The sequence below is a fragment of the uncultured Aquabacterium sp. genome, assembly GCF_913773725.1.
Classification (GTDB): domain Bacteria; phylum Pseudomonadota; class Gammaproteobacteria; order Burkholderiales; family Burkholderiaceae_C; genus Aquabacterium.
This window is the reverse complement of the sequence record NZ_CAJYGK010000161.1, coordinates 55,964-139,788: the sequence shown is the minus strand read 5'-3', so window position 1 is coordinate 139,788 and position 83,825 is coordinate 55,964. Positions and strand designations below refer to the sequence as shown.

Genomic DNA, 83,825 nt, shown 5'->3' with positions numbered 1-83,825 from the left:
GCTGAGGCTTTTTGTTGCCCATCTACAGGCCGTCGTCTTGGCTTGGCTGGGCTGGGGCGCTCGGCCTGTCAATACCGCGGTCAGGTTGCGCCGACTGCCGCGTGAGGCAATTGTTCAGGGCGGACTATCTCACCTACAAGCAACAATGGTTCAGCTAGGAGAGGCGTGAAAAGTGATGTGATAGAGATGAGCTAGAAGAACTCAAGAATGGTGCTTAAATTGAGATAAGATGGATATAGAATCGATCTATAAACTTCTAGAAAGGAGCTCGGGTATGGCTTTGATCGGGGTGGTGAAGGACCCGGGTGAGGACTTCTTGAGAGCCAATTTTCCAGGCGAGCGGGTCCAGATTTGGCTTTGGCATTTCCTTCGAGATCAGGACGCCTACTTTGCCGGAGTCGTGCAGGGGCCAGACGACAAGAAGGGGATGGGAGGCTATGTTCACGCCCGCGCCGATCTTTGCCAACTAGCCCTTAATCGCCATAAAAAGGGGTTTTTGCCAAAATCCGATCTCGCTTGGATTGAGGATGATGAGTTGCAGGTTAATTTCCTGAAGTCATTTTTGCTGTATAGATTGCCAAATCCAATTTCAGTCATTCATCACTCGCTGGGCGGGCAGAGGCACATTACTGCGCTTATTGACTGTGCAAATGCCGATCTGAGCGTCATGAGTTGTGTGATCAGAGATGCGAGAACGGAATGGAATAATCATGCGCAAACCTATCGAATCTTTGATTGGTTCAAGGGGGTGGACGCTGCTGCCAAGCGAGAATTTTTCTGGAGTTGGTTAAATCAGAAGCGGCCTCAGCTTCTCTATGGGCGTGATTTGTTCATGGCGCATCAGGACATATTGCGTCTGTTTGACTCTCTAAATATGCATATCGCCGAGAAGCGCGAAATTGTTAGAACAGTCAAGCAAGCGTGGAGCCAACGCCTTTACAGGCAAAACCTAGAAGGTAAGAAGCAGTACAACTTCATCCTTTCTGATGAAGCCAACAGGCTGCTGAATGAGTTGGCCACAACTTACAAGATGTCCAGGCCTAAGACCATTGAATACCTCATCAAGGAGGCTTCCATGAAGGGGGGGCGAGTTGATTTGCTTGGCGGCGGTGGGTAACTCGACTGCTCAGTGCGTCAACACGTTGCTGATGACCTTGGGTGTGTTGGCCGCTGAGTTGAGCTCTTGCCTTTGAGGGAGGCTTGTGCATGTCTGAGCAGTTCGCTCTCGTGACGAAGCGCGCATTCGTTTCAGCGTGGAGGGAGCATCAACGCGTTCAGACATGTCAACCGCTGATTGCGGAGGCTGCGCTATGCGCTCCGATGCTTCCTCAAGGAATGTTGTACACGGTGTTCCGGCGATGCCAATGCCGTCCATACTTCGAACCCTCCCAGTCGGCAGCCGCTGGTCAGATCCGGATCTGCGCTCAGCTAGCGGTGGGAGGGGTAGGGCAACCCCCTTGTCTCGTCTTGTCGACACCCGCGCTACAGTCTCACCAACGAGTGCGCGATCTGGACAGTAGATAGAGCGCTGTCTTAGGTACACGCTTTGGCACACAGGAAGGCTCAGTAGCTTCGGTCCATCTAGCAAAGAGCGTGCGTTTCAAGCTTTTGCATCGAAGTGAACGGCCCTTCGGAGGAGGTCGGTCGACATGCGACCGGCCGGCTGGCGCTTAGAGGACAAGATGGACGGCAATGAACTGATTCAGGCCATTCAGACGCTGAACACGGACGATGCATTCCGGCCGCGTCTGGACCCGCAGCAGTGGCGCACGTTCGCGCAATACCTCACGCGACACGAGTTGCGTTCGGGTGACTTGCTCATCAAGCAGGGAGACCGGGAGCGAGCGGTGTATTTTCTGGGGCAGGGATCGCTCCAGGTGTTCGTCACGGGGGCGGCCCCGGGCACGACGCGCATCGCCATCCTGCGGCCGGGTGCCGTGTGTGGCGAGCCGGCGCTGTTTGCCGATGTGCCGCGTTCGGCCAACGTCGAGGCCATGACGCCGTGTGTGGTGTTCGCCTTGCGCCTGCCGCGTTTCGAGGAACTGGTGGCCCGGGTGCCGCTGGTGGCGGTCGAGGTGCTGCGCGCCGCGGGCGCCGTGATGGTGCTGCGGCAGCGGGCCAACCTCAGCCGGCAGATCCCGGCGGCCTGAAGAAAACAGAAGAAAAAGAACGACAAGACGGTTTCAGTGGAGTGAACAAGGATGTCCCCTCTTCCTGCCCTGCGGCGCCCCACCATCCTGGTGGCCGACGACTCACCGCAGAACATCGAGCTGTTGTCCCGTGTGCTGGGGCAGGACTACCGCATCAAGGTGGCGACCTCGGGTGACAAGGCCCTGAAGATCGTCTACTCGGATGAGCCGCCTGACCTGGTGCTCCTCGACATCATGATGCCGGACCTCAGCGGGCACGAGGTGTGCCGCCGCATGAAGGCCAACCCCGACCGCCGCCGCATCCCCGTGATCTTCGTGACCGCGATGAGCACCATCGAGGACGAGGCCTTGGGCCTGAGCCTGGGCGCGGTCGACTACATCACCAAGCCGATCAGTCCGCCGCTGGTGCAGGCACGGGTGCGCACCCACCTGGCGCTGTACGACCAGTCCCGCGAACTCGAGCGCATGGTGGCGCAGCGCACCAACGAGCTGGTCGCCACCCGGCAGCAGATCATCCGCCGCCTGGGGCGGGCTGCCGAGTTCAAGGACAACGAGACTGGCAACCACGTGGTCCGCATGAGCCACATCTCGCGCCTCGTGGCCCAGCAGGCGGGCATGGGCCCGGAGGCGGTGCAGCTGGTGTTCCAGGCCGCGGCCATGCACGACGTCGGCAAGATCGGCGTGCCGGACCAAATCCTGCTCAAGCCCGGTCCGCTGACCGACGAAGAGCGCCAGATCATGCGCCGCCATCCTCAGATCGGCGCCGACATCATCGGCAAGCACGACAACGAGTTGCTGGCCGCGGCCCGCACCATCGCGCTGACGCACCACGAGCGCTGGGATGGCACCGGCTATCCGCAAGGGCTGCAGGGCGAGCAGATCCCGATCTTCGGGCGCATCGTCGCGATCGCCGATGTGTTCGACGCGCTCATGACCCGCCGGCCCTACAAGCCAGCCCTCAGTGCCCAGCAGTCGCTGGCCATCATGGCCGATGAGCGCGGCAAGCACTTCGATCCCACGCTGCTGGACTGCTTCTTCGCGCAGCAGTTCGAGGTGCTGCGCATCATGAGCCTGTACGCAGACGAGCGCGGCGCGGTGGGCGACGCAGCCTGAGTCCGCACGGACCCGGGGCCGCGCCTCACGCGGGGATCTGGGTCAGGGCCTCGGCGGCCGCTTCGAAGTCGTACTGATCCAGTGCCCGGCGCACGGCGATCACATCGGGGTGGTCGGCCAGCTCGGGCCGTTGCTCGATCAGGTCGGCCAGGACCTCGCGCGCCTGGGCGTCGTTGTCGGTCACGAGGGTCCGCAGGCGTTGCCACAGCGCGGCGTTGCCCGGGTCCCGCAAGGCCGCATCGCGTTGAGCCCGACGCGGCGGCGAGGGCTGGCCCAGCCGGTCGATGTCGTCCAGCACGGCCTGCAGGGCCTGATAGACCGGCGCGGCGGCCGCGCGGACCGCGGGGCTGCCCGGTTCACCGTGTTGCAGCGCCCCCTCCAGGGCAACGCACTGGTCGTGCAGCTGCCGGGCGCCGATGTTGCCCGCCAGCCCCTTGAGCCCGTGCACCAGGTGGGTGGCGGCCTGCAGGTCGGCGGCGGCATCGAACTGCGCTGAAAAGTCGGCCTGGGTGCGTGCGAAGCCACGCAGCAGGCGGCGGTAGAGATCCGAGTTGCCCATGCACCGGGCCAGCCCGTCGTCCATGTCGAGCGAGCTCAGAGCGGGCAGCGCAGGCTCCAGCGCGTCGGGATCGGGCAGGGCGGCCGGGCGCTGGCTGGGCTTGATCCAGCGCGCCATGATGGCGAACATCTGGTTGAGGTCCAGCGGCTTGGTGATGTGGTCGTTCATGCCCGCATCCAGCACGTTTTGCCGATCGGAGGCCATGGCCCCGGCGGTCATGGCGATCACCGGCAGGTGGGCCCATTCGGGGTTGGCGCGGATGTGCTCGGTGGCGGTGTAGCCGTCCATCACGGGCATCTGGCAATCCATCAGCACACCGTCGAACGGGCCGTCCTGGGCCAGCCGTTGCAGGGCTTCCTCGCCGTTGCTGGCCAGCACGACTGTCATGCCGGCCCGCTCGAGCAGGTCGAGCGCCAGTTCCTGGTTCAGGGGCTGGTCCTCCACCAGCAACACCCGGGCGCCCGCCAGCTCGCGCTGCGCCTGCAGCAGCACACGGTTCGTGCTGCGCGGGCTGGTGGCGGCCGGGACGTCCTCGCCCAGCACGCGACCCAGGGTGTCGACCAGGGTCGACGGGGTCACGGGCTTGTTGATCACGCCCGCCAGGGGCAGCCCTTCGGCGGCCTTGAGCGCCTCTTCCCGCCCGAAGGCGGTCACCAGCAGCACGCAGGGGCGGTGCTCCGGCGGCATCGACAGGGCATGGCGCGCAAAGGTGATCCCGTCCATGCCGGGCATCTTCCAGTCGGTCAGCAGCACATGGTGGGGTCGGCCCTCCTGCATCGCCTGGCGCAGGCGCTCCAGCGCCTGGTCCCCGCTGTCGCACACGTCCACGTCCAGACCCAGCCGGCGCACCATGTCGCCCAGCACCTCGCGGGCCGACGCGTTGTCGTCCACCAGCAGGATGCGCTTGCCCTGCAGCTCGCTGGCCAGCAGGGCGCGGCGGGCCAGGGGTTGTGCCTGCAGCCCGAAGCGCGCCGTGAAGTGGAAGGTGCTGCCCTGGCCTGGCTGGCTGTGCACCCAGATGCGGCCGCCCATCATCTCGACCAGCTGGTGGCTGATGGCCAGGCCCAGCCCGGTGCCGCCGTACTGGCGGGTCGTCGAGGTGTCGGCCTGGGTGAAGGGCTGGAACAGCCGGTCGATCTGCTCGGGGGCCATGCCGATGCCGGTGTCGGTCACCCAGAAGTGCAGCAGCACCTCGGCCGGGTCCAGGCGCTGGACCTCGCAGCCGATGATGACCTCGCCATCGGCGGTGAACTTGATGGCGTTGGTGCCCAGGTTGATGAGGACCTGGCCCAGACGGGTCGGGTCGCCCACCAGCGCGGTGGGGATGTCGGGCGGCGCGGTGAAGAGCAGCTCCAGGCCTTTTTCCTCGGCCCGCACCCCCAGGACGTCTGCCATGTGGCTGACCACGGTTTCGAGCTGGAAGGGCGTGCGCTCGAGTTCCAGCTTGCCCGATTCGATCTTCGAGACGTCGAGCACGTCGTTGAGGATCTGCAGCAGGTTGGCCGCTGCGCCATGCGCCTTCGACACGTAGTTGCGCGCCTTGGGCGGCAGTTCGTCGATCAGCGCGAGGTGGGTCATGCCCATGATCGCGTTCATCGGCGTGCGGATCTCGTGGCTCATGTTGGCCAGGAAGCGGGACTTGGCCAGCGTGGCGGCCTCGGCAGCCTGGTGCGCGGCCAGCAGCGCGGCCTCGGCGCGCTTGCGTTCGGTGATGTCCTGCAGGATGGCGCAGGTCTGGCGCTGCCCGTCGTGCTCGAACGGGATGGCCACCACTTCGACGGTGAACTCGGTGCCGTCCAGGCGGGTGTGCATCCACTCGAAACGGAACACCTGTCCGGCTTCGATGTGCTCGCGCACGGTGCGCAGCCGGGCCAGCAGGGCCGGTTCCTGCAGCCGGTTCGGCGCGGTCAGCGGCGGGTCCTGGGGGCGCAGGCCCAGCAGCGCCGAGTCGTGGTCGACCCCGAACATCTTCAAGGCAGCGGGGTTCACGCGGGTGATCACGCTTTCGAAGGTCAGGAACAGGAAGGCCAGCGGGGCGTTGGCGAACACCGCGTGGGTGCGGGCCTCGACCTGCTTGCGCTGGCTGATGTCGGTCCAGTAGCCGCTGAAGGTGCGGGTGCCGTCGGGGTCGGTCACGCACAGGCTGTCGCACAGGATCCACCACGGCCGGCCGCTGTGCCGCAGGGTGAACTCACGCGGTGACTGGGGCGGCTCGCGCTCGCCATCGCCCATCATGCGCCAGACCCGTTCCGGGTCTTCGTGGAGCTCCTGCGTGCTCAGACCCAGCAGCTCGCGCAGACCGTCGCCGATGAAGGTGAAGTGGCCGTGCGGGGCCCCGGCGGGGATGCAGTAGCGGAACACCGTCAGCGGCAGCGCGTGCGCCATCTGATCGAGGTTGCGGTGAGCCCGACCGAGCTGGACGTAGTGCCGCAGGCGTTGCCCGATCAGGCCGATGAGGCCCACGCCGGAAAGCCACAGCAGCGTGGCACCGCCGGCCCAGGCCAGGACGACGGGTTCCTCGCCCTCCAGGGGCACCAGCGCCCAGGCTACCAGGCCACCGTAGGTCAGGGGCAGGGACATGACCAGGTGCGGGCCGTCGGGGCGTTCGACCACGGTGCGTGGGGTGCCGCGGACGGTCAGGGTGTCGATGGGCCATTCAAGTTCGTTCGGTGGCCGCATGTACAGGTCCTTGAGCGCCTCGGTGCCGAGGTTCTGCGGGCCCTGCAGCGGCACGTGCCCCATCAGGTCGGCCACCTGGCTGCTCATCAGCACGACGCCATGGGCATCGGTCACCATGAGCTTGCGGGTGGGGTCGCTGAACAGGCGGTCGAAGGCCTGCGTGTCCTGCTTGACGACGACCACGCCCTGAGGGGCGTCCGCCGGACCCACGCGGGCGGCGAAGTAGAAGCCGGGGCGACGCGAGACCCGGCCGACGGCGAACTGCGAGCCGCTGCCCACGTCCAGGGCGTCCACGAAGTAGGCCCGGCTGCGGTAGTTGCCCCCGACGATGTTGACGGGGGTGTCGAGGGCGCTGTAAGCGATGGCCGTGCCGAAGCGGTCGAGCAGGAAGATCTGATCCAGCCCGAAATCCAGCGCCGTGCCATGGAGCAGCTGGCTGGTCTGGCGCACCCGCAGGTCGGCAGACAGCTGGCGGCGCGTCCGTTCACGGTCGGCCTCGTTCAGCCTCTCGGAGCCGGGCACCTGGAGCTGGTCCAGCAGGGTGATGGTGGCCGTCTGGCGGGCCAGCGCGCGGGGCAGGGCGGCGAGCTGCCGAAACTCGCCATTGAGCGCATCCTGCAGGCCTTCCAGCCGGTGCTGCGCGGCCGCCAGGCGCTCGGCGCGGTGCCGGTCAAGGGCGCGCTGGGCCAACCACGCCGTGCCGGCCACGATCAGGAGGGTCCAGATGGCGGCAGACAGCCACAGTCTTCCCGTGAGGGACAGGCGGGCAGGGCGGCCCTGGCGCGTGCGCGGCGTGGGGGGGACGGGGGTGGACGGTGCGTCCATGCAGGCTCTCTCCTGACTGCCTGACACCGGGTCCAGCCCCGGGCTTCTTGTCGGCAAAGTGTGCCGTGACTTGCCCGCGGGGCCTAGAGGGGCATCGCCCAGGGCGCCAACTTTTTCAGCCTTTGAGCAACAGGCTTTCGGCGCGTGCCAGGTCCTGCGGGCGGCCGGACAGCACCAGCGTATCGCCCGCCTCGAGCCGCAGGCTGGGTGCCGGCGACAGCACCGCCCCGTGGGCGCGCCGAACCGAGACCACCGTCACCCCCACGTCCCGCTGATCCAGGCTGGCATCCAGCGTTTGTCCGACGCAGACCGAACTGTGCTCGATGGTGATCGACTGAAGCCGCTGCAGTTCGAGTTCATCGACGCTGTCGTCGTCCGCGCCGTGGAAATAGCCGCGCAGCAGGCCATAGCGGGCGACCCGCTGGTCCTGCACCAGCCGGATCACCCGGCGGATGGGCACGCCGACCAGGGCCAGCGTCTGGGAGGCCAGCATCAGCGAGCCCTCGATGGCCTCGGGCACGACCACGCTGGCGCCGGCGGCCTGCAGGTCGTCCAACGCCATGTCGTCGATGGTGCGCACCGCCACCGGCACGTGGGGCGCGTGTTCACGCACGTGGTGCAGCACCTTGCGCGCGGTGGGGGTGTCGGGGTAGGTGACGACCACGGCCGCTGCGCGCGTCAGGCCCGCGGCCACCAGGCTCTGCAGGCGGGTCGCATCGCCGAAGACCACGTTCTGCCCGGCGGCGGCGGCCTGGCGCACGCGGTCGGGGTCGAGGTCGAGCGCCATGTAGGGAATGCGTTCCTGCTCCAGCAGGCGCGCCAGGTTCTGCCCGCTGCGGCCGTAGCCGCAGATCACCACGTGCTTCTCGGTGTTGATGGCCTTCGAGGCGATCTTCGTCATCGCCAGCGACTGCATCAGCCAGTCGGTCGACGACACCTTCATCACGATCCAGTTGCTGTAGTGGATGATGAAGGGCGTGGCCAGCATCGACAGCACCATCGACGCCAGCAGCGGGCTTTGCACGTGGTGCGGGATGAGCTTCTGTTCGGACGCCAGGTTGAGCAGCACGAAGCCGAATTCGCCTGCCTGGGCCAGGTACAGCCCGGTGCGCAGGGCCACGCCCGTGGGTGCGCCGAAGAGGCGCGCCAGCCCTGTCACCAGGCCCAGCTTGAACAGCACCGGGGCCGACGCCAGCAGCAGCACCAGCGCCCACTGGTCCACCAGGCTGTGCCAGTCCAGCTTCATGCCGATGGTGATGAAGAACAGGCCCAGCAGCACGTCGTGGAAGGGCCGGATGTCGGTCTCCACCTGGTGCTTGTATTCGGTTTCGGCGATCAGCATGCCGGCCACGAAGGCGCCGAGCGCCAGCGACAGGCCGAAGTGCTCGGTCAACCAGGCCAGCCCGAGCGTGACCAGCAGCAGGTTCAGCATGAAGAGCTCTTCGCTCTTGCGGCGGGCCACCAGATCGAGCCACCAGTGCATCACCTTCTGCCCACCGGCCAGCAGCACCGCCAGCAGTCCCGCAGCCTTGAGGGCGGCCATGCCCAGCGTCAGGGTCAGTTCGCTGGCGCTGTCACCCAGCGAGGGGATCAGCACCAGCAGCGGCACCACGGCCAGATCCTGGAACAGCAGGACACCCATCACGCGGCGGCCATGCTCGGTTTCCAACTCCAGCCGCTCGGCCATCAGCTTGACCACGATCGCGGTGGAGCTCATGGCCAGCGCCCCGCCGAGCGCCAGCGCGCTCTGCCAACTCAGACCCCAGCCCAGCAGGCCACCCTCGACGCCGAGCCATGCCAGCGCCATGCTCAAGGCCACATGCCCCGTGAGCGTCGCCAGCATGGTCAGGCCCACCTGGCTCAGCCCCAGCCCGAAGACCAGCGACTTCATGCTCTTGAGCTTGGGCAGGTTGAACTCCAACCCGATCACGAACATCAGGAACACCACGCCGAACTCGGCCAGGTAGCTCACGCCGGCCGAATCCTTGGCCAGGGCCAACGCATTCGGCCCGATCACCACGCCCACAGCCAGATAACCCAGCATCGGCGGCAGCTTGACCAGCCGGCACAACACCACGCCGACCACCGCGGCAAACAGATAGAGGAGCGTGAGGTCGAGCGTGCTGGCCATGTTGTCCCTAGAATCTCCCGATCCTACCCGGCCAGGGGCGCGCCCGCGCCACCCGGGACCCGACTTCCGACGCTTTCTCTCTCCATGTCCGTACTTCCCTCCCAAGCCGCTGTGGTGGCGCTGGCCAGCCAGGCGCTCGACATCGAAGCCCGCGCGCTGCTCGACATGAAAGACCGCCTGCAGGGCGAGCCGGGTGCGGCCTTCACCCGGGCCGTGCACACCATGCTGGCGTGCCGGGGTCGCGTGGTCGTGATGGGCATGGGCAAGAGCGGGCATGTGGGCCGCAAGATCACCGCGACCCTTGCTTCCACCGGCACGCCGGCCATGTTCGTGCACCCCGCCGAGGCCCATCACGGCGACCTCGGCATGGTCCAGCCGGGGGACGTCGTGATCGCCATCTCCAACTCGGGTGAAAGCGAAGAGCTCACCGCGCTGCTGCCCGTCATCAAGCGCATCGGTGTGCCCTTGGTGGCCATGACGGGCAAGCCCACCTCGTCGCTGGCGCGCCATGCCGACATCGTGCTCGACAGCGCCGTGGCCGTTGAAGCCTGCCCGCTGAACCTGGCCCCCACGGCCAGCACCACTGCGCAGATGGCACTGGGGGATGCCCTGGCGGTCGTGCTGCTCGAAGCGCGCGGGTTCAAAGCGGAAGACTTTGCCCGCTCGCATCCCGGTGGTGCACTGGGGCGCCGCCTGCTGACCCACCTGCGCGACGTGATGCGCTCGGGCGAGGCCGTGCCCCGCGTCGCCCCCGAAGCAACGTTCGGCGAGCTGATGCGGGAGATGAGTGCCAAGGGCCTGGGCGCGGCCGCCATCACCGATGAAACCGGCAAGCTGCTCGGTGTGTTCACCGACGGCGACCTGCGCCGCAAGATCGAAGCCGGCGTCGACCTGCGCGGGCTGACCGCCGCCGAGCTGATGACCCCCGCCCCCCGCACCATCCGCGACGACGTGCTGGCCGCGGAAGCCGTCTCGCTGATGGAAGCCCACCGCATCAACACCCTCCTGGTGGTGGACGCAGGCGACGCCCTCGTGGGCGCAGTGAACACCAACGACCTGATGCGCGCCAAGGTGATCTGACATGACGACCTTGCGCCCGCTGCACGCCACGCTGACCTTTCCCGAGCCGCTGCGCGACAAGGCTCGCGGCATCCGCGCCGCCATCTTCGATGTGGACGGTGTGCTCACCGACGGCACGCTCTATATCAGCGAGGCCGGCGAAACGCTCAAGGCCTTTCACGCGCTCGACGGCCATGGCCTGAAGCTACTGGCCCAGGGCGGCATCACGCCCATCGTGATCACCGGGCGCGATTCGCCGTCGGTGCGCCGCCGCCTGGCCGACCTGGGCGTGAAGCACGCCGTGTTCGGTGCCCATGACAAGCTGGCCGTCGCCACGCCCCTGCTGGCCGAGCTGGGCGTGACCTGGTCCGAACTCGCGGTGATGGGCGACGACTGGCCTGATCTGCCGCTGCTGGCACGCGCGGGTTTCGCGGTGGCGCCGGTGAACGCCCATTTCGAGGTCAAGGCCATCGCCGACCACATTACAGCGCTGCAGGGCGGGCAGGGCGCAGCCCGCGAGGCCTGCGACCTGCTGCTGTGGGCCACCGGCCGCTACGACGCTCTGCTGCACGGCCACCTGCAGACCCTGGACACCACCGCGCCAGGGGCCCGCCGATGAAGGCGCGCAGCTGGGAGCGGCTGTCCTACGCACAGGCCGGTTTGCCGGTGCTCGGCGCTGGTCTGCTGGCTGCCTTCACCTGGTGGCTGGTGCAGTCCTCCCCGCAGCCCGACTCCGCCCGCCGCACGGCGGTGGCCCCCACCGTGCCCGACTACACGCTGCAGCGAGCCCGCGTTTCGCGGCTCGACGCCGATGGCCGGCTCAAGGCGGTGATCGACGGGCAGGTCATCCGGCACTTCCCGGAAGGCGACCGCATCGAGATCGACGAGCTGGTGCTGTCGGCGCGCGGCGACGAAGGCTCGACCGTCCACGCCCTGGCGCGACGCGGCGTCGCCGTGGGGGACACCGAGGTGCTGACCCTCACCGGCGCGGTGCGTGTCACGGCCACCCCGGCGCCTTCCACCGCAGCGCGGCAAGGGCTTCCCAGCCAGGCACCGGCCCGCCTGATGGGCGAGGGGCTGACCATCGACGGGCGCGGCCGCGTGGTCAGCGCCGACCAGCCCACCACCCTGGTGCAAGGCAACAGCATCGTGCGGGGCAACACCATGCGCCACGACCAGACGACCGGCATCACCGAGTTCCGGGGCCGCGTCAGTGGACGCTACGACCCGGCGGGCCGCCCTTGAGCGCGCCGCTGGCCTTCATCACCGGCGCCTCCAGCGGCATCGGCCAGGCGCTGGCGGCACGCTATGTCGCGCTGGGCTGGCGCGTCGTGCTGGTGGCCCGGCGTGCCGAGGCCATGGCGGCCTGGGCGCGCACGCAGACCTGGCCAGCCGAGCGGTGGGCAGTGTACGCCGCGGACGTGCGCGACGAAGCCAGCCTGCAGGCCGCCGCCGCCGACTGCTTGGCGCAGCACGGCCTGCCCGATGTGGTCATCGCCAATGCGGGCATCAGCGTGGGCGTCGACCTGGCACTGGCCGAAGACCTGCCTGTGCTGCGCGACCTGCTGGAAACCAATGTCGTCGGGGTGGCCGCCACCTTCCAGCCCTTCATCACGCCGATGAAGGTGCGTGGTCACGGCACGCTCGTGGGCGTGGCCAGTGTGGCGTCGGTGCGGGGCTTGCCCGGCCACGCCGGCTACTGCGCCGCCAAGGGCGCGGTGGTGCAACTGTGCGAGACCCTGCGCGGCGAGCTGCGCGCGCACGGGGTCCGGGTGGTCACGCTGGCGCCGGGCTACATCGACACGCCGCTCACGCGCGACAACGACTACCCCATGCCCTTCCTGATGCCGCCCGATGTCTTCGCCCGACAGGCCGTGCAGGCCATCTCGGCCGGGGCCCGCTGGCGCGTCATCCCATGGCAGATGGGGGTAGTGGCGGCCGTGATGAAGTGGCTGCCGCGCGGGGTGTTCGACCGGTTGGTCGGCGCTCAGCAGCACCGCAAGAAGCGGCGCCGACCGGCACAGACCGACACCTCCGACGGGTCGACGCGGGGCTGAGCGTCAGTGGCCGCGGCCTTTGCCGTGGCCCTTGCCCGGGTGGTCGTCATGACCGTGGCCGCCGTGGTCGTGCCCATGGTCATGGTCGTGACCACCGCGGTCGCCCTTGTGCTTGCGGGGGGCCGGGCCACCGTCATCGCGCACGAAGTACACGGGCTGGCCGCAGGCGTTGTACTGCCCGCAGTAGCGGCGCCAGTTCTTCGAATGGCCGGGGGGCACGCGCATGTAGATCGGGCGCTGCACCACGCCCACGGGCCCGGGCGCGATGATCACGGGCTGAGGGTAGATCAGCGTGGGACGCGTGTCGCCGATGTCGACCCGACCATAGAAGCCGGGCTGGCTGACGCTGACACTGACCCCGACGTTCTGCGCACTGGCCAGGCCAGCAAGGGAGAACAGGGCCGTGGCGGCCAGCAGGCGGGGAAGGCTGTACTTCTTCATGGTTCAACACGGTGGCGCCCGGACTGCCGGGCCAGGGTGTCATTCTGCGCGCGCCCCGGTGCACCGCTTTGTCCGGACTGTGTCGAGATGTCGCAAAGTGTGCGCGCACCGGCAGCCCATGAAAAAAGGCGGCGCCAGGGGCACCGCCTTCTTGCTGCGTCGGGTGCCGGCGAGGGGCCGCCGGCCTTCACGCATCAGTAGCCGTAGCCACCGTCGCCGCCACGGCCACCGCCGTAGCCGCCGCCGTTGCCACGGCCGCCGCCGTAGCCACCACCGCCGCCTTCGCGACGGCCGCCGCCGAAGCCACCGCCGCCGCCTTCACGACGACCGCCGCCGAAGCCGCCACCGCCATTGCCGCCGTAGGGGCTGCGGAAGCCGGCCGGACGCTCTTCACGGGGGCGGGCTTCGTTCACGACCACGGCACGACCGGCCACGGGCTGACCGTTCAGGCCGTTGATGGCGGCTTGCGCTTCAGCGTCAGAGCCCATCTCGACGAAGCCGAAACCCTTCGAGCGACCGGTTTCACGGTCCATCATGACCTTGGCCGAGCTGACGGCGCCGAATTGCGAGAAAGCGTCCTGCAGATCCTGATCGCGCACGCTGTAGGCCAGATTGCCCACGTAAAGTTTGTTGCCCACGAGAGAGCCCCTTTCCAAGTAACTAAGTAACCATGTGGAGCTTCAACCCATCAGGACCCATTCCAAAGACGGTGTCGCTTCCAGACACAGACAAAACCATTATGGGTGATGCCTGCACAAAGGACCAGCTTTTTCAACCCTTATTTGTGCCCGTATGTCAACCATCCGGGTGGGATGTTGTGCCATGGCTTCAGGGGGACATGAGGGCTTGCCCCTATGATCGGCCGCCAAGGGAACCCCGTTGAACGCGCATCATCCCACGACGATGAGCCCTGATTCTGTGCTGCCTCCTCCGCCTTCCGTCCCCCCGCTGCCTCGCCGCGCACGCCGATTCGACTGGTGGCAGGCGCTGGTGCGCGTGCTCTCCAGCATCGAAGCCGTGCGCGATGGTCAGGTGATCTACATCCTGCTGGCGGCGTTCTCGGGCGCGGGGCTGGCGCTGGCCAGTGCCCAGGCCTCCCTGGGGCGCGGCGACCTGAACTGGGCGATCGGGCAGGGGGCGGCCGCGCTGTTCATCGCTTTTTATGGTGCCAATGCGGCCGGCCTGATGTCCATGGACCGGGCGCGTGGCGTGGCGTGCCGGGATGGCTGGCACGCGGTGGAAGACGGCCTGGGGGTGGGGCACCGCATGCTTGCGGCACTGGTCGGGGCCCTGAGCATGGTGGCGGCCGTCGCGGCGGGCGTGGCCGGGCTGTACTGGGTCAGCGGGCTGCCTTACGTGGGGCCGTGGCTGTTCGTGCTGGTCGTGCCGGCCACCGTGCTGTTGCTCGGGCTGGCGATGCTGGCGGTGGTCGCTGTCGTCGCGCCGCTGACCGGGCCGGTGGTCTGGGCGGGGGCGTCGTCGTGGCAGGCCTGTCGCACGCTGTGGCGGCTGGTCCGCGAGCGGCTGTTGCAGTCGGCCGTGCTGGTGGGCGGGTTGAGCCTGGTCACGGGCTTGACCGGGGCGGCGACCAGCGTCATGGTCATGGCCGGCGGCCGGGTGATGGCCGAGGCCTCGGTGTTCATCCTGGGGGTGGACATCAAGCCGGAGATGCTGATGGCCGGCCTGCTGGGGCTGAGCGTGCGGGTCATCGACCCCATGCTTCCCGCAGACGCCTTGCCTTATGTGCGCGCGGCCACGGTGGGCGGCGGCATGGTGTTCGCGCTGGCGGTGGTGCTGCCCACGGTGGTCTACCTGCGCGGCGTGTGCGAGATCTTCCTGGCCCTGCAGCAGGCCGACCAATTGGAATCCGGAGACACCGCGTGAGTGCCGCGCCCTCTACCCCGGCCGGTGAGGCCTGTCCCTGCGGGCGTGCCGCGTCGTACCAGGCCTGCTGTGGCCGCTACCACGCCGGGCCGCTGGCGCTGCAGGCCCCCGATCCCGAATCGCTGATGCGGTCGCGGTACAGCGCCTTCGTCAAGGACCTGCGCCCGTACCTGCTCGAAACCTGGCACCCCGACACCCGCCCGTCCGTCATCGAGGCGCCCGAGCCCGGGCTGCGCTGGCTGGGGCTGGACGTGCGCGCCGCCGGCCTGAACGGGCCGGACCGCGGCTGGGTGAGCTTTGTGGCGCGCAGCAAGCTGGGCGGGCGGGCCCATCGCCTGGTCGAGAAGAGCGATTTCGTTCGCGAAGGCGGTCGCTGGTACTACGTCGAGGCGCTGGACGAGGCGGTCTGACGCGCGCTCTTCCCCGGGGCCTCGCTTCGGTGCCCCTTACCCGCGGGGTTAAACGGGCCTCGGAAGGGGTTCCCCGGCAGACAAGGGCATGGCCCGTCCTTATGGTCGGGGCCATGAATTCCTTTCTGGCTTCACTGGACGTCGTCCAGATCATGATGGCCGCCATGGGCGTGTCGGCCGTGCTGGTCACCGCACTGGAAGGTGTGCTGATTGCGCGGCGACGCGGGCCGGAGGCTTACGACTGGCGCGCGTTCTGGACCACGGTGCGCATCAATGGCTGGCGGGTCGTTGTCGAGGCCATCCCGATGGGGGCTGTGCTGGGTGCCGCGTTGCCGTTCGGCGCCTGGATGTACGCGCACCGGCTCTGGACTGTGCCCATGGACACGGCGTGGGGCTGGGTCGCGATGTTCTTCACGACCGAGTTCTTCTATTACTGGCTGCACCGCGCCGGGCACCGCATCCGCTGGTACTGGGCCTCCCACCAGGTGCATCACACCGGCAACGAGTACAACCTGGCTGCCGCCTTCCGGCAGTCGATCACGGGCAAGGTCAGCGGCGGCTTCGTGTTCTTCGCGCCGCAGTGCCTGCTGGGCTTCTCGCCGGATGCGGTGCTGCTGTCCTACGGGGTCAACCTCGTCTACCAGTTCTGGATCCATACCGATCTGGTGCCCCGCCTGGGTTGGCTGGAAGGGGTGTTGAACACGCCCTCGGCGCACCGGGTGCACCACGCGGCCAACGTCGAGTACCTGGACTGCAACTACGGCGGCACCATCATGCTGTTCGATCGCCTGTTCGGCACCTACGTGCCCGAGCGTGAAGGCGTGCCGATCCGCTACGGCCTGGTCAAGCCGCAACGCTCCTACGCAGCCTGGTGGATCTGTCTGGCCGAGTGGGCGGCCATCGTGCGCGATGTAGGCAAGGCTCGCCGGCCGGGCGATGTGCTGGGCTACCTGTTCGGGCCACCGGGCTGGGCGCCCGATGGCCAGGGCCTGACGACCGAAGGGTTGCGCCAGCAGATGCAGGCGCTGACCGGATCGCCCACCGGGGCGCCACCGGCCTGGCTGCTGGAAGGCCACCGCACCCCGCCCGATGGCGACCATCTCAGTCGCAGCGGGTCGCCGCTTCCAGTTCGGTGAGCCAGCGCACCGCATGCTGGCGGTCCGGCCCGCACATCTCGTGCGAAGGCTGCAGCGAGCCGCACACCGGCGGCCGTGCCGGCTGACCAAAGAGGCGGCAGCGCAGGGCGTCGTCCAGGTGGGGGCAGGGCACACCGGCGGCCTTGCCGTGCGGCAGGCCGGGCATCGGGGAGCTGATGGAGGGGGCAATGCAGCACGCGCCGCAGCCCGGACGGCATGCTGGCACGGCGGCGACGCCGGGGGAGGGCGGGGCCATCCCGTCATTGTCGCCGCCGGCCATCTCTGCCACAACCCTGCTTGAATGATCGTCGTGATGACAGCGACCGATGACCCACTGTAGGCAGGCGGGCGGAGGATCGCCATCCCTAGCTTGATGCTGCGGTGCAACTGATCCCGTCGCGGCCGGGCTCGTCACCCCCGTGAGGGCAGGGCGACCCCCGGGAGCCCCCCGCCGGGGCGGGGTTTCAGTACAATGGAAGGTTGCTTAAAAATGTGGCAAGCCAGGTGGTTCGGCCACCCTGCCCGCTGTCGAGGTCCCCATGCTTTATCCCCAGGAATTTGACGTCATCGTGGTCGGTGGTGGCCATGCCGGCACCGAGGCCGCACTGGCCGCGGCCCGCATGGGGTGCGCCACGCTGCTGCTGACCCACAACATCGAAACGCTGGGACAGATGAGCTGCAACCCGTCGATCGGCGGGATCGGCAAGGGTCATCTGGTCAAGGAGGTGGACGCCCTGGGCGGCGCCATGGGCCTGGCCACCGACGAGGGCGGCATCCAGTTCCGAATCCTGAACTCCAGCAAGGGCCCGGCCGTGCGCGCCACCCGGGCGCAGGCGGACCGCATTCTCTACAAGGCGGCCATCCGCAAGCGGCTGGAGAACCAGCCGAACCTGTGGCTGTTCCAGCAGGCGGTGGACGACCTGATGGTGGAAGGTGACCGGGTGGTCGGTGCCGTGACGCAGGTCGGGGTGCGCTTCCGTGCGCGCGCGGTGGTGCTGACGGCCGGCACCTTCCTGGATGGCAAGATCCACGTGGGCCTGCAGAACTACAGTGCCGGCCGCGCCGGCGACCCGCCCGCCGTCTCGCTGTCTGCCCGACTGAAGGAGCTGAAGCTGCCGCAGGGCCGCTTGAAGACCGGCACGCCGCCCCGCATCGACGGCCGCAGCATCGATTTCTCGAAGCTGACCGAGCAGCCCGGTGACGGCGTCGGGCACGTGGGGGGATGGGGCGCGCCGGGTGAGCCGCTGTCGGCACCCGCGGGTCCTGAAGTGCCGGTGTTCAGCTTCCTGGGCACGCCGGCCATGCACCCCCGCCAGCTGCCCTGCTGGATCACGCACACCAACCAGCAGACCCACGACATCATCCGCTCCGGCTTCGACCGCAGCCCGATGTTCACCGGCATCATCGAAGGGGTGGGGCCGCGCTACTGCCCGTCGATCGAAGACAAGATCAACCGCTTCGCCGACAAGGATTCGCACCAGATCTTTCTGGAGCCCGAGGGCCTGACCACCAACGAGTTCTACCCCAACGGCATCAGCACCTCGCTGCCCTTCGACATCCAGCTCCATGCCCTGCGCACCATGCCAGGCCTGGAGAACGCCTACATCCTGCGTCCCGGCTACGCGATCGAGTACGACTACTTCGACCCGCGCGAACTGAAGTCGACCTTCGAGACCAAGGCCATCCAGGGCCTGTTCTTCGCCGGCCAGATCAACGGCACCACAGGCTATGAGGAGGCTGCTGCGCAAGGGCTGCATGCCGGCGCCAATGCCGCGCTGCAGGCGCAGGGCAAGCCACCTCTGACCCTGCGCCGCGACCAGGCCTATCTGGGCGTGTTGGTGGACGACCTGATCACCAAGGGCGTGACCGAGCCCTACCGCATGTTCACCAGCCGCGCCGAGTTCCGCCTGCAGCTGCGTGAGGACAACGCCGACATGCGGTTGACGGAACTGGGCCGCGAGGTGGGGCTGGTGGACGATGCCCGTTGGGATGCCTTCAACCGCAAACGCGATGCTGTTTCACGTGAAACAGAGCGACTGCGCACGAGCTGGGTCCGTCCAGCCACACTCCCCGCCTCCGAGGCGGAGCGCCTGCTGGGCAAGGCACTGGAGCACGAATACAACCTGGCAGACCTGCTCCGCCGGCCGGGCGTCACGTACGACCGGCTGACGGAGGTCGACACCATTGCCACCAACCGGCAGGCCGAGTTGCGTGCCCATGCCGGGGCGGAGGGCCAACAGGGTTTGCGTCAGCCAGTGACCCGAATGACCTTGCGCGAGGAGCTGGGTGACGCCCTGGCCGATGCCGTCATCGAGCAGGTTGAAATCAGCATCAAGTACGCCGGCTACATCGACAAGCAGAACGAAGAGGTTCAGCGGGCGGCGCACTTCGAACACATGAAGCTGCCGGCCGAACTGGACTACATGCAGGTGGCAGCCCTCAGCTTCGAGGTGCGGCAGAAGCTCGACAAGCACCGACCCGAGACGCTGGGGCAGGCATCGCGCATCTCCGGAGTCACACCCGCGGCGATCTCGCTGCTCCTGATTCATCTGAAAAAGGGTCGGTTCAAAGGCTTTGCGGCCAACGACGGTGCGGTGGACGGGGAGGGCGGCGCGGCCGCCTGATTTGCTCCGTCGTGGGGACGAGCCGTCTCCCGGCCGGCTGTTTCACGTGAAACAGCCCTGATCGCCGGGGGCGGTGCCAGCTCCCCGCCTTCGCCTCAATCTATCATCTGGTGGCATCGTGGGAGCCCCGCGCCCCGCTGAGCCTCATCGGAGTTTTCATGCCTCCTTCCTCTCGCGGCACCCCGTCGCGCCGACCCGCCGCATCCGCCGCTCGTCCGGCACCGGCCCCGCGTTCGTCTGCACCGGTACAGTGGAATGCCGAAGCCTGGACGCAGGCCATGCAGCCAACCGTGACGGCGCTGGGACTGCACCTGAGCGATGCCCAGCAAACGCTGTTGTCCCGCTACATGGTGATGCTCCAGCACTGGAACAGCACCTACAACCTGACAGCCTTGCGGGATGCACCCGACATGCTGACCCACCACCTGGCGGATTGCTTGACGGTGTTGCCGGCCCTTGGGCGTCATCTGTCGGAGCGCGCAGCGCTCGGCGGCGCGGGCCCGGTTCGGCTGCTTGACGTGGGCAGCGGGGGCGGTCTGCCCGGTGTGGTCCTGGCCATTTGCTGCGAAGGCGTGCACGTCACCTGTGTCGACACGGTGGGCAAGAAGGCCGCCTTCATCCGCCAGGTGGCGGCAGAGCTGCGGCTGCCGAACCTGAAGGCGGAGCACGCCCGGGTCGAACAGCTCAAGCAGAGCTACGACCTGATCACCTCGCGTGCCTTTGCCTCTCTGGTGGATTTCGTCACCCTGACGCACCAATTGCTCGCGCCGGGCGGCCTGTGGATGGCAATGAAAGGCAAGCCCCCCGAGGACGAGCAGGCCGCTTTGCCGGAAACCGTCCGGGTGTTTCACGTGGAACAACTCCATGTGCCGGGCCTGGACGCCGAGCGGTGCCTGGTGTGGATGCGCCCGGAGGCCGGGCAATGAGTCAGAAGAAGCGCGGCGGGGCCGGCATGCGCGTGCGGGTGTGGGTGTGGGCACCGGCTGTGGCGCTGGCTGCGACGACCCTGTCCGTCCTGCCCCACGCGGCGGCAGAGCCCGGTGCGGTGAGCCGTGCCGTGCAGGTGGCGCCGCCGCCGGGCTGGAACCCCGATGCGCCCTTGTTCATGGACGAGGCGCCGCCCGCCAGGCGCCCGAGTGAGCGGCCTGCGGAGCGCTTGATGGAGCAGGCAGTCGAGCGGACAGTCGAACGGAAGACCGAGCGCGTGGCAGACCGGCCGGCCGAACGGCCAGCCGCGGCGCGTGGTGCAATGGAGCGCACCCAGCACGCCGAGGCACGTGGCTCGGCTCGCCCGACGCCGTCGCGGTTGGCCAGCACGCCGGTCGAGGCCCGGGTTCCGGCGGCCGAATCGAAGTCCGTTCCCAGGCGGGCTGGCGACACAAGGCGGGACCAGGACACCGCCCCCCACAACGTCCCCCACAACGCCAAGGCCTCGCGAAGCGGGCAGGGCGAGCGGACAGACCGGCTGGTTTCTGCCAAGGCGCAGAAGGCCGACAAGGCAGAGAAGGTGGCGCGGTCGGGCAGGCCCGCAACTCCGGGCGGCAAGAACGCCCCGACCCAGGCGGCGCCCGCGAAGACGACGCCCGGTAAGGCGGCTCCTGCCAAGGTGACCCTGGCCAGGACGCATCCGGATCAGGCGTATGCCAGGCAGGGTGTGCGCAGTGCCCCCAGCACTGGCCGTGCCGGCGCACCAGCCGCGGTGCCCGTTCGCCCGGCCGGCAAGGCAGCAGCCAGCAAGGTGCACCCTACGGGGCAGGTCGCCAAGAAAGCCGCCGGCCGGTCCGTGGAGGGCGCTGGTGGCCGCACTGGAAGCAAGCCGCCTGTGGCTGGGCACTCCACCGGCAAGCCAGCGGGCCAAGCCCGTCAGGCTGTGCAGGCGGATGCCGCACGTGAAAACCGCGAGACCCGCTCGAAGGCCCCTCGGGGGGCACGCTCGACCACGCCGCCGCCCTCGAGGCCGTTGCGCCGGGGCTGAAGCCCGCGGCGCGATCCACAGGCCCCGCGCCCGCCGGGGCCTGCGCCGCCTCAGGCGGCCTTCACGCCACGACGGCGCATCAGGCCAATCACCGCCAGGCCAGCCAGGGCCAGCGCGTAACTTTCCGCCTCGGGCACGGCCGAGGTCAGGTAGAACACCGCGGTGGTGTTGGTCACCTCATTCGACAGTCCCAGGTAGTAGTCGTTGCCGATGCGGAAGCCCTTCAGTCCTTCCGGCGACACACTGCCCTCGGCCACCAGCATCCGCAGAAAGCTCACCTGGTTCGGGTCGGTGATGTCGAACGCGGCCACGGCGGCCTTCAAGGTGCGCTCCAGGCCCACGAAGGCGATGACCCGCCCGTTGATCTCCATGATCTCGATGCCCTCGGGCTCGACGCCCTTGTCGCGGCTGCGGCTGTCGTCATAGAGGCCCAGGGCGATGGCTTCGCGGTCCAGGATGTTGCCGCTGTCGTAGACCAGGTTGCCATCCTCGTCGCGGATGGAGAAGGAGCGTGCCCCCGCGGCGTACAGGTTGCCGGCGAACGAGTCGGTGTTCGACACGCGCAGGTTCGACAGCAGCGTGCCGTCGAGGCTCGGGTCCACGGTGCTGGCCGCGCTGCGGTCGGCGTCGTCTTCGCGGAAATCGCCCTCGTTGGCCATGACCAGGTAGGTGCGGCCGTTGCGCTCGTAGGTCGCCACGCCGTCCGGCATGTACAGGCCCTTGGCCTTCACCGAGGTCAGTTCGATCTTGCCGTCGTTCTTGGGATCGATCTGGTTGCCCGGCAGGCTGAAGTCCTTGGTGCCCAGCCCGACCACCTTGTCGAACTGGCCGGTCGCGATGTCGAGCACGCCGATGCCGTTGGCTTCCTGCAGCGTCACATAGGCCTTGGTGCCCGCGGCATTGACGGCGATGTACTCCGGCTCGAAGTCCATGCCGGTGTTGGTGCGCAGCGCCGTGCCCGTGCGCAGCGCGGTGCTCAGGTTGGTCGAGGTCGTCACCGTGCCGGTGGCCACGTTGATGATGCTCACACTGCCAGCCGGATCCAGCGCATGGCTGCCATAGGTGCGGGGGAAGGTGCCGGCCGGCGACGTGCGTGCGCCATAGTGGTTGCTGTTCGGCGTGGCTTCGTTGGCCACCAGGATCTTGCTGCCGTCCTTGGTGAAGGTCAGCATGTCCGGCAGCGGGCCCACCGTGTAGCTGCCCGTCAGCGTCCGGCTGGCGGTGTTGTAGAGCTGGACCACGCCCGGCAGCTCGCGGTTGCTGCTGTTTTCGATGGCCAGGGCCGCCACCCCGTTGTGGATGCTGACGCTGTTGACCGAGCCGAAGGCGCGCGTGTCGATGCGCTGCAGGAAGGAGCCGGTGCGGGCATCCAGAATGTCAATGCCGCTCACGCCGGACACCCACACCTCGTTGCGCAGGCCGTCAAAGCTCAGGATCTCGGACAGGTAGCCGTTCGTGCTGTTGTGCGCGTGGGTCCAGCTGAGTGCCGCCTGGTCCAGCAGGCCGGCCTGGGATGGCAGGGCCAGCACGCTGAGCGCCACGCCGGCTGCCATCGAAACAAGAGTCTTTTTCATAGGGTGATACCGCTTGAGGATGGGATGCATGCGCCGGGTCGGGTGAGTGGGCGCAGGGCGGCCCAAGGGTCGCTGCGCGGTGTGAAGCCCGCGTGACGAAAACGGCCCGGATGCTGGCCGCAGCCCCCGCACACACGGGGGTGACACCGCCTCGCCGCCGACAGACCGCGGGCGACAGAGGGGGCGTGGATAATTCCGGGATGCCGCACATCTTCTGCATCGCCAACCAAAAGGGTGGGGTGGGTAAAACCACCACGACCGTGAACCTGGCCGCTGGCCTGGCCCAGATCGGGCAGCGTGTGCTGATCGTCGACCTGGACCCTCAAGGCAACGCCACCATGGGCTCCGGCGTCGACAAGCGGACCCTGGCCCACAGCGTCTACGACGTGCTGCTGGAACATGCCTCCGTGGCCGAAGCCCGGGCGCGCAGCCCCAAGGGCGGTTATGACGTGCTGGGCGCCAACCGCGAGCTCTCGGGCGCCGAGATCGAGCTCGTCAACCTCGAGCGGCGCGACCGTCGCCTGAAGACCGCCCTTGAGGCGGCCGAGGCCGACTACGACTTCGTGCTGATCGACTGTCCCCCCAGCCTCAGCCTGCTGACCCTGAACGGCCTGACCTGTGCCCACGGTGTGATCGTGCCCATGCAGTGCGAGTACTTCGCGCTCGAAGGCCTCACCGACCTGGTCAACACCGTCAAGCAGGTGCACGCCAACCTCAACCGCGAGCTGCAGCTCATCGGCCTGCTGCGGGTGATGTTCGATCCCCGCATCACGCTGCAGCAGCAGGTCAGCGAGCAGCTCAAGGGCCACTTCGGCGACAAGGTGTTCAACACCGTCATCCCGCGCAATGTGCGCCTGGCCGAGGCCCCCAGCTATGGCGTGCCCGGCGTGGTGTTCGACCCGGCTTCCAAGGGCGCGCAGGCTTTCGTCGCGTTCGCCGAGGAACTGGTGGAGCGCGTCAACGCAGGGTTGCGCACGGCGGCCTGAGCGCCCCGATCCGGTCTCCCCATGTGACTCTGCCGCCCCCGGGGCGGGCGAGCGTGAAACAGGGGACAATCCTGCCCATGGCGACCAAGAAATCCAAAGGCCTGGGCATGGGCCTGGAGGCCCTGCTGGGCCCCAAAGTCAGCGACATCCCGGCCACTCCGGCGGCCGAGGGCCAGCCCTCGGTGCTCAAGCTCGCGCTGCTGCAGCCCGGCAAGTACCAGCCGCGCACGCGCATGGACGAGGGCTCGCTGTACGAGCTGGCCGAGAGCATCAAGTCGCAGGGCATCATGCAGCCCATCCTGGTGCGTCCGGTGGGCGAGGGCCGCTACGAGATCATTGCCGGTGAACGCCGCTCGCGCGCGGCCAAGCTGGCCGGGCTCGACGAGGTGCCGGTGCTGGTCAAGCCCGTGCCCGACGAGGCCGCCGCCGCGATGGCGCTGATCGAGAACATCCAGCGCGAAGACCTCAACCCGCTGGAAGAGGCCCAGGGCCTGCAGCGCCTGACGGCCGAATTCGGCCTCACGCACGAACAGGCGGCGCAGGCCGTGGGCCGCTCGCGCAGCGCCGCCTCCAACCTGCTGCGCCTGCTGAACCTGGCCGAGCCGGTGCAGTCCATGCTGATGGCCGGCGACATCGACATGGGCCACGCGCGGGCGCTGCTGCCGCTGGACAAGGCGCTGCAGATCACGACTGCCAACGAGGTGGTCGCCAAGAAGCTCAATGTGCGCGAGGCCGAAAAGCTGGTCGCCAAGGTGCAGGGCTCGGCCGGCCGTCAGACGCCGCTGCTGCGCGTCAAGGGCGAGAAGTCGCGTGACGTGCTGCGTCTGGAAGAAGAGCTGTCCGACCTGCTGACTGCCGCGGTGCAGATCCACGTCAAGAAGCGCACCAAGCGCGGTGAGCAGGGCGAGGTCACCATCGCCTTCGGCAGCCTGGATGAGCTCAACGGCCTGATCGACAAGCTGCGCGCCGCCGCGCCCCCGGCCCGCGAAGCCTGAGGCTGCGCTGACCGTGCTCGCCCGGTTGATGACATGGCCTGTGCCGGCGCTGCTCACGTGGGGCGCCGCCTGGGCCCTGTCGGTGATGCTCAAGGCGGCCGGCGCACCGCTGTGGGCGGTGCTGGCCTTGCCGGCCGCGGCTGCGGCCTGTGCGGCGTTGCTGCCGTTCGTGGCCGCCACACCGTGGCGCCGGGTGTTCGTGGCGGCCGGCTTTCCGCTGAGCGTCGTGGCGCTGGGGCAGGGTGCCGGTCTGCCGGGCTGGTTGTGGCTGCTGCCCCTGGCCGTGCTGCTGCTGGCCTACCCGCTCAACGCCTGGCGCGATGCGCCTGTGTTTCCCACCCCGCAGGGCGCCCTGCAGTGGCTGCCCGTCCACGCGCCCCTGTCCGACCCGGCCGGCCGCGTGCTGGATGCGGGCTGCGGCCTGGGCGATGCCCTGCATGAACTGCGCGCGGCCTATCCCCAGGCCCGCCTGGAAGGGGTGGAGTGGAGCTGGCTGTGGTGGGCCGTGGCCGCCTGGCGCTGCCGTGGGCTGGCCCGTGTGCGCCGGGGCGACATGTGGGCCGACAGCTGGGCCGACTGCGCGCTCGTCTACCTGTTCCAGCGGCCGGAGAGCATGCCCCGCGCGATGGCCAAGGCCGCGGCCGAAATGCGCCCGGGCAGCTGGCTCGTGAGCCTGGAGTTCGAAGCGCGTGACGACGCCGGCCAGCGGTGGACGCCCCACGCCCGGCTGGAAGGCGCAGCGGGCTCACGGCCCGTGTGGATCTACCGCATGGGCCCCGCAGCCGGCGCGCCGCGGCAACAGCCTGCCGCGCACTGAGGGCAGCCCGGGCCCACTACACTGGCAGCTTGCCAGCCCCGCCACCATGTCGACGCCTTCCGCTTCCTCCTCCGCCTCGCTCCCGCTGCCGTTCACCCCGGAGGAGTTCCGTGCTGCACTGGGCCAGTTCACCACCGGGGTCACCATCGTCACCGCCCGCGACCCGCAGGGCCAGCTGATCGGACTGACGGCCAACTCCTTCAACTCGGTGTCGCTGACGCCGCCGCTGGTGCTGTGGAGCCTGTCGCGCCAGTCGACCTCGATGCCCGGCTTCCAGCGCGCCTCGCACTACGCCATCAATGTGCTGGCGGCCGACCAGCGCGTGCTGGCCGAACGGTTCGCGCGCAAGGGCATCGACCGATTCGAGGGCACGCCGTGGCGGGCTGGACTCACCGGCGCCCCGCTGATCGAAGGGGCTGTGGCCACGTTCGAATGCCGTCACCACGGCTGCCATGACGCCGGTGACCACGTCATCTTCGTCGGCCAGGTGGAACACTGCCACCGTCGCGTGGGCGTGGCCCCGCTGGTCTACCACGGCGGTCGCTTCTTCACCGAGCTTCCCCTCTGACACGGTCCGGGCCTTGCAGGCCCGGCTCCGGCCGGCGGTTCAGGGCAGGTGCTGCCCCACGGCCAGCTGGTCGAGCAGGCGCAGCAGCCGGCCCACGTCCAGCGGCTTGGTCAGGTAATCGACAAAGCCGCGCCGGCGTGCCTCGCTGATCTGGTCGGGCATCGCATCGGCCGACAGCGCCACACACGGCACGCAGGCCAGCGTGGCGTGGCTGGCCAGGGCATCGGCCACGTCCAGCCCGCTCATGTCGCCCAGGTGCATGTCCAGCAGCATCAGCTGGGGTGGGTGGGACAGTGCCATCTCGATGGCCTCGCGGCCGCAGCGCGCCACCTCCAGGTGCCATTGCGGGCGCATCCGCAGCACCTGGCGGACCAGTTCGACGTTGACCACGTTGTCCTCGGCGTACAGCACGGTGAGTGCGCCGCTGTGGGCGTCGTCCTGGCCGTCCAGGGTGCCGAAGCCCGAGCGGCCGCCGGGCTCGTCATCCTGGCCTGGCGCGGCGGCAGCCGGCAACCAGACCCGGAAGATGCTGCCTTCACCCGGCCGGCTGCTGACTTCGATGCGGCCCTGCATCAGCTCCAGCAGGCGCCGCACGATCACCAGGCCAATGCCCGTGCCCTCTACCCCCGTGCGCTCCGCCCCGAGGCGGTTGAACGGCTCGAACAGGTGGGCCAGCTGATCGGCATGCAGGCCACGCCCCGTGTCCATCACGGTCAGCACCACCTCGTCGCCCACGGCCATGGCTTCCAGCTGCACCCGGCCACCCTGGCGGTTGTACTTGATCGCGTTGGACAGCAGGTTCACCAGGATCTGCCGCAGCCGTACGTGGTCGGCGCGCACATACAGCGGGCCCACCGGCGGCGCCACGGTCAACGTGAGCTCACTGGCTGCCGCCTGATTGCTGACCATGGCGGCGGCCTCGTCCTGGGTCTGCTGCACCGACACCGGCCCGATCTGCATGGGCATGCTGCCCGCTTCGATGCGCGACAGATCGAGCACATCGGTCAGCATGGCCAGCAGGTGGGCGCCGGCCCGTTCGATGTGCTGCACGCTGCGCTGCTGCGTCTCGTTCAGCGGGTGGCGGGGGTCGACCCGCAGCAGCTGCGCAAAGCCCAGCATCGCGTTCAGCGGGGTGCGCAGCTCGTGACTCATGCGGGACAGGAACTCCGTCTTGGCCTGGCTGGCGCGCTCGGCGGCGCGGGCGCTGTTCATCGCCTCCTGCAGCTGCCGCCGTTCGGTGATGTCCTCGATCACCGAGACGAACTCGGTGGGCTCGCCCCGCGTGTCGCGCATCAGCACCGTGCTCACATGCACCCACACCACGGTGCCATCGGGCCGGATGTAGCGTTTCTCCAGGGTGTAGCGCGGCCGCTGGCCGTACAGCGTGGCCTCGATCTCGGCGGCGGTGACGGCATGGTCCTCCGGATGGGTGAGGTCCAGCACGTTCAGCCCGACGAGCGCCTCCTGCGGTCGGCCGACGATCTCGGCAAACCGCTGGTTGCCTTCCAGCACGCGGCCGCTGGGTGCCACCCGGGCAATGCCGACGCCGGCGGCCTCGAAGACCTGGCGGTAGGGATCCGTTGCGGGCGCGCGGTCGCCCTCATGCACAAGAGGGACGACGCTGGGGGACAGCATGACGGCAATCGATCAAGACGGGGCGCCACCTCGCACGGCCTGCCGCATCTGGGTGCTGGCTGCGCCGCGTCCTCCATTGCATCCACGGGGGCGGGAAGGTGGCGGCTCCCGTCCGGTGTGATGCCCGCACTGTCTCACAGATGCGGCTGCTCTGCCAGAGGGCGCTCCCGGGGCTGACGCGACGTGGCCGGCAGCACCTCGGTGCGCTGCCGGCCCGCGGCCTTGGCAGCGTACAGGGCCTTGTCCGCACGCTCCAGCGTGGCATCCAGCGGCTCGCCGGCCGGGTGCTCGGTCACCCCGGCAGAAAACCCGAGCTTCAGCCCGATGTCGCTCACGGGCCGAGCCTGCAGCTCATCTCGGATACGGGCCAGCGCCAGCTCGGCGCCGACCGGGCCGGGCTCCGGACTGGGCAGCATCAGCAGGAACTCCTCGCCGCCCCACCGGGCCAGGGTGTCCGTCTGGCGCAGCACCTGGCGGGCCGTCTCGGCAAAGTGCCGCAGCGCGGCGTCACCGGCCTGGTGGCCGTGCTGGTCGTTGATGCGCTTGAAGTGGTCCAGGTCCATCAGCGCCAGGCAGAAGCCTTCGCCCGTGCGCTGCTGGCGCTGCATTTCCTTGTCGATCAGCGCGAGCATGTGCCGCCGGTTGACCAGGCCCGTGAGCTCGTCGCGCGTGGCGATCTCCTGCAACAGGTCCAGCGCGTGGCGCAGCTCCGCCTTCTGCTGCACCAGCCGGGCCCGCACCTGGGCCACGTAGAAGGCCACCGCCGACACGGCCGGCAGCGTGCTGGCGGCCAGCACGAACTTGATCAGCTCCAGCCGCGGGTCGAAGGTCACCGGGTCGATGTGGACCATGGCCGCCATCACGCCGCCCAGGCCCAGCACCGTGGCCGCACCCATCACGAACACCTGCCGTGCCGACAGCGTGAACATCCCGAACACCAGCACCAGCGCAATCATCATCAACACCGAACTGCGCACCGGCCCGGTGATGGCATAGGCAAACAGGATGGCGCCCAGCGCATACAGACACTGCGGCAGGTCCATCCCGGGGCTGCCCATCCGGCTCGACCAGTTGCTGCGCACCAGCAGGTAAAAGGTCGACATGCCGATCCACATGTAGGCCATCAATGCTTCGCCCGGCCCCCGCTCCACCAGGCCGATGTGCATGGCATAGACCAGCAGCACCGAGCTCACGCTGTAGCCCCACACGGCGATCATCGACAGCCGCACGCGCTCGCGCACCCGGCGATCGGCGCCGAGCACGAGGTCGTTGAGGGCCCGCCAACCTTTTCGCATGGTCGCTCAGCCTCGCTCTGCGCCTGCACGGTGCAGGGCGTGGATGGTGCGCGGCGGACCCTCGTGCACCACGGTGCAATTGCGGCCGCCCGCTTTGGCAGCGTAGAGCGCGCGGTCGGCGCGGTCCACGCACTGGTCCAGCGGCTCGTCGTCGACATACGGCGTCAGCCCCGCGGAAAACGTGAGCTTCAGCTCAGGTACCGAGGGCGAGATCGTGGTGCCAGTCACCGCCTCGCGGATGCGCTCCAGACCGGCGAGCGCCTGCTCCTGCGTCGTGTCATTGAGCAGCACCAGAAACTCCTCGCCACCCCAGCGCGCCAGCACATCGGTTTCCCGCAGTGCCTGCTGGGCCGTCTGCGCGAAGCCGCGCAACACCTCGTCGCCCACGCCATGGCCATGGGCGTCGTTGATCCGCTTGAAATGGTCGATGTCGAGCAGCGCCAGGCAGAAGCGGTGGTGCCCCGAGCGCTGCAGGCGCTTCTGATGCTGGTTGATCACCTCGATCATGTGCCGACGGTTCACCAGCCCGGTCAGCTCGTCGCGCGTGGCCAGGATCTGGATGCGGGTCAGCGCATGGGCCAGCTCGTTCTTCTGTGTCTGCAGGCGGGCGCGCATGCTGCTGAGCTGTGCGGCCAGCGTCGAGATCGTCGGCACGATGGCCACCACCAGTGCAAAGTGCACGAACTCCAGGCGCAGCGGGTAGAGCCCCGGGTCGGTGTTCACCTTGTAGGCAATGGCCAGCCCCATCAGCACCACCGTGTAGCCGCTGGCCAGCCGGGCCGCCTGCGGTTTGAGGTTGAAGATGCCGAACACCAGCACCAGGGTCAGCAGCATCATCACGGCCCCGTGGGCGGCGCCGGTGGTGGCATAGGCGCCCACGATGATGGTGAGGGCCGCCATGATCTGCGGCAGCGTCAGGGCCGGGTCGTTGCAGCGCAGGTTCAGACCCGAGCGCAGCAGGGCGTACCAGAAGGCGATGTTGGCCACGATCAGCGTCGACAGAGCCTGGGCCTCGTCGCGGTTCATCAGGCCGACCAGGCACGCGTAGACCTGCAGGCCGATGCAGGCCACGAACACGTTGGCCGCCATCAGCGAGCGCTTGATCCGCAGCCGCTGCTTGGGGTCCGTGCCGAGAATGAGGTCGATGATGCCGTGCATGGCGAAGCTGGCCGAAAAGCCAGGGTGGTACATCGGAGGTTTCGGACGAAACCACCCAAGCTTTAACGGGTCATACGCAGAATCGCCCCAGGGTGTGCCCCACTGTTCAAATTTCCTGAAACGAGGCGTGAACCAGCCTCAACCGATTTCACGACACGGCGGGCACACTGCCATCAGACCCTCGCAAACCGGAGTTCACCCATGTCCCAGGCCACCCGCCGCTACACCCTGACCGCCATCGCGCTGCACTGGCTGCTCGCCATCGGCATCCTGGGCGCCTTCGCGGTGGGGCTGTATGTGGATGACCTGCCGTTCTCACCGGCCAAGCTCAAGCTCATCAACTGGCACAAGTGGGCGGGCGTGACCATTCTGGCGCTGTCGGTGCTGCGCCTGCTGTGGCGCCTCACGCACCGCCCGCCGGCCTTGCCGGCCCGCATCGAAGCCGCCATGCCGCGCTGGCAGCGTGCGGCCCACCACGGCACCCACCACCTGATGTACCTGCTGTTCTTCGCTGTGCCCCTGCTGGGCTGGGCCTACAGCTCGGCCAAGGGCTTTCCCATCGTGTGGTTCGGCGTGCTGCCGCTGCCCGACTGGGTGCCTGTCAGCGACGACCTGGCCGCGGTGCTCAAGCCCCTGCATGCCCTGGCCGCCTGGGGCCTGATCGGCCTCGTGGCCGTGCACGTGGCCGCCGCGCTCAAGCACCAGTTCATCGACCGCGATGGCCTGCTGGACCGCATGCGTCCCGGCCGCGCCTGATCCCCCGCTTCCGTCCCTCGAAAGGAATCCGACCGATGTCTGCCTCCCTCCGCCTGCGTGGACGCCTTCTGGCACCGGCCGCCGTGGCCGCCATGGCGCTGTTCGCCGCCGCTGTGCCTGCCCAGGCCCAGAACGCCGCGGCCGCCCCCGCAGCCCAGACCCTGGTGCCTGCCCAGAGTGAGGTCACCTTCGTGGCCAAGCAGCTGGGCGTGCCGCTCAACGGCCGCTTCAAGGCCTTCAGCGTTCAGAGCAATTTCAACCCCAAGGCCCCGCAGGCCAGCCAGGTCGCGTTCACGATCGACTTGGGCAGCGTGGCCATCAACGCCGAAACCGATGCCGAACTGGCCAAGCCGGACTGGTTCAACACGGTCAAGTTCCCCAAGGCCACGTTCCAGTCGTCGGCCATCAAGCCCACCGGCCCGGGCCGCTTCGACGTGGCGGGCAAGCTCACCATCAAGGGACAGGCCCGTGACCTGGTCGTGCCCGTGCAGCTGACGCAGGCCGCCGGCGTGACCACGGCCGCGGGCGGCTTCACCCTCAAGCGCCTGGACTTCAACGTGGGCGGCGGCGACTGGGGCGATCCGTCCATCGTCGCCAACGAAGTCCAGGTCAAGTTCAAGCTGGCGCTCAAGGGCGTTCCCGCCCTTTGAACCGCCCCCCCAAGCTTCACTCAACCCTTTTGTTCAACGGTGCCCTGCGCACCCCATTTCAGGAGCCCTGCATGACCCGTCTTGCCCTCTCGACCCTGGCCGCTGCGGCCGCTGTGCTGACCTCCGTGGCCCACGCTGCCCCCGCCACCTACAACATCGACCCGACGCACACCTTCGTCACGTTCGAGGCCAAGCACTTCGGCACCTCCACCGCCCGCGGCCGCTTCGACAAGAAGAGCGGCACCATCGTGCTGGACAAGGAAGCCAAGAAGGGTTCGGTCGACATCACGATCGAAACCGGCTCGATCAGCACCGGCGTGGGCCCGTTCGACGGCCACCTCAAGAGCAAGGACTTCTTCAACAGCGAAGCCTTCCCCACCGCCACGTTCAAGAGCGACAAGCTGGTGTTCGACGGTGAGAAGGTGACGGCCGTGGAAGGCACCCTGACGCTGCTGGGCAAGAGCCAGCCCGTCACGCTGAAGGCCGAAGGCTATGGCTGCTACCAGAACCCGCGCATCCAGCGCGAGGTGTGCGGTGGCGACTTCGTCACCACCATCCAGCGCAGCGCCTACGGCATGAGCTATGGCGTGCCCAACATCCCGGACGACGTCAAGCTTGTCATCCAGATCGAAGCGATCAAGCAGTAAGCGCAAGTCGCGCGCGTCGGGATGACGCGCGCCAGCCCAGCCCGGCCACCCCGGCGAGCATCAGGACCCAGGTGGCCGGCTCGGGCACGGCAGGCGGCGTGTCCAGCGTCACGTAGAACGACGTGGTGGTCCGCGCGGCCACCCCCATGTCCAGCATCACGGCCACCTCCTGGTCGGTCGTGTTGACCAACGTCAGGTTGAATGGCTTGACCATGGTCGTGCTGAACGACAGGCTCGGATCGGTGCTGCCCACCAGGTTGTACGGCGTGGTCAGGTCCACCGTGGCCGAGGCATTGAACACATCCGAATCCGCCGAGAAGGCCGACCAGTTCATGCTGAACAACAGGCGGTCTGCCCCGAAGGCCAGCTGCCAGTCCAGCACATTGCCCTGCGCGGCGGCCCAGTCCGCCACCGGCTGCGCGTCCAGCGTGTAGCTCACGGTCAGCACGCCGGACAGGGTCACCAGTGAACCGGCGGCCACCATGACGTGCGGGCGGTCCATCAGCGACCAGACGTCGGGCCCCACCACGGGCGAGCTGCTGAAATGCAGGCCGCCGGGCGTCCCCACCACGTCGTCCAGCGAGGCAGCCGTCTCGGCGCGGATCCCGTCGGGGCCGACCTCGACGTGGCCCTGGCTTCCTGCGTAGCTCAGCGGGCTGGCCGGCAGCAGGCTGTCCGACCAGGTGGGCACGGCCGGATCGTTGTCGAAGACGCTCAGCGTGAACCCGCCTGCCACCACGCCCGGCTGGGGCGACAGGTCGGCCAGGCTGCGCACGGTCAATTGCAGGTCGGTGAGGGCCGCGCTCGCGCGCAGCACCTCAGGGCTGGCGGCCAGCGCGGGCAGGGCCGCGGCAAGGCCGATGGACAAGACCAGCGGGGCGACCGCAGGCAGGCGGATGGACATGGAAGCACTCCTTGTTTCTTTATCGTGTTGAGGCCGGGCGACTTTTCCGCCAGGCGGCAAGCCGGGTATAGCGCAAACCAGAGGCCCCACCCATCCCGACTGTCGCGTTCCGTTTCATCCATTCGGGTGATGGCGGGCCCACCTCGGGAGGAGGAAAGTGCCCTTGATGTATGCAAAACGGTGCGCTTTTTGTATGCAATCTGGTGCAGGTTTTGTATGCAATCTGGTGCGTGGCGCACCAAGCCCAGGCGCTTGCGCGCTCAAGAAGGCCGGATCAGCGGGGTTCTGCGGCCAAAACTCGCTGGCACGGCCTTTGCGCTATGTGAAGCCGTCTGCCGCATCCTGCCGAGGCCTCCACCATGTCTTCCCCTTCCTTGCACGACCAGCGTCTGGCCACCATGGCCAGCCAGCCCGACCTTGAACTGGTGCAGCTGGTCAAGCGCTATGGCGAGGGTCCCGATGCGCCGGTCGCCGTGCAAGGCATCGACCTCCACATCGCGGCGGGCCACTACTGCTGCCTGCTCGGCCCGTCGGGTTGCGGCAAGACGACCACGCTGCGCATGATTGCCGGCCATGAAGGCGCCAGCGCCGGCGACATCATCCTGGGTGGCCGCAACATCACCAACCTGCCGGCCTCGGCGCGCGGCACGGCCATGATGTTCCAGAGCTACGCGCTATTCCCGCACCTCAGTGCGCTCGACAACGTGGCCTTCAGCCTGAAGATGCGCGGTGTGGACAAGGCCACCCGCCAGCAGCGCGCGATGGACCTGCTCGAGCGTGTGTCGCTGCAGCACCTGGCCGCGCGCAAGCCGGCCGAGATGTCCGGCGGCCAGCAGCAGCGCGTGGCGCTGGCCCGCGCCCTCATCACCGAGCCGCGTGTGCTGCTGCTCGACGAACCGCTCTCGGCGCTCGACCCCTTTCTGCGCATCCGCATGCGGGCCGAACTCAAGGCCTGGCAGAAGAGCCTGGGCATGACCTTCATCCACGTCACCCACTCGCAGGAAGAGGCCATGGCCCTGGCCGACCAGATCGTGGTGATGAACGCCGGCCGCATCGAACAGGATGGCAGCCCGCGCGAGGTCTTCAATGCGCCGCGCACCGAGTTCGTGGCCCGTTTCATCGGTGGGCACAACGTGCTGCCGCTGGACCAGGCCAAGGTCGCCGTGCGCACCGACAAGACCCGCCTGCTGGACGAGGCCGGCGGGGCAGGGGGCCTGGGCGCCACCGTCACCGGCGTCGAATACCAGGGCACCTACGTGCTCGTCACGCTCAAGGGCGATGCGCTGCCCGGTGAGGGCGAGCTCAACGTCGTGCTGGGCGAAGCCGACTACGCCGCCCGAGCCTGGCAGCCCGGCGAACGCGCCCGCGTGCACTGGGCCGAAGCCGATCTGCACCGCCTCGCGGCCTGAAGCGCCCCCCAACCCGATCTTCACCACCGAACAGGCTCATGTGCTGAGCCTGCGGGGATCCCTTTTCCTGTCAACCCAACCTGGAGAGCCCACCATGTCCCGTGATCCCGAAGACCAAGCCTGCCAGAGCGCGCCGCTCGCGCCCAGCACCCCCCTGGCGAGCGACGCGTCTCCCTGTGGCCTGTCGCGCCGCACCGTGCTCAAGAGCGGCCTGCTCGGCGCCGGCGGCATCCTCGCCAGCGGCTGGGCCCCGGCCATCCACGCGGCCGACCCGATCACGCTGCGCTACCTGGGCACCGCGGTCAACCAGGACAAGGCCATTGCCGAGAAGTTCGCGGCGGACACCGGCATCAAGATCCAGTACATCCCCGTCACCACCGACGACGTCACCAAGCGCGCCGTCACCGCGCCCAACAGCTTCGATCTGATCGACACCGAGTACTTCAGCCTCAAGAAGATCATCCCCACCGGCAACCTGAAGGGCATCGACGTCAAGCGCATCAAGCACGCCGACAAGATCACCCCGCTGTTCACCCGTGGCGAGGTCAACGGCAAGAAGGTCGGCGACCAGGGCACGGCGCCCAAGAAGGTCATGTTCCTGGAAGGCGAGAAGAGCAAGGCCTTCGCCAAGGCCCCGACGCAGTTCATGACGCTGATCCCCACCGTGTACAACGCCGACACGCTGGGCATCCGGCCCGACCTCATCAAGCGGCCCATCACCAGCTGGAAGGAACTGCTCAACCCCGAGTTCAAGGGCAAGGCCGCCATCCTCAACATCCCGTCCATCGGCATCATGGACGCGGCCATGGTGGTCGAGGCCATGGGCCTGTACAAGTACCCCGACAAGGGCAACATGACCAAGGCCGAGATCGACCTGACGATCAAGACCCTGATCGAAGCCAAGCGTGCCGGCCAGTTCCGCAGCCTGTGGAAGGACTTCAACGAGTCCGTCAACCTGATGTCGTCGGGCGAGGTCGTGATCCAGTCGATGTGGTCGCCCGCCGTCACGGCGGTGCGCACCAAGGGCATCGCCTGCACCTTCCAGCCGCTCAAGGAAGGCTACCGCGCCTGGGCCGCCGGCTTCGGCATCCCGGCCACGCTGTCGGGCAAGAAGCTCGATGCCGCCTACGAATTCATCAACTGGTTCCTCGATGGCTGGGCCGGCGCCTACCTGAACCGCCAGGGCTACTACAGCGCCGTGCTCGACACCGCCAAGGCCAGGATGGAAGCCTACGAGTGGGCTTACTGGATGGAAGGCAAGCCCGCCGCGCAGGACATCAAGTCGCCCACCGGCCAGGTGCTCGCCAAGAAGGGCGAGGTGCGCGATGGCGGCAGCTACGAGCAGCGCATGGGCGGCATCGCCTGCTGGAACGCGATCATGGACGAGAACACGTACATGGTCAGCAAATGGAACGAATTCGTCGCAGCTTGATTCACCCGGAGTACCTGTTCATGTCCCACACCCCATTCCGTCTGTCCGGTCTCACCGTGGCCCTGCTGGCGCTGGCCGGCGTCGCCCAGGCCCAGTCCAGCGTCACCGTCTACGGGGCCATCGGCCTCGACGTGGTCAGTGCCACCCACGTCTACAACGGCACCAGTACCGGCTCGGTCGTCAAGGTCGATGACAACGCCATCGTCAACTCGCGCATCGGCTTCAAGGGCAGCGAAGACCTGGGCGGCGGCCTCAAGGCCCAGTTCGGGCTCGAGTCCAGCGTGCGCCCCGACACCGGCACCGCCGGCAACGGCGGCACTACCTTCTTCAACCGCGGTTCTTACGTGGGCCTGGCCGGTGATTTCGGCAGCGTGCGCGTGGGCCGACAGTGGAACGTGGCCGACGACTACATGGGCAACTACTTTGCCTTCGGCTTCTACTCGGCTTTCCTGCTGGGCGGCTTCGGCCCCCTGTCCGACCTGACCAACAACGCCATCAAGTACACCACGCCCAAGATCGGCGGCGTCGAAGCCGGCCTGTTCTACGGCCTGGGCGAGCAGGCCGGCCGCACCTCCGCCGGGCAGACCTTCCAGGCGGCCCTCAACTACGCCGAAGGCCCGGTCGGTGTCGGCGGCGTGGCGTACTCGGCCAAGAGTCCCACGGCCGGTGTCGGCGCCACCACCATGTACGCGCTGGGCGCGTCCTACCAGTTCGGCGCGGTCAAGGCCCGGGTGGGCGTGGCCACAGCCGATGTGAAGGACGTCACCGCGGCGGGCACCTACAAGGCCAACGTCGTCGATTTCGGGGTGGACGTGCCGCTCAGCGCCCAGGCCTCCCTCAGCCTGGACTACGTGAAGTACGACAAGAAGGACAGCGACGACGACACCGCCTTCTTCCGTGCCCGCGGCGCCTATGCCCTGTCCAAGCGCACCACGCTGAACGCCAACGTGATCTTCCTGAACAACTCGGGCAACGCCGATTTCGCCTTCGTCACGCAAGGGCGTGGTTTCGCGGGCAAGGCCGGCCAGAGCCAGACGGTCCTCACCGCCGGCATCACCCACGCGTTCTGAGAAACCTGAGCAGGTGCTCACGTCCTGGCGGCGTGGGCCTTGCTTGCACGAGGCCCCAGCATGAAAGCACTTCCTTCCTGGCTGCAGGCCACGCCCATGGGCGTGGTCTTCCTGGTCTTTTTCGTGATGCCGCTGCTGCTGGTGGCCGCCGTGAGCTTCTGGCCGCAGAACGAGTACACGCTCGAGCCCGGCTTCACCCTGGCCAACTACACGGCGCTGTTCGATGGCTGCTTCAACCCTCCCGATGGCGAGCTGTGCACCACCGTCAAGACCTACCTGTCCACGCTGAAGTTCTGCGCGCTCGTGTGGGCCATCACGCTGGTGCTGGGTTTCACGCTGGCCTACTTCGTCGCCTTCCACGTGCCCAGCGTGGCCGCGCAGACGGTGCTCTTCACCGTCATGACCATCCCGTTCTGGACGTCCAACGTCATCCGCATGATCTCGTGGATCCCGCTGCTGGGCCGCCACGGCTGGGTCAACACCACGCTGATGGACCTGGGCCTCATCAACCAGCCCATCGAGTGGCTGCTGTATTCCGATTTCTCGGTGGTGCTCGCCTTCGTGCACCTCAACACCACTTTCATGATGGTGCCCATCTTCAACTCGATGATGAAGATCGACCGCGCGCTGATCGAAGCCGCCGACGACTGCGGCGCCAGCGCCTGGCAGACGCTGTGGCACGTCATCGTGCCCCTGTGCCGCACCGGCATCCTGATCGGCTCCATCTTCGTCATCACCCTGGTGATGGGCGATTTCGTCACCGTGGGCGTCATGGGCGGCCAGCAGATTGCCTCGGTCGGCAAGACCATCCAGGTGCAGACCTCGTACCTGCAGTTCCCGCTGGCCGCGGCCAATGCTGTCGTGCTGCTGGGCGTGGTGCTGCTCATCATCGCCGCGCTCAACCGCCTGGTCGACCTGCGCAAGGAACTCTGACATGAACAAACGCGGCTTCTGGCCTCTGGCCCTGGTCTTCGGGCTCTATGTGCTCTTCCTCTATGGCCCCGTCATCACCATCTTCGTGCTCAGCTTCCAGGGCCCCGAAGGCGGCCTGACCTTTCCCATGCGCGGCCTGTCGCTGCACTGGTATGAAGAGCTGTTCAAGGGCCTGGGCGTGGTCGACATCGGCGCGGCCGTGCAGCGTTCGCTGGCGCTGGGCGCCGTCGTCATGGCCCTCACGGTGCTGATCTCGCTGATGGCGGGCCTGGCCTTCCGCAAGGGCTTCAAAGGCAGCGGCGTGCTGTTCTACAGCTCGGTGGCCAGCCTCATCATGCCCAGCATCATCATCTCCCTGGGCATCGGCCTGCAGTTCCGCCTGTTCGACACCCTCGTCAAGGGCCTGCTCGAGCAGTGGGAATGGACGGACGCCCTCGAGGCCTACACCACCCTCATGGGCCTGTACACCTCGGGCCTGGGCGCGCACCTGACCTGGACGCTGCCCTTCGGCATGCTCATCATGTTCGCCGTCTTCAACCGCTTCAACCCGGCCTACGAAGAAGCCGCTCGCGACCTGGGTGCCACCCCCTGGCAGACGCTGCGCCACGTCGTGCTGCCGCTGATCGGGCCTTCGCTCGTGGGCGTCGGCATGTTCGGCTTCACCCTCAGCTGGGACGAAATCGCCCGGTCCTCCCAGGCCATCGGCGACCTCAACACCCTGCCGCTCGAACTGCAGGGCCTGACCACCACCGTCACCACCCCGTCCATCTACGCGCTGGGCACGCTCACCACCGTCACCTCGCTGCTGGTGATCTTCGTGGCGCTGGCCGGCGTGGCCCTGATGCGCCGCCGCACCCGCGCCACCTGACCGACACTGCAACCGCCCGACCGGAGCCCCGCCATGACCGCGCCCGACGACGATTCCGTGCCAGCCACCGCCGCCACGCTGTCCGATGACGACATCTACGAACGCCTGATCGAGGCCATCGTCGATCAGCGCCTGCTGCCTGGCACCAAACTGGTGGAAGACAAGCTCGGCCAGGCCTTCGGCGTGTCGCGCACCCGCATCCGCCAGGTGCTGATCCGCCTGGCGCAAGAGCAGGTCGTCACCATCCAGCCCAACAAGGGCGCCAGCATTGCCGAGCCCACCGTCACCGAAGCACGCGAGGTGTTCGAAGCCCGCAGCGTGGTCGAGGCCCTGCTGGTGCGCCGCTTCATCGAGCACACCGCCGGCCGCGCCCGCACCCAGGCGCTCAAGGCCTTGGCCGCCTGCATCGAAGCCGAAGAAGACGCCCGCCAGCGCGGTGACCATGCCATGGCGCTGCGCCAGTCCGGCCGCTTCCACCTGCTGCTGGCCGATGCCGCCGGCCACCAGACCTTTGCCCGCTTCCTGCACAAGCTGGTGTCGCGCACCAGCCTGATCCTCATGAGCTACGCCCCGGTCGAGCGCAGCCGCCCGCCCGCCAGCGCCACGCCCGTGCGCTGGGTGCAGGCCTGCCGCTGCGACGAACACCGCGGCCTGCTGTCGGCGCTGCGCGCGGCCCAGGGTAATGCGGCCGAGGCCACCGACCACGCCGTGCGCCTCATGACCGACCACCTTGCCCACATCGAAGCCGGCCTGTGCTTCAACCAGCCCGAGCCCGCGCAACCCGATGTGTTCGATGCCCTGACCACCCCTCGCCGCGGGCGTCGTCCCCGCGGCCCGGCCAGCCCGGCCTGAGCCGCCACCCCATGCACGTCCTGCTCCTCAACCCCAACACGCGCGCCGACCTGACGGACGAACTCGTGGCCCTGGTGGCCCCTTCGTTTCAGGACACGGGTGTGGCCGTGCGGGGCGCCACCGCGCCGTTCGGGGCTGACTACATCGCCAGCGAACAGACCTACCTGATCGCCGCCCATGCCGTGCTTGATGCCTGGCATGCCCACGTGCAGCAGCACGGCCGGCCGTTGGCCGTGCTCGTGGCGTGTTTCGGGGATCCGGGCGTGTGGGCGCTGCGCGAGGTGGCCGGCGTGCCCGTCATGGGCCTGGCCGAAGCCGCCATGCGCGAGGCCGAAGCCATCGGCCCCTTTGCCATCGTGACCGGGGGAGCGGCCTGGGGCCCGATGCTCGAACGCCTGGCCCGCGGCCTGCGCCTGCATGGCGAGCAGACCCCACGCGGCCTGATGGCGGTGCACACCGTGGCGGCCTCCGGCGGCGCCCTGCGGGCCGCGCCCGATCAGGCCCTGGCCGAGCTGTCTTCCGCGTGCGTCGATGTCGTGGCGGCGCAAGCCCATCGGGCGCGGCCCCTGGATGCCGTCATCCTGGGTGGCGCCGCCCTGGGAGGCTGGGCCAGCCGCCTGGCGCCCGTGCCTTCCGTGCCTGTGATCGACAGCGTCGAAGCCGGGGCCCGCTGGCTGCGCCGAGTGGCCGTGGCCTAGCCCTGCTGCATGTTCAGGCGTTCGCACACCCGCATCGTGGCCAGCTGAAACGCCTGGAAATGCAGGCCCACCTGGGCCGCCACCGGCTCCAGCTCGGCCCACACCGCCTCGGTCGACTGCATCCGTGCCGGGTTCAGCAGCAGGTTGTCCACGGCCGCGTCGATCGTCAGCAGCCGCTGCACCGTCGGCCGCTCCTGCGTCCACTGACTGGGTGTGTGCGGGCGAGCGCGCACCGTGTCGGCCACATCCCGCGACAGGCCCCACGACTGCACCATCGCGGCGCCCAGCGCCGAATGGCTCACGCCGAAGGCCTCGATCTCGGCGGCGCACAACAGCGCCTCGTCTTCGTTCTCCGCCTGCGTTTCCAGCTCGGTGTAGCGCGTGCTGTCGTACACGTACAGCACCGCGCGGCCCGATTCGGCAAACAGGCCGGCGGTATGCGCCAGCCACGGGTCCACGTCCAGCTGGCGCGCAATGCGGCTCATGGCCAAGCCACGCACCCCCGCGCGATCCCAGATGCGTTGCAGCGTCGGGCTGGGCGGAAACGCCCCGCGCAGGCCGATCTCGTAGGTCAGGCCGGCCACCTGCGCCATGCCCAGGTAGCGGATCGCCTCGTGCACCGTCTCCACCCGCTTGAGCAGGCCGAACAGCGCCGAGTTCACCGTGCGCACCACCGCAGACGACAAGGCCATGTCCGTCTCGATCAGCCCTGCCAGCTGGTCGACCGAACTCTCGTCGTCGGCCATCAGCAAGGACAGCTTCACCAGCGTGTTCGGGCACGCCGGCAGATCGATGTTCAGGTTGCGCAGCTGGGGAGCGATGCTCATGGTCGGCTTTCCTGTCTACCGGGGCAGTCTAGGCTGTTCGCAGGGGCGCAGAAAGCCGGACATCGCCGGCAAAACGTGCGCTATCTCTCGCCTTGGGGCGAAATCGCCGCCCCTCAGCGCGGAATGAACCGCCGCCGCAACTGCCCGCTCGACGGCGGTGGCAAGCCCTGTTCCCGCCGGAACGTGCTGGGCGCCACGCCCTTCCAGCGCCGGAAGGCCTCGATGAAGGTCGTGACATCCGCATAGCCCAGCCGCTCGGCAATCTCGCCGTGCGTCAGCGTGGCGCTGGCCATCAGCTCCTCGGCCAGGGTCGAGCGCACCTCTTCCAGCAGCGTGCGGAACGTGGCCCCCTCGGCCGTCAGATGCCGGCGCAGCGTGCGCGAGGTCATGCGCATCTCGGCCGCAATCTCCTCCATGTCGGGGATGTGGCCCGGCGTGCGCATCAGGCGGTTGCGCACCGCGGCGGCCACGCCCGTGCGGGCCTTGCGCGCATCCACCAGGCGGCGGCACATCTGCTCGCACAGCTGCATGGTGTGGGCGTCGGCCTGCGGCAGCGGCATGTGCAGGTGGCTGGCGTCGAAGCTGCCAGCCTCGCGGGCCTGGCCGAACAAGGGGCGGATGCCGAACAGCTCGGTGTAGGCCGCCGCCACCTCGGGCGAAGGCTCGGGCCGCCGCATCTCGACGCGGTTGTAGGGCAGGGGGCGACCCATGATCTCGCGCTGCAGCGTCACGGCGGCGGCACGGTCGCGGTCGACGATGAACTGCCGCACGTCCGGCGGCAGGTGGTCGCTCTGGTAGGTGATGTTCACCACGCTGTCCAGCTGCTCCACCGTGTTCGTGGTCAGCGCGAACGTGTGGTTCAGCATGCGCGAACCCATGCTCACGGCCGCACCCAGCGTCGGGCTGCTCAGCAGGGCGAAGCCCCACAGCCCGTAGGTGGTCACGTGGTAACGCGTGCCGGCGATCAGGCCCAGCGTGGGCAGGTGCGGCAGCTCGGTGATCAGGTTGCGGATCAGCTGGACCTCCTGCAAGGCCTCGATCTCGCTGCCCGGATCGTCCAGCACGGCCCGGGTGATCCCCGTGTGCTGAAGCATGGCATCGACGCTCACGCCGTGGTCGAACCCCACTTGCGTCAACACCCGCGCTGTGGCTATGCCACGGCGGAAATCCCAGATGTTTCCTCGAGATGACGTCTTTTGACTCATGACCGCTCTCACCGATCGCCTGATTTAGTCAACCGATTATGCGGGGTACACCCCCGTGTTTGAACGGGTTTTGTACGTTGCTAACTAAAAACGCAACTGATTCTCATTTTCGGACAATGAGCAAAGGGAGCCGCAGCGGCACCCACGCTGTTCGCGAAAAGCACATCAAGTTGCGGGAGTTCCGCACAGCCGGGACTTTGTCACAATTTGTTGCTAGAAGTTAGCCGTGTGTCCTGCGATGCTCACATAGTTGTGCGGAGGCTTCTTCCGCCCCCCCGTAGTGAGGGGCGTGCGTCCTGGCACGCAACTTTCAACGCGTTACGTGCCGGGAAAGAGATAGATTCATGTCGCGCGCTCGCACCTCGTCCATCTAAGCATTCAACATGACCTTCAAGCAGCTTGTTCTCGTCCTCAAAGCCCGCTGGCTGCTCAGCGTGAGCATCTTGGTTGCCGTGCTGATTGCCGCAGGCCTGACGGTCCTGTTGCTGCCTTCGCAGTACACCGCCACCGCTACCGTGTTGGTAGACGGGCGCAATAACGGCGCCTTTGATCCCATCAATGGCAATGTGGTGCCTCTGACTGGCTCCTCAAGTGTCATCCTGACCCAGGCAGACATCGTGCGGAGCGAGCGGGTCGTCAAACGCGCCATGCGTGCAATCCGTATCACCGAGAACCGGCAAGTGCGCGCGCAGTGGAATGACGCCACAGGTGGAAAGGGCGACTTCGAAGCGTGGTTGGCTCAGTTGATCCAGTCCCGACTCGACGTTAAGCCGTCGAAGGATTCCAACATCATCAGCGTCAGTTACACCGCGACCGAGCCAGCCTTTGCCGCGCTTGTCACGAATGCGATCGTGAAGGCTTACATGGATGTGACCCTGGAACTCCGCGTCGAGCCCGCAAAGCAGTACACCAACTTTTTCGATGACCGTGCCCGGCAGGCCCGCGACGCGCTTGAGAAGGCCCGCGCAAAGCTGTCCACGTATCAGCAGCAGAGCGGCATCACGTCGACTGACGAGCGCCTCGATGTCGAGAATGCACGCTTGAACGAACTCTCCAGCCAAGTGGTGTCCCTTCAGGCCATCGTCAGCGAATCCGTCAGCCGCAAGGCCGCTGCCGAGCAGCGCGGGGACCGCACAACGGAAGCGCTGTCCAACCCCGTCCTGGTGGGCCTGACAACGGATCTGGCTCGTCAGGAGGCCAAACTGCAGGAAATGGATGCGCGATTTGGTGATCGGCACCCTTCCGTCGTCGAACTGCGCGCCAATATTCAGGAGTTGCGTCGCCGCATCGATTCCGAAACGCGACGTGTCACGTCCAGCGTTGGCGTGACCACCGACATCAACCAGGCCCGTCTCGCGCAGGTCAGAGCCGAACTTGACGCGCAACGAGCGAAGGTGCTCCGACTCAAGGCTGGCCGTGATGACATGGCCGTGCTTGAACGCGAGGTCGAACATGCACAACGGAACTACGACCTCGTCATGGCCCGGGTGAGCCAGACCAGCCTGGAAAGCCAGAACAATCAGACGAACGTCTCCATGCTGCGAGACGCGAGTGCCCCTGCCTTCCCATCGTCTCCCAATGTCAAGCTGACTTTGGCCGTCGCCTTGGTGCTGGGTACCTTGCTGGCCATCGCAACCAGCCTGCTGCTTGAGCTTGTGACACCGAGGCTGCGTGGCGAACAGGAAGTAGCAAGCAAGCTCGGGCTGCCGGTTCTGGCCGTGTTGCCTGATGCCAGCGCAAAGCCCGGCAGCCTGCGTACGGGCCGCATCGTCGAACAGGTTTCGGTTTCTCGCAATCGCTTGCTCGCCCGCTGAGCCTTTGCTGCTTGCCAGCAAGACATTCGTACCGAACGACCAGAGTCAAACCACATGAGTACCAACAACCCGGCAGACCGTGCACCCTCCGAAGGCGAACTTGCACTGTCCACGAGCGCTGACTCCAGCATTGGCGACGTCTTGCGCCGCTCGAAGGGCTTGACCGACGAGCAGATCGAACAGATCGTCCTGTACCAGCGAGCCAACAACCTGCGTTTTGGGGAATCCGCTGTCGCGCTCAACTTCGCCAACAACGACGAAGTGCTCTGGGCCCTCTCGCAACAGTTTCACTACCCGTACGCCATCAAAGGCGAACGTGAGTTGTCCGAAGAACTCCGTGCGGCAATCGACCCGTTCGGCGAGCAATCTGAAGTATTCCGGGATCTGCGGAGCCAGTTGCTGACGGACTTCTTCACGCCAGACAAGCCCAAGGCAGCACTGGCCATCGTCAGCCCTGACTCTGGCGACGGCAAGACGTTCTTCTCCGCCAACCTGGCCGTGGTCCTGAGCCAGCTTGGTGCGAAGACCCTTCTCGTCGACGCCAATCTCCGGACACCTCGACAGCATGAAGTCTTCAAGATCCGGAATGATGTGGGCCTCAGCTCTATCCTGATGGGGCGAGAGGAGTCTCACGTCATTCACCAGATCTCGGATCTTCCCAGTCTTTTCGTCATGCCGGCGGGCACGGTCCCGCCGAACCCACTTGAACTCGTGCAGCGTCCCGCTTTCGGCTTGCTCATCAACGATCTGCTGAACAAATTCGACCATGTCGTGGTCGACACCCCGGGTGCAACCAACGGGTCCGACTCGCGTGTCATCGCAGCCAAATGCGGTGCAGCGCTTGTGATCGGGCGGCGCAACCGCACCAAGATGGACGGCCTGGAGAAGCTCGGTATGGGCATGGCTCGCAGTGGCATCCGTCTTGCTGGCATGGTCATCAATGAGCACTGACGGCGCTTACTGGTGCACGCGACGCCACCTTCTCGCCTGGGGCTTCGCCCTTGGCTCGGGTGCGTCGGTTCGTGCGCAGCAGAGCGGCCCGACTCCGTACCCCTCGCGCCAAGTCGATTGGCCTGGAGAAGGCGCAATCCGTGTGTTCGATTACATGAACCAGAATCGTGCGCACTTCTGGTCCCGACGTGCCGCCGATCAGCGGGCACTGGTTTTCGTGGGCGACTCATTGACAGGCGGTTGGTCCACCCTGGCAAAAGACTTCCCCCAGGTGAAGACGGCCAATCGGGGTATTGGCGGTGACGTGACGCGCGGCATGCTTTTCAGATTCGGCGAGGACGTGCTGGACCTGAATCCGATTGCGGTTGTGATGCTGGCCGGATCTGCTGATCTGAGCGCATTGCAGGCGCCCTCAGTGGCCTTGCGCAACATTTCCGCGATGGCCGGCATGCTGAAGAAGAGGCTGCCCACCACCCCGCTGGTTCTTTGCACGGTACCGCCCCGCCTGAACGCCGCTGCGCCAGTCAACCCCGCGAGGATTGCCGAGCTGAACGAAGGCATCAAACAATTCGCATCTTCCAGAGACGGCGTCGTCGTGGTCGATCTGCACACGGCCTTGTCTGACAGCGAGGGCAATCCCGTTCCAGCCTATTTTGCGCCTGACCTGCTCCATCTCAGCCCCGCCGGATACAGGGTTTGGAAGGCTGAGCTCGAGCCTTCGCTCAGGCGCATCGGTATATTGACTTGAACCAAAAAGCATGAGCAGTACCACGACCATCGCACAGCGCCTGGCCCAGGTGAATTTCCGGCCCAGCGGCTTCGATTACATGCGGCTGGTTCTTGCTGCCGGGGTGATCTACGCCCATGCCATGTTGTTAACCGGTACCAAGACTCCTTGGCATGCTACGGTAAACAGCGCGCAGGGGATCCTGATCACACTCATCGTTCCGATGTTCTTTGCTCTAAGCGGCTTCCTGGTTGCGGGCAGTTTGGAGCGAACTAGGACGCTCGTCTCATTTCTTGGGCTGAGAGTGTTCCGGATCATGCCGGCGCTGAATGTCGAGGTGATTCTGTCGGCGGTTATCTTGGGTAGTCTATTTACGACACTCCCACTCCGAGAGTACTTTGCTCATGCCCAGTTTTACAACTACTTCTGGAACATGCTTGGCCATGTTCAATATCACCTTCCCGGGGTGTATGAAGCCAACCCGCTGACCTCCGTGAACGGGCAGATGTGGACGGTGCCATACGAATTGGTCTGCTATGTGATCCTGTCTGTACTGGCTATCACGGGCGTCTTTAAAAACCGGCGCTGGCTCTTGGCTTTTATGGCGCTCTACTATGCTGCCCAGATCGCTAACACAGTGCTTCGTCCCAATCCGGGTTACGGCGGCGCAGGCGGGTCTACCGTCGTGATGGCGTTCGTCGCAGGCCTGTTGATCTATCGCTACCGAGACAAGCTTTCTTGGTCGCTCGGCATGGCCACGGCCGCCAGCGGCCTGACCGTGAGTCTGATCTGCTTCGTTCCCAACGGGATTCGCTTTACAGCGTTGCCGCTTGCCTATGTGACGGCCTACCTTGGGCTTCTGAATCCGCCCCGCAACGGAACGGTTCTTAGTGGAGATTATTCCTACGGGATGTATTTGTACGCGTATCCGATTCAGCAGGCGGTAGTGGCATTGTTTCCCGAACATAGAAACTGGTACTTCAACTTTGCCGTGTCGCTGCCGCTGGCCGTGGCCTTTGCGTGTTTTTCCTGGTGGTGCGTCGAGAAGCCAGTGATGGATCGAAAAGGCGTGCTGCGTGATCTTGAAGACTGGTACATCAAAAACGTAAGGGTGGGGCGACTCAGGCCTCAATGAGATGAATTTCCGCAAACTGTCGGTCGTCATACCGAATTACAACTACGAAAGCTATATTGCTGACGCCATCGAGAGTGCGCTGAGTATCGATTGGCCAGATGTCGAGGTGATTGTCGTGGACGACGGATCCACTGACAACTCGCGTGCAGTGATCGAACGATACAGGGGCCGGGTTCAATCCATTTTTCAGGAAAATAAGGGCCAGGTGGGCGCCTGCAACGCTGGCTTTGCCGCCAGTACCGGCGATGCCGTGCTGTTCTTGGACTCCGACGATTTCGTAGAGCCATCGGTTGCCAGGGAAGCTGACGCGGTCTGGACGGATGACACCAGCAAGGTTCAGTTCCAGATGCGCTGCGTGAGTGGTGACGGGGAGCCCTTGGGGTCTTACCTCCCGCAATACCACGTCGTGCCCTCTGCGCAAGAAGTGCGTGCATGGGTAACCACCACCAGCGCTTATCCCACACCGCCGGGGTCAGGGAACATCTACAGTCGCAGGTATCTGGAGAAGATATTTCCTTTGGATCACTCCGGAGGGCGCGCTGCAGACTCTTGCTGCATTGCGGCTGCGCCATTTATGGGTGATGTCTTGACGGTTCCTAAAGCGCTCGTCTCTTACCGTATTCACGGGAAGAACGACGGGGCGTTTTCCGAATTGGATGTTCAGCGGTTCAGTAGGGAAGTAACCCGTGCAAGCCTGCTCTATGAGTACGCTAGAAAAACGGCGAGTAAGGTGGGTATTCAGGTGCCAAGCGACAGTATTCGCTACAGCCTGACCCTGTTGCCGTATAGGGTTGCCTCCTTGAAGCTCGCTCCGTCCATGCACCCATGGTCCGATGATTCTGTGCTGCGCTTGCTGAAAGATCTGCTTGTAGGTTTACGGCGTCCTCAAGGGCTGAATGGCAAGGCCTGTATGGCAGTAGCTGCTTGGAGCGTGGCGGTCTTGGCCTCGCCAAGAAGGGTGGCTGAGAAACTGATCCTCTGGCGGTTTGCGGCTGGCTCCCGTCCTAAGGTTTTGATGAAGGCTCTCCGCTTGGCAGGGGTAATCCGCTGATGTTGAATCTTTGGCGACGAGGGAAAAACCTCTCGACTCTGTTTGCCAGTAATGCGCTGGGTACGGTCCTGGGTCAGGTGGTCGTCCTTTTGACCATTCCGATGCAGCTGCATTTTCTCGGTGCGGAGCAGTTTGGTCTTGTTGTTTTGTTCAATTCGTTCGTAGCTGCCGGCGCATTGACGGACCTCGGAATCGGGCCTACGGTAGTGAGGTACATCGCCAGAACGCAGCACCATCCTAAAGCACTGGCACACGTGTTTTCCACCGGCTTTACCGTGATCTGTCTGTTATCACTGGCTGTGGGGGTGATTGGTGTCGTTGTGGCAGCGCTCTACCCGATTATTTCTGAAAGAACCGAACTCGTTGCTGGAAGCGTTTCTCATCTGATGCTTGGTCTTCTTGTGGTGACCACCATCGGAGCGTCGATGCTGACCGGTCTCGGACTGAACGTCATCAAAGGCTTGCGTCTCTACAGACCATTTGCCATTGCTGAAAGCAGCTTGCGTGTTTCCGTTCCGGTTGCTGGCACAGTGGCAGCAAGTTTGACGAAGGACGCAGGGGCGACGATGTTCGCCGTGTGTCTTACTTTCGTGATGGCTGCGTTCATTCTGCTGAGTTGGGCTCGCAACTTGGTGAATGCACCCAATCTCCTGACCACCAATCTTCGCTATTTCCGCCGCAAAATGCTTCACTTTGGGCGGTGGGTCTGGGTCCAGGCCATATTTGGGTTTCTTGGGGCTCAGGCAGACAGATTCATTGTTGCAGCGACAATGAGCCTGACGGCGCTTTCCGCCTATGCCGTGGCGATGGGCGTGGCGAACGCCATGGTTGCCGCTCTCCAGGCAGGGGGGGGGTTCTTGCTTCCGGAGGCCAGCAGTCGACTTTCAGATAAAGCTTGGTTGGCTGCCACATACAGGCGATTTACGTTGGTGTTCTCAGGTCTTTCTGCCCTCGGGGTCTGTGTCTTTCTCTTTTTAATGGTGCCAGTATTGCGGATCTGGGTTGGCGTGGAAATGGCTACTGCGGTCGTGCCCATTCTCCTGCCCCTTCTTTGGACTGTCAGCAGTGGAGCTTCGAGCGTACCGGGGACTCAAATTATGAACGCGATGGGATATACCCGGTTCGGCGCGCTTCTCGGGATTGCGAACAACAGCGTTTTGCTGGTAGCCATGCTGATTGCAGGGTCTGTCTTCGGGTTGACGGGCGTACTTGGGGCCAAGCTGTTGGCTGTACCCATTGGCTACGTTGCGCGAGCTGTCACGGCGCGGCACGTCTTTGACTCGAAGCGTCCCCTTCTTGATGCAATTGGGATGATCTGGCCTACCGTTCTCGGAGCAGTCGTCGTGCTGCCCATTTCTTGGAAGTTATTAACCTGAGGATATTATGGATACGCGCGCACTCCTTGAATCGGTCGAGCGGCTTATCAGTGACAACATGGCCGAGGTGCAAGCTGGCCGATACAATATTACCTACAAGTCCGACGGAAGCCCAGTTACCAGTTCGGACCAGTTCCTTGAGCGGCTGGTCCGCGCTCACATAGAGCAGCACCTGCCCGACCTCGTCTTTGTGGGGGAAGAGTCTTACGACTTTCAGTCGCCATCTCAGGACGGATATGTTGCGCTTCTGGATCCTATCGATGGAACTGAGAATTTCTGCAGTGGGTTAAAGGAGTGGGGGGTGTCGCTCAGCATCTGGCGCAAAGGGCGTCATCTAGGCAGCATGCTGATGATGCCTGAACTGAATGAGCGACTCATCACCGGTGACGATGTTCCTCCGGTGTATTCGCGCATCACTGGACTGTCGTCTTCGTTCAACGAGGGGATTGTCGACGCGCTGAGAAATGCGGTCGAATACCGGGTAACAGGCTGCGCGGTCTACAACCTGCTCAATGTGATTCGCGGCTCGTTTGCGAGGTTCATCAATCCAAAGGGAGCTTACGCGTGGGACCTTCTTCCGGGTCTGATGCTGGCTTTAGAACATAACTGCTTGGTTCGTGTCAATGACGAGGTCTTCAATGGACAATTTCTCGACCCTTCTCAACGATATCGCGTCGATATACAGCACCGATACGATCTACATCGTCGGTAAGGGGCCCAGCGTCGACGACGTCAGACCTGAGGTCTATCAGGGCTCTTTGGTGATCGGTATCAATGATGCCGAGCGCATCGTGCCTGCAGACATCACCGTTTTTCACGGTGAATGGGTGGAGCGGGGGCTGGCAGAGTCGCAATTCCGGTCGCGCCTGTACGTTGCAAGCCACGAGTTCGATGCCAAAGGGAAGAAGGTTCACGTGGCCCCTCACGTGCCGCTTACCCAGGCTTCATCAGATCTGATCATGCAGCGCTTCATGAGCGATGATCTGGTCATTGAAGACGTGCTGTTTCTCACTGCACTGAAGATCGCACGTAAGGTTGCTGAACTCAAAGGGCGGCAGCAAACCGTTTACATGGTCGGGTTCGACTTCAATGCGGGCGTCGGGCTGAGTCAGAAGCTCGGAAAGGATTTCGCACCGCAGGATGCAGAAGAAACCGCGCTTCGCATCTCGGTACAGGAGTTCTATTTCGTCAACACGCTGTACTTTCTGCGTGACTCGCTGCTCAACCTCAAGCATGTTGGCGGCCGAAGCTTCAGCGCCCTGACGCCCAGTGAGCTCAATGCGTCATTGCCGCATGCATCAACTCGCCCAGACAGTCCAAACAGAGTGTCGATCGTTGCGGAACTGACTACCAACCACTTTGGTGACCGTACTCGTCTCGAAAGGATGATTCGTGCCAGTAAGGCCGCGGGTGCCGATTTCATCAAGCTGCAGAAGCGTGATGTTGCCGGCTTCTACACCCCCGAACAGCTCGCCTCCCCTTATGTCTCACCTTTCGGGAAAACTTTCGCCGACTATCGCTACCAGCTTGAATTGTCCAAGGAGGATTTCCTCTTTGTCGATCAGCTCTGCAATGAGGTCGGAATCGGCTGGTTTGCCTCGGTATTGGACCAGGTTTCGTTTGAGTTCATGCAGGACCTCAACCCTGCGATGGTGAAACTGCCGTCCACCATCTCCGAGCACACAGACTATCTGAAGTATGTGGCTGACACCTATGACGGCGCTGTCGTCTTATCCACCGGGATGACCGATGCGGAGTACGAGAACTTCGTATTGGAAAACTTCTCGAAATGCAGTCAGCTCTATCTATTGCAGTGCAATTCTGCGTACCCAACGCCGTTGCACGACTGTAATGTGGGCGTTGTCAGGCACTACCACGACCTGTCGCTGAAACACGATCGAATCATCCCTGGCTATTCTAGTCACGACTTTGGGTGGAAAGCGTCAGCACTGGCCGTCGCAGCAGGTGCCAGGATGCTCGAGAAGCATGTGAAACTGGGAAATACCGAATGGGCTCACTTTGATGCTGTGGCCGTGGATCTCACTACACCCGCATTTAAAGAGTATGTGGATAACATAAGAGAGACCGAAATGATAGTTGGGGAATCAGAGAAGCGTATTAACGAAAGCGAACATCATAAATATAGAAGGGGTTAAGATGTCGACGACATGGGCAATAGTGCCGGCTAGATCCGGGTCCAAGGGTTATCCAGGGAAGAACGTGGCGACGGTCGCGGGAGTTCCGCTGTTGGCGCATTCCATAAATTTCGCCAAAAAGCTGTCGTTTATCGACCGCGTTATCTTGTCTACAGATAGTGCTGATTATGCCAGTGTGGGCGAGCAGTATGGTGCGGACGTTCCTTTTCTCCGAGGGGCGGAGGCCTCTATGGATTTTTCTATGGAGGAGGATATCCTCGAGGATTTCCGTGTGAAGTGCGAACGGGAAAACATCCCCTTGCCAACCAATGTCCTTTGGTTGCGGCCAACGCATCCTCTTCGTGATATACAGACCTTTGAGTCCGCTTACAAGAAGTTCTCCACGGGCCAGTACTCTTCCGTGTGTGTTGTTACGCCCGAGGACCCTCGAGTTTTTTTTGACCAAGACGGTCTCTTGTCTCCATCTATTAAGAATTTTGAGCAGCGCTCGATGGTTCGCCGTCAAGACTGTCCGCCAGCGTATCGTATATTCGGCGGTGAAATTTTTCCTTTCCCTCGAGCATTTGATCCTTTATTCCTCGGTAATAGAGTTGCTTTCGAGTTGGCGAGTAAGTTCTGCAAATTCGACATAGATTATGAAGAGGATCTGGCTTACCTCAACTACCTGACCGCTACGACTGGAGGCGCCCAGCGTCTCTCGGGATTGCTGCATCCTGACTGATGTGAGGGCTTTGGGCGATTCACGGGCGGCATGGCAGATTAATTAATATAGATTAAACAGAATGCCCGCGAATCCGGGCTATTCGTTTCGGATATGGCGGCGGTGTTTGGCGCCGAGGGACAATGTCTGATTATTTTGTATACAACGGCCCGTTGCAATATTTCCTGTGTAAGCTGATCGCGGATGAGCGAGGTTTGCACAACGCGGTTGGTATCCAGTACACTGACTGTGGGGATTTTGCTTCTGTGTTTTCCGAGATTGATGCGTTGTTGGGTGGGCGAAAATTTGATTCGTTGCGCTTTTCATCGGGTTCCCGGTTTGATTTCTCCCCGGAGGACAGCGTATTCCTGAGTAACAGATTCAATCCGTCGGAGGTGGAGATTTATTTGGCCGCAAAGAGGCGTTCCAGTCGAATTTGCGGTTTTGAGGACGGACTGGCTTTGTACCTGCCGCATAGCTTCAAGCATCCAAGTTGGAACGATGGAAACAAGTACATTGTCGCAAAGAATATTACAAAGACTTTTCTTCGGAAAGTCGGCGTAAGCGGGGTCGGCTTGCCTAGCTATTTTCCGCTCTCGGGGTTTGACGCGTTCTACAGCATGTTCGAGAATATTCCTGGCAAGGAAGTGAGTATTCCGTGGTACGACTTAAAACCAGCTTTGCGAGCAATCAGAGATCGCTCGCCTGAGCGAGGAGAACTGTCAGGTTCGTTGATATTGTCGCAGTCCTTGGTAACTGACGGCTTGGCTGCAGAGGCGACATACCTGAAATTTCTCAAGAGCCTCGTGCATCGCCTTACTTCAAGCGGGGAAACCGTATATTTTAAGCCGCATCCTCGCGATCCCGTTTCTGTTCAGGAGTTGGTAAATTCTATACCAGGGTGTCGCCCTCTCCCTGAAGAGTTTAAAAGGGTCCCCGTGGAGATTTTCGTTGCCATGAACCCTGAGGTGGAGTTGTATGGATTCTGGAGTTCTGCTCTGGCCTATTCTTCTGGGGTTTTTCAGCAGCGGTCTTATAGCTTTGCACAAGTTTTCTTCGATAGTTTTGATGGCGATGGGGATGTCGCTGTACGGGCCGTATGGGATTCGGTTCGACCTATTCTTGAGGGTTGCGGTGTCCAGTTAATGAGATAATTTTTTAGGTGGATTTTAACTTAATGAGTCCCTGAGCACATTATCATTTTGTGGTGCGTCGTGAGTGCTGGCGCGGCTCTTTGGGTGATATTAATCGAGTACGCGATAGCATATCGTGGTAAGCGAGCGGCATTAGCGTGGTAAAATACTTATTTCTGTCTTATATATCACCTCACCAACGCTGGGGCTCCGCCCAGCGAAGCCGCTTTTTGATTGAGGCGCTGAGGCAGTTAGGTCAGGTAGAAGTGGTGGTAATCAACTTCTTCTGGCCTGGCGAGTCCAAGCCGCCCGAGCGAGTCGATACCTTGCTTGACGGGGTGTCAGTCATCGAGCTCAATCTGACCGTGAAGGGCTGGCTGGGCAGACCGCGCTTCGATCTACCTTCGGCTTACGTTACTGGCGTCGTTGCGCAGCATGTCGACTTCACGTCGTACGACGTCATCGTCAGCCGTTACGTGAAACCCGCTCTCAAGCTGAAGTTACCGCCCCGTGTCCCTGTTGTGGTCGACTTCGACGATGCCGTGTTCCATCCTCCTTGGGGTACGCTGGCCACCTTGAAGATGAAGGTCGGGGCGTTGCTTCGCCTCGTCAACGACCGACTGATCGTTCGCGGCCGCCTTCGGCTTGGAGGTTTGAATCATCGCCATTATTTCTTTTGCCGTGAGGCAGAACGCCAAGCTTTCCCCTGGCTTCCTGGCTCTGTGCTGCCGAATCTGCCGGCTGCGGCTCAGAGAGAAGGGGCGGTTCCCGTATTCGCTCAGCCGGACACTCCAGGCCTGATGTTCATCGGCTTGCTGGATTACCTTCCCAATCAGGACGCGGTGGACTGGTTTTTGGACGCGATCTGGCCCAAGGTCCTCGAAAAGGTGCCGCAGGCTCGTTTTCTGGTCGTGGGTAAGGGCAGCCCGGAAAAGTGTCGGGCGTGGTCCGCGCAGCCGAACGTGGAAGTACTTGGCTTTGTCGAATCCCTTGCTGACGCCTACGCCCGCGTGACGGCAAGTGTGGTGCCGATGCGCGGGGGGGCCGGAACGAACATCAAGGCCCTAGAGGCCTATCAGTATGGGCGGCCCGTGGTTGCTACCCGCCACGTGATCGACGCATTTGCGCCACTGTTCCGCGATGGAATCGACATGCTGGCCAGCGACTCGGATGCCCGAATCGCTGAGTTTTGTATTGATTTGCTCCAGCATCCGGATCGCGCGGAAGCCATGGCCCGTTCAGGCCACGCGCGCATGCGGGAGCACCTCAATCCTGCCCGGTTCAACCAGATCGTCCGCGAGGTAATGGAAAAGCTGGGCTGAAGGCGGCTGCAGTGCCGAGGCCGGTATGTGGCAGCTTTGCTTTCTTCTGCGCCACGGGAACGAAAGCCAGCAGCAGCCAGCTGAGGTGAATGCTTTCCGGCGTCAGCAGGTGCCCGCCCATGATGAGCCAGTAAGCGAACAGGGTGGCTTTGACAGATGAGCCCAGCCCTGACTCGTGCATCATCAGGCCGAAGAGGGCAACGAAGCACAGGAGCCCAGGAACCCCGTACTCGAAAATGGCCTTGGCCCAGGTGGGGTCGTGGAACGCGTAGCCCACTTCTGTTCTCAGGATGGAGCCTGGTCCGTTGCCAAGCCAGAACGCCGTGGCACTGGCCTCCCAAGTTTCTGCAATCAGGCGCATCGGGGCGATATATCGGATGTAAGCGCTGCTTTGCTCGGATTGGAACTCGCCGATTCGGCCCAAGGTAAAGGACAGGTTGAGCGCATCGCCGAACGCCCAGAGAAGCGCCCCGCCGACCACTGCTGCCCCGACATAGCGCAAGACGGTTTTGACGCCGAACGGAAACATCAGCCCGATCGCCAGGGCAAGCAACCCGGTACCGGAGTAGGTGAGCAACAGCGCTCCGATGAGCACGGCCAGCCGCCAAGGGCGACGCCCTCTCGTCAGCTCCAGGATGATGCCGAATGCCATCAGGAATGACGCCCCCGAGGGCTCCCGTATGAAGAACCCGTTGGACTTGAACAGGTTGCCCACTGGGATGACGGTGTTAAAGCCCGTCGGGCCTCTCAGAACCTCGGGGATCAGCGGTGTGAAATCGAAGAGAAGCGGGTCTTTCAATCCGAACTGCACGACGAACTGAACGACACCGAATATCGCTGTCAACAGAATGAGGTTGCCCAGCATGTCGAGCAGCCAGTCGAGATCATCCTTGTTGCGCGGATCCGGCCGGAGTCGGAATGCAAGTGGCAGATACATCGCCAGCAGCAGCATGAGCGACGACATGGACGTCTTGCCGAGGGTCATGGCGTCTGTCGTGTTGAGCAGCAGACTGAGGGTGGCGATGCTGCCTCCTGCCAGAATGACAATCACGCGCCAAGGCGCCAGTTCCAGGTAGCCTCGCACCACCGCGATGCCAAGCAGCACGTAGGTACCGATCAATGCGGATTGCAGCGCGTAGTTCGCAGACAGCGTCAAACCGAAGCGCTGTAGCACAGTGATACCCAGCAGTGGCAGGAGGAGGCCCAACCTCAAAGCTGTTCTTCGATCGCCAAAGTCTGGGGGAGAAGGGTTCGCGTTGTTCATGATTCAGCGTTGCCAGACTCGGATGTACTGGATGTCCAGTTGGGCTGGCAGCGTACGTGCATCCGGAGGCCCGGGCCATTTGCCGCCGATGGCGAGGTTCACCAGCACATGTGCGTCGCCAGCGTCTCGACCGTCGTTGTGTATCCAGGAAAAGTCCCGGTCGACGATCAGCGCACCATCGACATAGTGCCTCACGTACTCCGGAGCCCATTCCACCGCAAAGGTGTGGAATCCGTCTGCAAAGTCACCCTGCGTCAGGTAGCGGTGGTGTCTGTCCAGCCGTGAAACACGGGTCTGGCGGCTCTTTGTCCCTGCGCCGTGAAGGAAGTGAAAGCTGTGCCTGGTCGTGTCCCGGCCGTTGTTCACGATCTCGACAATATCGATTTCGGGTGGCCACACGGCATCTTGGGGGTTCAGCCAGAACGCTGGCCACGATCCAAGTCCGCGCGGGCACCGCATCGAGATCTCGAAGACGCCGTACTGACCGCTCCAGCGCGATCGAAGCATGCCGCTTTCGATTCCGCCTGAGGTGAGCCCCTTCACATTTCTTGCGACCAAAGCCAGGCCATCAGGCGTGAAGACATGGTTGTCGTTGTCCCGATAACGTTGCCACTCGTCATTCAGATGATCGAGCTTGCCTCCACCATAGATGTAGCGGGTGTGAAATTCCTTGCGCAACGCATCATGGCTCCGGATCACATTGACGAAGTCCCAGTCTTTGACCAGCCGATAGCCGTGTTCGCGTGTTGCCCCCAACGGCTGGGGCGCACTGCCTGCCGTGGAGGAGGTCTGCGGCGCAGCACACGCGGAGAGCGGTAACGCCGCAAGCGCGGTGGACAAAAGCTGGCGGCGGCGCAGGGCGTCGGACATCGTGGCGGACTGAGGACAGCATCAAGTTGAGCCGTGCCTGGTGACGGCCTGATTGAGCAATATACCGGTCCAGCGTACCGAGCGCGCGGCCGTCTTGCATGCAGTACTCGCAAAAGGCGGAATGGCCCCTATGCAGGTGGGCCGGCAGCCGTAGAGGGTGGTCGTTACACCACGTTGCGAAATGGCGGAGGGACGTTACCACTCTTCGCCTCAGTTGTCCCGGCAGGTGCCGATCACCAGAGCACGATGTGGATGGGTTGTTCTGGAGCAGGCATGGCGGGATCGGGGTACGGATACTGGCGGCGGAGGTGGTGCGCTTTGGTTCTCACGGCGGTGGTGGCGGGATGCGGTGGAGGATCTTCTGAGACGATGCAATCGCCATCCCAGGCGCCTGTTGTGACGCAATCAGATGTGGTGCAGGCGACGGGACTGGAGGTGAGCTATCCGGAACTGATCGTGAACGGCCTCTTTACATCCGGGAGCGCGGGTTGGAACCTGTCGGATGCACTGGTCACGTCCAGCGAGTTGCGTCCAGGAGGTAAGGCGATGGACGTCGGGTGGCGTGTCTTCCAGTCGCTAGGAACCGCAGGGTTGAAGCCCGGGGCATCCTATCGGCTCGAAGTACAGGCGCGCAACGCCTCGAGCGGGAAGACCACTCGTCTTGCAGTCATCTTCCGGACGGCGTCCGGAGAGCCCTTCCGGACACACGAAGTGAGCGTAGTGAGTTCGTCCTATGCCCGATATGTCATCGAATTCACGGCACCCAACTACGTCGCGAACGCAGAGTTCCAAGTGTTGACGAATGGTACGCGGGCGCGTGTCGACTCGGCCTCCTTGAGGCAGCGGGATGCCATCGAGCAGACCGAACCGATCGTGTCAGCCGTAGGGTCGTTTGTACCGGCGGGCTACTTGCTTGCCTTTAACGACGAATTCAATGGCTCCTCGCTGAACCGGGCGAAGTGGTTTACCCGATTCATTTATGCAGGAGGCACGTCCGACAGGCTGAACGATGAGCAGCAACGCTACCGAGACAACAGCAACCACGTGGTCGCAGATGGAGTGCTGAAGCTGATTGCCCGACGCGTGAGAACCGGCTCTGCGGACGGAATTGACTACGAATCAGGGATGATCCGGTCGGATTGGACTACCCGCTACGGGTATTTTGAAGCAAGGGTTCGAATGCCCGCTGGAATTGGTCTGTCGTCCGCGTTCTGGCTTAACTCTGACGTGTCGGAGTTCGGAAGGCTCGCATGGCCCCCCGAAATTGATATTTTTGAATTCGTGAACAATGGTGTCGAAGACACCCGTGACATGATTCACTCGGGCGTGGTGGATGCAAGGGGGCTTGCCGCAAGCTACGCGTTCAAGCATCCGAGTTTCGATTCGACATGGACTTTCTGGCGCGCGCCGTATGATTTCAGCGGGGGCTGGCACACCATTGGTGCGGAATGGACCCCCGACGCCTTGACACTCTATGTGGATGGTGAGCGGATCTACACGCGAAACGTCCGTTGGAACTATTCGGATGGATCGGCAGCAGCCCCCGCGCACATCATTCTGAACCTTGCTGTCGGCGGTCAGTGGGCCGGGCGATACGGGGTGGACTCCAGCGTGATACCTCAAGCACTGGAAATCGATTGGGTGCGCGCCTATCGGAGGGAATTCAATTGAGTTGAAGCCGGCGCTTCACGCTCAACAGAAAATCCGAGCGGTTATAGCGGAAACGGATGAGGGGCTGCAACAAGGCTTTAGGCAGAATCGCAATCAGCGGGAACCAGCCCAAATGACCGATTTTTTGGGTCCAGGGGACTGGCTGCCTCAAACCTTCCGTGCACCCGGCCCAGACAAGTTTAAGGACGTTGTCCTTATCGCGACCCGCGTAGTCCAGCCCCAGCCTCATCGCCATCAGACGATAGTTGATGAAGGGGAGTTCATAATCGAGTGGGTTTACTGAGACGGGAGGTAGCCCTTTCCGCTGGGCCCAGTGCTTCATTGCAGCGATTTCAAGTTGCCGGTGTGAGATGCGTCTGGGCAGTTTGGCGTTGTCGTTGCCGGTGTTTGACCACAGGTTTGAGCCGTGCACCCGGTAACTACCCAGCACTTCGGGGATGGTAATGACATCGCCGAACGCTGGCGCGATGGTATTGAGCCATCCATCAGGGGCTTCGCTGACCGTGAGCGGCATGACCTCGGCAAGGAAAGCGCGGCAGTAAGCGTTCCCGACCGTCACAGGCCACCGATAGGTGCCTGTGCGCTTGAAGTCGGACCGCACGCGATCCGCGTCGTAATCTGCTGTGAAATGACAGAAACGTCGTCCGAGGTCGCGTCCGTCTGCGTCGATGATGCGGACGTCATATTGAAGCTTCGAGCAGTTCGGTCGCCACGCCTGCGCCACCTTCTCCAAGGTATCCGTATCCAGCAAATCGTCAGCGTCCAGAAATATCACGATGTCGCCGGTGGCTGCTTTGAACCCGTTGTTACAGGCAGCAATATGCCCCTGGTTCGGTTGATCAATCAACTGAACCTGATCAGCATAGCGACCAATGACCTCCAGTGAATTGTCCTTGGACCCGTCGTTGACGACGACGATCTCCTTGTGTGAATAGCTCTGCCTCAGTGCGCTTTCGATCGCAAGCGCGACGTACTTGGCGTAGTTATAGCAGGCAATAACGATGCTGATTTTTGGAGGTTTGGTCACGAGAGGATCCAGTCGGTGTCTTCAGGATGAAAGGGCGGTTGCGCGCTCAGCCCGCTGTCTGATAGCCTTCTCGTACACTTTTCTTGTCATTTCTCCAATGCCTGACCAGGTTCCGGTCGATGAAACAGGGCCCGGCGTGTGCCTCTTCGTAATGGCGTTATGCAATGCATTTTTCAGTGCATCGACGTCTTCGGGCTCTACAAGTACGCCTTGTGCGCCTTGCTCCATGTCCTCCGCGAAAATTCCCACCCTGCTGGCGATCATCCATTTGTTGAATGATTTCGTGAGGAAGTAGACGCCACTTGCATCAATCTGTCGGTATGGAAAAACGAAGCAGTCGCAGTCTACAAAAAGGTTCGCCATTTCGTCTTCCGACTGGCGGAACGGCCGGATGTCGATGAGATGCTCCACGCCCAACTCTTTGACGCGCTGATAGATTGGATTCATGTCCATCCGTTCGCGGCCAGCAATGATCACACGTGCCTGCTCCCGGACGTCCGCCGGTAACGAGCCCACAGCTTCGACCAGCAAATCAACACCCTTGTAGGGTTTCAGTTCGCCGAACAGCACAAAGGTGTAACGCTGCGGATCTTTTGCTGGGCGGAGCGGGTCTGGCTTAGCGTGCAGGGGTAAGGGACCGTGCGGCACGACATTGATCTTGGATGCAGGGATACCATGACGCAAGAGCGTGTCCCTGCCCGAGCGCGTGTGCACGATCACTTCATCTGCAAGCCGGATGGGCGCATGAAACCCGATGTTTTGCAGCAGTGAGATCCGTTCCCCGTTGAACGGAACAGTGTCGTGCACGGTAAGCACAACGGGTCTGAAGCGTTTGATGAGCCACAGCGCAATAAGATCGACCGGTGGCAATACAACCCACTGCACGTGGACCACATCCGGGCGAGACCGAATCAGACATCTCAGAGACCTCGCTAGTCCGACGAGATGGGCGAGACCCTTCACAGCTGTGCGAGCAGCTTTTGGGAAGGCTCTGGCATCGTCCACATGCTTATAGAACACCGCAGACGTGAACTCGACAGGGATCTCTTGACGGTCGCCGCGACGGGTGGGGCGTGTGAGCCAATGAGGGCGAACACCGCACGACTGTAATCCTGCGGTTAGCGCCGCATCATAGGGGCCGGTGAAAAGAGAGGGGTCGATGAGAGCCACGCGAAGATCGGAGGTATTACTCATGCTCCTCCAGCAACTGACGAGCCCGATAGCGCCAGTGGCTCGGCATTCTTCTCAGTCCAGGCCTCCTCTCGGAATGCGAGCATCCCCCTGAAGAAGCCAATGGCCCAGGCCGTATGCATGACAAAGGCTGCTGGGGCAGCGAGCGCAGCGGCGAGATTACGATGCTTGATCCCGAGTGCTGCGCTAGTACCAAGCAACACGGCCAAATACAGGAGTGGCCAAGCAAGCAACCAAGGTACCCATGGCGCCGCCACGAGCGCACCCGTAGAGAGCGCAACATGAACGGGGACCGCCAGTTGTCGGGCACGAAGGGACCCAGGGTGGCGACGAACAGTTCGTGACCGCCCACTACCATATGCGCTGTACTGTTTCCAGAGGCTGCGAAGCGTCGGGCGAGCGTAATATCCGATGCGGATATTGGCGTCAAGGAATATCCTCGAACCCAGGGCGCGCTGGCGGCAATCAAGCTCTGCATCTTCGTTATGGCTGAACGATTCGTCGTACCCACCGGCCCGGCAGAACGAAGCCATTCGGAAAGCGGCGTGATGGCCGTGATCGACAAAGCCACTTTGCCTTCCTCCGCGGTGAGCCGACCCTCCGGACCCAACAGGCGTGTCCGATACCCACGCAATCGCCTTTCTCAGAGGCGTGTCTCCGATGGAATCCATGGGGACGACAACGGCGTCTGCGACGTGCTCATCCAACGACGCAACCAAATCCCGAATGAAACCTGGTGGGTATACAGAATGGGCGTCGCATCGGACGAGGACTTTATAAGGGGCTCCAAATTGCCTGACGGCCAGATTCACCGCCGCGCTTTGAAGGCGTTTTGGATTGTGCAGTAGCCTCAAATTGGGGAAATTGCAATCTTTCAGTTGCTGCACGATGGCTTGCGTACCATCCGTACTGCCGCCATCCACGACAACGAACAGAATGTCCGCCTTGTCTGGTATGGCTTGATGCAAGGCAACGATTGTGGCCTCGATGTGCTCTGCCTCATTGAGCGTGGGGATGACGACGAGGACCTGCATTTTTTCCATGGGTTCCTTGTCTCACTCAAAGTCTTGAGGGCTGACTTTCTTCCAGTGCGCCAGCGATGCAGCAAAGGGATACTTGAAATCAAACCCCATGTCCAGCAACGTCTGCGGCACGATGTGAGTGGGGCGTCCAGCCTTGATCACCCGCACTGGATGGATCGGGTTTCGGCTTCCGGCAACCAGTTGCACCAAGTATGCAAATGGGAGCAGTAATCCTGTGGGCAGACTCAGGATGGGGGCCTTGGAGCCTACAAACTGTTTGACGATATTGGCAATGGTGCCTAAATCTTCGGTTGGGGTTTCCACATAGTTGTAGGTGATGACAGGTTCCCGTCGTGCGGTGGTGAATCGCATTGACTCTAGAAGCCCATACACATATGCATATGATTTCTTGATGTCGGTGGATCCGGGGAATGCGAAATAACCCTTCCGAATTGCTCTGATCATTCGACCAATATTGCCGGGGTCGCGAGGGCCATACACTACTCCGGGCCGAACGATGACGAGGCGCCGATCATCCCCCAATTTCTGCCAGCTGCGATGGATCAGCTCCGCAGGATACTTTGATCCGCCGTATGGCGTGATCGGACACATCGGAGATTTTTCATCTGTCGCCTTGCTTGTGGGGCCGTATACGCTGATGCTGCTCGTGAAGTAAATATTCTTGCATCCAGTAGCTTCGGCGAAAGCGCAAACATTTTGCGCGCCCGCGATGTTTGTATCAAAGTATTCGTGAGCTTCGTGGCCGGGTTCACGATGCACCGCTGCAAAGTTGAAGATCCAGTCGACTGCTCCATTTTCCGCCAGATCCGCCGGAATAGCCTGTCGCACATCACAGCGCTTGTAAGTGACGCCAGGATTGCCTGTGAGCGAGGATTCCCGGATATCGGCAATCACCACCTCGGATGCCCACCCCTCTGAAAGAGCATATTTTGCCAGTTCTGTGCCGATGTAGCCGGCTCCCCCGAAGATGACGAATTTCATGATTCAGTTTATGAGTAGTTGTCGGCCTTCTTTTGGAAGGGCGGCAATGAGTTCGCGAGCAAATGCTTGTTGCAGGTTTTTGGATGCTGCAGTATCCGAATTCCTCGGTATGATCTGAGAAAAGCGAACGAGTATCCCGTCTGATCTCCGCCCTTTCAAGCCCTCTGTCAGAATATGCAGGCGCTGGGTCAGTCCGCTTTGTGAGAAGGTGTGACCAATCCGAATCCAGTAAAGCACCAGTTCGTCTGCTTCCTGCCTTGGAAGGGTAGTCAGCATCTGCATGCCGATCACGGGTTGGCCATCCCCGGATTCGATTCCGAATTCAGTGGGCGCGATAGAGACCACTTTTCGACCCGCGGCGGCATAACAGACTTCCGGACGATGGACTTTGATTTCCTGTCGTTGGTTTCTGCCGTATGCAATCGCAATCATGACAGTCTGACCTGAACTGTGCCGGTACGTGCGCATTACCTGCGCGTCATACGGTTGCTGGTCGGACAAGGCCTGATCCGTGGCCGTAGTCACTTGAGGTACGGTGCTTTTCACTTCCACCCATTCGCCAAAACTCTTAGGTATTAGTCGATTAAGAGTGGCTTCATCCACAGTGTTCTCTGTTAGACGAGGTTGGAGGGCGTAGCCGAGCGTCAGCAACAAGAGCGCCATGCCAACAACGAACCATGTCCTGCGAGTCGGACGCCTCCATTCTGGCCACATCCCGGTCTGCTCAGTTGCTGCCTGCATGAGATGGACTGGTGCGGACATTTTGTGACCCATCCTTCAAAAAAAGGCCAAGCAAGGAATCTGTTGCGAGCGTGAGGAGGGTTGCCACGACGAAAAGCAGAATTCCGGCAAATCCATGAACGAAGCCTTGGCCAGCTTCATCGCCAAAATAATAGGTAATCAGAACGAGTGTACACACGCGCGTGACGTTTGAGATAAAAGATATAGGAAGGATGAATGTGGCCAGTAGAATGTTGCGGAGCCTGTTGGTGTGGCCGGCAATGCTCATGTAGAAAACCCCGACGGCTTCTAGTGCAAAGATCGAGTTGATTCCTGCGCATGCATCAGCAACCAACAACTTGTAGGGGCCGATTACCAGCATCACCCCTTCTCGTCCTATTGGAAATCCGGCGGCATGAAGCACGTTTTCCGATACCACGGACACTGCCATCTTCAAAGGAGCAGTAACGGAGTCCACGAATGTCGTGGGAAGCGGGATAATAAATATGAAGAAAAACAGAGGAAACCACATGAGCCTTAGTCCGGCCCAGCCTCTGTAAAGCAAAGCTATGCTTCCTAGGAAGAAAACTTGAGAGAACGTGTCAAGCGCCATCAGGTCTTGGGACCGTCCTAGCACATACATCACGGCACCAAGCAGCAACGTGACGCTCCCCGCAAATGTGTTTGGGGGTGTATTCAGAGCGAGGAATTTCGGAAGGCGTGTCCAGATGAGCCATCCGATCAATGCGGCCAAAATAGGGCCATGCCCTTGACCCTCTCTGATCCACACGACTCGGTCGAGGGTTGCGTAGGTAGGCGCGTATAGCGCTACGAATGCGCCGAGCAGTAGCCAGAGGTCATACCTCCCCAGCGAGACGGATTTTGGTGCGCCGAGAGCGATCCGGTGGTTCATGAGGTGCCAGTTCAAAGACTTGTTCACCATCGCCCTCCCGAGGGTGGCTTGGTGATCGGGGTCTGATCCGGTTCACATCTTCTCAGATCTGCGCTATTTCTGTCACATGTTGCCCCCGGAGTCGGGGTTCAGTGACTTTTCATCACAATTGTCGTGCGAGTGAGCTATCGCCGAGTGATCCTGAGGTGATCGCACGTGGCGGTCAGGTCGCGCGCTCGCCCGTTACCCCTTCCGCACGATGGCCAGTCCCTTCAGATACTCCCCTTCCGGGAACGTGATCGTCGTGGGGTGATCCGGTGTGGCTTCGAGCCTGCGCAGCAGGTAGCCATCCACCTGCGCATCCAGCCCCGCGCCCGCCACGATCTTGTGGAACAACTCCGCGCCGATGCCGCCCGAGCACGAGAACGTGAGCAGCAGCCCGCCCGGGTTAAGCAGCTTGAAGGCCAAGCGGTTGATGTCCTTGTAGGCGCGGCTGGCGCGGTCGGCGTGGGCGGCACTCGGCGCGAACTTCGGCGGGTCGAGCACGATGGCGTCGAACGTGCGGCCTTCCTTGATGAAGCGGCGCAGCGTGCCGTTCACGTCGGCGTCCAGCGCGGTGTGCGCCGCGGCGTCAAAGCCGTTCAGCGTCACGTGGGCCGTGGCGCGCGCCAGGGCCGGGCCGGATGAATCCACGCTGGTCACCTCGGTGGCGCCCCCAGCCAGCGCGGCCACGCTGAAGCCACCGGTGTAGCTGTAGCAGTTCAGCACCGTCTTGCAGCCCATTTCGCGCACCAGGCGCGCAAACAGCCCGCGGTTGTCGCGCTGGTCCAGGTAGTAGCCGGTCTTGTGGCCCTCTGCCACGTCCAATGTCAGCTTCCAGCCGTTTTCGTGGATGGTCACCTCCGTCGCGCGGCGGCTGCCGTCGGCGGTGTCGGGGTGGCGCAGCCAGCCGGTCACGGGCGCCAGGCCTTCCAGCCCGCGCACGCCGGAATCCGATCGTTCATACAGATAGGCGCAACCCGTGGCCGCCAGCAGGGCGTCGGCAATCGCGTCCTTCCAGCGTTCGGTGCCGGCGCTCAGGAACTGGGCGCTCAGCAGGTCGCCGTACTGGTCGACGATCAGGCCGGGCAGGCCGTCGGCCTCGCCGTGGATCAGGCGGATGCCGTTCGAGTCGATGCCCAGGCGGCGGCGCAGGGCCACGGCCTGTTCCACCCGGCGCTGGAAGAAGGCCGCGTCGATCCGTTCGGCTTCGTCAAAGCTCCAGGCGCGCACGCGGATCTGCGAGCTGGGGCTGAAGGCGGCCCAGGCCAGGAACTTCCCGTCGTGGGACTCGACCCGCACGGTCTCGCCCGCGTCGGCGCCACCCTTGGCGATGCTGCCCTGGAAGACCCAGGGGTGGTGACGCAACAGCGAGCGTTCTTTGCCTGCGCGCAGGGTGATGGTTTTCATGTTCGGGACCGGGAATGTGCAAAACCCGAATTGTCCCTCAGGGGCCCTGCGCGGTGGCGTCAGACCTTGCGCTTGGCGCGCGGGTGGGCCGCGTCGTACACCTTGGCCAGGTGCTGGAAGTCGAGCTTGGTGTAGACCTGCGTGGTGGTGATGTGGGCGTGGCCCAGCAGTTCTTGCACGGCGCGCAGATCGCCGCTGGACTGCAGCAGGTGGCTGGCAAAGCTGTGGCGCAGCATGTGCGGATGCACGTGCGTGGGCAGGCCCGCCTGCTGTGCCAGCTGTTTGAGGCGGTTGCGAAGTTGCATGGGCGTGATGCGCGTGCCCAGGCGGCTGATGAACAGGGCGTTGTCTTGCGGCGGCGTCAGGCTGGCCCGGACGTCCAGCCAGTGGCGCAGCGCCCGCATCGCGGCCGAGCCGACCGGCACGCTGCGGCGCTTGTGGCCCTTGCCCAGCACATGGGCCTCGGCGGCCTGGAGGTCGATCCAGCCTGCGGCGTCGGGGCCGGCTGCTGCATCCAGGCCGATCAACTCCGCGCTACGCAGGCCGCTGCTGTAGAGCAGTTCGATCATCGCCGCGTCACGGGCGGCCAGCCAGGGGGCTTCGCGCTCCTGGCGTGTGGCCGCGGCCTGAGAGGCCGCAGGTGTGGGCGGCAGCCTGGGCACCCGTTCCGCCAGCGCTACCGCATCGTCCACCGACAAGGCCTTGGGCAAGGGCTTGGGCGCCTTGGGCGGTTTGATGCCGTCCACCGGGTTGGCGGCCACCAGCCGCTCCCGGCCCATCCACTTGAACAGGCCGCGCCAGGCGGCGAGGGTGATCGCCAGGCTCCGGGGGCCCAGCCCCTGGGCGTGCAGCCGGGCGATCCAGCCGCGCACGTGGTGGGGGCGTATGGCGTCCAGAGCCAGGCCCTCTTTCTCGCACAGCGTCTGCAGCCGGGTGAAGGCGTCGCCATACATCGCCAGCGTCCGTTCGGCCAACCGGCGTTGGGTGCGCTGGTAGGTCAGGTGCTGGGCGATGAGGCCGGCGCCCGGCGCAGCCGTCATGTTCAGCCCAGCAACCGGCTCAGCGACGCCCCCGCCACCTCGCCCACCTGCACCAGAAACTCCACGCCCATGTCGGCCGTGTAGCGGGTCGGGTCGGGCGAGCCGAGCACCAGCAGGCCGAAGCATGCGCCATCGCGGTGCAGCGGGATCAGGGCCAGCGAGGTGACGGTGCTGGCGTCTTCCAGCCACTTCGAGGCCTCGAAGCCGGCGTTCACGCCGCAATAGGGCTGGCTCAGGCTACCGGCAAAGCTGCGGGCGTCGTCGCTCACGGGTTGCAGGGCGGGCAGGGCATCGGCCTGTTCGGCCAGCGCCGCGCGCACAGGGTGCGCGGTGGTGCCCCAGATGCGCACCGCGGCCTGCGGAATCAGGAACTGGTCCTGCAGGCCCTTGACCACGGTGTCGGGCAGGGCCGCGTCGTCATGGCACAGCAGCACGCTGCGCACCCACAGGTGCAGGCGGTGCACGATGGCCTCGTTCTCCTGGCTGAGGCGGATCATGTCCATGATGCGCTTTTCCAGCCCGCGGATCTTGTCGCGCAGCATCTCCATCTGCCGCTCTTGCAGCGACACGGCCCGGCCGCCATGCGGGCTGCTGAGCGTGATGCTGGCCAGCAGCTGCGCGTGGCGCTCGAAAAACGCCGGGGTGTTCACCAGGTAGTTGGCGATTTCTTCTTCGGTGATGCCTTGCAGGGTCATGGGGGAAGTCGGTTCAGAAGGGTTCAGAGCGCGGGCACGTCGATTTCGCCGTCAAACACCTTGACGGCCGGACCGGTCATGAGCACGGGCGTACCGGGGCCCGCCCAACGGATGGTGAGGCGGCCACCGGGCATGTCGACGTCCACGGTGTCATCCAGCCAGCCCAGGCGGATGCCGGCCACGACAGCCGCACATGCGCCCGAGCCGCAGGCCAGCGTTTCGCCCGAGCCGCGTTCGTACACGCGCAGGCGGATGTGGCCGCGGTTCACCACCTCCATGAAGCCGGCGTTGACACGGCGGGGGAAGCGGCTGTGGCCTTCGATCTGGGGGCCCAGCTCGTCCACCGGGGCGTGCTCGGTGCTGTCAACCCGCATCACGGCGTGGGGGTTGCCCATGCTGACCACGGCCACTTCCACCGGGTGGTTGGCCAGTTCGATCGGCCAGAGCTCGCAGCCGTTCTCCAGCCGCGGGGTCAGGCCAGCGCCATCGAAAGGCACATCGGCCGGCACCAGGAAGGGCGCGCCCATGTCGACCGTGACGCGGCCATCGGCCTGCAGGCGGGGCTCGATCACGGCCTTCATGGTCTGCACGCGGATCACGTCCTTGGCCGTAAGGCCGGTGTCGTGCACGAAGCGGGCAAAGCAGCGCGCGCCGTTGCCGCACTGTTCTACCTCGCCGCCGTCGGCGTTCATGATGCGGTAGGTGAAGTCGGTGCCGCGGGCCGGGTCGCCGGGTTCGACGATCAGGATCTGGTCGGCGCCGATGCCGAAGCGGCGGTCCGCCAGAAAGCGGTACTGCGCCGGGCTCAGATCGAGCGGCGAACGGGTGGCGTCCAGCACGACGAAGTCGTTGCCCGCGCCGTGCATCTTGGTGAAACGCAGCTTCATGGTGCGGATTATCGGCCTTACCGATGCAAACACACCGTTTGCTCACACCTGGTTGCCTGAGCCGCCACCGAAGGGGGTTAGCATCGCTGCTGTTCTCAACAGCACGTGACGCTCTCTTCGAGGGCCTTGAACCACTCATGACTGCACCCCAACCTAGCCTCACTCAGCAGCCTCCCTCGAAGATCGCGGTTGTGGGTCTTGGTTACGTGGGCATGTCCATGGCCGTGTTGCTGGCCCGCCAGAACGAGGTGATTGCGATCGACATCACCCCCGCCCGCGTCGACATGGTGAACAACGGCGTCTCGCCGATCGAAGACGCCGACATCACCCGCTACCTGCAGACCGAAAAACTGAACCTGCGCGCCACCACGAACGCCGCCGAGGCCTACGCCGAAGCCGAGTACGTGGTGATCGCCACCCCGACCGACTACGACCCCGACACCAACCGCTTCAACACGCGCAGCGTGGAAGCCGTGATCCAGGAGGTGCTGAAGGTCAACCCGAAGGCGGTGATGGTGATCAAGTCGACCATCCCTGTGGGCTTCACCGACGAGGTGAACGCGAAGTTCAACACCAGCCAGGTGATCTTCTCGCCCGAGTTCCTGCGCGAAGGCCGCGCGCTGCACGACAACCTGTATCCCAGCCGCATCGTGGTGGGCGAGCGTTCTGCGCGGGCCGAGCGGTTTGCCGGTTTGCTGAAGCAGGCTTCGCTCAAGCCCGAGGTGCAGGTGCTGCTGACGGGCTCGTCCGAAGCCGAGGCCATCAAGCTGTTCGCCAACACGTACCTGGCGATGCGCGTGGCTTACTTCAACGAGCTGGACACCTACGCCCAGACGCACGGCCTGAACACCCGCGAGATCATCGACGGCGTGTGCCTGGACCCGCGCGTGGGCACCCACTACAACAACCCGAGCTTCGGCTACGGCGGCTACTGCCTGCCCAAGGACACCAAGCAGCTGCTGGCCAACTACTCGGCCGTGCCGCAGAACCTGATCGGCGCCATCGTCACGTCGAACACCACGCGCAAGGACTTTGTGTCCGACAGCATCCTGGCGCGCAAGCCCAAGGTGGTCGGCATCTACCGCCTGATCATGAAGGCGGGCAGCGACAACTTCCGCGCCAGCTCCATCCAGGGCGTGATGAAGCGCATCAAGGCCAAGGGCGTGGAAGTGATCCTGTACGAGCCGGTGCTGGAGGAAGACGAGTTCTTCAACTCCAAGGTGATCAAGGACCTGGCCGAGTTCAAGGCGAAATCCGACGTGATCGTGGCCAACCGCATCGGCCCCGATCTGCAGGACGTGCTCGACAAGGTCTACAGCCGCGACCTGTTCGGGCAGGACTGACCCGCCCGAAGCGCCGTGCAGCCCCCGGCTCAGGCCGGGTCCAAATGGAAACGCTGCACCGTGCGCGACAGGTCGGCGGCCTGTTGGCGCAGGCTGTCGGCGGCCGCAGCCGATTGCTCCACCAGCGCGGCGTTCTGCTGCGTCATCTGATCGAGCTGGTTGACCGATTCGGTGACCATGCCGATGCCGGAGGACTGCTGGCGCGTGGCGTCTGCGATCTCGCTCATGGCCTGGGTGACGCGCTGGATCGAATCGACGATTTCCTGCATGACGGTGCCGGCTTCGCGCACCTTCTGTGAGCCGGTTTCCACCCGGTCGACCGATTGGCCGATCAGGGTCTTGATCTCGCGGGCGGCCTCGGCGCTGCGCTGCGCCAGCGAGCGCACTTCGCCGGCCACCACGGCAAAGCCGCGGCCCTGCTCGCCGGCCCGTGCGGCTTCCACGGCCGCATTCAGCGCCAGGATGTTGGTCTGGAAGGCGATGCCGTCGATCACACCGATGATGTCGGCGATCTGACGCGACGCCTGGGTGATCTGCTCCATCTGCGCCACGACGCTTTCGACCACCTCGCCGCCTTGTGCGGCCCGCTGGCTGGCCGTGTCGGCCAGGTGGTTGGCCACGCTGGCGGATTCGGCCGAGTGTTCCACCGTCTTGCTCAGCTCGTCCATCGACGAGGCGGCGGCCTGCAGGTTGGACGCCGTCTGCTCGGTGCGGGTGGACAGATCCTGGTTGCCGGCGGCGATCTCGGTGCTGGCCGTCAGCATGCTTTCCGACGACATGCGCACCGAGGCCACCATCTCGCGCAGGCCGGCCTGCATGCTCTTCATCGAGAGCATCAGGTGGGCAATCTCGTCGTTGCCCTTGGGCGCGATCTCGCGGGTCAGGTCGCCGTGGGCGATGGCCTGGGTGATGTCTTCCGCCCGGCGCAGCGGCCCGGTGATCGAGGCGATCGTGAGCCCCATCAGCGGCAGGAAGATGATGCCCGGCGACAGCAGCAGCACCCACAGCCAGATCACGGTTTCGGTGGCGGTTTCGGCCGAGCGGTCACGGCGTTGCTGGGCCAGACCGGACAGGCGCTCCTGCAGGGCCGTGGTGCTCAGCTCCAGCACATCGGCCTTGGCGCGGGCCACTTCGGTGGCGGCGTAGGCGTCGGGCGGGGTGTTGAGCACGCCCTCGGCCATGTGCCCGAGCGAGGGGGCCAGGGCTTCGGCGTAGCCGTTCAGCTTGCTCTGCAGGCCGTCGATCTGGTCGATCAGGTCCTGCTCGGTCAGCGTCTGTTTGATGCGCGCGATGGCGGCGCGGCTGTTTTCCAGGCTCTTGTTCCACGACAGCCGGTCGGCTTCGGCCGAGACCGAATCGCCTGCGTGGATGATGGCCGCCTTTTCGAACCCGCGCAGCCGACCCATGTGCAGGGCCAGCTCGGCCATGGCCTGGGTGGCCTCGAATTCATGGCTGGCAAAGCCTTCCACTTCACCCTTGAGCGTGTGCAGCTTGAGCGTCATGCCGACGCCCACCACGGTGCCGATGCCCACCACCAGCACCATGCAGGCGATCAGGCGCGATCGAATCGAGAACTTGCGTAACCAGGTGATCCAGCCCATCTGTCTCTCCATCCAACTTTTTTTGGGAACGTGTGGGGGTATCGGCAGGGGCGGAAGGGGGCTTGAGTAGGGTTGATGCGAGGGGGGTGTACCGGACAGGACCAGGCATGAAAAAGGCCGCACACGGTGCGGCCTTTTGCGGGGGCGGAGAGGCGCCGATCAGCCGAGGCGGCGGCGGCTCATGATGCCGACCACGCCGAGGCCGGCGAGGACCAGGGCGACGCTGCCGGGCTCGGGCACGGCGGCGGTGACCGTGGTGGTGCCGGCGAAGACGCCCACCAGCGAGGTGTTGGTGTTGCGACCGGTGATGTACAGGCCGTAGGTGCCAGCGGCCAGGTTGTTGAAGGCGAAGCCGTCAGCCAGGTTGGTGTCGGTGCCGACCAGGGTGGTGCCCGACTTCAGGTAGACGCTCTGGATGTCCAGGGCGGTGGCGCTGAGCGTGATGTTGAAGGTCGTGCCGCCGACCGTGACGGGGACCAGCGTGGTGTAGCCGCTGGAGGACACGCCGCCGACCAGGTTGGACGGGCCCGTGATGGTCAGGCTGGTGGCCAGGACGTCGAACGGATCGGTACCGGCGGCGACAGCGCCAGAGAAGGTGCCGGCTTGGGCGCCGAGGGCGGTGGCGGCCAGAACAGCGGTGGCGGCCAGCGAACGGATGAACTGCATGAAGGGAACTCCTGGGTTGGTCCGGATATCTGACCACGTTGGCCGCAGGGTGTCATCACTCAGACGAGGGGCGCTTATACGTCTGGCCGATGTCCGCTTTCCTCATGATGGAAGAACGCAGCTTGGCTTCCCCCTTCCGGGGCAGGCTCAATACAGCCCGGGCGCCCCGTCCGGCCGGGTCTTGAACCGCTTGTGCACCCACAGGTACTGCGCCGGTTGTTTCAGGATCTCGCCCTCGATGTAGCGGTTCAACGCGGCGGCATCGGCCTCGGCATCGGCCGTGGGAAAGCCCGCCAGCGGCGCTTCGAAGCGCACGCGCCAGCCGCGGCCGCCGGGCAGGATCTCGGCGATCACGGGTTGCACCACCATGTCGAGCATGCGGGCCAGGCGCGAGGGCGCCAGCAGCGTGGCGGCCTGCACACCGAAGAAGGGCACGAAGGCTGCGTCCCTGGCGCCGAAGTCCATGTCGGGCAGGTTGAAGAAGCCGCGCCCTTGCTTGACGGCCTTGAGCAGTGGCTTGACCGAGTCGCTGCGGGGGAAGATGTCGGCGTTGCCGAAGCGCAGCCGGCCGCGGCGCATGAGGGCGTCCATCAGCGGGTGGCTTTGCGTCTGGTAGATGGAGGCGCCGGGGCGCGGCTGCTTGAGCAGGATGGCGGCGCCGGCCACGTCCAGGCCCACAAAATGCGGGCACAGCCACATGGTGGGGCGGCCGCTTTCCTGGAACACGCGCTCGGCCAGGCCGATGTCGCCTTCGACGTGGATGAGGCGTTGCACCCGCTCGGGCGAGGCCCACCACAGCACGGTGCGGTCCAGCAGGCTTTGCGTGAGCCAGCGGAAGTGCTGCTTGAGCAGGGTTTCGCGCTCGGCCTGCGACAACTGCGGGAAGCACAGCTCGAGGTTGCGCAGCCCGATGCGGCGGCGGGATCCGGCCAGGTGGTACAGCGCCCGCGACAGCAGCGCGGCCAGCGCGGCCAGCACGGGCAGGGGCAGGAAATGCAGCAGCCAGAGCAGGCCGATGGCGAGGCGGATGCCGGCCTCGCGCGCGAGGTGGCTGACAGAGAAACGGGCCTGGCCGGGGCGCATCAGGCGGCCTCTCCCGGGGTGGCCGAGGTCAGGATCTCGGCGCGGGGGGCCTTGTAGCGGTTGTAGCCCCACAGGTACTGCTCGGGTGCTTGCATGATCTGGTGTTCCATCAGCCGGTTCACGGCGGCGGCCGATTCTGCCGCATCGCCACCGGCCAGGACGGCTTCGACTTCAGGCGACACCCGTTCAGCGTGGACGAGGTAGTCGCACCCGAGTTGCTGGCGCTGGGTGGCGTCCAGGCGTTCACCGCGCAGCAGCACGACGGCGCAGCGGGTCTGGCTGACGAGCCGGGCGGCCATCGTCATGGTGTAGGCGGAGCGGCCGAAGAAGGGGGCCCAGGCGCCCATCCCTTCGGGCGGGACCTGGTCGGGCAGCAGGCCGACGGTCTCGCCCTTCTTGAGGGCGCGCAGCATGTGGCGCACGCCGGCCAGGGTGGCGGGGCTGGTCTGCATGCCGGGGCGGTTGCGCGAGCCCTTCATCATCTCGGCCAGCCAAGCTTGCTTGGCCGGGCGGTACAGCGCGGTGATGGGTTTGACGGCGCCGAAGCGTTCGGCATAGGCCTGCGCCGTGACCTCGAAGCAGCCGAGGTGGGGCGTGAGCAGCAGCAGGCCGCGGCCTTCGGCCAGGGCGGCTTCGACCACTTCGGGGTGGCGCCACTGCACCGTCGCGCCCAGGGCCTCGTGCTGGGGGCGGCCCCACAGCCAGGGCAGCTCGCCCACCATCTTGCCGGCGTGGGCCACGGCCTGGCGGACCTGGCGGGCGTTCAGGCCGGCCGCGCGCGCGTGCGCCTGCAGGCGGCGGCGGTAAGAGGGCGACAGGCCGTACACCAGCCACCCCAGCAGGGCGCCGATGCCGTGCAGCAGAGGCAGCGGCCAGTGTGCAAGCAGGGTGAACAGACGGTTCATGGGCCACAAAAAGCATCACGGCCGGCACCGGGCTGGTGTCGGCCGTGAGGGATTGTGCCTGAGCGGGGCCGTGTGCCGGCCCCGTGGCGCGCAGGTCAGGCCTGAGCGGCGCGGCGACGGCGGGAGAGGAAGCCAACAACGCCCAACCCCGCAGCGACCAAGGCGTAAGTCTGGGGTTCGGGCACGGCTGGGGTGGGCGGCATCGGGGTGGCGAGCGTACTGCCTGCGAATTGAACACGGTACCCCACCGCCAGAGTGAACACGCCCGGATCGAAGCGGAACTGGTAGTCGGTACCGGCGGCCACGTCAGAGAACGTCAGCTGGCTATGCTGGAAGTTCTGGCGGGCTTGGCCGCCGCTCAGACCCAGCGAGAGTCCGGAGACCGTACCCAATTGAGTGGCGCCGCTCAGCGCCTTGGAGTCGATCAACGTGTTGGTGTTGTCGTAAAGGTCAAATTCCGCTCCGATAGTCAGTGCGAGGCGGGAATAGATGTCAATGGTGACGTCAGAGGCGAAGTCCAGATCAAACTCGAACCGGTCGAAAGAGCCGGGTTGCAGCGATGCACCAAAGATGCCTGCATAGATGATGTTCTGTGTAGCGGATGCGGTGTCTGTGAGGTTGCCGAGGTCTTTCGTTGCGGCAGAAGACGAGACAGCAAAGCCAGCTAGGACAGCGGCGGCGAGGATGGGCAGCTTGGACATGGTTACTCCCGATGAACTGCAAGAGGAGCGCGATATACAGCAAAGGGTGGTTCGCTCTCCTTGGCCGCCATTGACCTTTGTAACCAGGTTGTAACAATCACCTGGCTGAGGGGGGCTGCTTTCGTGATACGGATTCCGTACGGTAAACGGAGCACTTTTCGCGATCGGGCGTGAATTCGGTCACGACCCGAGGCTTTGCGAAATCCACTACACTTTGCGCATCGCCGAGTTAACAGGACAACTTGCGGGGCGATTTACAAATGCCGCTAAAGCGTTCGCCGCTGCCAGAAGAACCGCACCCGGATGACTTCCACAGCCTCGGCGACGCCGAGTGCCCGTCATCAATCTTCTGGAGTACCCACTGTGGCGAACGATTTCCTCTTCACTTCCGAATCCGTCTCTGAAGGCCACCCCGACAAGGTCGCCGACCAGATTTCGGACGCCATCCTCGACGCGATCTTCGAACAAGACCCGAAGAGCCGCGTGGCCGCTGAAACGCTGTGCAACACCGGGCTGGTGGTGCTGGCCGGTGAGATCACCACCAACGCGCACGTCGACTACATCCAGGTGGCGCGCGACACCATCAAGCGCATCGGCTACGACAACACCGAGTACGGCATCGACTACAAGGGTTGCGCGGTGCTGGTGGCGTACGACAAGCAGTCGAACGACATCGCCCAGGGCGTGGACCACGCCTCGGACGACTATCTGAACATCGGTGCGGGCGACCAGGGCCTGATGTTTGGCTACGCCTGCGACGAGACGCCCGAACTGATGCCGGCGCCCATCTACTACGCGCACCGTCTGGTCGAGCGCCAGGCCCAGCTGCGCAAGGACGGCCGTCTGCCCTTCCTGCGCCCGGACGCCAAGAGCCAGGTGACGATGCGCTATGTGGACGGCAAGCCGCACAGCATCGACACCGTGGTGCTGTCGACCCAGCACAGCCCCGAGTGGAGCCTGGGCGACAAGATGAAGCCCGAGTTCAACGAGGCGATCATCGAAGAGATCATCAAGCCGGTGCTGCCGAAGGAATGGCTGGAGAACACCCGCTACCTGATCAACCCGACCGGCCGCTTCGTGATCGGGGGCCCGCAGGGTGACTGTGGCCTGACCGGCCGCAAGATCATCGTCGACACCTACGGCGGCGCCTGCCCGCACGGCGGTGGCGCGTTCTCGGGCAAGGACCCGTCGAAGGTGGACCGCTCGGCCGCCTACGCCGCCCGTTACGTGGCCAAGAACATCGTGGCCGCCGGCCTGGCGCGTCAGTGCCAGGTGCAGGTGGCCTATGCCATTGGCGTGGCCCAGCCCATGAACATCACGGTCTACACCGAAGGCACGGGCGTGATCCCTGACGACCAGCTGTCGAAGATCGTGGCCGAAAGCGGCATCTTCGACCTGCGTCCGAAGGGCATCATCCAGATGCTGGACCTGCTGCGCCCGATCTATTCCAAGACCGCGGCCTACGGCCACTTCGGCCGCGAAGAGCCCGAGTTCACGTGGGAGCGGACGGACAAGGCGGCTGCGCTGCGCGCGGCAGCGGGCCTGTAACCCCGTTCACACCTTGAACACCCGCACCAGGCTGTTGAGCTGATCAGCCTGGTCGCGCAGGCTGGTGGCGGCTGCGGCCGCCTCTTCCACCAGCGCGGCGTTCTGCTGCGTCATCTGGTCGAGGTGGTTGACCGCGCCATTGACCTGGCGGATGCCGTCGCTCTGCTCGCTGGCCGACGCGGTGATCTCGGTCATCATCTGGTTCACGCGTTCGATGGCGGAGACGATCTCGCGCATGGTCTGGCCGGCCGAGCCCACCAGCTTGGCGCCGTTGTCCACGCGCTCGGTCGAGTCGTTGATCAGCGTCTTGATTTCCTTGGCGGCCTGCGCGCTGCGCTGGGCCAGGGTGCGCACTTCAGCGGCCACCACGGCAAAGCCGCGGCCTTGTTCGCCGGCCCGGGCGGCTTCCACGGCGGCGTTCAGGGCCAGGATGTTGGTCTGGAACGCGATGCCGTCGATCACGCCGATGATGTCGGCGATCTTGCGCGAGGCCGTGGCGATGCCGTCCATCTGCGTGACCACCTGGTCGACCACTTCGCCACCGTGGCGCACGGCGACGGTGGCGTCGGTGGCCAGCTGGTTGGCTTCGCGGGCCGTGTCGGCGTAGTGCTGCACGGTGCCGGACAGCTGCTCCATCGACGAGGCGGTCTGCTGCAGGCTGCTGGCGGCCTGCTCGGTGCGGGCGCTCAGATCCTGGTTGCCCGAGGCGATTTCGCTGGAGGCCGTCTGGATGCTGTTGGTGGCGTGGCGGACCTGGCTGACCAGGCCGCCCAATGAGGCGGTCATGGCCTGCAGGGCGCGCATCAGGTCACCCAGTTCGTCGCTGCGAGCGGTGTCGAGCTGCACGGTGAGGTCGCCCTCGGCGATGCGTTGCGCGGCTTCGACCGAGTGCTGCAGGGCCTCGCGAATCGAGCTGATGAGCCGCTGCGCGCCAAAGGCCATCACGGTCATGAGGCCCAGCAGCAGGCCCAGCGAGATCAGTGCGTGCCGGCGGTTGGTGTTGACCAAGGTTTCGCCCGCGGCCACGCTGGCTTCTTCCTGCATCTCGGCAAAACGGCCCAGGGCGGCGTAGTACGCCTCGACTTCCTGCTTGAAGGCGGTGTCGGTCAGCTGACGCGCGCCGGCTGCGTCGCCGGCATCGCTCATCGCCTTGATGCGGGCGTGGGTGGCGAGGACGGTCTTGCGGTGTTCGCCCACCAGCTGGATCTGGGTCTTGTCCGCGTCCGTCAGCGGCATGCCTTCGATCTGCGCCTTGATGGCGGTGATTTCCTTGATGTCGGTCTCGTTGCGGGCGCGGATGTCCTTGGCGGTGTCTTCGCTGCTGGCCGACACATGGGCGAGCGCGATGACACGGTTGACCACCACTTCGCTGAGGTGGGCCCAGCGGCGGGCGGCCTTGAGCTTGTCCGCCGCCAGGGCGCGCTCGGCTTCGGCATGTGCGGCGTCCTTCAGCGAGAGCCAGGTGGTCCCGCCCACCAGCACGAGAACGGCGGTGATGAGTGTGGCCAGACCGATCCACAATCGACCTGCAATGCCCAGACGCGTCGTGTTCATGTCGCTACCCTTCGATGATGTTCAATGATGCGTATGGGGGTATCGGCGCCGATGGCCACGACTTGATGAGGGTTTTCAGGCTGATCAAAGGGTTTTGCATGCTAGTCGTTATCTGGCGGTGGGCATGACAAAGTTGTCCGATGGCCGCATTTCGGCCGAATGAGGCCCCGAACTTGCCTCTAGGATGCAGACTTCGGGAAACTGGTGAGAACTGGCCTTTTCGGTCCTGTATGAAAAAGAAGATCCCTGTCGCGCAGGCCCGCCTTGGCATGTTCATCGATGCGCTGGACGGGTCGTGGCTGGACCATCCCTTCTGGAAATCGGCCTTCAAGCTCGAGCAGCCGGCGCAACTGGCGCAGTTGCAGGCGTCTGCCGTGAAGATGGTGTGGATCGACACCGATCGGGGCCTGGATGTGGCAGGGACCGAGGACGCCGCATCGCAGTGGGTGGATGACGTCGAGCTTCCCCGGGATACGCCGGGCACCGCCGAAGCCGACCTGAGCGCCGTGCCGCCCCCCGCGCCGGCCGTGCACCCGGCGCGTTCTGCGGAGGCCGAGCCATGCGGGATGACCGAGGAGGTGGTGCGCGCCCGCAAGATCCTGGGCCAGGCTCGCCCGGCCATGAAGTCCATGTTTGCCGATGCGCGGCTGGGCAAGGCGGTGGATGCCGAGCACTGCCTGCCGCTGGTCAACGAGATCACGCAGTCCGTGACGCGCAACCCGGGCGCCATCGTGAGCCTGGCGCGCCTGAAGACGAGTGACGACTACACCTACATGCATTCGGTGGCGGTGTGCGCGCTGATGGTGGCGCTGGCCCGGCAGCTGGGGCTGGGCGAGGACGAGACCCGCGAGGTGGGGCTGGCTGGCCTGGTGCACGACCTGGGCAAGGCCATGATGCCGCTGGAGGTGCTCAACAAGCCCGGCAAGCTGACCGATGCCGAGTACGCCATCATGAAGGGCCACCCGGAAGCCGGCCACCGCATGCTGGTGGAGGGGCAGGGGGTGGGGCCGATTCCGCTGGACGTCTGTCTGCACCACCACGAGAAGATCAACGGCAGCGGCTATCCGCACCGCCTGAAGGGCGAGGAAATCAGCCTGTACGCCAAGATGGGCGCGGTGACCGACGTGTACGACGCGATCACGTCCAACCGACCGTACAAGGCGGGTTGGGATCCGGCCGAATCGGTGCAGAAGATGGCGCAGTGGACCAAGGAAGGCCACTTCGACGAGCGCGTGTTCCAGGCCTTTGTGAAGAGCCTGGGCATCTATCCCACGGGCTCGCTGGTGCGGCTGCAGTCAGGCCGGCTGGCGGTGGTGGTGGAGCAAGGCGCGGGCTCGTTGCTGAGCCCGGTGGTGCGGGTTTTCTATTCGACCAAGGCGAAGGAGCCCATCACCCCGGAACTGCTGGACCTGAGCAAGTCTGTGGACCAGATCGTGAGCCGGGAATCGCCCTCGACCTGGGGCTTCAAGAACCTGGACCAGCTGTGGATGCCGCAGGGCTGAGCGCCCTGCGGACGGCGGCGCTGACGAATCAGGCACGCTGACGGCGACGGGCGGCAGCCACGATGCCGACCAGACCCAGACCCATCATGGCCCAGGTGGAAGCCTCGGGCACGGCGGCGACCGTGATGCCGGCCAGGTAGTAGTCCTCGGAGCTCTTCTTCACGGCGTAGCCGAAGGTGAAGGTCTTGCCCACCAGCGGCGTCGACAGGGTGACGGGCTGGCCGCCGTTGTTGCCGAAGCTGTACTCGACGGCGGCCTTGCCATCGACGGAGATGGTGAAGCCGTCGAAGCTGTCGAGCTCCTTGGTGAGGCTCAGGGTCAGGCGGTCGTCCGGGAAGAAGACCAGCTGGCTCAGCGACACGGTGTTCTGGAAGCTCAGCGTGAGCGTTTCCTTGGGCTGGCTCAGCGAGTAGTTGAGGTCGGCAATGTGGAAGCCGGTCGGCTTCATGTAGCCGGTGACCACGCCCAGGCCGGCGTTGTTCAGGTTGCTCTGGTGGACGTAGGCCAGGGTGTCGAAATCGGCGCCATCGGCCGCGGTGACGGTCAGCTTGCCGCCGGCCGTGGTGTTGTAGGTGATGGCTTGCGCACACGTGCCACTGGATGCGCACAGGTTGCTGCCGGTGATCGTGCCGGTGGTGGCCGTCAGCGACACGCCCCCCACAGTGGTCTTGGTGAAGCCGATGGTTTCGGCGTGGGCGGCGGTGGCGCCGGCCAGGGCAGCGGCGACAAGGGCAAGGCGGAGGGCGGTGTTCATGACGGCTCGGACAGTGGGTTGGCGCGTGACATCACGCCGATGCCCGGACTGTAACGAACCGTGTCATGGCCGTGTCCCCCCCGTTCTCGCGGGTTGCCTCGCGTTGTGGGGCGAATCCGTGCAGTTTGCCGCAGTTACTGGCTCGACAGGCTCAGGCCGGCGTGCTCGCGCAGCGGGTGGAAGTGGACCTGTGGGTGACGCTCGGCGGTCAGACGCAGGTCGTACGCCGAGGTCATCATGTAGGCCAACGTGTCGGCCGCGTCGAGCGCCAGCTTGCTGGCGTTCTCGTCGGTGAACTTCTTCAGCGCCTCGGGCGTGTCGGCCGTGATCCAGCGCGCGCCGGTGAAGCGGCAGGGCATCAGGCGGATGTCGACGCCGTACTCGGCCATCAGGCGGTGCTGCACCACTTCGAACTGCAGCTGGCCGACGGCGCCCAGCAGCATCGCCCCGCCCACCTCGGGCCGGAAGACCTGGATGGCGCCTTCTTCACCCAGCTGGAGCAGGCCGGCCTGCAGCTGCTTGCTCTTCATCGGGTTCTTCAGCTCGACCGTCTGGAACAGCTCGGGCGCGAAGAAGGGCAGGCCGGTGTACTGCAGGCTGATGCCGTCGGTGATGGTGTCGCCCAGCTGCACGCCGCCGTGCGTGGTGAAGCCGATGATGTCGCCGGCAAAGGCTTCGTCGACCGCTTCACGGCGCTGCGACAGGAAGGTGACGACCGACGTGGGCCGCAGCTCCTTGCCGCTGCGCTGCACCTTGAGCTTCATGCCCGGGGTGTACTTGCCCGAGCACACGCGCACGAAGGCGATGCGGTCGCGGTGCGACGGGTCCATGTTGGCCTGCACCTTGAAGACGACGCCGGAGAAGTTGGCCATGTCGGGCGCGATCTCCTTGTGCGAGCCGTCCTTCTCGGTGCTGAAGCGCGGTCGCGGTGCCGGGGCCAGGTCGACCAGGGCGTCGAGCACCTCCTGCACGCCGAAGTTGTTGACGGCCGAGCCGAAGAACACGGGCGTCTGCTTGGCTGCGAGGAACTGTTCGAGGTCGAACGCGGGCGCGGCCTCGGCCATCAGCTCCATGTTCTGCTCGGCCAGCTCCCAGTCGTGGCCGAAGCGTTCGGCCAGCTTGTCGCGCTCGGTGAGCGGCACCACTTCGTACTCGTCGCTGCGCTTGTCTTCGCCGGCATCGAAGAGGCGCATGCTTTGGGTGCGCAGGTTGACGATGCCGCCAAAGCCCTTGCCCTGGCCCACCGGCCAGGTCATCGGCACGCAGGGCATGCCCAGCTCGGCCTCCACCTCATCGAGCAGCTCAATGGGGTCGCGGCCTTCGCGGTCCATCTTGTTGATGAAGGTGATGATGGGCGTGTCGCGCTGGCGGCAGACCTCGATCAGGCGCTTGGTCTGGGCTTCCACACCGTTGGCGGCGTCGATGACCATCAGGGCCGAGTCGACGGCGGTCAGCACGCGGTAGGTGTCTTCCGAGAAGTCCTTGTGGCCCGGGGTATCGAGCAGGTTCACCACATGCTCGCGGTAGAGCATCTGCATGACGGACGAGGCCACCGAAATGCCGCGCTGCTTTTCGATTTCCATCCAGTCCGACGTGGCGTGGCGCGAGGCCTTGCGGCCCTTCACCGCGCCGGCGATGTGGATGGCGCCGGAGAACAGCAGCAGCTTTTCCGTCAGCGTCGTCTTACCGGCGTCGGGGTGGGAGATGATCGCAAAGGTGCGGCGGCGGCGGGTTTCGGGCGTGAAGCTCACGGCAGGGCTCGGCAGACAGGGCGGCACAGGGCCGCGGGGAAAGGGGGCAAACCGCCGATTGTCGCAGCAACGGCCCGGGCTGTCGCTCAGGCGGTCTGGGCGTCGTGCAGGTTCAGGGCCACTTCCAGCGGCTCGGGCCGGTGCACCAGGTAGCCCTGGGCAAAGTCGACGCCGATGCGGCGCAGTTCGGTCACCGTGGCTTCGTCTTCGACGAATTCGGCAATGGTGCGCAGGCCCAGCACCTGGGCCACGTCGCGGAAGCAGCGCACGGCGGCGTGGTCCAGCGCGTTGGTGGTCAGGGTCTTGATGAACTGGCCGTCGATCTTCAGGTAGTCGACCTTCAGGCTCTTGAGGTAGCCGAAGGAGGACGAACCGGCCCCGAAGTCGTCCAGCGCGATGCGGATGCCCAGGCGGCGCATCTCGTCGATGAACACGGTGGCGTCGGCCAGGTTGGTGATGGCGGCGGTCTCGGTGATCTCGAGGCAGAGCTTGCGCACGTCGATGCGGCTGCGCGCCACCAGCTCGGTCATGAAGTGGTGGAAGGCGCGGTCGCCAATGGACTGGCCGGACAGGTTGACGGTGAGCGTGGCGACATGGTCCATGTGGCCTTCGTGCGCTTCGAGCAGCCGGAAGGCGTGGCGCAGCACCCATCGGTCGATGCGCGAGGCCATGTGGAAGCGCTCGGCCGCGGGCAGGAAGGCACCGGGCGGGATGAGCTTGCCGTCGTCGTCGCGCAGGCGGATCAGCAGCTCGGCGTGCAGGCCTTCGCGTGCCGCACCCTGGCCGAGCGGGGCGATGCGCTGGGCGTACAGCACGAAGCGGTCTTCGTCGATGGCCTGCTCGAGCCGGCTGGCCCACTGCATCTCGCCCTGGCGGGCCTTGAGCATCTGGTCGGTGTCGTACCAGGCGTGCACGCGGTTGCGGCCGGCTTCCTTGGCGGCGTAGCAGGCGGTGTCGGCGGCCTGCAGCACCAGCGAGGTGTTGGCCCAGCGCTCGTCGACCGGCACCAGGCCGATGCTGGTGCCGATGCGGAAACGCCGGCCTTCGTGCGTGAAGCGGAACTCTTCCATGGCGTCGCAGATTTCCTGCGCGACGCGCTGGGCCTGCTCGACCGTGCAGTGCTCGAGGATGACGCCGAACTCGTCGCCACCCAGGCGGGCCAGCGTGTCGCGTGCGCGCACGCAGCCCTGCAGCAGCGTGGTGACCTGGCAGAGCAGCTGGTCGCCCATGGCGTGGCCGCACGCATCGTTGACCAGCTTGAACTGGTCCAGGTCGATGTACATCATCGCGTGGCGCGTGTGGTCGGCGTGGGCCTTCTCCAGCGTGTGCGCCAGGCGGCGTTCGAATTCGCCGCGGTTGATCAGCCCGGTCAGTTCGTCGTGCGTGGCGCGGAAGCGCATCTCGCGGCCCATGCGGCGTTGCTCGGTCACGTCGTGGAAGACCAGGACCACGCCCAGCACGGTGCCGTCGTCGTCCCGGATGGGGGCGGCCGACTCCTCGATGCCGTACTCGCTGCCGTCGCGCGACAGCAGCAGCGTGTGCTGGCAGGGCGCGATGACGTCGCGTTCGCCCAGGCAGCGGGTGACGGGGCAGGGCGCAGGCAGGCGGGTGTGCTCGTCGACGATCTCGAAGACCTGTGCCAGCGGCAGGCCGCGGGCCGATTCCGTGCTCCAGGCCGTCATGCGTTCGGCCACCGGGTTGAGCCACTGCACGCGGCCCTGCGCATCGGTCGTGATCACGGCGTCGCCGATGGACAGGAGCGTGACCCGCAGCAGCTCGTGCTTCTCGGCCAGCTCGCGCTCCATGCGCTTGCGCTCGGTGATGTCGTAGTTGGTGCCGACCACGCGCTGCGCGCGGCCGTGCTCGTCGCGGAAGATGGTGGCGCGGGCGTAGACCGAGTGGACCGAGCCGTCGGGATGCAGCACGCGGAAGTCGTAGTCGATGGCGCGCCGGCCGGCCAGGGCTTCTGCGAAGACCTGTTCGGAATGGGCGCGGTCGTC

General features: G+C 64.8%; 75 protein-coding genes (1 of these 75 cut by a window edge). 42 read left to right on the top strand and 33 right to left on the bottom strand.

Going from position 1 to position 83,825, the window contains the following annotated elements; translation table 11 throughout:
- The first annotated feature begins 274 nt into the window (after positions 1–274).
- The 3 genes from QZ709_RS21215 to QZ709_RS21205 all read left to right on the top strand — a co-directional run bounded on the left by QZ709_RS21215 (position 275) and on the right by QZ709_RS21205 (position 3,263).
- Entirely contained in the window at positions 275–1,117 is an 843-nt protein-coding gene (locus QZ709_RS21215; protein WP_294639538.1) for a hypothetical protein, read from the top strand.
- Between the two features lie 565 nt (positions 1,118–1,682).
- Positions 1,683–2,150 carry a cyclic nucleotide-binding domain-containing protein gene (locus QZ709_RS21210; protein WP_294639537.1) on the top strand — a complete coding sequence of 156 codons (468 nt, stop codon included), beginning with the start codon at positions 1,683–1,685 and terminating at the stop codon, positions 2,148–2,150.
- A gap of 51 nt (positions 2,151–2,201) precedes the next feature.
- Positions 2,202–3,263, top strand: coding sequence for a two-component system response regulator (locus tag QZ709_RS21205; protein WP_294639536.1), 1,062 nt, complete (start codon positions 2,202–2,204; stop codon positions 3,261–3,263).
- Positions 3,264–3,288: 25 nt separating this feature from the next.
- Here QZ709_RS21205 and QZ709_RS21200 read toward each other — a convergent pair whose 3' ends face one another.
- Together QZ709_RS21200 and QZ709_RS21195 are read right to left on the bottom strand one after the other, a co-directional pair.
- Positions 3,289–7,326 carry a response regulator gene (locus QZ709_RS21200; protein ID WP_294639535.1) on the bottom strand — a complete coding sequence of 1,346 codons (4,038 nt, stop codon included), beginning with the start codon at positions 7,324–7,326 and terminating at the stop codon, positions 3,289–3,291.
- A gap of 115 nt (positions 7,327–7,441) precedes the next feature.
- Positions 7,442–9,457, bottom strand: coding sequence for a monovalent cation:proton antiporter family protein (locus tag QZ709_RS21195; protein ID WP_294639534.1), 2,016 nt, complete (start codon positions 9,455–9,457; stop codon positions 7,442–7,444).
- Positions 9,458–9,541: 84 nt separating this feature from the next.
- Between QZ709_RS21195 and QZ709_RS21190 the strand changes: the two genes are divergently transcribed.
- The 4 genes from QZ709_RS21190 to QZ709_RS21175 are packed head-to-tail and all read left to right on the top strand — an operon-like array spanning position 9,542 to position 12,573.
- On the top strand, positions 9,542–10,537 hold the full coding sequence (locus tag QZ709_RS21190; protein WP_294639533.1) for a KpsF/GutQ family sugar-phosphate isomerase: 996 nt from the start codon (positions 9,542–9,544) through the stop codon (positions 10,535–10,537).
- Between the two features lies 1 nt (position 10,538).
- Positions 10,539–11,135 carry an HAD hydrolase family protein gene (locus tag QZ709_RS21185; protein WP_294639532.1) on the top strand — a complete coding sequence of 199 codons (597 nt, stop codon included), beginning with the start codon at positions 10,539–10,541 and terminating at the stop codon, positions 11,133–11,135.
- Entirely contained in the window at positions 11,132–11,761 is a 630-nt protein-coding gene (gene lptC, locus QZ709_RS21180; RefSeq protein WP_294639531.1) for an LPS export ABC transporter periplasmic protein LptC, read from the top strand. Before QZ709_RS21185 ends, lptC begins: the two co-directional genes overlap by 4 nt.
- Positions 11,758–12,573 (top strand): SDR family oxidoreductase, encoded by an 816-nt coding sequence (locus tag QZ709_RS21175; protein ID WP_294639530.1) that lies wholly within the window; start codon positions 11,758–11,760, stop codon positions 12,571–12,573. The genes lptC and QZ709_RS21175 overlap by 4 nt, the downstream gene beginning before the upstream one ends.
- A gap of 3 nt (positions 12,574–12,576) precedes the next feature.
- On the opposite strand, the gene QZ709_RS21170 is transcribed toward QZ709_RS21175, so the two are convergent.
- Together QZ709_RS21170 and QZ709_RS21165 are read right to left on the bottom strand one after the other, a co-directional pair.
- Entirely contained in the window at positions 12,577–13,014 is a 438-nt protein-coding gene (locus QZ709_RS21170) for a hypothetical protein (protein WP_294639529.1), read from the bottom strand.
- A 194-nt stretch (positions 13,015–13,208) separates the two neighbouring features.
- Entirely contained in the window at positions 13,209–13,652 is a 444-nt protein-coding gene (locus QZ709_RS21165) for an RNA-binding protein (protein ID WP_294639528.1), read from the bottom strand.
- A 265-nt stretch (positions 13,653–13,917) separates the two neighbouring features.
- On the opposite strand from QZ709_RS21165, the gene QZ709_RS21160 reads away from it, so the two are divergent.
- The 3 genes from QZ709_RS21160 (at position 13,918) to QZ709_RS21150 (ending at position 16,444) form a co-directional block, all read left to right on the top strand.
- Positions 13,918–14,898, top strand: a complete 981-nt coding sequence (locus QZ709_RS21160; protein ID WP_294639527.1) for a hypothetical protein — start codon at positions 13,918–13,920, stop codon at positions 14,896–14,898.
- Positions 14,895–15,308 (top strand): YchJ family metal-binding protein, encoded by a 414-nt coding sequence (locus tag QZ709_RS21155; RefSeq protein ID WP_294639526.1) that lies wholly within the window; start codon positions 14,895–14,897, stop codon positions 15,306–15,308. The genes QZ709_RS21160 and QZ709_RS21155 overlap by 4 nt, the downstream gene beginning before the upstream one ends.
- A gap of 113 nt (positions 15,309–15,421) precedes the next feature.
- Positions 15,422–16,444: a sterol desaturase family protein gene (locus QZ709_RS21150; RefSeq protein WP_294639525.1), complete on the top strand. Its 1,023-nt coding sequence runs from the start codon at positions 15,422–15,424 to the stop codon at positions 16,442–16,444.
- Here QZ709_RS21150 and QZ709_RS21145 read toward each other — a convergent pair.
- The gene (locus tag QZ709_RS21145) at positions 16,410–16,700 is read right to left on the bottom strand and encodes a YkgJ family cysteine cluster protein (RefSeq protein WP_294639524.1); all 291 of its coding nucleotides are present in this window, start codon (positions 16,698–16,700) and stop codon (positions 16,410–16,412) included. The two genes, QZ709_RS21150 and QZ709_RS21145, sit on opposite strands and share 35 nt — an antisense overlap.
- 283 nt (positions 16,701–16,983) lie before the next feature.
- Here QZ709_RS21145 and QZ709_RS21140 point away from each other — a divergent pair, with 283 nt between their 5' ends.
- The 3 genes from QZ709_RS21140 (at position 16,984) to QZ709_RS21130 (ending at position 21,043) form a co-directional block, all read left to right on the top strand.
- A complete protein-coding gene (locus QZ709_RS21140; protein ID WP_294639523.1) occupies positions 16,984–19,068 on the top strand; it encodes a tRNA uridine-5-carboxymethylaminomethyl(34) synthesis enzyme MnmG in 2,085 nt (694 codons plus the stop codon).
- Positions 19,069–19,346: 278 nt separating this feature from the next.
- Complete coding sequence (gene rsmG / locus QZ709_RS21135; protein ID WP_294639540.1) at positions 19,347–19,994, top strand: 16S rRNA (guanine(527)-N(7))-methyltransferase RsmG; 648 nt, start codon at positions 19,347–19,349, stop codon at positions 19,992–19,994.
- Positions 19,991–21,043: a hypothetical protein gene (locus QZ709_RS21130; protein WP_294639522.1), complete on the top strand. Its 1,053-nt coding sequence runs from the start codon at positions 19,991–19,993 to the stop codon at positions 21,041–21,043. Before rsmG ends, QZ709_RS21130 begins: the two co-directional genes overlap by 4 nt.
- A 50-nt stretch (positions 21,044–21,093) precedes the next feature.
- Here QZ709_RS21130 and QZ709_RS21125 read toward each other — a convergent pair whose 3' ends face one another.
- Positions 21,094–22,617 carry a choice-of-anchor I family protein gene (locus QZ709_RS21125; protein WP_294639521.1) on the bottom strand — a complete coding sequence of 508 codons (1,524 nt, stop codon included), beginning with the start codon at positions 22,615–22,617 and terminating at the stop codon, positions 21,094–21,096.
- A gap of 200 nt (positions 22,618–22,817) precedes the next feature.
- On the opposite strand from QZ709_RS21125, the gene QZ709_RS21120 reads away from it, so the two are divergent.
- From QZ709_RS21120 to QZ709_RS21105, 4 genes are all read left to right on the top strand, one after another.
- Positions 22,818–23,603 (top strand): ParA family protein, encoded by a 786-nt coding sequence (locus tag QZ709_RS21120; protein ID WP_294639520.1) that lies wholly within the window; start codon positions 22,818–22,820, stop codon positions 23,601–23,603.
- 77 nt (positions 23,604–23,680) lie between these two features.
- The gene (locus QZ709_RS21115; RefSeq protein WP_294639519.1) at positions 23,681–24,598 is read left to right on the top strand and encodes a ParB/RepB/Spo0J family partition protein; all 918 of its coding nucleotides are present in this window, start codon (positions 23,681–23,683) and stop codon (positions 24,596–24,598) included.
- Between the two features lie 28 nt (positions 24,599–24,626).
- Complete coding sequence (locus QZ709_RS21110; protein ID WP_294639518.1) at positions 24,627–25,415, top strand: trans-aconitate 2-methyltransferase; 789 nt, start codon at positions 24,627–24,629, stop codon at positions 25,413–25,415.
- Between the two features lie 46 nt (positions 25,416–25,461).
- On the top strand, positions 25,462–25,983 hold the full coding sequence (locus QZ709_RS21105; RefSeq protein ID WP_294639517.1) for a flavin reductase family protein: 522 nt from the start codon (positions 25,462–25,464) through the stop codon (positions 25,981–25,983).
- A 39-nt stretch (positions 25,984–26,022) separates the two neighbouring features.
- Here QZ709_RS21105 and QZ709_RS21100 read toward each other — a convergent pair whose 3' ends face one another.
- From QZ709_RS21100 to QZ709_RS21090, 3 genes are all read right to left on the bottom strand, one after another.
- Positions 26,023–27,618, bottom strand: a complete 1,596-nt coding sequence (locus tag QZ709_RS21100) for a PAS domain-containing hybrid sensor histidine kinase/response regulator (protein ID WP_294639516.1) — start codon at positions 27,616–27,618, stop codon at positions 26,023–26,025.
- A gap of 134 nt (positions 27,619–27,752) precedes the next feature.
- Positions 27,753–28,913 carry a GGDEF domain-containing protein gene (locus QZ709_RS21095; RefSeq protein ID WP_294639515.1) on the bottom strand — a complete coding sequence of 387 codons (1,161 nt, stop codon included), beginning with the start codon at positions 28,911–28,913 and terminating at the stop codon, positions 27,753–27,755.
- A gap of 6 nt (positions 28,914–28,919) precedes the next feature.
- Positions 28,920–30,104, bottom strand: coding sequence for a diguanylate cyclase (locus tag QZ709_RS21090; protein ID WP_294639514.1), 1,185 nt, complete (start codon positions 30,102–30,104; stop codon positions 28,920–28,922).
- Positions 30,105–30,272: 168 nt separating this feature from the next.
- On the opposite strand from QZ709_RS21090, the gene QZ709_RS21085 reads away from it, so the two are divergent.
- The 3 genes from QZ709_RS21085 (at position 30,273) to QZ709_RS21075 (ending at position 32,124) form a co-directional block, all read left to right on the top strand.
- Positions 30,273–30,827 (top strand): cytochrome b, encoded by a 555-nt coding sequence (locus tag QZ709_RS21085; protein WP_294639513.1) that lies wholly within the window; start codon positions 30,273–30,275, stop codon positions 30,825–30,827.
- A gap of 35 nt (positions 30,828–30,862) precedes the next feature.
- Entirely contained in the window at positions 30,863–31,477 is a 615-nt protein-coding gene (locus tag QZ709_RS21080) for a YceI family protein (protein ID WP_294639512.1), read from the top strand.
- Between the two features lie 71 nt (positions 31,478–31,548).
- Positions 31,549–32,124, top strand: a complete 576-nt coding sequence (locus QZ709_RS21075; protein ID WP_294639511.1) for a YceI family protein — start codon at positions 31,549–31,551, stop codon at positions 32,122–32,124.
- Here QZ709_RS21075 and QZ709_RS21070 read toward each other — a convergent pair.
- Positions 32,114–33,028 carry a PEP-CTERM sorting domain-containing protein gene (locus tag QZ709_RS21070; protein ID WP_294639510.1) on the bottom strand — a complete coding sequence of 305 codons (915 nt, stop codon included), beginning with the start codon at positions 33,026–33,028 and terminating at the stop codon, positions 32,114–32,116. The two genes, QZ709_RS21075 and QZ709_RS21070, sit on opposite strands and share 11 nt — an antisense overlap.
- Before the next feature lie 359 nt (positions 33,029–33,387).
- Between QZ709_RS21070 and QZ709_RS21065 the strand changes: the two genes are divergently transcribed.
- From QZ709_RS21065 to QZ709_RS21035, 7 genes are all read left to right on the top strand, one after another.
- Positions 33,388–34,437 (top strand): ABC transporter ATP-binding protein, encoded by a 1,050-nt coding sequence (locus QZ709_RS21065; RefSeq protein ID WP_294639509.1) that lies wholly within the window; start codon positions 33,388–33,390, stop codon positions 34,435–34,437.
- 94 nt (positions 34,438–34,531) lie between these two features.
- Positions 34,532–35,869: a PotD/PotF family extracellular solute-binding protein gene (locus QZ709_RS21060; RefSeq protein WP_294639508.1), complete on the top strand. Its 1,338-nt coding sequence runs from the start codon at positions 34,532–34,534 to the stop codon at positions 35,867–35,869.
- Between the two features lie 20 nt (positions 35,870–35,889).
- Positions 35,890–36,939 (top strand): porin, encoded by a 1,050-nt coding sequence (locus tag QZ709_RS21055; RefSeq protein ID WP_294639507.1) that lies wholly within the window; start codon positions 35,890–35,892, stop codon positions 36,937–36,939.
- Positions 36,940–36,999: 60 nt separating this feature from the next.
- The gene (locus tag QZ709_RS21050; protein ID WP_294639506.1) at positions 37,000–37,872 is read left to right on the top strand and encodes an ABC transporter permease; all 873 of its coding nucleotides are present in this window, start codon (positions 37,000–37,002) and stop codon (positions 37,870–37,872) included.
- A gap of 1 nt (position 37,873) precedes the next feature.
- Positions 37,874–38,740 carry an ABC transporter permease gene (locus tag QZ709_RS21045; RefSeq protein ID WP_294639505.1) on the top strand — a complete coding sequence of 289 codons (867 nt, stop codon included), beginning with the start codon at positions 37,874–37,876 and terminating at the stop codon, positions 38,738–38,740.
- A 33-nt stretch (positions 38,741–38,773) separates the two neighbouring features.
- On the top strand, positions 38,774–39,592 hold the full coding sequence (locus QZ709_RS21040) for a GntR family transcriptional regulator (protein ID WP_294639504.1): 819 nt from the start codon (positions 38,774–38,776) through the stop codon (positions 39,590–39,592).
- 11 nt (positions 39,593–39,603) lie between these two features.
- A complete protein-coding gene (locus QZ709_RS21035; protein ID WP_294639503.1) occupies positions 39,604–40,290 on the top strand; it encodes an aspartate/glutamate racemase family protein in 687 nt (228 codons plus the stop codon).
- Here the strand turns inward: QZ709_RS21035 and QZ709_RS21030 are convergent.
- Together QZ709_RS21030 and QZ709_RS21025 are read right to left on the bottom strand one after the other, a co-directional pair.
- On the bottom strand, positions 40,287–41,117 hold the full coding sequence (locus tag QZ709_RS21030; protein WP_294639502.1) for an HDOD domain-containing protein: 831 nt from the start codon (positions 41,115–41,117) through the stop codon (positions 40,287–40,289). The genes QZ709_RS21035 and QZ709_RS21030 overlap by 4 nt on opposite strands.
- A gap of 113 nt (positions 41,118–41,230) precedes the next feature.
- Positions 41,231–42,226 carry an AraC family transcriptional regulator gene (locus QZ709_RS21025; RefSeq protein WP_294639501.1) on the bottom strand — a complete coding sequence of 332 codons (996 nt, stop codon included), beginning with the start codon at positions 42,224–42,226 and terminating at the stop codon, positions 41,231–41,233.
- A gap of 479 nt (positions 42,227–42,705) precedes the next feature.
- Here QZ709_RS21025 and epsF point away from each other — a divergent pair, with 479 nt between their 5' ends.
- The 11 genes from epsF (at position 42,706) to QZ709_RS20970 (ending at position 54,687) form a co-directional block, all read left to right on the top strand.
- A complete protein-coding gene (epsF, locus tag QZ709_RS21020) occupies positions 42,706–44,136 on the top strand; it encodes a chain length determinant protein EpsF (RefSeq protein ID WP_294639500.1) in 1,431 nt (476 codons plus the stop codon).
- A gap of 54 nt (positions 44,137–44,190) precedes the next feature.
- A complete protein-coding gene (locus tag QZ709_RS21015; protein WP_294639499.1) occupies positions 44,191–45,087 on the top strand; it encodes a polysaccharide biosynthesis tyrosine autokinase in 897 nt (298 codons plus the stop codon).
- 142 nt (positions 45,088–45,229) lie between these two features.
- The gene (locus QZ709_RS21010) at positions 45,230–45,835 is read left to right on the top strand and encodes a GDSL-type esterase/lipase family protein (RefSeq protein WP_294639498.1); all 606 of its coding nucleotides are present in this window, start codon (positions 45,230–45,232) and stop codon (positions 45,833–45,835) included.
- A 10-nt stretch (positions 45,836–45,845) separates the two neighbouring features.
- Positions 45,846–46,949 (top strand): acyltransferase, encoded by a 1,104-nt coding sequence (locus tag QZ709_RS21005; protein WP_294639497.1) that lies wholly within the window; start codon positions 45,846–45,848, stop codon positions 46,947–46,949.
- 1 nt (position 46,950) lies between these two features.
- Positions 46,951–48,000, top strand: a complete 1,050-nt coding sequence (locus QZ709_RS21000; RefSeq protein ID WP_294639496.1) for a glycosyltransferase family A protein — start codon at positions 46,951–46,953, stop codon at positions 47,998–48,000.
- The gene (locus QZ709_RS20995; RefSeq protein WP_294639495.1) at positions 48,000–49,376 is read left to right on the top strand and encodes an oligosaccharide flippase family protein; all 1,377 of its coding nucleotides are present in this window, start codon (positions 48,000–48,002) and stop codon (positions 49,374–49,376) included. The genes QZ709_RS21000 and QZ709_RS20995 overlap by 1 nt, the downstream gene beginning before the upstream one ends.
- Positions 49,377–49,383: 7 nt before the next feature.
- Positions 49,384–50,088 carry an inositol monophosphatase family protein gene (locus tag QZ709_RS20990; RefSeq protein ID WP_294639494.1) on the top strand — a complete coding sequence of 235 codons (705 nt, stop codon included), beginning with the start codon at positions 49,384–49,386 and terminating at the stop codon, positions 50,086–50,088.
- Positions 50,015–51,532, top strand: a complete 1,518-nt coding sequence (locus QZ709_RS20985) for an N-acetylneuraminate synthase family protein (RefSeq protein ID WP_294639493.1) — start codon at positions 50,015–50,017, stop codon at positions 51,530–51,532. Before QZ709_RS20990 ends, QZ709_RS20985 begins: the two co-directional genes overlap by 74 nt.
- A 1-nt stretch (position 51,533) precedes the next feature.
- Positions 51,534–52,253, top strand: a complete 720-nt coding sequence (locus QZ709_RS20980; RefSeq protein ID WP_294639492.1) for an acylneuraminate cytidylyltransferase family protein — start codon at positions 51,534–51,536, stop codon at positions 52,251–52,253.
- Positions 52,254–52,375: 122 nt separating this feature from the next.
- The gene (locus QZ709_RS20975; protein WP_294639491.1) at positions 52,376–53,386 is read left to right on the top strand and encodes a polysialyltransferase family glycosyltransferase; all 1,011 of its coding nucleotides are present in this window, start codon (positions 52,376–52,378) and stop codon (positions 53,384–53,386) included.
- Positions 53,387–53,595: 209 nt separating this feature from the next.
- On the top strand, positions 53,596–54,687 hold the full coding sequence (locus QZ709_RS20970) for a glycosyltransferase (RefSeq protein ID WP_294639490.1): 1,092 nt from the start codon (positions 53,596–53,598) through the stop codon (positions 54,685–54,687).
- Here the strand turns inward: QZ709_RS20970 and QZ709_RS20965 are convergent.
- Positions 54,647–55,951, bottom strand: a complete 1,305-nt coding sequence (locus QZ709_RS20965) for a hypothetical protein (RefSeq protein ID WP_294639489.1) — start codon at positions 55,949–55,951, stop codon at positions 54,647–54,649. The genes QZ709_RS20970 and QZ709_RS20965 overlap by 41 nt on opposite strands.
- A 3-nt stretch (positions 55,952–55,954) precedes the next feature.
- On the bottom strand, positions 55,955–56,821 hold the full coding sequence (locus QZ709_RS20960; protein ID WP_294639488.1) for a glycoside hydrolase family 16 protein: 867 nt from the start codon (positions 56,819–56,821) through the stop codon (positions 55,955–55,957).
- 369 nt (positions 56,822–57,190) lie between these two features.
- Between QZ709_RS20960 and QZ709_RS20955 the strand changes: the two genes are divergently transcribed.
- Positions 57,191–58,492 (top strand): glycoside hydrolase family 16 protein, encoded by a 1,302-nt coding sequence (locus QZ709_RS20955; RefSeq protein WP_294639487.1) that lies wholly within the window; start codon positions 57,191–57,193, stop codon positions 58,490–58,492.
- Here the strand turns inward: QZ709_RS20955 and QZ709_RS20950 are convergent.
- The 10 genes from QZ709_RS20950 to dapF all read right to left on the bottom strand — a co-directional run bounded on the left by QZ709_RS20950 (position 58,485) and on the right by dapF (position 68,417).
- A complete protein-coding gene (locus QZ709_RS20950) occupies positions 58,485–59,519 on the bottom strand; it encodes a glycosyltransferase family 2 protein (RefSeq protein WP_294639486.1) in 1,035 nt (344 codons plus the stop codon). The genes QZ709_RS20955 and QZ709_RS20950 overlap by 8 nt on opposite strands.
- Positions 59,520–59,540: 21 nt before the next feature.
- Positions 59,541–60,713 (bottom strand): glycosyltransferase, encoded by a 1,173-nt coding sequence (locus tag QZ709_RS20945; protein WP_294639485.1) that lies wholly within the window; start codon positions 60,711–60,713, stop codon positions 59,541–59,543.
- The gene (locus QZ709_RS20940) at positions 60,710–61,753 is read right to left on the bottom strand and encodes a glycosyltransferase family 2 protein (protein ID WP_294639484.1); all 1,044 of its coding nucleotides are present in this window, start codon (positions 61,751–61,753) and stop codon (positions 60,710–60,712) included. The genes QZ709_RS20945 and QZ709_RS20940 overlap by 4 nt, the downstream gene beginning before the upstream one ends.
- Before the next feature lie 12 nt (positions 61,754–61,765).
- Positions 61,766–62,734: an NAD(P)-dependent oxidoreductase gene (locus QZ709_RS20935; protein ID WP_294639483.1), complete on the bottom strand. Its 969-nt coding sequence runs from the start codon at positions 62,732–62,734 to the stop codon at positions 61,766–61,768.
- Positions 62,735–62,737: 3 nt separating this feature from the next.
- Positions 62,738–63,397 carry an exosortase C-terminal domain/associated protein EpsI gene (locus tag QZ709_RS20930; RefSeq protein WP_294639482.1) on the bottom strand — a complete coding sequence of 220 codons (660 nt, stop codon included), beginning with the start codon at positions 63,395–63,397 and terminating at the stop codon, positions 62,738–62,740.
- A gap of 61 nt (positions 63,398–63,458) precedes the next feature.
- Positions 63,459–64,367 carry an exosortase B gene (gene xrtB / locus QZ709_RS20925; RefSeq protein ID WP_294639481.1) on the bottom strand — a complete coding sequence of 303 codons (909 nt, stop codon included), beginning with the start codon at positions 64,365–64,367 and terminating at the stop codon, positions 63,459–63,461.
- A gap of 222 nt (positions 64,368–64,589) precedes the next feature.
- Positions 64,590–65,795: a class I SAM-dependent methyltransferase gene (locus QZ709_RS20920; RefSeq protein ID WP_294639480.1), complete on the bottom strand. Its 1,206-nt coding sequence runs from the start codon at positions 65,793–65,795 to the stop codon at positions 64,590–64,592.
- A 59-nt stretch (positions 65,796–65,854) separates the two neighbouring features.
- A complete protein-coding gene (locus QZ709_RS20915; RefSeq protein WP_294639479.1) occupies positions 65,855–66,835 on the bottom strand; it encodes a tyrosine recombinase XerC in 981 nt (326 codons plus the stop codon).
- Positions 66,836–66,837: 2 nt separating this feature from the next.
- Positions 66,838–67,530, bottom strand: a complete 693-nt coding sequence (locus QZ709_RS20910; protein ID WP_294639478.1) for a DUF484 family protein — start codon at positions 67,528–67,530, stop codon at positions 66,838–66,840.
- Between the two features lie 23 nt (positions 67,531–67,553).
- Positions 67,554–68,417: a diaminopimelate epimerase gene (dapF, locus tag QZ709_RS20905; RefSeq protein ID WP_294639477.1), complete on the bottom strand. Its 864-nt coding sequence runs from the start codon at positions 68,415–68,417 to the stop codon at positions 67,554–67,556.
- Positions 68,418–68,554: 137 nt separating this feature from the next.
- On the opposite strand from dapF, the gene QZ709_RS20900 reads away from it, so the two are divergent.
- The gene (locus tag QZ709_RS20900) at positions 68,555–69,760 is read left to right on the top strand and encodes a nucleotide sugar dehydrogenase (protein ID WP_294639476.1); all 1,206 of its coding nucleotides are present in this window, start codon (positions 68,555–68,557) and stop codon (positions 69,758–69,760) included.
- Positions 69,761–69,789: 29 nt separating this feature from the next.
- Here the strand turns inward: QZ709_RS20900 and QZ709_RS20895 are convergent, their stop codons facing one another.
- The 5 genes from QZ709_RS20895 to QZ709_RS20875 form a co-directional block, all read right to left on the bottom strand.
- Positions 69,790–71,361 (bottom strand): methyl-accepting chemotaxis protein, encoded by a 1,572-nt coding sequence (locus QZ709_RS20895; RefSeq protein WP_294639475.1) that lies wholly within the window; start codon positions 71,359–71,361, stop codon positions 69,790–69,792.
- Positions 71,362–71,520: 159 nt separating this feature from the next.
- Positions 71,521–72,027 (bottom strand): FxDxF family PEP-CTERM protein, encoded by a 507-nt coding sequence (locus QZ709_RS20890; protein WP_294639474.1) that lies wholly within the window; start codon positions 72,025–72,027, stop codon positions 71,521–71,523.
- Positions 72,028–72,174: 147 nt separating this feature from the next.
- Complete coding sequence (locus QZ709_RS20885; protein WP_294639473.1) at positions 72,175–73,110, bottom strand: lipid A biosynthesis acyltransferase; 936 nt, start codon at positions 73,108–73,110, stop codon at positions 72,175–72,177.
- Entirely contained in the window at positions 73,110–74,015 is a 906-nt protein-coding gene (locus tag QZ709_RS20880; RefSeq protein ID WP_294639472.1) for a lysophospholipid acyltransferase family protein, read from the bottom strand. The genes QZ709_RS20885 and QZ709_RS20880 overlap by 1 nt, the downstream gene beginning before the upstream one ends.
- A 95-nt stretch (positions 74,016–74,110) precedes the next feature.
- Positions 74,111–74,716 (bottom strand): PEP-CTERM sorting domain-containing protein, encoded by a 606-nt coding sequence (locus QZ709_RS20875; RefSeq protein WP_294639471.1) that lies wholly within the window; start codon positions 74,714–74,716, stop codon positions 74,111–74,113.
- Between the two features lie 363 nt (positions 74,717–75,079).
- Between QZ709_RS20875 and metK the strand changes: the two genes are divergently transcribed.
- The gene (metK, locus tag QZ709_RS20870) at positions 75,080–76,264 is read left to right on the top strand and encodes a methionine adenosyltransferase (protein WP_294639470.1); all 1,185 of its coding nucleotides are present in this window, start codon (positions 75,080–75,082) and stop codon (positions 76,262–76,264) included.
- A gap of 6 nt (positions 76,265–76,270) precedes the next feature.
- Here the strand turns inward: metK and QZ709_RS20865 are convergent, their stop codons facing one another.
- Positions 76,271–77,818, bottom strand: coding sequence for a methyl-accepting chemotaxis protein (locus tag QZ709_RS20865; RefSeq protein WP_294639469.1), 1,548 nt, complete (start codon positions 77,816–77,818; stop codon positions 76,271–76,273).
- Between the two features lie 230 nt (positions 77,819–78,048).
- Here QZ709_RS20865 and QZ709_RS20860 point away from each other — a divergent pair, with 230 nt between their 5' ends.
- On the top strand, positions 78,049–79,320 hold the full coding sequence (locus tag QZ709_RS20860; protein WP_294639468.1) for an HD-GYP domain-containing protein: 1,272 nt from the start codon (positions 78,049–78,051) through the stop codon (positions 79,318–79,320).
- Between the two features lie 28 nt (positions 79,321–79,348).
- Here QZ709_RS20860 and QZ709_RS20855 read toward each other — a convergent pair whose 3' ends face one another.
- From QZ709_RS20855 to QZ709_RS20845, 3 genes are all read right to left on the bottom strand, one after another.
- Entirely contained in the window at positions 79,349–80,074 is a 726-nt protein-coding gene (locus QZ709_RS20855) for a PEP-CTERM sorting domain-containing protein (RefSeq protein WP_294639467.1), read from the bottom strand.
- Between the two features lie 134 nt (positions 80,075–80,208).
- Positions 80,209–81,825: a peptide chain release factor 3 gene (locus tag QZ709_RS20850; RefSeq protein ID WP_294639466.1), complete on the bottom strand. Its 1,617-nt coding sequence runs from the start codon at positions 81,823–81,825 to the stop codon at positions 80,209–80,211.
- A gap of 86 nt (positions 81,826–81,911) precedes the next feature.
- Positions 81,912–83,825: the 3' portion of an EAL domain-containing protein gene (locus QZ709_RS20845; RefSeq protein WP_294639465.1), read on the bottom strand. The gene runs 1,095 nt beyond the window's last position; 1,914 of the gene's 3,009 nt are visible here — the last part of the coding sequence; its start codon lies beyond the right edge, outside the window; it ends in the stop codon at positions 81,912–81,914.

Coding starts and splice junctions, on each gene's coding strand:
- QZ709_RS21060 (WP_294639508.1), top strand. CDS start 34,532: ATGTCCCGTGATCCCGAAGACCAAGCCTGCCAGAGCGCGCCGCTCGCG.
- QZ709_RS21190 (WP_294639533.1), top strand. CDS start 9,542: ATGTCCGTACTTCCCTCCCAAGCCGCTGTGGTGGCGCTGGCCAGCCAG.
- QZ709_RS20990 (WP_294639494.1), top strand. CDS start 49,384: ATGGATACGCGCGCACTCCTTGAATCGGTCGAGCGGCTTATCAGTGAC.
- QZ709_RS20895 (WP_294639475.1), bottom strand. CDS start 71,361: ATGGGCTGGATCACCTGGTTACGCAAGTTCTCGATTCGATCGCGCCTG.
- QZ709_RS21070 (WP_294639510.1), bottom strand. CDS start 33,028: ATGTCCATCCGCCTGCCTGCGGTCGCCCCGCTGGTCTTGTCCATCGGC.
- QZ709_RS20915 (WP_294639479.1), bottom strand. CDS start 66,835: ATGACGGCTGCGCCGGGCGCCGGCCTCATCGCCCAGCACCTGACCTAC.
- QZ709_RS21140 (WP_294639523.1), top strand. CDS start 16,984: ATGCTTTATCCCCAGGAATTTGACGTCATCGTGGTCGGTGGTGGCCAT.
- QZ709_RS21130 (WP_294639522.1), top strand. CDS start 19,991: ATGAGTCAGAAGAAGCGCGGCGGGGCCGGCATGCGCGTGCGGGTGTGG.
- QZ709_RS21035 (WP_294639503.1), top strand. CDS start 39,604: ATGCACGTCCTGCTCCTCAACCCCAACACGCGCGCCGACCTGACGGAC.
- QZ709_RS21085 (WP_294639513.1), top strand. CDS start 30,273: ATGTCCCAGGCCACCCGCCGCTACACCCTGACCGCCATCGCGCTGCAC.
- QZ709_RS20860 (WP_294639468.1), top strand. CDS start 78,049: ATGAAAAAGAAGATCCCTGTCGCGCAGGCCCGCCTTGGCATGTTCATC.
- QZ709_RS21030 (WP_294639502.1), bottom strand. CDS start 41,117: ATGAGCATCGCTCCCCAGCTGCGCAACCTGAACATCGATCTGCCGGCG.
- QZ709_RS21055 (WP_294639507.1), top strand. CDS start 35,890: ATGTCCCACACCCCATTCCGTCTGTCCGGTCTCACCGTGGCCCTGCTG.
- QZ709_RS20890 (WP_294639474.1), bottom strand. CDS start 72,027: ATGCAGTTCATCCGTTCGCTGGCCGCCACCGCTGTTCTGGCCGCCACC.
- QZ709_RS20885 (WP_294639473.1), bottom strand. CDS start 73,110: ATGCGCCCCGGCCAGGCCCGTTTCTCTGTCAGCCACCTCGCGCGCGAG.
- dapF (WP_294639477.1), bottom strand. CDS start 68,417: ATGAAGCTGCGTTTCACCAAGATGCACGGCGCGGGCAACGACTTCGTC.
- QZ709_RS20980 (WP_294639492.1), top strand. CDS start 51,534: ATGTCGACGACATGGGCAATAGTGCCGGCTAGATCCGGGTCCAAGGGT.
- QZ709_RS20940 (WP_294639484.1), bottom strand. CDS start 61,753: ATGGAAAAAATGCAGGTCCTCGTCGTCATCCCCACGCTCAATGAGGCA.
- QZ709_RS20975 (WP_294639491.1), top strand. CDS start 52,376: ATGTCTGATTATTTTGTATACAACGGCCCGTTGCAATATTTCCTGTGT.
- QZ709_RS21110 (WP_294639518.1), top strand. CDS start 24,627: ATGACATGGCCTGTGCCGGCGCTGCTCACGTGGGGCGCCGCCTGGGCC.
- QZ709_RS20935 (WP_294639483.1), bottom strand. CDS start 62,734: ATGAAATTCGTCATCTTCGGGGGAGCCGGCTACATCGGCACAGAACTG.
- QZ709_RS20945 (WP_294639485.1), bottom strand. CDS start 60,713: ATGAGTAATACCTCCGATCTTCGCGTGGCTCTCATCGACCCCTCTCTT.
- QZ709_RS21050 (WP_294639506.1), top strand. CDS start 37,000: ATGAAAGCACTTCCTTCCTGGCTGCAGGCCACGCCCATGGGCGTGGTC.
- QZ709_RS20955 (WP_294639487.1), top strand. CDS start 57,191: ATGCAATCGCCATCCCAGGCGCCTGTTGTGACGCAATCAGATGTGGTG.
- rsmG (WP_294639540.1), top strand. CDS start 19,347: ATGCAGCCAACCGTGACGGCGCTGGGACTGCACCTGAGCGATGCCCAG.
- QZ709_RS20920 (WP_294639480.1), bottom strand. CDS start 65,795: ATGAAAACCATCACCCTGCGCGCAGGCAAAGAACGCTCGCTGTTGCGT.
- QZ709_RS21195 (WP_294639534.1), bottom strand. CDS start 9,457: ATGGCCAGCACGCTCGACCTCACGCTCCTCTATCTGTTTGCCGCGGTG.
- QZ709_RS20995 (WP_294639495.1), top strand. CDS start 48,000: ATGTTGAATCTTTGGCGACGAGGGAAAAACCTCTCGACTCTGTTTGCC.
- QZ709_RS21145 (WP_294639524.1), bottom strand. CDS start 16,700: ATGGCCCCGCCCTCCCCCGGCGTCGCCGCCGTGCCAGCATGCCGTCCG.
- QZ709_RS21125 (WP_294639521.1), bottom strand. CDS start 22,617: ATGAAAAAGACTCTTGTTTCGATGGCAGCCGGCGTGGCGCTCAGCGTG.
- QZ709_RS21065 (WP_294639509.1), top strand. CDS start 33,388: ATGTCTTCCCCTTCCTTGCACGACCAGCGTCTGGCCACCATGGCCAGC.
- xrtB (WP_294639481.1), bottom strand. CDS start 64,367: ATGAACCACCGGATCGCTCTCGGCGCACCAAAATCCGTCTCGCTGGGG.
- QZ709_RS21015 (WP_294639499.1), top strand. CDS start 44,191: ATGAGTACCAACAACCCGGCAGACCGTGCACCCTCCGAAGGCGAACTT.
- QZ709_RS21170 (WP_294639529.1), bottom strand. CDS start 13,014: ATGAAGAAGTACAGCCTTCCCCGCCTGCTGGCCGCCACGGCCCTGTTC.
- QZ709_RS21215 (WP_294639538.1), top strand. CDS start 275: ATGGCTTTGATCGGGGTGGTGAAGGACCCGGGTGAGGACTTCTTGAGA.
- QZ709_RS20985 (WP_294639493.1), top strand. CDS start 50,015: ATGGACAATTTCTCGACCCTTCTCAACGATATCGCGTCGATATACAGC.
- QZ709_RS21205 (WP_294639536.1), top strand. CDS start 2,202: ATGTCCCCTCTTCCTGCCCTGCGGCGCCCCACCATCCTGGTGGCCGAC.
- QZ709_RS20880 (WP_294639472.1), bottom strand. CDS start 74,015: ATGAACCGTCTGTTCACCCTGCTTGCACACTGGCCGCTGCCTCTGCTG.
- QZ709_RS21115 (WP_294639519.1), top strand. CDS start 23,681: ATGGCGACCAAGAAATCCAAAGGCCTGGGCATGGGCCTGGAGGCCCTG.
- QZ709_RS21095 (WP_294639515.1), bottom strand. CDS start 28,913: ATGCGAAAAGGTTGGCGGGCCCTCAACGACCTCGTGCTCGGCGCCGAT.
- QZ709_RS21075 (WP_294639511.1), top strand. CDS start 31,549: ATGACCCGTCTTGCCCTCTCGACCCTGGCCGCTGCGGCCGCTGTGCTG.
- lptC (WP_294639531.1), top strand. CDS start 11,132: ATGAAGGCGCGCAGCTGGGAGCGGCTGTCCTACGCACAGGCCGGTTTG.
- QZ709_RS20900 (WP_294639476.1), top strand. CDS start 68,555: ATGACTGCACCCCAACCTAGCCTCACTCAGCAGCCTCCCTCGAAGATC.
- QZ709_RS20855 (WP_294639467.1), bottom strand. CDS start 80,074: ATGAACACCGCCCTCCGCCTTGCCCTTGTCGCCGCTGCCCTGGCCGGC.
- epsF (WP_294639500.1), top strand. CDS start 42,706: ATGACCTTCAAGCAGCTTGTTCTCGTCCTCAAAGCCCGCTGGCTGCTC.
- QZ709_RS21185 (WP_294639532.1), top strand. CDS start 10,539: ATGACGACCTTGCGCCCGCTGCACGCCACGCTGACCTTTCCCGAGCCG.
- QZ709_RS21040 (WP_294639504.1), top strand. CDS start 38,774: ATGACCGCGCCCGACGACGATTCCGTGCCAGCCACCGCCGCCACGCTG.
- QZ709_RS21045 (WP_294639505.1), top strand. CDS start 37,874: ATGAACAAACGCGGCTTCTGGCCTCTGGCCCTGGTCTTCGGGCTCTAT.
- QZ709_RS21005 (WP_294639497.1), top strand. CDS start 45,846: ATGAGCAGTACCACGACCATCGCACAGCGCCTGGCCCAGGTGAATTTC.
- QZ709_RS20965 (WP_294639489.1), bottom strand. CDS start 55,951: ATGAACAACGCGAACCCTTCTCCCCCAGACTTTGGCGATCGAAGAACA.
- QZ709_RS20930 (WP_294639482.1), bottom strand. CDS start 63,397: ATGGCGCTCTTGTTGCTGACGCTCGGCTACGCCCTCCAACCTCGTCTA.
- QZ709_RS21150 (WP_294639525.1), top strand. CDS start 15,422: ATGAATTCCTTTCTGGCTTCACTGGACGTCGTCCAGATCATGATGGCC.
- QZ709_RS20910 (WP_294639478.1), bottom strand. CDS start 67,530: ATGACCCTGCAAGGCATCACCGAAGAAGAAATCGCCAACTACCTGGTG.
- QZ709_RS21080 (WP_294639512.1), top strand. CDS start 30,863: ATGTCTGCCTCCCTCCGCCTGCGTGGACGCCTTCTGGCACCGGCCGCC.
- QZ709_RS21100 (WP_294639516.1), bottom strand. CDS start 27,618: ATGCTGTCCCCCAGCGTCGTCCCTCTTGTGCATGAGGGCGACCGCGCG.
- QZ709_RS20865 (WP_294639469.1), bottom strand. CDS start 77,818: ATGAACACGACGCGTCTGGGCATTGCAGGTCGATTGTGGATCGGTCTG.
- QZ709_RS20960 (WP_294639488.1), bottom strand. CDS start 56,821: ATGTCCGACGCCCTGCGCCGCCGCCAGCTTTTGTCCACCGCGCTTGCG.
- QZ709_RS21120 (WP_294639520.1), top strand. CDS start 22,818: ATGCCGCACATCTTCTGCATCGCCAACCAAAAGGGTGGGGTGGGTAAA.
- QZ709_RS20875 (WP_294639471.1), bottom strand. CDS start 74,716: ATGTCCAAGCTGCCCATCCTCGCCGCCGCTGTCCTAGCTGGCTTTGCT.
- QZ709_RS21210 (WP_294639537.1), top strand. CDS start 1,683: ATGGACGGCAATGAACTGATTCAGGCCATTCAGACGCTGAACACGGAC.
- QZ709_RS21200 (WP_294639535.1), bottom strand. CDS start 7,326: ATGGACGCACCGTCCACCCCCGTCCCCCCCACGCCGCGCACGCGCCAG.
- QZ709_RS21000 (WP_294639496.1), top strand. CDS start 46,951: ATGAATTTCCGCAAACTGTCGGTCGTCATACCGAATTACAACTACGAA.
- QZ709_RS21090 (WP_294639514.1), bottom strand. CDS start 30,104: ATGTACCACCCTGGCTTTTCGGCCAGCTTCGCCATGCACGGCATCATC.
- QZ709_RS21105 (WP_294639517.1), top strand. CDS start 25,462: ATGTCGACGCCTTCCGCTTCCTCCTCCGCCTCGCTCCCGCTGCCGTTC.
- QZ709_RS21160 (WP_294639527.1), top strand. CDS start 13,918: ATGAGCCCTGATTCTGTGCTGCCTCCTCCGCCTTCCGTCCCCCCGCTG.